The organism is Hydrotalea sandarakina (assembly GCF_003254115.1).
GTDB lineage: Bacteria > Bacteroidota > Bacteroidia > Chitinophagales > Chitinophagaceae > Hydrotalea > Hydrotalea sandarakina.
In genome coordinates this window covers 389,736-505,078 of sequence record NZ_QKZV01000002.1, presented here as the reverse complement: position 1 = coordinate 505,078, position 115,343 = coordinate 389,736, and the positions used below count along the sequence as shown (strand labels likewise).

The 115,343-nt window shown below is 35.6% G+C and carries 110 protein-coding genes, 1 tRNA gene and 1 riboswitch (1 of these 112 only partly in view); of the genes, 37 read left to right on the top strand and 74 right to left on the bottom strand.

What is annotated here, in order from left to right; translation table 11 throughout:
* Positions 1-1,600, bottom strand: the 5' portion of a protein-coding gene (locus tag LX80_RS05125) for a GMC family oxidoreductase (protein ID WP_111293958.1). It extends 140 nt beyond the left edge of the window; only the first 1,600 of its 1,740 coding nucleotides appear in the window; its start codon is at positions 1,598-1,600; the stop codon falls past the left edge of the window.
* A 256-nt stretch (positions 1,601-1,856) separates the two neighbouring features.
* On the opposite strand from LX80_RS05125, the gene LX80_RS05120 reads away from it, so the two are divergent.
* The 3 genes from LX80_RS05120 (at position 1,857) to LX80_RS05110 (ending at position 5,910) form a co-directional block, all read left to right on the top strand.
* A complete protein-coding gene (locus LX80_RS05120) occupies positions 1,857-2,855 on the top strand; it encodes a polysaccharide deacetylase family protein (protein ID WP_111294012.1) in 999 nt (332 codons plus the stop codon).
* A 220-nt stretch (positions 2,856-3,075) separates the two neighbouring features.
* Complete coding sequence (locus LX80_RS05115; protein WP_111293957.1) at positions 3,076-5,451, top strand: 3-hydroxyacyl-CoA dehydrogenase/enoyl-CoA hydratase family protein; 2,376 nt, start codon at positions 3,076-3,078, stop codon at positions 5,449-5,451.
* A gap of 39 nt (positions 5,452-5,490) precedes the next feature.
* A complete protein-coding gene (locus LX80_RS05110) occupies positions 5,491-5,910 on the top strand; it encodes a VOC family protein (protein WP_111293956.1) in 420 nt (139 codons plus the stop codon).
* 106 nt (positions 5,911-6,016) lie between these two features.
* Here LX80_RS05110 and LX80_RS05105 read toward each other — a convergent pair whose 3' ends face one another.
* From LX80_RS05105 to LX80_RS05095, 3 genes are all read right to left on the bottom strand, one after another.
* Entirely contained in the window at positions 6,017-6,424 is a 408-nt protein-coding gene (locus tag LX80_RS05105; RefSeq protein ID WP_111293955.1) for an ExbD/TolR family protein, read from the bottom strand.
* A 103-nt stretch (positions 6,425-6,527) separates the two neighbouring features.
* On the bottom strand, positions 6,528-7,229 hold the full coding sequence (locus LX80_RS05100) for a MotA/TolQ/ExbB proton channel family protein (RefSeq protein WP_111293954.1): 702 nt from the start codon (positions 7,227-7,229) through the stop codon (positions 6,528-6,530).
* 152 nt (positions 7,230-7,381) lie between these two features.
* Positions 7,382-8,314 carry an SPFH domain-containing protein gene (locus LX80_RS05095; protein ID WP_111293953.1) on the bottom strand — a complete coding sequence of 311 codons (933 nt, stop codon included), beginning with the start codon at positions 8,312-8,314 and terminating at the stop codon, positions 7,382-7,384.
* 239 nt (positions 8,315-8,553) lie between these two features.
* Here LX80_RS05095 and LX80_RS05090 point away from each other — a divergent pair, with 239 nt between their 5' ends.
* From LX80_RS05090 to LX80_RS05080, 3 genes are read left to right on the top strand one after another with little or no spacing between them, the layout of a single operon-like run.
* Positions 8,554-8,988 carry a c-type cytochrome gene (locus LX80_RS05090; protein ID WP_111293952.1) on the top strand — a complete coding sequence of 145 codons (435 nt, stop codon included), beginning with the start codon at positions 8,554-8,556 and terminating at the stop codon, positions 8,986-8,988.
* 46 nt (positions 8,989-9,034) lie between these two features.
* On the top strand, positions 9,035-10,258 hold the full coding sequence (locus LX80_RS05085) for a porin family protein (protein ID WP_111293951.1): 1,224 nt from the start codon (positions 9,035-9,037) through the stop codon (positions 10,256-10,258).
* Between the two features lie 11 nt (positions 10,259-10,269).
* A complete protein-coding gene (locus tag LX80_RS05080; RefSeq protein WP_111293950.1) occupies positions 10,270-10,554 on the top strand; it encodes a c-type cytochrome in 285 nt (94 codons plus the stop codon).
* A 70-nt stretch (positions 10,555-10,624) separates the two neighbouring features.
* On the opposite strand, the gene LX80_RS05075 is transcribed toward LX80_RS05080, so the two are convergent.
* The 3 genes from LX80_RS05075 to LX80_RS05065 form a co-directional block, all read right to left on the bottom strand.
* Entirely contained in the window at positions 10,625-11,338 is a 714-nt protein-coding gene (locus LX80_RS05075; RefSeq protein WP_111293949.1) for a thioredoxin domain-containing protein, read from the bottom strand.
* A gap of 4 nt (positions 11,339-11,342) precedes the next feature.
* The gene (gene pepT, locus LX80_RS05070) at positions 11,343-12,596 is read right to left on the bottom strand and encodes a peptidase T (RefSeq protein ID WP_111293948.1); all 1,254 of its coding nucleotides are present in this window, start codon (positions 12,594-12,596) and stop codon (positions 11,343-11,345) included.
* Positions 12,597-12,739: 143 nt separating this feature from the next.
* A complete protein-coding gene (locus LX80_RS05065; RefSeq protein WP_111293947.1) occupies positions 12,740-13,195 on the bottom strand; it encodes an FKBP-type peptidyl-prolyl cis-trans isomerase in 456 nt (151 codons plus the stop codon).
* Positions 13,196-13,421: 226 nt separating this feature from the next.
* On the opposite strand from LX80_RS05065, the gene LX80_RS05060 reads away from it, so the two are divergent.
* Positions 13,422-14,723, top strand: a complete 1,302-nt coding sequence (locus LX80_RS05060) for an exo-beta-N-acetylmuramidase NamZ family protein (RefSeq protein ID WP_211307700.1) — start codon at positions 13,422-13,424, stop codon at positions 14,721-14,723.
* Here the strand turns inward: LX80_RS05060 and LX80_RS05055 are convergent.
* Positions 14,723-14,795, bottom strand: a tRNA-Gly gene (locus LX80_RS05055). The genes LX80_RS05060 and LX80_RS05055 overlap by 1 nt on opposite strands.
* 46 nt (positions 14,796-14,841) lie before the next feature.
* Here LX80_RS05055 and fmt point away from each other — a divergent pair.
* A complete protein-coding gene (gene fmt, locus LX80_RS05050; protein WP_245897987.1) occupies positions 14,842-15,786 on the top strand; it encodes a methionyl-tRNA formyltransferase in 945 nt (314 codons plus the stop codon).
* A gap of 3 nt (positions 15,787-15,789) precedes the next feature.
* Here the strand turns inward: fmt and LX80_RS05045 are convergent, their stop codons facing one another.
* The 8 genes from LX80_RS05045 to LX80_RS05010 all read right to left on the bottom strand — a co-directional run bounded on the left by LX80_RS05045 (position 15,790) and on the right by LX80_RS05010 (position 23,576).
* Positions 15,790-16,779 carry a LysM peptidoglycan-binding domain-containing protein gene (locus LX80_RS05045; RefSeq protein ID WP_170120380.1) on the bottom strand — a complete coding sequence of 330 codons (990 nt, stop codon included), beginning with the start codon at positions 16,777-16,779 and terminating at the stop codon, positions 15,790-15,792.
* A 31-nt stretch (positions 16,780-16,810) separates the two neighbouring features.
* Positions 16,811-18,178, bottom strand: coding sequence for a methyltransferase RsmF C-terminal domain-like protein (locus LX80_RS05040; RefSeq protein WP_111293945.1), 1,368 nt, complete (start codon positions 18,176-18,178; stop codon positions 16,811-16,813).
* A gap of 81 nt (positions 18,179-18,259) precedes the next feature.
* Positions 18,260-19,696: an NAD(P)(+) transhydrogenase (Re/Si-specific) subunit beta gene (locus tag LX80_RS05035; RefSeq protein ID WP_111293944.1), complete on the bottom strand. Its 1,437-nt coding sequence runs from the start codon at positions 19,694-19,696 to the stop codon at positions 18,260-18,262.
* A gap of 20 nt (positions 19,697-19,716) precedes the next feature.
* A complete protein-coding gene (locus LX80_RS05030) occupies positions 19,717-20,025 on the bottom strand; it encodes an NAD(P) transhydrogenase subunit alpha (protein ID WP_111293943.1) in 309 nt (102 codons plus the stop codon).
* 21 nt (positions 20,026-20,046) lie between these two features.
* Complete coding sequence (locus LX80_RS05025) at positions 20,047-21,174, bottom strand: Re/Si-specific NAD(P)(+) transhydrogenase subunit alpha (RefSeq protein ID WP_111293942.1); 1,128 nt, start codon at positions 21,172-21,174, stop codon at positions 20,047-20,049.
* 198 nt (positions 21,175-21,372) lie between these two features.
* Complete coding sequence (locus tag LX80_RS05020) at positions 21,373-22,170, bottom strand: O-methyltransferase (protein ID WP_111293941.1); 798 nt, start codon at positions 22,168-22,170, stop codon at positions 21,373-21,375.
* Positions 22,171-22,230: 60 nt separating this feature from the next.
* Complete coding sequence (locus LX80_RS05015; RefSeq protein ID WP_245897985.1) at positions 22,231-22,767, bottom strand: dihydrofolate reductase; 537 nt, start codon at positions 22,765-22,767, stop codon at positions 22,231-22,233.
* Between the two features lie 14 nt (positions 22,768-22,781).
* The gene (locus tag LX80_RS05010; RefSeq protein WP_111293940.1) at positions 22,782-23,576 is read right to left on the bottom strand and encodes a thymidylate synthase; all 795 of its coding nucleotides are present in this window, start codon (positions 23,574-23,576) and stop codon (positions 22,782-22,784) included.
* A gap of 191 nt (positions 23,577-23,767) precedes the next feature.
* Between LX80_RS05010 and LX80_RS05005 the strand changes: the two genes are divergently transcribed.
* Both LX80_RS05005 and LX80_RS05000 read left to right on the top strand, forming a co-directional pair.
* The gene (locus tag LX80_RS05005) at positions 23,768-26,332 is read left to right on the top strand and encodes a PAS domain-containing sensor histidine kinase (protein ID WP_111293939.1); all 2,565 of its coding nucleotides are present in this window, start codon (positions 23,768-23,770) and stop codon (positions 26,330-26,332) included.
* A gap of 285 nt (positions 26,333-26,617) precedes the next feature.
* The gene (locus LX80_RS05000) at positions 26,618-27,046 is read left to right on the top strand and encodes a response regulator (protein WP_111293938.1); all 429 of its coding nucleotides are present in this window, start codon (positions 26,618-26,620) and stop codon (positions 27,044-27,046) included.
* A gap of 27 nt (positions 27,047-27,073) precedes the next feature.
* On the opposite strand, the gene LX80_RS04995 is transcribed toward LX80_RS05000, so the two are convergent.
* Together LX80_RS04995 and rpiA are read right to left on the bottom strand one after the other, a co-directional pair.
* Positions 27,074-28,276, bottom strand: coding sequence for a proline dehydrogenase family protein (locus LX80_RS04995; protein WP_111293937.1), 1,203 nt, complete (start codon positions 28,274-28,276; stop codon positions 27,074-27,076).
* A gap of 153 nt (positions 28,277-28,429) precedes the next feature.
* Positions 28,430-29,104 carry a ribose-5-phosphate isomerase RpiA gene (gene rpiA, locus LX80_RS04990; RefSeq protein ID WP_111293936.1) on the bottom strand — a complete coding sequence of 225 codons (675 nt, stop codon included), beginning with the start codon at positions 29,102-29,104 and terminating at the stop codon, positions 28,430-28,432.
* 133 nt (positions 29,105-29,237) lie between these two features.
* Here rpiA and LX80_RS04985 point away from each other — a divergent pair, with 133 nt between their 5' ends.
* Both LX80_RS04985 and LX80_RS04980 read left to right on the top strand, forming a co-directional pair.
* Positions 29,238-30,338: a mandelate racemase/muconate lactonizing enzyme family protein gene (locus LX80_RS04985; protein WP_111293935.1), complete on the top strand. Its 1,101-nt coding sequence runs from the start codon at positions 29,238-29,240 to the stop codon at positions 30,336-30,338.
* 57 nt (positions 30,339-30,395) lie between these two features.
* Positions 30,396-30,908, top strand: a complete 513-nt coding sequence (locus LX80_RS04980) for an acyl-CoA thioesterase (RefSeq protein WP_111293934.1) — start codon at positions 30,396-30,398, stop codon at positions 30,906-30,908.
* A gap of 5 nt (positions 30,909-30,913) precedes the next feature.
* On the opposite strand, the gene LX80_RS04975 is transcribed toward LX80_RS04980, so the two are convergent.
* Positions 30,914-31,669 carry a lysophospholipid acyltransferase family protein gene (locus LX80_RS04975; RefSeq protein ID WP_111293933.1) on the bottom strand — a complete coding sequence of 252 codons (756 nt, stop codon included), beginning with the start codon at positions 31,667-31,669 and terminating at the stop codon, positions 30,914-30,916.
* Positions 31,670-31,809: 140 nt separating this feature from the next.
* Between LX80_RS04975 and hxpB the strand changes: the two genes are divergently transcribed.
* On the top strand, positions 31,810-32,466 hold the full coding sequence (gene hxpB, locus LX80_RS04970; RefSeq protein WP_111293932.1) for a hexitol phosphatase HxpB: 657 nt from the start codon (positions 31,810-31,812) through the stop codon (positions 32,464-32,466).
* A gap of 361 nt (positions 32,467-32,827) precedes the next feature.
* Positions 32,828-34,396 carry a hypothetical protein gene (locus LX80_RS04965; protein WP_245897983.1) on the top strand — a complete coding sequence of 523 codons (1,569 nt, stop codon included), beginning with the start codon at positions 32,828-32,830 and terminating at the stop codon, positions 34,394-34,396.
* Positions 34,397-34,508: 112 nt separating this feature from the next.
* Here the strand turns inward: LX80_RS04965 and rpsA are convergent, their stop codons facing one another.
* Positions 34,509-36,464: a 30S ribosomal protein S1 gene (gene rpsA / locus LX80_RS04960; RefSeq protein ID WP_245897981.1), complete on the bottom strand. Its 1,956-nt coding sequence runs from the start codon at positions 36,462-36,464 to the stop codon at positions 34,509-34,511.
* A 198-nt stretch (positions 36,465-36,662) separates the two neighbouring features.
* Here rpsA and LX80_RS04955 point away from each other — a divergent pair, with 198 nt between their 5' ends.
* Entirely contained in the window at positions 36,663-36,923 is a 261-nt protein-coding gene (locus LX80_RS04955) for a hypothetical protein (protein WP_111293930.1), read from the top strand.
* 57 nt (positions 36,924-36,980) lie between these two features.
* Here LX80_RS04955 and LX80_RS04950 read toward each other — a convergent pair whose 3' ends face one another.
* The 29 genes from LX80_RS04950 to LX80_RS04810 form a co-directional block, all read right to left on the bottom strand.
* Complete coding sequence (locus LX80_RS04950; protein WP_211307699.1) at positions 36,981-38,219, bottom strand: BaiN/RdsA family NAD(P)/FAD-dependent oxidoreductase; 1,239 nt, start codon at positions 38,217-38,219, stop codon at positions 36,981-36,983.
* A complete protein-coding gene (locus LX80_RS04945) occupies positions 38,209-39,756 on the bottom strand; it encodes a M20/M25/M40 family metallo-hydrolase (protein WP_111293929.1) in 1,548 nt (515 codons plus the stop codon). Before LX80_RS04945 ends, LX80_RS04950 begins: the two co-directional genes overlap by 11 nt.
* Before the next feature lie 40 nt (positions 39,757-39,796).
* Complete coding sequence (gene map / locus LX80_RS04940) at positions 39,797-40,603, bottom strand: type I methionyl aminopeptidase (protein WP_111293928.1); 807 nt, start codon at positions 40,601-40,603, stop codon at positions 39,797-39,799.
* A gap of 140 nt (positions 40,604-40,743) precedes the next feature.
* Positions 40,744-42,096 carry a preprotein translocase subunit SecY gene (gene secY, locus LX80_RS04935; RefSeq protein WP_111293927.1) on the bottom strand — a complete coding sequence of 451 codons (1,353 nt, stop codon included), beginning with the start codon at positions 42,094-42,096 and terminating at the stop codon, positions 40,744-40,746.
* A gap of 76 nt (positions 42,097-42,172) precedes the next feature.
* A complete protein-coding gene (rplO, locus tag LX80_RS04930; protein WP_111293926.1) occupies positions 42,173-42,622 on the bottom strand; it encodes a 50S ribosomal protein L15 in 450 nt (149 codons plus the stop codon).
* Between the two features lie 107 nt (positions 42,623-42,729).
* Positions 42,730-42,912 (bottom strand): 50S ribosomal protein L30, encoded by a 183-nt coding sequence (gene rpmD, locus LX80_RS04925; RefSeq protein WP_111293925.1) that lies wholly within the window; start codon positions 42,910-42,912, stop codon positions 42,730-42,732.
* Between the two features lie 37 nt (positions 42,913-42,949).
* Positions 42,950-43,471: a 30S ribosomal protein S5 gene (gene rpsE / locus LX80_RS04920; RefSeq protein ID WP_111293924.1), complete on the bottom strand. Its 522-nt coding sequence runs from the start codon at positions 43,469-43,471 to the stop codon at positions 42,950-42,952.
* 28 nt (positions 43,472-43,499) lie between these two features.
* Positions 43,500-43,853 (bottom strand): 50S ribosomal protein L18, encoded by a 354-nt coding sequence (gene rplR / locus LX80_RS04915; RefSeq protein ID WP_111293923.1) that lies wholly within the window; start codon positions 43,851-43,853, stop codon positions 43,500-43,502.
* Positions 43,854-43,905: 52 nt separating this feature from the next.
* A complete protein-coding gene (gene rplF, locus LX80_RS04910; protein WP_111293922.1) occupies positions 43,906-44,460 on the bottom strand; it encodes a 50S ribosomal protein L6 in 555 nt (184 codons plus the stop codon).
* 86 nt (positions 44,461-44,546) lie between these two features.
* A complete protein-coding gene (gene rpsH, locus LX80_RS04905) occupies positions 44,547-44,945 on the bottom strand; it encodes a 30S ribosomal protein S8 (RefSeq protein WP_111293921.1) in 399 nt (132 codons plus the stop codon).
* A gap of 53 nt (positions 44,946-44,998) precedes the next feature.
* Entirely contained in the window at positions 44,999-45,268 is a 270-nt protein-coding gene (gene rpsN, locus LX80_RS04900; protein ID WP_111293920.1) for a 30S ribosomal protein S14, read from the bottom strand.
* Positions 45,269-45,316: 48 nt separating this feature from the next.
* The gene (gene rplE, locus LX80_RS04895; protein WP_111293919.1) at positions 45,317-45,892 is read right to left on the bottom strand and encodes a 50S ribosomal protein L5; all 576 of its coding nucleotides are present in this window, start codon (positions 45,890-45,892) and stop codon (positions 45,317-45,319) included.
* The gene (gene rplX, locus LX80_RS04890) at positions 45,892-46,230 is read right to left on the bottom strand and encodes a 50S ribosomal protein L24 (RefSeq protein WP_111293918.1); all 339 of its coding nucleotides are present in this window, start codon (positions 46,228-46,230) and stop codon (positions 45,892-45,894) included. Before rplX ends, rplE begins: the two co-directional genes overlap by 1 nt.
* A gap of 118 nt (positions 46,231-46,348) precedes the next feature.
* Entirely contained in the window at positions 46,349-46,717 is a 369-nt protein-coding gene (gene rplN, locus LX80_RS04885) for a 50S ribosomal protein L14 (protein ID WP_068242586.1), read from the bottom strand.
* 56 nt (positions 46,718-46,773) lie between these two features.
* The gene (gene rpsQ, locus LX80_RS04880; protein ID WP_111293917.1) at positions 46,774-47,031 is read right to left on the bottom strand and encodes a 30S ribosomal protein S17; all 258 of its coding nucleotides are present in this window, start codon (positions 47,029-47,031) and stop codon (positions 46,774-46,776) included.
* Between the two features lie 17 nt (positions 47,032-47,048).
* Positions 47,049-47,258 carry a 50S ribosomal protein L29 gene (gene rpmC / locus LX80_RS04875; protein WP_111293916.1) on the bottom strand — a complete coding sequence of 70 codons (210 nt, stop codon included), beginning with the start codon at positions 47,256-47,258 and terminating at the stop codon, positions 47,049-47,051.
* Positions 47,259-47,281: 23 nt separating this feature from the next.
* Positions 47,282-47,701: a 50S ribosomal protein L16 gene (gene rplP / locus LX80_RS04870; RefSeq protein ID WP_111293915.1), complete on the bottom strand. Its 420-nt coding sequence runs from the start codon at positions 47,699-47,701 to the stop codon at positions 47,282-47,284.
* 74 nt (positions 47,702-47,775) lie between these two features.
* Entirely contained in the window at positions 47,776-48,558 is a 783-nt protein-coding gene (gene rpsC, locus LX80_RS04865) for a 30S ribosomal protein S3 (protein ID WP_111293914.1), read from the bottom strand.
* Between the two features lie 13 nt (positions 48,559-48,571).
* Entirely contained in the window at positions 48,572-48,916 is a 345-nt protein-coding gene (gene rplV / locus LX80_RS04860; protein WP_111293913.1) for a 50S ribosomal protein L22, read from the bottom strand.
* A 57-nt stretch (positions 48,917-48,973) separates the two neighbouring features.
* Positions 48,974-49,243 (bottom strand): 30S ribosomal protein S19, encoded by a 270-nt coding sequence (rpsS, locus tag LX80_RS04855; RefSeq protein ID WP_111293912.1) that lies wholly within the window; start codon positions 49,241-49,243, stop codon positions 48,974-48,976.
* A 36-nt stretch (positions 49,244-49,279) separates the two neighbouring features.
* Positions 49,280-50,119, bottom strand: a complete 840-nt coding sequence (rplB, locus tag LX80_RS04850; RefSeq protein WP_111293911.1) for a 50S ribosomal protein L2 — start codon at positions 50,117-50,119, stop codon at positions 49,280-49,282.
* A gap of 53 nt (positions 50,120-50,172) precedes the next feature.
* Positions 50,173-50,472 (bottom strand): 50S ribosomal protein L23, encoded by a 300-nt coding sequence (gene rplW / locus LX80_RS04845; RefSeq protein ID WP_111293910.1) that lies wholly within the window; start codon positions 50,470-50,472, stop codon positions 50,173-50,175.
* A gap of 29 nt (positions 50,473-50,501) precedes the next feature.
* Entirely contained in the window at positions 50,502-51,137 is a 636-nt protein-coding gene (gene rplD, locus LX80_RS04840; RefSeq protein WP_111293909.1) for a 50S ribosomal protein L4, read from the bottom strand.
* A 22-nt stretch (positions 51,138-51,159) separates the two neighbouring features.
* Positions 51,160-51,777: a 50S ribosomal protein L3 gene (gene rplC / locus LX80_RS04835; RefSeq protein WP_111293908.1), complete on the bottom strand. Its 618-nt coding sequence runs from the start codon at positions 51,775-51,777 to the stop codon at positions 51,160-51,162.
* A gap of 266 nt (positions 51,778-52,043) precedes the next feature.
* Positions 52,044-52,349 carry a 30S ribosomal protein S10 gene (gene rpsJ / locus LX80_RS04830; RefSeq protein ID WP_068242832.1) on the bottom strand — a complete coding sequence of 102 codons (306 nt, stop codon included), beginning with the start codon at positions 52,347-52,349 and terminating at the stop codon, positions 52,044-52,046.
* A 189-nt stretch (positions 52,350-52,538) separates the two neighbouring features.
* Entirely contained in the window at positions 52,539-54,689 is a 2,151-nt protein-coding gene (gene fusA, locus LX80_RS04825) for an elongation factor G (protein ID WP_111293907.1), read from the bottom strand.
* Positions 54,690-54,902: 213 nt separating this feature from the next.
* Complete coding sequence (rpsG, locus tag LX80_RS04820) at positions 54,903-55,370, bottom strand: 30S ribosomal protein S7 (protein WP_111293906.1); 468 nt, start codon at positions 55,368-55,370, stop codon at positions 54,903-54,905.
* A gap of 29 nt (positions 55,371-55,399) precedes the next feature.
* Positions 55,400-55,780 (bottom strand): 30S ribosomal protein S12, encoded by a 381-nt coding sequence (rpsL, locus tag LX80_RS04815; protein WP_026767866.1) that lies wholly within the window; start codon positions 55,778-55,780, stop codon positions 55,400-55,402.
* A 116-nt stretch (positions 55,781-55,896) separates the two neighbouring features.
* Complete coding sequence (locus tag LX80_RS04810; RefSeq protein WP_111293905.1) at positions 55,897-56,961, bottom strand: branched-chain amino acid aminotransferase; 1,065 nt, start codon at positions 56,959-56,961, stop codon at positions 55,897-55,899.
* A 65-nt stretch (positions 56,962-57,026) separates the two neighbouring features.
* Here LX80_RS04810 and LX80_RS04805 point away from each other — a divergent pair, with 65 nt between their 5' ends.
* Genes LX80_RS04805 through LX80_RS04795 form a run of 3 tightly spaced genes read left to right on the top strand, consistent with a single transcriptional unit; the run spans position 57,027 to position 58,635 of the window.
* Entirely contained in the window at positions 57,027-57,608 is a 582-nt protein-coding gene (locus LX80_RS04805; protein ID WP_111293904.1) for a hypothetical protein, read from the top strand.
* Between the two features lie 9 nt (positions 57,609-57,617).
* Positions 57,618-58,220, top strand: coding sequence for an RdgB/HAM1 family non-canonical purine NTP pyrophosphatase (gene rdgB / locus LX80_RS04800; RefSeq protein WP_111293903.1), 603 nt, complete (start codon positions 57,618-57,620; stop codon positions 58,218-58,220).
* Positions 58,207-58,635 carry an acyl-CoA thioesterase gene (locus LX80_RS04795; RefSeq protein WP_111293902.1) on the top strand — a complete coding sequence of 143 codons (429 nt, stop codon included), beginning with the start codon at positions 58,207-58,209 and terminating at the stop codon, positions 58,633-58,635. The genes rdgB and LX80_RS04795 overlap by 14 nt, the downstream gene beginning before the upstream one ends.
* Before the next feature lie 8 nt (positions 58,636-58,643).
* On the opposite strand, the gene LX80_RS04790 is transcribed toward LX80_RS04795, so the two are convergent.
* The 3 genes from LX80_RS04790 to LX80_RS04780 form a co-directional block, all read right to left on the bottom strand.
* Positions 58,644-59,384: a shikimate dehydrogenase family protein gene (locus LX80_RS04790; RefSeq protein WP_245897979.1), complete on the bottom strand. Its 741-nt coding sequence runs from the start codon at positions 59,382-59,384 to the stop codon at positions 58,644-58,646.
* 6 nt (positions 59,385-59,390) lie between these two features.
* Positions 59,391-60,152 (bottom strand): phosphosulfolactate synthase, encoded by a 762-nt coding sequence (locus LX80_RS04785; protein WP_111294005.1) that lies wholly within the window; start codon positions 60,150-60,152, stop codon positions 59,391-59,393.
* 86 nt (positions 60,153-60,238) lie between these two features.
* A complete protein-coding gene (locus tag LX80_RS04780; RefSeq protein ID WP_111293901.1) occupies positions 60,239-61,663 on the bottom strand; it encodes a tetratricopeptide repeat protein in 1,425 nt (474 codons plus the stop codon).
* Positions 61,664-61,837: 174 nt separating this feature from the next.
* On the opposite strand from LX80_RS04780, the gene LX80_RS04775 reads away from it, so the two are divergent.
* Positions 61,838-62,149 carry a hypothetical protein gene (locus LX80_RS04775; RefSeq protein WP_146250380.1) on the top strand — a complete coding sequence of 104 codons (312 nt, stop codon included), beginning with the start codon at positions 61,838-61,840 and terminating at the stop codon, positions 62,147-62,149.
* Here LX80_RS04775 and LX80_RS04770 read toward each other — a convergent pair.
* The 4 genes from LX80_RS04770 to LX80_RS04755 form a co-directional block, all read right to left on the bottom strand.
* A complete protein-coding gene (locus LX80_RS04770; protein WP_111293899.1) occupies positions 62,136-62,756 on the bottom strand; it encodes a hypothetical protein in 621 nt (206 codons plus the stop codon). The two genes, LX80_RS04775 and LX80_RS04770, sit on opposite strands and share 14 nt — an antisense overlap.
* A 197-nt stretch (positions 62,757-62,953) precedes the next feature.
* A complete protein-coding gene (yidC, locus tag LX80_RS04765; RefSeq protein ID WP_111293898.1) occupies positions 62,954-64,807 on the bottom strand; it encodes a membrane protein insertase YidC in 1,854 nt (617 codons plus the stop codon).
* 146 nt (positions 64,808-64,953) lie between these two features.
* Positions 64,954-67,137, bottom strand: coding sequence for a S9 family peptidase (locus LX80_RS04760; RefSeq protein ID WP_111293897.1), 2,184 nt, complete (start codon positions 67,135-67,137; stop codon positions 64,954-64,956).
* Between the two features lie 141 nt (positions 67,138-67,278).
* Positions 67,279-68,934 (bottom strand): CTP synthase, encoded by a 1,656-nt coding sequence (locus LX80_RS04755; protein WP_111294004.1) that lies wholly within the window; start codon positions 68,932-68,934, stop codon positions 67,279-67,281.
* A gap of 352 nt (positions 68,935-69,286) precedes the next feature.
* On the opposite strand from LX80_RS04755, the gene LX80_RS04750 reads away from it, so the two are divergent.
* Positions 69,287-70,162, top strand: a complete 876-nt coding sequence (locus LX80_RS04750; RefSeq protein ID WP_111293896.1) for a dienelactone hydrolase family protein — start codon at positions 69,287-69,289, stop codon at positions 70,160-70,162.
* A 70-nt stretch (positions 70,163-70,232) separates the two neighbouring features.
* Here LX80_RS04750 and LX80_RS04745 read toward each other — a convergent pair whose 3' ends face one another.
* The 7 genes from LX80_RS04745 to LX80_RS04715 all read right to left on the bottom strand — a co-directional run bounded on the left by LX80_RS04745 (position 70,233) and on the right by LX80_RS04715 (position 78,532).
* On the bottom strand, positions 70,233-72,029 hold the full coding sequence (locus LX80_RS04745; RefSeq protein ID WP_111293895.1) for a glycoside hydrolase family 13 protein: 1,797 nt from the start codon (positions 72,027-72,029) through the stop codon (positions 70,233-70,235).
* Between the two features lie 116 nt (positions 72,030-72,145).
* A complete protein-coding gene (locus tag LX80_RS04740; RefSeq protein ID WP_146250379.1) occupies positions 72,146-73,384 on the bottom strand; it encodes a BamA/TamA family outer membrane protein in 1,239 nt (412 codons plus the stop codon).
* A 94-nt stretch (positions 73,385-73,478) separates the two neighbouring features.
* Positions 73,479-74,285 carry a pyrroline-5-carboxylate reductase gene (gene proC, locus LX80_RS04735; protein ID WP_111293893.1) on the bottom strand — a complete coding sequence of 269 codons (807 nt, stop codon included), beginning with the start codon at positions 74,283-74,285 and terminating at the stop codon, positions 73,479-73,481.
* 56 nt (positions 74,286-74,341) lie between these two features.
* Entirely contained in the window at positions 74,342-75,373 is a 1,032-nt protein-coding gene (gene rfaD, locus LX80_RS04730) for an ADP-glyceromanno-heptose 6-epimerase (RefSeq protein ID WP_211307698.1), read from the bottom strand.
* On the bottom strand, positions 75,373-77,583 hold the full coding sequence (gene purL / locus LX80_RS04725) for a phosphoribosylformylglycinamidine synthase subunit PurL (RefSeq protein ID WP_111293892.1): 2,211 nt from the start codon (positions 77,581-77,583) through the stop codon (positions 75,373-75,375). The genes rfaD and purL overlap by 1 nt, the downstream gene beginning before the upstream one ends.
* A 125-nt stretch (positions 77,584-77,708) precedes the next feature.
* Positions 77,709-78,047 (bottom strand): hypothetical protein, encoded by a 339-nt coding sequence (locus LX80_RS04720; protein ID WP_111293891.1) that lies wholly within the window; start codon positions 78,045-78,047, stop codon positions 77,709-77,711.
* Positions 78,048-78,202: 155 nt separating this feature from the next.
* A complete protein-coding gene (locus LX80_RS04715; protein ID WP_146250378.1) occupies positions 78,203-78,532 on the bottom strand; it encodes a hypothetical protein in 330 nt (109 codons plus the stop codon).
* 355 nt (positions 78,533-78,887) lie between these two features.
* On the opposite strand from LX80_RS04715, the gene LX80_RS04710 reads away from it, so the two are divergent.
* The 3 genes from LX80_RS04710 to LX80_RS04700 all read left to right on the top strand — a co-directional run bounded on the left by LX80_RS04710 (position 78,888) and on the right by LX80_RS04700 (position 82,078).
* A complete protein-coding gene (locus tag LX80_RS04710; RefSeq protein WP_111293889.1) occupies positions 78,888-79,103 on the top strand; it encodes a DUF3820 family protein in 216 nt (71 codons plus the stop codon).
* A gap of 191 nt (positions 79,104-79,294) precedes the next feature.
* On the top strand, positions 79,295-81,484 hold the full coding sequence (locus LX80_RS04705) for a glutamine synthetase III family protein (protein ID WP_111293888.1): 2,190 nt from the start codon (positions 79,295-79,297) through the stop codon (positions 81,482-81,484).
* Positions 81,485-81,706: 222 nt separating this feature from the next.
* A complete protein-coding gene (locus tag LX80_RS04700) occupies positions 81,707-82,078 on the top strand; it encodes a hypothetical protein (RefSeq protein WP_146250377.1) in 372 nt (123 codons plus the stop codon).
* A 114-nt stretch (positions 82,079-82,192) separates the two neighbouring features.
* Here LX80_RS04700 and accC read toward each other — a convergent pair whose 3' ends face one another.
* From accC to efp, 3 genes are all read right to left on the bottom strand, one after another.
* Complete coding sequence (accC, locus tag LX80_RS04695) at positions 82,193-83,530, bottom strand: acetyl-CoA carboxylase biotin carboxylase subunit (protein WP_111293886.1); 1,338 nt, start codon at positions 83,528-83,530, stop codon at positions 82,193-82,195.
* A gap of 133 nt (positions 83,531-83,663) precedes the next feature.
* Positions 83,664-84,152: an acetyl-CoA carboxylase biotin carboxyl carrier protein gene (accB, locus tag LX80_RS04690; protein WP_211307697.1), complete on the bottom strand. Its 489-nt coding sequence runs from the start codon at positions 84,150-84,152 to the stop codon at positions 83,664-83,666.
* A gap of 180 nt (positions 84,153-84,332) precedes the next feature.
* Positions 84,333-84,899 (bottom strand): elongation factor P, encoded by a 567-nt coding sequence (gene efp / locus LX80_RS04685; RefSeq protein ID WP_111293884.1) that lies wholly within the window; start codon positions 84,897-84,899, stop codon positions 84,333-84,335.
* Positions 84,900-85,092: 193 nt separating this feature from the next.
* On the opposite strand from efp, the gene sucD reads away from it, so the two are divergent.
* From sucD to LX80_RS04620, 13 genes are all read left to right on the top strand, one after another.
* Positions 85,093-85,965, top strand: coding sequence for a succinate--CoA ligase subunit alpha (gene sucD / locus LX80_RS04680; RefSeq protein WP_111293883.1), 873 nt, complete (start codon positions 85,093-85,095; stop codon positions 85,963-85,965).
* A gap of 121 nt (positions 85,966-86,086) precedes the next feature.
* Complete coding sequence (locus tag LX80_RS04675; protein WP_111293882.1) at positions 86,087-88,072, top strand: hypothetical protein; 1,986 nt, start codon at positions 86,087-86,089, stop codon at positions 88,070-88,072.
* Positions 88,073-88,101: 29 nt separating this feature from the next.
* Positions 88,102-89,157 (top strand): NAD(P)/FAD-dependent oxidoreductase, encoded by a 1,056-nt coding sequence (locus LX80_RS04670; RefSeq protein ID WP_111293881.1) that lies wholly within the window; start codon positions 88,102-88,104, stop codon positions 89,155-89,157.
* A gap of 64 nt (positions 89,158-89,221) precedes the next feature.
* Positions 89,222-89,686 carry a hypothetical protein gene (locus tag LX80_RS04665; RefSeq protein WP_245897977.1) on the top strand — a complete coding sequence of 155 codons (465 nt, stop codon included), beginning with the start codon at positions 89,222-89,224 and terminating at the stop codon, positions 89,684-89,686.
* Between the two features lie 237 nt (positions 89,687-89,923).
* On the top strand, positions 89,924-91,750 hold the full coding sequence (aspS, locus tag LX80_RS04660; protein WP_111293880.1) for an aspartate--tRNA ligase: 1,827 nt from the start codon (positions 89,924-89,926) through the stop codon (positions 91,748-91,750).
* 28 nt (positions 91,751-91,778) lie between these two features.
* A complete protein-coding gene (locus LX80_RS04655) occupies positions 91,779-92,288 on the top strand; it encodes a hypothetical protein (RefSeq protein ID WP_111293879.1) in 510 nt (169 codons plus the stop codon).
* A gap of 40 nt (positions 92,289-92,328) precedes the next feature.
* Positions 92,329-93,594, top strand: a complete 1,266-nt coding sequence (locus LX80_RS04650; protein WP_111293878.1) for a replication-associated recombination protein A — start codon at positions 92,329-92,331, stop codon at positions 93,592-93,594.
* A gap of 46 nt (positions 93,595-93,640) precedes the next feature.
* Positions 93,641-94,996, top strand: a complete 1,356-nt coding sequence (locus tag LX80_RS04645) for a M20/M25/M40 family metallo-hydrolase (protein WP_111293877.1) — start codon at positions 93,641-93,643, stop codon at positions 94,994-94,996.
* A gap of 108 nt (positions 94,997-95,104) precedes the next feature.
* A complete protein-coding gene (locus tag LX80_RS04640; protein WP_111293876.1) occupies positions 95,105-95,977 on the top strand; it encodes an alpha/beta hydrolase in 873 nt (290 codons plus the stop codon).
* 11 nt (positions 95,978-95,988) lie between these two features.
* Complete coding sequence (locus LX80_RS04635; RefSeq protein ID WP_111293875.1) at positions 95,989-96,462, top strand: GNAT family N-acetyltransferase; 474 nt, start codon at positions 95,989-95,991, stop codon at positions 96,460-96,462.
* Between the two features lie 119 nt (positions 96,463-96,581).
* A complete protein-coding gene (locus LX80_RS04630) occupies positions 96,582-97,598 on the top strand; it encodes a c-type cytochrome (protein ID WP_111293874.1) in 1,017 nt (338 codons plus the stop codon).
* Positions 97,599-97,636: 38 nt separating this feature from the next.
* The gene (locus tag LX80_RS04625) at positions 97,637-98,089 is read left to right on the top strand and encodes a DsrE family protein (protein WP_111293873.1); all 453 of its coding nucleotides are present in this window, start codon (positions 97,637-97,639) and stop codon (positions 98,087-98,089) included.
* Between the two features lie 18 nt (positions 98,090-98,107).
* Positions 98,108-99,061 (top strand): LysR family transcriptional regulator, encoded by a 954-nt coding sequence (locus LX80_RS04620; RefSeq protein ID WP_245897975.1) that lies wholly within the window; start codon positions 98,108-98,110, stop codon positions 99,059-99,061.
* Between the two features lie 115 nt (positions 99,062-99,176).
* Here LX80_RS04620 and LX80_RS04615 read toward each other — a convergent pair whose 3' ends face one another.
* The 5 genes from LX80_RS04615 to uvrA all read right to left on the bottom strand — a co-directional run bounded on the left by LX80_RS04615 (position 99,177) and on the right by uvrA (position 108,479).
* A complete protein-coding gene (locus LX80_RS04615; RefSeq protein WP_111293872.1) occupies positions 99,177-100,259 on the bottom strand; it encodes an efflux RND transporter periplasmic adaptor subunit in 1,083 nt (360 codons plus the stop codon).
* 55 nt (positions 100,260-100,314) lie between these two features.
* Entirely contained in the window at positions 100,315-103,557 is a 3,243-nt protein-coding gene (locus tag LX80_RS04610; protein ID WP_245897973.1) for an efflux RND transporter permease subunit, read from the bottom strand.
* Positions 103,558-103,562: 5 nt separating this feature from the next.
* A complete protein-coding gene (locus LX80_RS04605; RefSeq protein ID WP_170120379.1) occupies positions 103,563-104,933 on the bottom strand; it encodes a TolC family protein in 1,371 nt (456 codons plus the stop codon).
* A 75-nt stretch (positions 104,934-105,008) separates the two neighbouring features.
* A complete protein-coding gene (locus LX80_RS04600) occupies positions 105,009-105,326 on the bottom strand; it encodes a hypothetical protein (protein ID WP_146250376.1) in 318 nt (105 codons plus the stop codon).
* A gap of 237 nt (positions 105,327-105,563) precedes the next feature.
* Positions 105,564-108,479, bottom strand: coding sequence for an excinuclease ABC subunit UvrA (uvrA, locus tag LX80_RS04595; protein WP_111293868.1), 2,916 nt, complete (start codon positions 108,477-108,479; stop codon positions 105,564-105,566).
* Between the two features lie 143 nt (positions 108,480-108,622).
* A riboswitch (SAM riboswitch) is annotated at positions 108,623-108,724 on the top strand.
* Positions 108,725-108,849: 125 nt separating this feature from the next.
* Between uvrA and LX80_RS04590 the strand changes: the two genes are divergently transcribed.
* Positions 108,850-110,106, top strand: a complete 1,257-nt coding sequence (locus LX80_RS04590; protein WP_245897971.1) for a homoserine dehydrogenase — start codon at positions 108,850-108,852, stop codon at positions 110,104-110,106.
* A 57-nt stretch (positions 110,107-110,163) separates the two neighbouring features.
* Here LX80_RS04590 and LX80_RS04585 read toward each other — a convergent pair whose 3' ends face one another.
* The 3 genes from LX80_RS04585 to LX80_RS14430 form a co-directional block, all read right to left on the bottom strand.
* Positions 110,164-112,302 (bottom strand): T9SS type B sorting domain-containing protein, encoded by a 2,139-nt coding sequence (locus tag LX80_RS04585; protein ID WP_111293866.1) that lies wholly within the window; start codon positions 112,300-112,302, stop codon positions 110,164-110,166.
* Between the two features lie 494 nt (positions 112,303-112,796).
* Positions 112,797-113,825 carry a PorP/SprF family type IX secretion system membrane protein gene (locus LX80_RS04580; RefSeq protein WP_111293865.1) on the bottom strand — a complete coding sequence of 343 codons (1,029 nt, stop codon included), beginning with the start codon at positions 113,823-113,825 and terminating at the stop codon, positions 112,797-112,799.
* A gap of 23 nt (positions 113,826-113,848) precedes the next feature.
* A partial coding sequence (locus tag LX80_RS14430) for a T9SS type B sorting domain-containing protein (RefSeq protein ID WP_170120378.1) occupies positions 113,849-115,343 on the bottom strand: 1,495 nt, incomplete at its 5' end.

The window sequence follows — 115,343 nt, the reverse complement described above, 5'->3', positions numbered from 1 at the left end:
GTGCCTGGCTCCATTTATTTAGTGCTGAAGATTTAGGGTCATTCCCCATTCTAACGGTACCGGCTTCATGTATAATGTTACCGGGATTAGCTAATCCCCAATTATTATGTGGACCATTATCCCCTCCCCAAGTAATTACAGCGCCCATTTGGTGCATTATTTCCTGAAAGGTTTCATGCATGTGTTTGGCTTGTTTAATTTCATAGTCGGTGTAAGTGGTATTAAACCGTAGTACAGGAATACCATATTTATCTACCACATTCGGATCAATTTCACAATAACTGTCAGCTCTTGCAATGGCCTCGCCTCGCCCGGCCATGCCGAAACTAGCACCATAGAAAAAACGAACATCTTCTTTCAATGAAGCACCATAACCACCAGCTTCTTTGGTTTTACCATTCACTGCAAATTTTCCATTCAACGATTGAATACCCATTCCAATTCCATAAGCAGGTTGTTGCATACCGCCCCAATATTCAATATGGTAACCACGAGGAAAATCTAATTTTTTATTATCTAACCACCATGGGGTATATACATGCATACCTCCTACTCCATCCTCATTATAGCGTTTTCTGCCAAACAATTGAGGCAATACCCCACCCATACCTGCACCGGTAGAATCGTGTAAATATTTACCTACCACATTGCTGCTATTGGCTAATCCGTTAGGATGGCGTGTTGATTTTGAATTCAATAATAGTCGGGCACTTTCACAAGCACTGGCACCTAGAATAACTACCCTGCCCTTTACCTGATATTCCAGCATATCTGTTTTATTTACATAAGATACGCCTGTAGCGAGTCCATCGTTGCCAGTTAAAATTTCCCGAGCCATAGCATTCGTAATTAAATCTAAATTTCCTGTTGCCAATGCCGGTTTAATCAATACGGATGAGGAAGAAAAATCGCCATACACTTTACAACTTCTGTTGCACTGCGCACAAAAGAAACAAGCACCTCTATCTTTATTGATAGGTTTGGTAAGTATTGATAAGCGAGAAGGTATTACGGGAATATTTATGCCACCTGCAGCCTTCTTCAACATTAATTCATGTAAACGTGGTTTGGGTGGAGGTAAAAAAATACCGTCGGGATCATTGGGTAATCCTTCATTTGTTCCAAATACACCAATTAATTGATCAATTTTATCGTAATAAGGTTTCACATCTTCATAACCGATTGGCCAATCTTCTCCTAAACCATCAATACTTTTGCGTTTAAAATCTTTTGGGCCAAAGCGTAATGAAATTCTGCCCCAGTGGTTGGTTCTACCACCAACCATTCTTGCGCGCCACCAATCCCATTTGGTACCATTGGCATGGGTATAGGGCTCTCCATCAATTTCCCAACCCCAATAACAACCATCAAAATCACCAAAAGGGCGAAATTTGGTACTGGCACCTCTTCTGGGCGATTCCCAAGGATTTTTTAATTGATCGGAATTCACTGCCGGGTCATAATTAGGGCCTGCTTCCAACATACAAACTTTTAAACCAGCCTTGGTTAACACATAGGCAGCCATACCACCACCTGCACCTGAGCCTATAATAATTGCATCATATTGCTTTGGTTCTTTCTTAATTTGGAGTTCACCCATAAATAATTTGCTTTTTTTAGGTTTGAATTAGTTGTTTGAAAGTACGCATTTTACGGTATTCATGTATGGAGCCGATACCATATTTTCTAAGTTTTTGCATAATTTGATTTTAGGCAAAAAGTGATGAATTGTTCTAAAGTATTTCATCATTCATGTATAATGCTGCAATTTTAATAGCATGAAAATTTGGTTCGCTTAATTTTAAAGAAATATAATCTGCCAATTGATTGTAACAACACCTGAAAACAACTTGCATATGAAGAAGATATTACCATTAGCTTTCGCCTGTTTATTGGTTGTTTTAGCAAAAGCTGCTGATACAACTTATGCTGAAAAATTAGGATTCCCCAAAGGTGCCAAGGTTGTTATTTTACATGTTGATGACGCCGGTATGAGTCATGAATCGAATGCCGGGGCCATAACATCATTAACCAAAGGGGTTGCCACCTCAACAAGTGTTATGATGCCTTGTGCATGGGTACCGGAATTTGTGAACTTTTTAAAAACTCATCCGCAAATTGATGCAGGGTTACATTTAACATTAACCAGCGAATGGAAAAATTATCGTTGGGGACCTTTGAGTGGAAAACCTACAACACCCGGTTTAGTTGACAATGAAGGATGCCTATGGAATAGTGTAGCTGATGTAGTGCAGCATGCTTCAGCCACTGAAGTAGCCACTGAAATAAATGCCCAACTTCAACGGGCGCTTAATATGGGTTTTACTCCTACACATGTTGATACCCATATGGGAACTCTATTGGCCACACCTGATTTTGCAAAAGTGTACATACAATTGGGTATTCAAAATCATATTCCGGTTATGTTACCTGGCGGACATGCAACACTTATTGCTCAACAAATGCATGCACCATCAGCACTTATTCAACAGATGCAATTCTTGGGCAAATTATTGTGGAATGCAGGACTACCGGTATTAGATGATTTGTACAATGAAAGCTACGACTGGGTAAATCCACCCAACACTTTACAAAATGATAGTTTATTGCAAACATTTAGAACCAACCAATACATTAATGCCTTGAAAAGTCTTGAACCAGGTGTAACCATGGTAATTATGCATTGCACGGCCAACTCACCATTATTCCAATATATTTCGGATAGCGGCCCAACCAGGCGTGGTGATTTATTGGCTATGATTGACCCTCGTTTAAAAGCATTTATTAAACAAAATGGCATTATTTTAACAACTTGGCGTGAACTAATGGAACGCAGAAGTCAATTGGCACAATAAATAAAAAAAATTACATATTATACTTCTTTTTGCAAAAATTAGTTGCATAGCTAACTATTTTTTATTTAGCTTTGAAAAACCTTCATTTAGGTAAGCTATGGAACGAACATTAAGTGTTTTATCATAGCATTTACAGAAATGTATGTATAATTTTTTTGCATAACCTACATTAAAGGGGTATGCTGAAAATGCCCACTTAAAACAATAAAAGTGTAAACCAATGAAACGCATTATTAAAAAAGTTGCCGTATTGGGCAGTGGAATTATGGGCAGCCGAATTGCTTGCCATTTTGCCGGAACAGGCGTTGAAGTATTACTGTTAGATATGCTGAGTAAAGATGCCGGCGACAACCCTAATCCGCTTGTAAGAAATAAATTGGTGAATGATGCATTGCAAACTGCATTAAAAAGCAATCCTTCACCTGTTTACACTGCTGATGTGGCTAAAAAAATTACCACAGGTAACTTTACCGATAACATGAAGGATATTGCTACTGCCGATTGGGTGATTGAGGTTGTAGTAGAACGTTTGGATATAAAACAACAAATATTTGCCCAAGTTGAACAGTACAGAAAGCCGGGTACGTTAATTACATCTAACACATCAGGCATTCCCATTCACTTAATGGCTGAAGGCAGAAGCGATGACTTTAAACAACATTTTTGCGGCACTCACTTTTTTAATCCCCCGCGGTATTTAAAATTGTTGGAAATTATACCTACCCCATTTACTAAAAAAGAAGTGGTTGATTTTCTTTTACAATATGGCGACCTGCATTTAGGTAAAACCACCGTTTTGTGTAAAGATACACCCGCTTTTATAGCCAATAGAATTGGGGTGTATAGCATCATGAGTATTTTTCACATTATGCAACAACAGGGTTTAAGCATTGATGAAATTGATGCTTTAACAGGACCTATTATCGGACGACCAAAATCGGCCACTTTCAGAACAGCCGATGTGGTGGGTATTGATACACTTGTGAAAGTTGCAAAAGGCGTGGCAGAAAATTGTCCGAATGATGAAGCAAATGCCATTTTCAAAATTCCCGATTGGCTTGAGAAAATGGTGCAGGAAAATAAATTAGGCGATAAAACCGGAGAAGGATTTTTTAAAAAAATAAAATCTGCTTCGGGAAAAGATATTCAAGTAATTAATTTGCAAACCGGGGCATATGAAGCAAGGCAAAAACCCAAAATTGCTTCGCTGGATGCTGCTAAACCAATAGAGGATTTAAAAGAAAGAATAAAATTATTACAAAATGCTGCCGACAAAGCAGGAAATTTTTATAAAAGTTTTCACTATGCTTTGTTCTCTTACATTTCATTCCGCATACCGGAAATTTCCGATGAACTGTACCGCATTGACGATGCCATGAAAGCCGGTTTTGGTTGGGAAATTGGCGCCTTTGAAACTTGGGATTTATTGGGAGTTGCCAAAACCTTGCATGGAATGAAACAAGCAGGTTATAGAGTGGCTGATTGGGTTGAAGAAATGCTGGCAGCGGGCAAAACATCATTTTATTGTTTGGAAAAAGGGAAGAAAAAATATTATGATATTCCCTCTAAAACCTATCGCTTTTTACCGGGTGAAGACAGCTTTATTGTGTTGAGCAATTTTACGGAAGGATTAATTTGGAAGAACAATGGATGTCGTTTATACGATATAGGTAATGATGTAGCAGCATTGGAATGGAGCACCAAAATGAACAGTATTGGAAGTGAAGTTCTGGAAGGCATACAAAAAGGTATATCCGTTGCGGAAGAAAAATTTAAAGGTTTAGTAATTGCCAATCCGGGTGCCAACTTTAGTGCAGGTGCAAATGTTGGAATGATATTTATGTTGGCCATTGAACAAGAATACGATGAATTAGACATGGCCATTCGTATGTTCCAAAATACCATGATGCGCGTTCGTTATTCGGCAGTACCCGTTGTTAGTGCACCCCATGGTTTGGCCTTAGGCGGCGGTTGCGAATTAAATTTACATGCCGATAAGGTTTGTGCTGCAGCTGAAACATATATTGGTTTGGTGGAACTGGGTGTTGGTTTAATACCCGGTGGTGGCGGAACCAAAGAATTTGTGTTACGGGCAGCAGATGAGTTACACAAAGATGAACCGGAACCCAATACTTTAAAAGAACGTTTTTTAACCATTGCTACCGCTAAAGTAGCAACCAGCGCTTTTGAAGCATATCAATTAGGTATTCTTCGAAAAGATAGAGACAGTGTAATTTTAAACCCTGACAGAAGAATTGCTGCAGCGAAAAAATCCGTAATAGATTTGTTTGATGCCGGATACAATATGCCTGTACAAAGAAAAGATATTACCGTTTTAGGCCGTTCTGCCTTAGGTGCATTATTGGTTGGCATTAATTCAATGAAACGGGCAGGCTATGCAACAGAACACGATGCCTTAGTTGCAACCAAACTGGCTTATGTAATGTGCGGTGGTGACTTAAGCGCTCCTACTCAGGTTTCAGAACAATATTTATTGGATTTAGAACGGGAAGCCTTTTTAAGTTTGTGTGGTGAAAAGAAAACCCTTGAGCGCATTCAAAGTGTATTAAAAACAGGAAAACCGGTTCGCAATTAAAGTTTGGAATAAAATTATTAAAGTACAGTTCATTGATACATGAAACAGGAAATTATGCAAATGGCTTTGTTGGTAAAAGATTACGACGAGGCCATTGCTTTTTATACAAAAAAATTACATTTTAAGTTAATAGAAGACACCACTCTTTCAGATACGAAAAGATGGGTAGTGATTGCCCCACCCGGTAGTTCGGGTTGTAGATTATTACTAGCAAAAGCTGCCAACGAACAACAATTGCATTGCGTTGGCAACCAAACAGGCGGTAGAGTATTTTTATTTCTGCATACCGACAATATTCAACGAGATTATGAAAATTTGTTGCATAACAAAGTAAACATTGTTAGTGAACCCCAACAACAACCTTACGGTACTGTATTGGTGTTTGAAGATTTATACGGCAATAAGTGGGATTTAATTGAACGAAAGGATGAAATAAAATACCCTATTATCAATTCATAGAAAATTGCTATTAATAAGTAAGGCCATTACATAATGGCCTTTTTGTATTGTGAATTATTTTGTAGAAAAAACTAATATTTTTTATTGCAAACCTTACATTAAAATTTTATTGTGCACCATTATTATCAACAGCTACAACCGGCGTTGCGCCTAGTTTTTTAATAACCTGCATTACTTTAATGGCAGTGCCTAAGTGTGAGGTGCTATCACCATTTATAACAACGGAAGGCTTATCTGTTTCTTTGGCCAAATAAGCTTGTAACTGAGGTTCTAACTGATCGAATGGTACTAATTTTTGGCCAATATAAATGTTCTGATCTTTATCAACCGTAATTACTACCGTTTGTTTAGCTTTTGTATCGCTTTTAGCTTTGGGATTTGCTACTTTAATCACATTTGGATTGGCAAGGGTAGATACGATAAGGAAAAACAACAGCAGAATAAACAAAATGTCGTTTAATGCACCGGTATGCACTTCAGCATGTCTTTTTCGTATACCCTGGCGAATATTCATATTAAATACTAATTATTTATAAAAAAGCTCATTTTATTTGCTGCAGTTGCAGTGTGCGACGCAACAGGTGATGCCCAATGTACTACAGCCGATAACATAAAAATTATTTGGTTGGTTCTTGCAAAATATCAATAAACTCGGCGCTGGCTACTTCCATTTTGTTAGCAGTTTTATCAATTTGTGTGCTTAAAAAATTATAGCCAACATATGCTATTAAACCAATAATCAAACCGGTAGCACTGGTAACCATTTTAGTATAAATACCGCCTGCAATGGTGTTTAAAGTATATTCACCGGTTGAAGCAATACCATAAAACAATTGCACCATACCTACAATTGTACCCAAGAAACCGAACATTGGTGCAATTCCGGCTACTAATGAAAGAATGGATAAATTTCTTTCCATATTGTACATTTCCAATTTGCCCACATTCTCCATACTTTTTTCTATTGCATCAATGGGTTTGCCAATTCGTTGAAGTCCTTTATCAATCATTTTAGCAACGGGATTGGGTGTATTTTTTGCCAAACTGCGCGCCGCAGAAATATTGCCGGACAAAATATTATCGCGTATAATATTCATAAAATTGGGCTCAATTTTAGAAGCTTTTCGAATAGCAATTAAGCGTTCAAAAAAGAAAAAAATGGCCAATACCAATAAAAAATATAATGGATACATTAAAAAGCCGCCTTTCTGCAACATATCCCACATAGAAATTTTTTCTTCTACGGGCGGTATGCTTGCGGCGGTTTTATGTAATGAATCAACAATTGGTGTTGTTGTTACTTGCAACAAATGAAACATGCTATTAATTTTTTATGATACCACTAAAATATAGGTTAAACAAACTTAACTGGATACTTGTGTATAAAATTGTGTTGAACTCCTGTTTTAGCAAAGCTTTTACACATTTAGGGTATTATTATGCATTTTTGTTGCAGTATTAAGTGGATTATTTAAGTTATTTTGTTATTCTTCATTTGAAGCATGGCCATAATTTGTTGCATATTTTTATCCATGCCTTGTGGGCTGCCATCTAAGAAAATTACATTACCCTGCCCTGCTTCTGCAAAGTTTTTTATGGCTTCGGTCCACATGCTGAATAAAATTACATTGGTATCTAAATTGGCTTGTTTCATTTGTTCAGCTGCCTGGCTCATACCACGGGCTACTTCTTCACGAAACAAAGCAACACCCTGACCACGTAAACGTGCAGCTTCTTTTTCGGCTTCGGCTGAAATTTTAATGGCGTTCCCTTCTGCTTCAGCTGCTTTTGTTTTTGTAATGAGCAAAGCTTGGCCTTCATTTTCTGCTGCAGCTTTTAAATTATTGCTGGCCACTACTTTACTCATGCTTTCCATTACGGCTTTATCGAATGTGATATCATTAATTTGAAGGTCTTGTAAATGATAACCCCAATCTTCCAAAGAATGATCAATTTGTTCTTTTACATATTCTACAATTTCGCGCCGTAACAATAAAATTTCAGCCTGACGTTTGGTAGCTACGTAAGCACGAATAGATCCTTCAACCGTACGAATAAGTGCTTGCATTAAATCGCGCTCACTAATAAATTTGAATGCTACTTTTTTGATGGTTTCTTCTTCTGAATTAATAACTGAATACAACAACATACTTTTAAAATAAACATTGGCCTGATCAACTGTTACAGCCTGGAATTCCAGTTCCACTGAGCGATTTTGAACACTTACAACTTTATAAATCTGTTCTAAGAAAGGAATTTTGAAATTTAAGCCCGGACGCAACACCCGACGATACTTACCAAACATAGTAATGACAGCAATATTCGCCTGTTGCACAGTTACCAAACCGAAAAATAAAATGATAACAATGATGATGAGCCACCAAAGTGAAATCAGGATTTCCATAATGTAATTTTTTTTGAAGATAATATAATATTTGGAAATAGGTGGATGGGTGGAATGGATTTAATTGAAAATAATTGTAATTACTGACATTGATATGTTCATTGAATAATATAACGATTGTAGCGAAATAATATATGACAATTATCATATTAAAAAATGCTTATAATTTAAAAAGCTAACATTGGTCATAAAAATAGGCTATGCGATGAGTGAAACTTTGTTCAACAAAAACAAAATTTATGACCCAACAAACAACTACAACCGTAATAAGCAAATGGACAAAAATATTAGGGATATTAGTCCTTGCTTTGGTATTAAATACCCATTATGCACAAGCACAAGTTGGACAATGGAATGCACCGGCATCGGCCAATCAGTTAAAAAATCCCTTGGCAGGAAATACCTCAGTTTTAAAAGAAGCGAAAAAATTATACACTACCAACTGTGGCCCCTGCCATGGCAACAATGGTAAAGGCGATGGAATTGCTGCAGCTGCCCTAAATCCCAAACCTGCCGATCATACTTCAGCAGCAGTACAGAAAGAATCCGATGGAGCGCTTTATTGGAAAATGACAGAAGGCCACACACCAATGCCTTCATACAAACAAGCTTTAACTGATACACAAAGATGGATGTTGGTGAATTACATCCGCTCATTAGCAAAAAGAAAATAGAATGAGTACATGAATGATTTTATGCTAACCTTAAAACAACCAAATTATGAAACAACATATTGCATTAAAGCAGTTAAGATGGCTACTTGCTTTAGTTGTATTAACCACGTCACAACTGTATAGCCAAACTTCCGGCAGCTTAGATTCTTCTATTTTAGACAGATTGAATACACTTGAACAACAAGTGAATTACAAAAAACCGGGAAATGATCATTTTATGATGGTAGGTTTAACCACATTTGGTTTTGCTGCCAGTAAAAACACCAATACTTTGAATGGTGTTGGAAGTACCAGTAAAAACAATAGTTTTCCGGATGCCGACAATTTTGAGTTTAGCCCTATGTTTTTATGGCGGCATGGAACCAAATTTTTAATGGAATTTGAACCCTCTTTCAATAACAATGGCTTAAGTGTAAACTGGGCTGACATTTCATATTTTGCTGCACCCAATTTAATTATTAGAGCAGGTTATTTGGTTTTACCATTTGGTACGTATGCAAAAAGAGAAGCTGCGGGATGGATAGACAAACTTGCAACCGACCCTATGGGCATTGCCGATATGACACCTACTGATTATGGTGTTGAAGTAGAAGGTGGTTTACCACTTGGAAGCATGAAACTGAATTATGATGTTGCACTAAGCAATGGCAGCCAACTATTAAGTGATGGAACATTAACCAGCGGAAATGTTGTGGATAACAACAACAATAAAACCGTTACTGCCAGAATTGGCTGGTTACCCTTTTCAAACTCTTCATTAGAACTGGGTGTGTCCGGCATGTTTGGAAAAGTTGGTGATATGGGTTCACCTTATGCCAATGCTGTTGGTAATATGTATGCTTTTGATTTAAATTATGTAAAAACATTTAGCCCTGTTTTATTAAACATAAAAGCACAGTATAATATTCAAAACATTACCAATGAAAATTTCATTAACCCCAACGACACTACACAAAGCTATACATTTAACAACCACACTACTGCAGGTTTTGTTCAATGCTCAGTAAGACCGACAGAGGCCAATAATTTTCTAAAGAATTTTGAATTAGCCGGCAGATACACAAGTTATAATTTACCGGGAAACTCAACCTTTGGTACAAATCAACATACAGTAACGGTAGGATTAGATTATTGGTTAAGTTGGAGAACTGTATTAAAAGCTACTTATGAAACCTATACGGGTAACAGCACCGCCAGCAAAGTATTAGGAAGTTACAATGGATTAACTAATACCAATACATTTTATTTGCAATTTTCTATACAACTCTAAAAACAAAAGCCATGAAACAGTTTTTATCTATAAAAAAAATTACGATAGTACTTGTAGCAGTTTTTTCAATGGTTGCGGTGTTATCCATAAATGGTTGTGCACCAACAAAGGCAGTAGCTGCAAAATCTGGAGCACAATTATGGGCTGAAAATTGTCAGCGATGTCATAACACACCCTCACCCGCATCTTATTCGGCAGAACAATGGGAAACCATTGGAATGCATATGCAAACCCGAGCATTAATAACTGATGCAGAACGAAAAAAAATAGTTGATTTTTTAAAGAGCGGTCGTTAATTATATTCATTTAAAAAGCCGGATCATCTATATTAATGATCCGGCTTTTTTTTTGTATTATTTTATGGTATTACAAATTAGGTTGAATAGCCGTTTCAAAATCACTTTGCGCTACAATACCATTTTTTCTGAACACTTCTTTGCCGTTTTTATATAATATAAATACGGGGATTGCAGGTAAATTCATTTGTTTCATAATTTCAGCTTGTTGGCCTGCATCAATTCGAATAATATTTAATTTTGATCCGTATTTTTCTTTCAAGGCATCTAACACCGGTTGCATTTTTCTGCAGGGTGGGCACCAATCAGCGCCAAAATCTACTAATACAACGGAACCCCCTTGTTGTACCATTGATTGATATTGTTGCATGGTTATTTGAGCTTCTTTTGCTTCGCCTACCAAAGGTTTACCGGCTTGGTTCCAGGCTTGAATACCTCCTGCCAAATGATATACATGAGCATAGCCATGATTTCTTAGCCAATCGGCTGCGGCAGCACTTCGCACTCCGGATAAACAATAAACATACACGGGTTTGTCTTTATCAATACTTTTCACTCTTTCCTGAAACTGAGCAGGTATTAACCAATCTGCTTGCAATGCGTGTTCAATATGCCCATTGGCAAATTCACCTGCTGTTCTAACATCTAAAACTTGAACACCGGGTTGTTGAATTTGTTGTTGAAAAGCATCAACACTTAATGCTTCATTGCTTTTGTTTTGAGCCTGGCAACTCATAAAAATACCCACCAATAAGGATAAAATAAGCAGCTTATAAGTTTTCATATTTCTAATTTAATGTTTTTTCTTCCCAAATTTTACAAAGATGAACCAACATTTCTACGCCTAATTGTAAATCTTTTACACCCACCCATTCTTTTTTACTGTGTATTGCCTGCATACCGGTAAATAAGTTGGGGCAAGGTAAGCCCATAAAGCTTAAGCGACTACCATCAGTACCACCACGAATAGGTTCTTTTCTTACAACAAGGCCTGTACGTTGGTATGCTTCTTCGGCATATTCAACAACTTTGGGGTGATGTTGTAATACTTCATACATATTACGATACTGTTGCTTCACTTCCATTTCAAAACTGGCACCGGCATGGCAACCTACAACTGTTTCAGCAAAATGTTTTAAACGATCCTCATATTTTGCCAAGTTGGCTGTTTCAAAATCGCGAATAATAAAATCGATGGTCGCTTTTTCTGCAACACCATCCATTCTAACAGGATGAACATAGCCCTGCTTTTTTTCGGTAGTTTCGGGGCTCCATTCTGCTTTAGGCAAAATAGACAATAACTCACCGGCAATTTTTAATGCATTCACCAATTTATTTTTTGCATAGCCCGGATGTGCACTTACGCCATAAATAGTAATGGTTGCAGCATCGGCACTAAATGTTTCTACTTCTAAATGCCCGGCCTCGCCGCCATCTAAAGTATAACCATATTGTGCTCCCAAATATGCAAGATTAACATGTTCAGTACCACGTCCAACCTCTTCATCAGGAGTAAATAAAAGTTTAATGGTTCCATGCTTCTCTTCGGGATGTTGCATTATGTATTGAGCAAATTCCATAATAATAGCAACACCGGCCTTATCATCGGCCCCTAACAATGTAGTTCCGGAGGCAGTAATAATATCGTTTCCAATATGTTCTTTTAGGTAGGGGTATTGCTCAATAGTTAATATCTGTGAGGGATCATCGGGTAACACAATGGGGTTACCGTTATAACCTTTATGCAAAATGGGCTTTACGTTTGTACCACTGCAATCTGAACTGGTATCAATATGAGCACAGTAACAAATTACGGGTACTTGTTTGGTTGTATTAGAAGGAATAGTAGCATAAACATAACCAAATTCATCCATTTTGGCATCTGTAATACCCATCTGTTGTAATTCGGATACCAATAGTTTTGCTAAATCTTTTTGTTTTTCGGTTGAGGGGAAGCTGGTGCTTGCATGATTACTTTCGGTATCAATTTGTGCATATTGCATAAATCTTTCGGCAACGGTGAAATGATAATTCTTTAACATATCCAATCAATTTTAGGCAATTTACATATTTATTGTGCAGTACAGTTTGCTGCGGCAAAGGGTTCTGTAACATTAACGCTTTTATAAAACAAACAGCCCCCTGATATGTTGCAGGAGGCTGTATATAAAATTATTACCGCTATTTAAGGCATAATAATTAATGGACTGCCACCGGAAATTTCTACTAACTCTAAATCAAATATCAGGTCTTTTCCGGCTAATGGATGATTAGCATCTAAAACTACTACATCATCTCTTACTTCCACAATTACGACAGGAAAATTTTGTCCCTGACCATTGCTCATATTCAGCTGCATACCTACTTCAGGAGTTAAGTCGGCAGGAAAACGATTTTTAGGGAACTCCATAATCATTTCTTGCTGTACAGGGCCATAGGCTTCACTTGCAGGAATATGAATGGTTTTCTTTTCACCAACCTGCATTCCGGTTACACCTTCATCAAAGCCGGCAATAACCATTCCGCTGCCTACTTCAAATTCTAGTGGCTCACGGCCTTGAGATGAATCGAATGTAGTACCATCCTCTAATCTTCCATGATAGTGAACTTTAACGGTATCACCTTTTTTTACTTGTTGCATTGCTTTCTAAAATTTTAAATGGTTTAAGAAATTAGCATTGGATTGATCATAGCCAATTGTTTGGTGTTGAAAGATATACAACCTAAAAAAAGGCATTGAACACTAACTTCAAGTGCAAATTACGGCTTAGCATCAGAACAGACAATTAATTTTCGTTAACTTTCCCCCAATATATTATCATTCAATTAGTTATAAAAATTCCATGATTACAAAATTTTATATTTATATGCGAACATTTGCTTCGGGAAAACATAGATTTTCATTTTGGACTCAAGGCACAAAAACAATGTTCATTGTTGTAATGACGCTTCTGTACATTGCCGGATTCAGCCAACCCAAAAATGCCATATTACCCGGAGCTTATCAAACGCAAACCTATTTTAAATGGTTGAAGTATAAACGTGTAGCATTGTTTGCTAATCATACTGCTACCATTGAGCATAAACATTTAATTGATACACTTGTAAATGCCGGTTTCCATGTAGTAAAAGCATTTGGACCGGAACACGGTTTTAGAGGCACCGCTGATGATGGCAAAGTTATTAATGATACCATTGACCCTATTACCGGCATTCCCATTATTTCTTTATACGGCAATAAAAGAAAACCGACCAAAGAAGATTTGGAAGATGTAGACATTATTTTAATTGATATACAAGATGTAGGTACCCGATTTTATACCTTTATTTCATCCGTTCAGGAAATATTAGAATCCGCCTTTGAAAACAACAAGTCTGTTATTTTATTAGACCGACCTAACCCTAATGGCTTTTATATAGATGGTCCTGTGTTGGATACCACGTATAGAAGTTTTGTGGGCATGCAACCCATACCCATTGTTTATGGAATGACCATTGGTGAATATGCCAATATGTTAATTGGTGAACATTGGCTTTCGAAACAAGCTGACCGTAATTTTTATGAACATTATGCACAGCATGAGTTTTCCAAATACTTGCCTTCATTTTTAATTGTACGTTGTAAAAATTATGACCATAACAGCAAATACCAATTACCGATTCCACCTTCACCCAATTTGCCGGATATGGCCAGTGTTTATTGGTATGCCGGCAATTGTTTGTTTGAAGGAACGGTATTGAGTGAAGGTAGAGGCACGCCGCATCCATTCTGTTATATTGGGCACCCCAGCTTACCCGACACCTTATTTTCATTCATACCAAAGCCCGGCCCCGGTGCAGCCAACCCTAAATTAAATGGTCAAACCTGCTTTGGTTGGAATTTATTTGCACCTGAGCAGGAAGTTTTAAATTCTATCAACAATCACTTACCCATTCAATATTTACTAAAAGCCTATCAATTATTTCCCGACAAAACACACTTTTTTATGCTACCCAAAAATGGGGATAAAAAAATGAGTGCGTTTAACCGTTTAGCCGGCACTGATGAATTAATGAAACAAATAGAAGCGGGACTCAGCGAAGGAAGCATTAGAGCAAGCTGGCAACCGAAACTGCAAGCTTTTAAAAAAATTAGAAAAAAATATTTATTGTATAAAGATTTTTATTGAGCGGAAAACGGGACTCGAACCCGCCACCTTCAGTTTGGGAAACTGATGCTCTACCGGATGAGCTATTTCCGCTTATAACAGCAAGTTACAAAACATTTGCATACACTACATTTGCACCATGCAAATTTCCGACATTAGAATCATTTTCATGGGCACACCCGATTTTGCTGTGGCATCATTAGACGCCCTAATACAAGCAGGTTGTAATATTGTTGCTGTAGTAACTGCCCCCGATAAACCGGCCGGGCGTGGCATGCAATTACAACAAAGTGCCGTTAAACAATATGCTGTTGCCAAACAAATACCTGTTTTACAACCGGAAAAATTAAAAAACGAAACATTTATTGCTTCATTAAAAGCTTTGCAACCTCATTTACAAATTGTAGTGGCATTTAGAATGCTTCCGGAAATAGTATGGAGTTTGCCTCCTATGGGTACCATTAATTTACATGGCTCATTATTACCGCAATACCGTGGTGCCGCACCCATTAATTGGGCTATTATTAATGGCGAAACTACCACCGGAGTTACTACGTTTAAATTGCAACATGCAATAGATACAGGAAATATTTTATTGCAAGAACCAATTACAATTTTACCTAACGAGAATGCAGGACAATTACACGACAAAATGAAAGTAGTTGGGGCAGCATTATTGGTAAAAACCATTCAACAATTAGCATCGGGAACATTAAAAGAAACTCCTCAATCCGAATTAATTTCGGCAGAAGCTATAAAACATGCACCAAAAATTTTTACAGAAACCTGTTTAATTAAATGGGAACAACCTGCTGTAAATATTTATAATTTAATTAGAGGTTTATCGCCTTATCCGGGAGCATTTACGCATTTAGATGGCAAGAAACTAAAGATTTACGAGGCTACCATTGATAATTCATCTACAAAAAATATTCCTGCTGGCACTTTTGTAACCGATGGCAAAAGTGAATTAAAAATTGCAGCACTCGACGGATGGTTACACATTACCGACTTGCAATTAGAAGGCAAAAAAAGAATGGATGTTGCGAGTTTTTTAAGAGGATATCGCCATTTATTAAATTAGCTGTTAATACTGTACGGTAACAGGAAAAGTTTTATCTGCCATTCCTAATACGGAAGCAGCAGCATTACTTAATCGCAATAGTAAACCATTATCTTCTTTAATATTGGGTAATGCGCCCAATACTTTTGCATATACTACTCGTTGGTTACTTTCAATTTTAACAATAGTTCCCTCGGGAATATTATTAATCAACACATAATACTTTTTATCCATCCAGCCACTGGCAGTTTTAAAAACAGATGCATTGCCGGAAATTGATTGTCCAGTTTGTTTGTAATATTCAGTAAAAAAGCCGGTAACAGGTATATCATCAGCACTCACACTAGTATTAACACTTGTTACTTCTTTTTGAGAAGTGGGTGTAGCAGCAGTAGCAGGAATATTGTTTGCTGTATTTGGTGTTGAAGACTTTGATACATTGGATGTTGTAGCCGTTACAACCGATGTTTGTTTGGTTTGTGCCGGCAATGAAGATGTGGCATTTGCAGTTTCATTTGTAACAACTGAACTATTTGAGGCAACAGATGCAGCAGCACTTGCACCAATACTTAACCGTTGCCCTGTGTGAATATTTGTAGTGGTTAAATGATTCCATTCTTGTATTTGTGCAACAGTAACCTTATATTTTCTACTTATTCCATATAAAGTTTCTTTTGGTTCTACAACATGCACTAAAGGTTGTGTATTATTTTGTGGTTGTGTGTTTTCTGTTGTTTGTGCAGCAGGAACTTTATTGGAAGCTGAAGCAGTCACTTTTTCGCCTTTTACGGGTATTTTTACTTTTTCACCAATACGTAAAACGCTTTTACTGTTCATACCGTTTAATCGCATAATATCACCAACAGTAGTATGATATTGACGCGCTAAAGCTGATAAAGTTTCCCCATGTTTTATTACATGTACAATTGTATTACCTGTTTGTGCCTTTAGTGAAACAAACAGTAACATACTGAAAGAAAAAATGCTCGCTTTAAAAACAGATGTAACAGTCATATCCATTTATTTTTTCAACTTGTTGGTAAAATTAATCTTTTAAAATTCTCCATTCAGATGGATAATAGTTATTGACCCGATTGGGTAAAACTTTTACCCAACCCAATCTTAATCCACAATAGCTTACTGCATTCCAACCCATGTTCCCATTTAATTCAATGGGTTGTTTACGCAAATATGCTAAAGCTTCATTTAAATGTAACTCAATTTGGTTTACAGATGGTAATTGCAGCAAACTTAGCGCCAATTCGTGCGAAGGAATAAAATCTTTTCCTTTTAAGCTACCCAAACTGATACCCGCTCTTTTTATATACAAATGCTTTGATACCATTAGTAATGTCCGCCAGTAAACTTTCGATATAATTTTGAAGGAATCTTCTTGCAAAAAAAACTGATAAAAGTCCGGTATTTGAAACATTGCTTCAATTGGTGCTGTTTGTTTTGCCGACGGAATAGCAATATGGGCTTCAAGCCAATTTTGGAACACACCTTCAATAACATTGGGCTTTTTAAATACTGCTACAAAGAATCCCTCCCCTTTTACTTTATCGGGGAAAAATCGATAGCCCCATGCCGCATTCAGTGAAGATTGCACTTCTACAATACCCCACTCGGGTTGAATTTGCACCCGAACACTCTCCAATCCATATTCATTACACAAATAGTCTGTAATATTTTCGTCTTCCTCTACAGAATATGAACAAGTGCTGTAAATAAACAATCCACCCGGTTTTAAACAGCCAATAATTTCCTTACTTATTTTTTGTTGGCGTAAACTACATGCTGCAACATTTTCAACACTCCACTCTTCAACAGCATTTTTATCCTTCCGAAAAAGACCGCTACCACTGCAAGGCGCATCCAATAATATTACATCAAAAAAATGTGACAGTTTTTCAAAATGGCGAGGTTCATTGTTGGTAACAATTATATTATCAGTTCCCCACTTCATTACATTTTCACTTAATATTGCCGCACGTGATTTTATTATTTCATTGGCAACAACTATTCCATGCTTAAAATATGCGGATAGTAATGTTGTTTTTCCGCCCGGCGCAGCACTAATATCTAATACAACTTCATTTGTAGGATTTGGAATGGTTTGATTCAGTATGGCTTCAATAAACATGCTACTGGCTTCTTGTACATAATAAGCACCCGCATGCAATAATGGATCGAGTGTAAATGAAGGTCGTTCAGTTAAATACCAGGCGTCAGTAGCCCAAGGTACCGGTGCTTGTAATAGTGAACTAAAAGGAATTTCTTTTAAATAAGGTTTTTTGAAGGGGTTGAATCGAATAGAAGTTATACCCTGTGTTTGTTGATGTGCAGCCATAAAAGCTTCAGCATCAAAACCGGGAATTCCTTTTAATGAATGAATGAATGCAGTAGGTAACACCCGGCGAAGATAAGTGGCAATGAGCTATAAAAGGTGGGTGATTTTATTTTTTTTAATGAAATCACCCTATCAGAAAAATATTTAAAGTGCCTTGATTTCATTGATCAAATCTTGCAAAACTTTTTTTCCATCACCAAACAACATAGAAGTTTTGGGTTGATAAAACAAGTCGTTCTCTATACCTGCGTAGCCGGGTTTCATGCTTCGCTTATTTACAATTACCGTTTTGGCCTGTTCAACATCCAAGATAGGCATTCCATAAATGGGTGATGAAGGATTATTTTTTGCAGCAGGATTCACCACATCATTAGCACCTAATACCAACACCACATCCGTTGTTTTTAAGGCATCATTGGCTTGTTCTAATTCCAGCAATTTATCATAACTAACATCGGCTTCAGCTAATAATACATTCATATGCCCCGGCATACGACCGGCAACGGGGTGAATGGCATAGCCAACCTCAACACCTTTTTCTTCCAACAATTTTTCTAGTTCATGACAAGTATGTTGAGCCTGTGCAACCGCAAGACCATACCCCGGCACAATCATTACTTTATTAGCATAACGCATTACCATTGCCGCATCGCTAATGCTAATTTCTTTATACGTTCCACCAGTGGTTCGGGCATTACCACCACCGGAAGTTTCATTACCACCAAATGAGCCGATTAACACATTGGTTAAACTACGGTTCATTGCCTTACACATTAAAATAGTTAATAAAGTTCCTGCAGCACCAACCAAAATGCCGCCTGTGAGCATGGCTTTATTATTGTACAGGAAACCACCACAAGCTGCAGCAACGCCAGTAAATGAATTTAATAAGGAAATAACAACTGGCATATCAGCACCGCCTATTGGCAACACAAATAGCACACCGTAAATTAATGCTAATATAACCGTGGCAATAAAAAAATAATCTGCATAAGCATTTACAGCAAAGAAGGTAATAATGGCTAAAACAATAACCCCTGCAAATATTAACAAGTTAATAGTATGTTGGGCTTTAAAAATTACATCTTTAAAACTACCGTTTAATTTACCCCATGCTACCATACTTCCGGCAAAAGAAACACTTCCAATTATGGAACCGGCAACAATAGCCAAATAATGCCCGGGGACAACTCCTTCAGAAAAATGAACATAATTCATTTTTTCTGCCGCTCTAAAAACATAATCAAATTCAATTACAGAAATCAATGCAGCACAAGCACCACCCATACCATTAAAAAAACTTACCATTTCAGGCATTGCTGTCATCTTTACTTTTTTAGCAGCAACCACACCAATAATAGCACCAATAATTAAAGCTGCAAAAATCCATGCATAATTATGAAGCGGTAATCCATCTTCATCTTTATATAAAAAAATAGTTCCAACAATTGCAATAAACATTCCTGCTGCTGCAACTAAATTTCCACGACGTGCAGTAGCGGGACTGGACAACATTTTTAAACCAACAATAAAAGTAACGGCAGCAACTATATAACAAATGGTTAAAATATCAAACTTCATAACCAAGGCTTTAGTAAATATTATTTTTTCTTCTTAAACATTTCCAACATTCTGTCAGTAACCACAAATCCGCCAACTACGTTTAAAGTACCTAGAATTACTGCCAGAAATCCTAAAATAAGTGCCAAATAATTATGTTCTGATGCACGTCCCATTACTATAATGGCACCAATAATAACTACCCCGTGAATAGCATTGGCACCGCTCATTAGCGGTGTATGCAGTACACTGGGAACCCTGCCTATAATTTCAATTCCTAGAAATATCATCAGAATAACTATGTAAATCATTTGCTGATTGGCAGATATCCACTGCAATGTTGCTTCCATAATATAAAAAATTTATTTCAACTAATTATTTAACGCCAAAACGCGTTCATTCACAATTTTGCCATTGTAAGTAATACAACAACCTTTTACAATATCATCATCGAAAGAAATATTCAACTTACCTTCTTTGGAAATTATCAATTGTAAAAAGTTAAAAACATTTTTACCATATAATTTACTGGCATCAAACGGCATTGTGCCGGGTAAATTGCTGTAACCCATAATGGTAACCCCGTTTTCAGTAACAACGGTTTCATTATTTTTTGTAAGTGGTGTATTGCCACCGGTTGCAGCGGCTAAATCAACAATAATACTGCCGTTTCGCATTTGTTGAATCATAGCTTCTGTTAGTAACAGCGGTGCTTTTTTACCGGGTATTTGAGCTGTGGTAATAATAATATCGGCTTTTTTGGCCGCTTCAGCAATGCGTTGCTGTTGTTTTTGCTGATACTCGGCTGATTGCTCAACTGCATAACCACCGGCTTTTGAAGCATCGGCTGCGCCTTCCACTTCAACAAATTTTGCACCTAGGCTCATCACTTCCTCTTTTACTGCCGGACGTGTGTCAAACACCTCAATTACAGCTCCTAATCGTTTAGCAGTTGCAATTGCTTGCAAGCCTGCAACACCTGCTCCTAATACCAATACCTTGGCAGGTGGTATACTTCCGGCAGCAGTAATGAACATGGGAAAATATCGACCATAATTAGCGGCAGCCAATAAAACTGCCTTATAACCCGCAATATTTGCCTGACTACTGAGTACATCCATACTTTGTGCACGGGTGGTACGCGGTATGGTATCTAAACTAAACGTAATTAAATTTTTGTTAGCCCATAATTGCATTTCTGCATAGTTATACAGAGGCTGATATACACCTATAACAACGGTGCCGGGTTTTATAATTTGTAAATCATCATTAGTGAGGGGAAGAATGCTGAAAATAATTTGAGCATTTTGTAAAATTTCCGATCGTGAATGTATACTGGCGCCGGCTTGTTGATAAACTTCATTGGTAGCATAAGCTGCAGCACCGGCATTTTCTTGTACCCAAATTTCAATATTCAATTTTAATAATCCAGCTAAATGTTCGGGCAAAAAAGATACCCTGTTTTCGCCTGTCGGTTCTTTCAATATCCCTGCTATCATGTGCATTACATTATAAATCAAATTTAGTTGTTTTTATAATGCATTTTTCTTTTTTTATATGAAGGGTTTGCTAAATTTTACAGATTAGAATAAAGGTTTTTTCATCATAAAATGCAACAACATTGCAATGAAATTAATGCAAACAAATAAGCTGATGAATGCTTTATCTTTTTTGCCTGAACATCTGTATCACCAAACTTAATAGCGAATAATGAAATGCTGCTTTTGTTTGAATGCTTTTTTAAAAACAACTATTCCAACAAAAAACAAGTCAATAGTTGCAGATACAGCATCGTGGTTTTGTATATTTTGCCATGCCTGTTCCATTTCTTTACTCCAATGTATATCATCAAAAACCAAAATGCTGTGTTCATTAATCTTTGGCAATAATAAATGAAAGTAATTAAGCGTTGGTTCAAAACGATGGTTACCATCAATAAAAGCAAAATCAACGGTATTTAATTGTTGCAGTAAATTGGGTAATACTACATCAAAATTTCCAACTAAAGAATGTACATTTTTCAACCCTAACTTTTCAAAATTTTCATTGGCTAACTCAGCAATAGCAGGTGATCCTTCTATCGTATAAACGTTGGCATTTGAAGCTGCCTTGGCCATATATGCCGTAGTTATACCCAATGAAGTACCTAATTCAACAATTATATTGGGTTTATAATGGGCAACCATTTTTGCAATTAACACACTATACTTAAATGGTTTTAATGATGACTTTGCAACGGTGGCCACTTTGCGTGTATTTTGTTTAATTACTCGTGAGCCTGCACCAAAATCTTCAATTTGAATTAAGTTGTGATTGTTTTTTAATTGTCGTCTAAACGCTTCAATTTGATTAGATGAATTGGGAAGTTTCTTTTTGTTTAAAACTTGCTGAGTAAAATCAAAAACAAATGGAGAATGTATGCCATGGCCTTTACCATTTTTTGCATTAATAAAATAGCGTATATATTTTAAAGCCAATTGCGTTTTAGAATACATAATTTTGTTTGCGGAAATAAAATGATAAGCTGCAAAATACTATGATAAAGTTAATTACGGCTAAATGCGTTTCCAACATTGAAAAGAATATGCATAAGCATGCTTTTCATCAATCGTAAAATTTTCTTCTGATGACAACTGCCATTCCGTTCTGCTAAAATTGGGGAAAAATGCATCTGCATCATTAAATACGGCATGTACACGAGTTATGTATATTTTATGAGCCATACCAATTGTTTGGGCATACACTTCACTTCCACCCAATATCATAAGTTCTTTATAACCTTTGTTTAGGCAGTTTTCAATTGCAGCAGCAATACTGTGTACTATGGTAATTCCTTTAACATTTAAATCAGCATTTCTGGTTAACACCATATTCCATCGGCCATTGAGTGGTTTATTTTCCAATGCATTCAATGTTTTACGACCATATAGCACTGGCATAGCCCATGTTTTATTTTTAAAAAATTTTAAATCGTTGGGTAAATGCCACAACAAGGCATTGTTTTTACCTATGGCATTATTTTCGGCTGCAGCCACAATTAACGTAATAATAGGTAAAGTTTGTTGAGTAGTTAAATCAAATTTATTTTGCACAGGTTTTCATTAATTTATACTGCAATTGGGGCTTTTATTGCCGGATGAAATTGGTAATTTTCTAATTTAAAATCATCATAATCAAAATCAAAAATATTAGTAATATCAGGATTTAAATGCATGGTAGGCAAAGGATAAGGATTTCTGCTTAACTGCAAATTTGCCTGCTCAATATGGTTATTATACAAATGTACATCACCAAAAGTATGAATAAATTCTCCGGGTTGTAAATTACATACTTGTGCTATCATTAAAGTTAACAGTGCATAAGATGCAATATTAAAAGGAACCCCCAAAAAAACGTCGGCACTGCGTTGGTAAAGTTGACAACTTAGCTTACCATTGGCAACATAAAATTGAAACATGGCATGGCAAGGCATTAAGGCCATTTTAGGCAAATCGGCTACGTTCCAAGCACTAACAATTAAGCGCCTGCTATCGGGATTGGTTTTAATTTGTTGAATTACGTCTGAAATCTGATCAATGGTATTCCCATCAGCGCCCTTCCAACTCCGCCATTGATGCCCGTAAACAGGTCCTAATTCACCATTAGCATCGGCCCATTCATCCCAAATAGTTACGCCATGCTCATTTAAGTATTTAATGTTAGTATCGCCTTTTAAAAACCATAAAAGCTCGTAAATAATGCTTTTTACGTGCATTTTTTTGGTGGTTACCAAAGGAAAACCTTCTGCTAAATCAAATCGCATTTGATAGCCAAAACAACTTATAGTCCCGGTACCGGTTCTATCATTCTTTTGTTGGCCATTATCTAGTATAAATTGTAATAATTGATGGTATTGCTTCATACTGCAAAATACAAACACTATGGCAAAGCAAACCACAATTGCGTGTAAATGTTCAAAACCTGTGAATATTCTGACAAACTATTCCAAACCTTCTTTTAATAGTTTTTTGTATCCAACATTTTCCTAAATTTAGTTTTTAAGGAAATGCATATTTCATTACAAGCCATGAGCAGGAAAACTAAATCGTCCATATGAAAACTAGTGCACTCAGTCAATATAGCAATAATTTGGTTATAAAAACCAATGCTCAATGGGCGATTGAAGAAGTATGGCCAGAAAAAAATGCTTACTTTAAACAAACGGAACATTGGCTTCAAAAGCCCTTACAGCATATTATAATTTTTAGTGAGCAGGATGTTTTCATGAATGAATTAAAAAAATTCAAACTTTCCAACAACAAAACTGTAAGCTTTCAAACATTTATTTTGAATGAGAAAAAGAAAAAATTTGCTGCTGAATTGATTATTCAAAAAAAATTTAAAACAGGAAAAATCAATCATTTCATTATAAATGTTCAACAAATTCAATCTTTACAATTGAAGCCAAAATCATTTCCTGTTCCTTTATTGTTAAGAGAAACTATTTTAGATAATATACATGCCGCAATACTCATTTTAAATAAAAACGGCGAAATTACCTATTTAAATAAAGCTGGTGAAAGAATAACCGGATACAATTTTGCAACTATAGCAAATAAAAATTGGTTTGAATTGTTTGTACCTGAAAATGAGCGTAAAAAAACTATTGCAATTTTTCAGAAACTAAAATCAGGCGAAGAAAGTATTGATCATGAAAATGCAATTATTACCAAGCAAAAAAATACGAAAATAATACAATGGAAAAATACGGCAATATATTCGGGTAAAACGTTTCAGGGCACTTTAAGTATTGGCTTAGATGTAACGGAACTTAAAAATGCTTACGATGCAATAAAACAAAGCGAACGCAAATTTCAGTCAATAACGGAAGCCATACCCATAGGTTTAACCATTTGCGAAACAAACGGCAAGGTGTTATATATGAATCAAGCATTCAGGCAAATGTTTGGTTACAAAGTATCAGAAATAAAATCCGTTCACGATTGGTTCAACAGGGCATATCCTAATAAAGCATCAGCTGAGCAAGCGAAAAAAAGATGGAATGCCCACGTAAAAAATGTACAAGAAAAACCCATAGAAGATTCCATTGAATTAAAATTGCTGACTCACAAAAGAAAAGAAAAAATTATTGAGTTAAAAACAACCTATAACAACGGATATATATATCAAATTTTTATTGACCTTACTGAAAAAAGGAAATTGGAAGCCGAAGCAAAAGAACAGGCATTGAAATTTAAACGCATTATTGAAAACTTTCCAATACCTATGGCCAGCTGCGATTTAAATTATAATCTTCTGTTTACCAATAATAAGTTTGAAGAAGTATTTGGATACAAAATGGATGAAATAAAAAAATATCCAGCTTGGTTCAAAAAAATTAAATTCAATACACCGGAAGATGAAGCAAAACATGATGAAGAATTTTATGGTTATTTAAAAGCCAGGAAAACCGATCCCGATAAACTTGCACCTGTTCTGTATCGTCAGATTTATAATAAAAAAGGGGAACTAAGAGACATTAACATTACTTTTAATTTATTTGACAATGAACTTTTTGCCGTATTAGAAGATGTTACCGAGCAAAATAAATATATAAAACTATTACAGGAAAGTGAAGAACGCTTTAAAGCACTGGCACAAAATATGCCCATTGCAATAGGAAGTTATGATACAGACGGATCCGTAAATTTTATTAATCAATATTTCATTAAAACAATCGGATATACCGCCGAAGAATTACCAACCATTGAAGCATGGTATGCCAAAACACAACCTGATCCTATCAAACGGCAACAATATTATCAACATTGGGTATCATTAATTGAAGCATTTAGTAAAAATCCTCAACAAGAAATACCCTATGTAGAAAGTGATATTACCTGCAAAGACGGAAGCATTAAAACATTTAGCTATTTATTTAGTATTTACAAAAAAACAGTGTACATCATTTTTGTAGATATTACGGAAAGAAGAAAAGCAGAAAAAGAGCTAATGGCTTCGCACATACAGTTACAACGCTTATCAGCGCATCAGCGACGTACAAAAGAAGCTGAGCGAAAATATATAGCCGAACACATACATGATAGTGTTAGCCAGCCTGTTACAGGTATGAAGATTGATTTAACGGTTATTAAAAATAAGCTGTTAAAAACTCAGCCTGACTTAGCAGAGAAATTGCAACACAATATTGAAATTGCCAATCAAGTTATTTTAGCTACCCGGAAGATGGCAACTGATTTAAGACCCAGTATCCTAGACGATTTTGGACTTGCTGCTGCCATTGAATGGGAATGTCGAGAATTTGAAAAAAAGACCGGCATTCTTTGCTATTTTGAATATGATAACAGTTTAAAAGATGAATCATCAGAAATACAATCAAACCTTTACCGAATTGTACAAGAAGCTCTTAATAATATTGATAAGTTTTCACAGGCCACTAAAATAACAATAGAATTATATAAAAAAGAAAATAATATTCAGTTGCGCATCACCGATAATGGAAATGGTCATGACATTGAAGAAAAATTGAAAACATTAGCTATTATTGGAATTAAAGACAGAGCCAGAAACCTAAAAGGTACTTTTAGTATTGAGCCCAACAAAAACCGTGAAGGCAGCCAATTATTACTTACCATTCCGCTAAAAACAAAGAATTAATACTTTTTTACTACAATTTGTTTTATTAAAATTCGTTTAAGTGTAGAAAATATACTACAATTAAATGATGTGAATAGCTATTTAGTACTAAGCTTATTAAGCTTTACTTTGTTATACTAAATGCATATACCTATCGAGAAGCTTTTTACTCCAGCCCGTCTTTAAAATCGACTATCCTTACATCTTATTTCTATGAAAATAGATGCACTATTTCCCCTTCGGGGGAAATAGATGCAAAGCCAGTACGGGATAAAATAATTAACTCGTATTAAAACAAAAAAAAGTATGATTATTACAAAAAGTGAAAGAAAGTACATGGCTAAGAATTTAAAAGTATTACTAATAGACGATTCAACAATTATACTTACAGTAATGTCGGAGGTATTGTCAACTGTACCCTGCGTTTCCTCTATCAAAACAAGTTCTGCACCCGTACAGGCATTACAAACCATTGAAGAATTTAAACCCGATGTTTTATTATTAGACATCAATATGCCCGAAAAAAATGGCATTGAAGTTTTGAAAGAAGTAAAAGAAAATTACCCAGAAGTAAAGGTGATTATGTTAACCAATCATTCTACTGAGTATTACAGAAATACCTGCTTCAATATCGGAGCATATCAATTTATTGACAAAGCCAATGAATTCGATAAAATAGCACCCATAATGGAAAAAATAAGCACCGAAGCAGACGGAATTCTAAATGCTAACTAATGAAAAAAAGTTAGCTTCTGTTTAAAATTAGGCATGAATTGCTGCGGCTAGTTTTCTGCGTTTCAACTCTTTCTTAATAAGTAACAATTCGCGATTGGTTTGTCCACTTACGCTGGAGTTTTCTTGGGCTCTACGCATTAAATAAGGAATAACATCTCTAATTGGTCCAAATGGCAAATACTTACTAATATTAAAACCGGCTTTGGCTAAATTAAAAGTTATGTTATCGCCCATTCCATATAATTGTGAAAAATGTAAATGGGCATGATTGTGAGATAACCCGGCTTTATCGGCCAGTTCTGCAGCTAATAAATTACTGGCTTCATTGTGTGAAGCAACAATCACAGATATGTCATTAATATTTTCAATACAGTATTTTACAGCGGCATTAAAATCGTTATCAGTATTTTCTTTATTTAATTGTATGGGGCTTTCATAACCCATTTGTTGTGCTCTGGCACGCTCTTTTTCCATATAGGCCCCACGCACTAGTTTTAATCCCAATACAAAATTTTGTGCTTTCGCTATTTGATGAGATATATGCAAAAACTTCAGTCTATCTTGACGATATAGCTGAATGGTATTATATACTACAGCCTTCTCTTTATTAAATATCTCCATCATTTCCATGGTAAGCCGGTCAATAGGATCTTGTATCCAGGTTTCTTCGGCATCAATTAAAACGCCAATATTTTTTTCTGCAGCAGCATTGCAAATGGCATACATTCTATCAACCACCCTACTCCATTCATCCATTTCAGATTCATTATCATGAATACCGCTTCTTAAACGGGGTGCTTCATTTAATTTCTGTAATAGTTCAAAACGAGCAATGCCCGTAACCTTAACACTAATAAATGGAATATTTTTTTGAGTTCCGGCGTATTCAATTGTTTTTATAAATGATTCAGTGGCATGGTCAAAATCAGCTTCATTTTGCTTGCCTTCAACCCCATAGTCTAAAATTACCTGAACACCGTATTTTGCTAATTTTTCCACAACCGGTGCAGTTTCTTCTAAGGTTTCACCCCCAACAAATTGTTTAAAAATAGTATTCCGAACAATGCCATGTATGGGTAAACCGGTCTTCATTAAAAAAGGAGTAACACGGGTTCCTATAGGCACAAAAAGTGGGTAACCCATGGTAGTAAATAAGAATTTAGCTTGCTTTAATTCTTTATCGGTTTTATAGGCAAATGCTTGTTCCGTATTTTCAAATGAAATTTCCATACTAACAATTGTTCGTGATGCGAATATCGCATGCAAATGGTAAAGTAAAAAATGAGAAATGTTTTTTAAATCAAAATTTACAATTAAAATACAATAAATCGTCTATTTGTATGATTCAATGTGCGAAAATTGTGCATAGCGGTGAGCCACTATTTATAATACTTCAATGGTGCCATTTGCATGGGCAACAATCACAATATTTGCCATGTTAATGAATAACCCATTTTCAACCACACCAACTATTTCATTAATTTGCTGATGCAGTTTTTGTGGGTGCTCTATTAACCCAAAATCGGCATCAATAATAAAATTATGATTATCGGTTTCTAATATTTTACCCGCTTTGTTTAAACGAACGGCTACATTAGCACCCAATTGCTGAATTTTCCGCATGGTAGCTTCATAGCCAAAAGGCACTACTTCAATAGGAATTTTAAATTTTCCTAATTTTTCAACTACCTTATTTTCATCTACTATAATGATATAAAATTTAGTAGCAGCGGCAACAATTTTTTCGCGAAGTAATGCAGCTCCACCGCCTTTTATGAGTTGTTTATCACTGGTGGTTTCATCAGCACCATCAATGGTAATATCAATTGTTTGTATGTCTGCAAAATTAGTCATTGGTATGCCCAATGATCGAGCAAGTTCATCACTTTGAGTAGAAGTGGCGATGCATTGAATAGATAATCCCTGCTGAATTCGTTTGGCCAAAAATTGAATGGCCCAATAGGCAGTACTGCCGGTTCCCAAACCTACTACCATGCCGTTTTTTACATACTCTACTGCTTTCTCGGCCGCTAATTGTTTTAATACAGTTGCATCCATAACACAAATATCAGGCTTCTTTTTCGTAAAGTAATTGCTTTCAATGAAAAACACTTTAGTGTTGCAGCTATCTTAAAATAACCCATGCTATATTTACATCAACACTACATCATAAAATCATAATTTAAAAAGTATGAAAATTCAAAATATAGCTATTTACAAATATTCCATACCCATGGTGCCATTTACAATTGCTACAGGAACCATGCACTTTGCACAAAATATTCTTATAAAAATTTTTACAAATGAAGGTATTATTGGTTGGGGTGAATGCTCTGCTTTTCCGATGATTGTAGGCGAAACACAAAACAGTTGTTATGCACTGGCAAAAGATTTTGCAGGTATCTGGAAAAATAAAAATCCGCTTGAAATTAAAGAACGATTACAAGAATTGCACAACCATGTAGCCGGCAATTACACCATAAAAAGCGCATTTGACATGGCTTTGTATGATATTGCTTCCCAATACCAACAACTTCCCTTGTATGCCTATTTAGGCGGCAAAAACAAAACCATTGAAAGCGACCTAACTATAGGCATTGATACACCTGAAGCAATGGCAAACAGTGCTGTTGATTTTACACAAAAGGGGGTACGTTGTATAAAAGTAAAACTTGGAAAAGATAAAGAAGCGGATATTGAACGAATTAAACAAATACGCAATGCTATTGGCTATACACCAACTATTAGAATTGATGCAAACCAAGGTTGGGAACCTGCTGATGCAAAATTTATATTAAACAAATTAGCCGAATACAAAATTGAATTTTGCGAACAACCTATGGCAAAATACAATGATGATTTATTACCCGAGCTTTGCCAACAATCAACCATACCTATTATGGCCGATGAAAGTGTATTTACAAGCAAAGATGCTAATCGAATAATCAGAACAAAATCTTGTCATTCCATCAATATCAAATTTTCTAAAAGCGGGGGAATTTTAGAAGGGTTAGCTATTCATGATTTAGCTTCTTTACACCATATTCCCTGTATGATGGGAGGTATGCTAGAAAGCCGCTTGGCATTAACGGCCATGGTACACTTTGCTGTTTCACAACCCAATATTCACTATTTCGATTTAGATACCTGCCTTTTAGGACATTTGGAAGATCCGGTAATAAACGGAGTGAACTATAACAATGGTATGCTGCTAACAGCCACTGAAACCCCTGGGTTAGGTGCTACGGTTGATGAAAACTTTTTAAAAACACTGGAAAATATTACAATTTAATATTACATCTGTTATAAAACAATTGCTTATATTATCTTCGCAGCCAAATAATTAGCCATGCAAGGAAGAACAGCCGGCAACAGCTTCACCGTAATGAATGAATTAGTATTACCCAACGATACCAACAGCTTTGGTAACTTAATGGGCGGCAGATTAATGTATTGGATGGATATTGCTGCTGCATTGGCTGCTATGAAGCACAGTAATACACCATCAATGACCGCCAGTGTTGATAATATTAGTTTTAAAAACCCCATTAAACTTGGAAACATTGTACACATTGAAGCCAAAGTAACCCGTTCGTTTAACACTTCAATGGAAATACATTTAAAAGTTTGGGGAGAAGACAGTGTGCACCAATATCAATATGAAAGCAATGAAGCTTATTTCACCTTTGTTGCATTAGACCCCAACGGAAAACCAAGGCCTGTTCCACCTATTATTCCTGAAACCGAAGAGGAAATTAAATTATATGAAGGGGCTTTACGCAGAAGACAATTGCGACTTATTTTGGCCGGCAAAATGAAGCCCGATGATGCCAATGAATTAAAAGCACTATTCAACAAATAAAACAGTTAGCTATTTCTATGATGTGCCCCTTTTAGCATATACTTTTTGCTTTGTTCAATGGCATCCATCACTTGTCCTAAAATATCATCAACACTATCCTCATAATTTATAACCAAAGGGGGTTTAAATGTTATGGATAATTGCACACCTCTTTTTTTCATTTTTAAACCCTTTTTATTGAATGCACGCCAGAAGCCATTAATAACTACCGGCACAACAATGGGTTTACTGTTTTTAATAATGTGTGCTGTACCTTTTCTTCCCGGTGCAAATGGTTTAGTAGTTCCCTGAGGAAAAGTAATAACCCAATTTTTTTCTAAAGCCTTTTGAATTTTTCGCGTATCAGAAGGATCTAAATTTCTTCGAATTTCGGTTGATTCATAGCGCCAAGTACGTTTTACGGTTAATGCACCGGCCAAAATAAACAAGCGTGTTAACCAATTGGTACGCATGGTTTCTTCTGCAGCTACAAAATATACACGAGTGAAAGGATTGAGCAAATAAAATGGAATACCCAATCTATTTTTCTTCCGCCATTTAATAGCACAGAATATATGAATAAAAACCATTACATCTGCAAAATAGGTTTGATGATTGCTAACAAATAACACATTTTTTTTGGGTAATGAAGCAACGTATTCCGTTCCTTCAATTTTTAATTTATTAAATATGGCAATTACAGGATAGGTTATTATGCCAATAATGACATAAATAAGTTTGCGTAACAATTTTATATGCTTTAGCTTTTCAGTAAAGGGCATGTACGTAGTTAGATTTTAGAAAATAAGCTGCACAATATAGCAATTGTTAAGATTCCTTAACACTTCATAATTAGATTTAGAAAATTACAGTTTGAAAAACATGTTCTTCCGACCATTAGAATAAATTTGCACAAAAAATAATGGCATTGAATACAGTTATTTTTGATATGGATGGTTTATTAATTGATAGTGAGCCATTATGGAAAGAAGCAGCAGACGAAGTTTTTGAACAATACAACATTCATCTTTCAGAAACACAATACCATACTACAACAGGTTTACGTACACATGAATTTGTAAGTACATGGTTTCAATTATTTAAAATTCCTGAATCGGAAGTAGCTATTGCCGAAAAAAACATCCTGAATTCAGTTGCAAAAAAAATTGCAGACAAAGGTAAACCAATGCCGGGTGTACCCTATATTTTTAATTTTTTCCAATCTAGGTCTTTTAAAATTGGCTTGGCTTCTTCTTCACCCATGTTTATTATTGAACAGGTTATAGACCAGTTAAACATAAAAAATGTTATTCAAGCAACTGCCTCTGCCGAGCATTTACAATATGGCAAACCACATCCTGAAGTTTATTTAAATTGTGCTTCAGCATTAAATGCCCATCCAACAGAATGTATTTGTTTTGAAGATTCTTTTAACGGCATGATTGCTGCAAAAGCAGCCAGAATGAAGTGTGTTGTTATACCCATGTATCACCAGCAAAAGGAAGAACGTTGGGCTGCAGCTGATTTAAAAATAAGTTCATTACAAAATTTTGGCACATTACATTTAAATGGGTTGTAATTATTTAAATTTTGATAAAAAGGGAAAAAATATTTGGAATATGTTAAATTATCTTTAACTTGCTGTGCCTTTAAAAAAAAGGGCCATCCTGTAGAAACAGAACGACCTCTAACGATTGCTTGCCATATGAAAATTCTTAGAATTCTTTTTAAAAGAAGTTTTTAATAAACTTCTCGAAGATTTTGCCTCTAACGATTTGCCTCTTTAACGATTGCTTCAATACCTTAACTCATCTTCACTATGCAAAAGTAAGATGGGTTTTTTATTGCGGGAAATTAAGTTAGGCATGATTTTATTATGGTAAAAAATAAATAAATTGTGCCAAACCCGCATAAATAAAGCGTTTCACACAAAAATATACATGATGCCCAACAGAAATTCAGATGCTTTATTCCTGCTGATTCAATCACTAGAAAAGTCGGAAAAACGGCATTTTAAATTATATATTAAACGGAGTTCAACTAAAGAAGATTTAAAAGTAGTGCAACTATTTGATGCGCTTGAAAAAATGCAGGATTATGATGAAAAACTTTTATTAAAGCGACTAAATAATATTAGCAAACCTCAATTAGCCAATTTAAAAACACATTTATACAAACAAGTGTTAGCAAGTTTAAGATTGTTGAAAAGTGCAGACAGTATTGATTTGCAGTTGAATGAACAATTAGACTATGCACGCATTCTTTATAACAAAGGGCTTTTCTTGCAAAGTCTTAAAATATTGGAACGGGCTAGGGAAATAGCTATTGCAGCCAACAAATTCAATTTCATGACCCAGGTTCTATCGCTGGAGAAAAAAATTGAAACCTTGCATATTACCCGAAGTATGCCGGGTAAAACAATGCAAATAACAGCTGAAGCTATTAAGGTTAGTGAACATGTTACGCAAGTTTCTGCATTGTCAAACCTTGCCTTGCATTTATATACCTGGTACATCAAAAATGGCCATGCCCGCAATGAACAGGATGAAACAGATGTTAAAATGTTTTTTAAAGAAAATTTGCCGCCTAATGCCTTTCGGTTAAACGGATTTTATGAACGTTTATATTTATACCAAAGCTATACTTGGTATGCTTTTATTAGGCAAGATTTTTTAATGTATTATCGCTATTCCGAAAAATGGCTAACACTGTTTGATGAACATCCTAACATGATTGCCGTTGAAACCGGCCATTTTATTAAAGGTATTCATAACTTATTAAATGCACATTTCGATTTAAGAAATTATGAAAAATTTCAAATTACATTGAAACGATTTGAGGCTTTTGCAAAAAGTGAAGTGGCTAACAAGCACGATAATTTTAGAACGCAAACTTTCATTTACATATACAGCGCAAAAATAAACTGGCACTTAATGACCGGTACGTTTGAAGAAGGTTTAACCATGGTTCCTGAAATGGAAACCGAAATGCAGAAATTGGAAAGATTCATTGATGCACATCGTATTTTAGTTTTTAATTATAAAATTGCATCGTTATATTTTGGTAGCAGGCAGTTTGCTAAATGCATTGATTATCTGCAAAAAATTATTAATGATAATTTTTCGTTGCGGAACGATTTGCAATGCTATGCACGCTTAATGCATTTGTTGGCTCATTACGAGTTGGGGAATTTAGATATTATGGATTCACTGATTAAATCGGTGTATCGTTATATGGCCAAGATGCAAAATCTAACCATTGTAGAAGAGGAAATTTTTGGTTTTTTACGAAGATCATTCTATGCCGGAAAAGTTAAAATGCATGAAGAACTAACCATTTTGTTATCAAAGATTAAGCACCTGGAAAAAAACAGATTTGAAACAAGAGCCTTTGCTTATTTAGATATTATTTCATGGCTTGAATCGAAAGTTTATAATACAACAATGAGTAACGTAATTTATAACAAATATCAACAAAGCAAAAAAAGAAGATATCAAATAACAAATTAAAATTTTAATTAAGCATAAAAAATATTGATATATGCGAGGTGTGGATTTGTAAAAAATAAAAGCGGCTACTTCCTAAGAAGCAACCGCTTTTTTTAATATTCATCAACAAATTTTATTTGTTGTCTTTGTTATCGCCCTCTTTTTCGTCACCTTCAAGTTTAGCGCGAATATCAGCTAAGGCACCTAAGTCACCAAGGGTAGCTTTTTCAACCTTGCTTTGAATATTCTTCACAGCCTTTTTGGTTTTTTCAGCTTCAGCTTTTGCTTCTTTCTTAACAGCTTCTTTTTCTTCTGCTTGAGCTTGTTCCCATATTTTGCTATGACTTAATACAATGCGCTTTTCATTTCTGTCAAACTCAATTACAATAAATTGAGCGGTTTCGTCAGCGCCAACTGATTTACCATCTTCTTTTACTAAATGACGATTGGGCGCAAAACCTTCCAAGCCATAGGGTAATTGCACAATAGCACCTTTATCATCTTTACGAATAACAGTGCCCTCATGTACAGTACCTACACCAAAGGTTTCTTCTAAAGCATTCCAAGGATCTTCCTCTAATTGTTTATGTCCTAATTGTAATTTTCTGTTCTCTTTATCAATTCCAAGAATGATGGTATCAATATAATCACCAACTTTTACATATTCACTTGGGTGGTTAAAGCGTTTTAACCAGCTTAAGTCGCTAATGTGAATCATTCCACCAATACCGGCTTCTAACTCAACAAATACGCCGTAAGGAGTAATGTTTTTAACCAAACCTTTGTGCTTACTTCCTTCTGCAAATTTGGTTTCGATAGTGCTCCATGGGTCTTCTGTCATTTGTTTAATTGACAGACTCATTTTGCGAGCTTCTTTATCTAAAGTAACTACTTTAGCTTCGTATTCATCACCCAGTTTAAAGAATTCTTTAGCATTAATAGGTGTATTAGCCCATGTAATTTCTGAAACGTGAACTAAGCCTTCAACACCGGGTTGAATTTCAAGGAATGCACCATAATCTTCAATATTCACCACTTTACCTTTCACTACAGCACCTTCTACTAAATCAGCCGGTAATACATCCCAAGGATGCGGAGTTAATTGTTTTAAACCTAAGCTGATACGTTTTTTATCATCATCAAAGTCTAAAACAACAACTTGTAATTTCTGATCCATTTTAACTACTTCAGATGGATGAGAAATTCTTCCCCAAGAAATATCGGTAATGTACAATAAACCATCTAAGCCGCCCAAATCCATAAAGGCACCGAAGTCGGTAATGTTTTTAACAGTACCTTCCAATACCTGACCTTTTTCTAATTTACTCATGATTTCAGCACGTTGCGCTTCAATATCACTTTCAATTAAGGCTTTGTGAGATACTACGGCATTCTTAATGGTTTCATTTATTTTAACCACTTTAAATTCCATTGTTTTACCAACAAACTGATCGTAATCAGTTACAGGCTTAACATCAATTTGAGAGCCGGGTAAGAAAGTTTCCATTCCAAATACATCTACAATTAAGCCACCTTTTGTTTTAGATGTAACGGTACCTGTAACCACTTCGCCGGTTTTATGAACTTCAACAATTTTTTCCCAGGCACGGAAAATACGAGCTGATTTGCGACTAAGGTGTAAGTTTCCATTGCGGTCTTCTTTTTCAACCACCATTACTTCCACTTTATCGCCAACTTTTAAGCCCGGCATATCGCGGAATTCGTTTAAAGAAACCAAGCCATCACTTTTAAAACCAATATTAATTACAGCATCGGTTTTAGTTAAGGCAACTACATCGCCTTGTAAAATTTCGCCATCTTCAATTTGTACGAACGTGTTTTCATACACTTTGTCGTATTTGGCTTTTTCATCAGAAGTGTAAGTACTTACATTACGTTTGTCTACACTCCAGTCAAAATCATCATGAGCTGTTTCTACAACAGGCTCGGCCACAGGTGCAGTTGTTGTCGCTGTAGCTTGTTCTTGCACTGCTTCCTGAGCAGCACCAGATGCAGGCTCCTGTGCATCAGCGTTTAATTGTTTGTAAATAATCATAATAATACCCGATTGGTTTAATTCGGGCTGCAAAAGTAGGCATTTTTGACAGATAAACGATGAATTTTAGGGGGTTTTATTTAAAAATTGGGGGCTTTTCTAGGTGGCCCTAAAAATATCTATTCAAAAAAAAATAACAGCACAACCAAAAGAAAGTTTTAATATATTTATTGACCAGTTTTCGTTGGTAAAACTGCAATTCAACTATTACATCATCTAAAACAATGAAAAATGAAAAAAATTCTATCATTATTTATGGCATTAGCCTTTTTAACTACTGTTTCTTTTGCACAAGCTGCTAAAACACAGCAACCTACAAAAACAAAAAAAGAAACAACTACTACTAAACAGGTACACACTAAAAAAGATGGATCAGCCGATATGCGTTATAAAGAAAATAAGATGCAGAAAAAACAGGAAGGTCCTAAGAAAAAAGATGGTACCCCCGATATGCGCTACAAAGCCAATAAAACACCAAAAAAGAATGGCTAATAAAATATTAGAAATAAATGCTAAACTGCCCACTAAAACAATGGGCAGTTTTTTATTTTATTGCCGCGATGATTTGGCAATGGCAGATGCAGCTATGAAGGCTGTTGTCCAAGCATTTTGAAAATTAAAACCACCGGTAACACCATCAATATCCAAAACTTCTCCGGCAAAATATAATCCGGGAATTTTCTTACTTTCCATTGTATTAGCATTTACCTCATTTAATTGAACACCGCCTGCTGTAACAAACTCGTCTTTAAATGTTGTTTTACCTTGAATTAAATAACTATCGTACAGCAATTTTTTAATAAGCTGATTAATTTGTTGATTTGAAATATCAGCCCATTTACTTTGTGGATTTATTTGAACTGCAGTTAAAAAATAATGCCATAATCTTTCAGGGAAATTATACATACAACGGGTACCTATTGACTGCTTAGGATTGGTTGAACGATATGTTTGTAATGAAGAGCGAATAGTATGCTCAGTTTCATTAGATATCCAATTAATATTGATGTTAAAATGGTAATTGTTTTCTGCCAACCACCTGGCGCCCCAAGCCGATAATTTTAGAATTGCCGGACCACTAAAACCAAAATGCGTTATTAACAGTGCACCGCTTTGTTCTAATTTAGTATTCGCAATACGCACACATACATTTGGTATTGCAATGCCTGATAATTGCTGAATGGCATGTTTGTGCATATTAAATGTAAATAATGAAGGAACCGGAGGTACAATTGTATGCCCTAATGCGGCTATCCAATTCCATTGTTCCGGTTTAGGAAATCCACCGGTAGTTATACAAACATAATTGGCTTCGAATGTTTCTGAAGTATGTGTTGTTAATTTAAAAAGTTGATTAGCAGAAATAATTGAAGTAATATTTTTATTCAACATTATTCTAATATTTTTTTTCCTCGCTTCATCTAAGAAACAATTGATGATTGTTTGCGAAGTGTTGGTAGAACTAAACATTCTTCCATCGGGCTCGGCAACTAAATGAACATTACGCAACTTAAACCATTGAATGGTGTGCTGAGGGTTAAACCAATGAAAGCATTTTTTTAAAAATTGGCCCCCCCTTGGATAATATTGAATAAGTTCTGATATATCAAAGCAAGCATGGGTAACATTACAACGGCCACCACCACTAATTTTAACTTTTGAAAGTACCTTATTGGATTTTTCAAGAATAACTACCTCTAAGTCCGGATTCATTTCAGCTGCATTAATAGCGCAGAAAAAACCTGCAGCTCCACCACCAACCACCATTAAAACTTTTTTATTGCCCATTTTTCATAGTCATAATTGAAAGAATCTCTTTTATGCCATTCCAAAAATTACCTATCCGTATATTTTCGTTAGCGGCATGCTGATTGTCATCATAATTAGCAATGGGTAACGATATAGCTTTTGCGCCTAATTGTTGTTCAATAATAATTAAGGGTAAGCTTCCACCTGTTAATGGCATGATGATTAATCCGTTAGGTGATACTTCATTAACTGCCTTAATAATTTGTTGCGACATTGGCCAATCTATGGGTGTTTTTTGTGCATTGTAGCCTGATCCGGTCTCAACCTTAGCAATAAGGGGATATTTCATCCTTTCTTCATCAGTAGGTTCATGGCTTATAACGTAGTACCCTTTACTTGTTATGTGTTGAATTACTTTCTGTTGTTGTTTTAAATAATCATTTCCGGGAACCAATCGCAAATCAATACTAACTGAAGCAGTGGCAGGAATACTATTGGTGGACAAATTACCCACATGCCCACTGGCTATACCATTAATGTTTAAAGTAGGTAGTTGTATAGCGTTTATTAGCGATATTCCATTCATTTCATTTCCAGAGAAACCAAATTGTTCTTTTAACAATGCATCATTTTGCTGAATTTGATTCCAAACTTTTTTTTCTGCATTGGATATGGGTTGCACATCGCTATAAAAATTAGGGATGGTAACAATACCGCTATCGTTTTTCATGGAAGCCAATAAATGTACCATATTCCAAGCCGGATTGGGTGCCCAATTACCATAATGCCCGCTATGTAATGGCGTCTTGCTTCCATATAAAGTAATGTCCATGTGTGTGTCGCCACGTACACCAAACGACAATAAATTTTTTCCATTAGCGGGTTGTGGCCCATCACAAATTATCCAAACATCTGATTGTAATAATGATTTATAGTGAGCCAATATTTTTGCTAAGTTGGGTGAACCGGCTTCTTCTTCCCCTTCAAAAAAGAATTTAACATTGACAGTAGGTAAAAGATTTTGCTTTTTCAAAGCTATGAATGCTTGTAGTATAGCCATTACCCCGGCTTTATCATCTGCAGCACCACGTGCATAAATTCTAAAATTATCGTTGAGTTGTTTTAGCCATTCTTCTTTCGTCAATTCCTTACCGCCATTATGAATAGCATTGGTAAAGAACGAGGGTTTAAATGGATTTAATCCCTTATACCAACCACTGCTATCGGCCGGTTGCCCATCATAATGTGCATAAAACACAATAGTTTGTGTGGCATTCGGCACCATTAACTCACCATAAACTACAGGTGGCTTTGTATTATCCGTAAAGAGTAACAAGGTGTTTTGTATGCCAGCACGCTGCATAAATTGAACCAAGTAATCAGCATTATAAGCAAAGGCATTTTTTTGCGAAACAACATTGGGTATGTTTACAAAATCAATATACTGCTGCAAGATGGTTTCCTTATTTTGTTGAACATATTTTTGAAACCATTGCAAATCATTTTGAGCATTGGAAGCAAACCCAACAAAACAAGCACTGAGCAAAGCAAATAGGTACTTTAAATATTGACGCATGTAAGCCAATTTTCAATGAATGAAAAAAAATCAAGCATATTTAAGAATAATAGCTTGTATTTAAATGAACATTCTTTTTTTCTACTGCTTCAATTATACTATAATCAGATAAGATAAGCGGTTTATCTTTTTTTACGCAAACATCATGTTCAAAATGAACAGATACCTTACCATCACGGGTTTTTACAGTCCATCCATCTTTATCAGTATAAACATCTTTGGAACCTAAGTTAATCATGGGTTCTATAGCCAGTACAATATTCTCTTTTAGTTTAGGTCCATTACCTCTTTTACCATAATTGGGTACCTGTGGGTCTTCGTGTAATGAGCGACCCAAACCATGACCAACCAATTCACGAACAACACCATATCCCATTTTCTTTTCAGTATGTTCTTGAATAGCAAATGAAATATCACCTACTCTGTTTCCTGCAATAGCTTTTTCAATGCCCTTATATAAACTTTCCTTGGTAATTTTTACAAGCTGCAAAACGTCTGCCGACACATCGCCCATAATAAAAGTATAAGCATGATCACCATGCCAACCGTTTAAAATTACACCCATATCAATAGAAACAATGTCGCCTTCTTTTATGGGATGATTGTTTGGGAAACCATGCACTACTACATCATTTACTGAAGCACATACAGAATAAGGATAACCATGGTAATTTAAAAATGAGGGTATAGCTTGATGATCCTTCACAAATTCAAAACAAAGTTTATCTATTTGCATGGTTGTTACACCGGGCTTTAAAAAAGCAGCAACCTCAGCTAATGTTTTACTTACTAAAAGGGCAGCTTGCTTCATGTATTCAATTTCCTGTTCCGTTTTTACATACATCATATTAATATTATTTCTACGTGACATCCTAAGTCAAAGTTAAATGTAGTTAGATTATAAATTCGTGAATTGAACAACTAATAAAAAAAAGAAAACCTGTCAGGCACAAGCCCAACAGGTTTATATCAATAACAATTAATAGCTTACATAACAGATGAAGTAATACTTTGACGACCTTGAATGCGACCACCACCAGACATTAAACCATCGTACTGACGCATGAGCAAATAGGTTTCTATTTGCTGCAATGTATCTAAAATTACAGCTACCATAATCAATAATGAGGTACCTCCGTAAAACGTACTAAATGCACTGGTTACACCTAATTTTTGAGCGAAACCAGGCATAATACCAACTATGGCTAAAAAGATGGCACCGGGCAAAGTAACTTTATCCATAATAGCGCCAATATAATCGGTAGTTGGTTGTCCGGGTTTTACACCGGGAATAAAACCGTTGTTACGCTTTAAGTCCTCAGAAATTTGTTTAGGATTAAAAATTAAGGCAGTATACAAGAAGGTAAAACCAATCACCATAATGCCATAAATAAGCATGTACCATGGATTACTGTGATCGTTAAAAATTTTGATAATACCTTTTGCAGATTCAATATTGGTAAAAGAAACAAGCGTAGGTAAAAACATAATAGCCTGAGCGAAGATGATAGGCATAACACCGGCGCTGTTCACTTTAACGGGCAGGAATTGACGTGCACCACCAAATTGTCTGTTACCAATTATTTGCTTAGCGTAGTTTACAGGTATTTTTCTTACTCCTTGCACTAAAATAATAAGGCTCATGATAACAGCAACCAGGATGGCTATTTCAATTAAGAAAATTAACAAACCACCACCGGCTTTTTCACTTTTGGCAGAAAATTCCTGAATAGTTGCTTGAGGAAAACGAGCCAAAATGCCCACCATAATAATGATAGAAGTACCATTACCTAAACCTTTATCTTGAATTTTTTCACCTAACCACATTACAAATAAAGTACCTGCAGAAAGGGTAATAATGGTTGTAAATGTAAATACAGTTCTATCTAACAAAATGGCTTGAGCATAACCACCTTGAGGATTCGTTAAATAAGCAACATAAGCACCGGCCTGAAAGGCAGTAACAATTACGGTTAAATAACGCGTCCATTGGTTAATTTTATTTTGACCGCTGGTTCCTTCTTTTTGAATCTTTTGCAATTGAGGTACTAAGATGGTCATTAACTGCATAAAGATAGAAGCAGAAATGTAAGGCATAATACCCAATGCAAAAATAGAAGCCTGCGTAAAAGCACCACCTGCAAACGTATCAAACAAACCTAACAAGCCTTTATTAGCTGCATTAAGTTTGCTTTGGTCTAACAAATTAGGATCAATTCCGGGTAATACCACGTGGGTACCAAACCGATAAACTAATATTAAAGCCAACGTAATAACAATTTTATTACGTAGTTCTTCAATACTCCAAATGTTCTGTATGGTTTTAATGAATTTTTTCACAAATACTGTTGTTAATAGTTGAAAACCTAAGGTAAACTGTCTTAATTAAAAAATGCGCAGGGCAATATACGGTAAATTATTTAATTAGTTCAACAGTTCCGCCAAGAGCTTCAATAGCAGATTTTGCTTTTTCGCTAATAGCATTCACTTTAAAATTTAATTTAGATTTTAATTCGCCATTAGCCAGTATTTTAACTTTATCGGTTCTATTTACCAAACCATTAATGTATAGGTTTTCTAATGAAAATTCAGAGAAAGCATATTTTTCATTAAGGCTTTCAATTTGGCCTAAGTTGAAAACTTTATACTCAACTCTGTTAATGTTTTTAAAACCACGCTTAGGTAAGCGACGCTGAATAGGCATTTGACCACCTTCAAATGCATTTTTACGTTGGTAACCTGCACGGCTTTGACCACCTTTGTTACCGCGAGTAGATGTACCACCTTTACCTGAGGCTTCACCTCTTCCTAATCTTTTTTGCTTGTGTGTTGAACCAGTTGCTGGTTTTAAGTTGTGTAATTTCATGTTTAATTGATTTTGTACTTATCGGGGAATCGCCCCTCGCATTAAAAAAAGAACGCAAAATGGTATGTAATTTCATTTACATACCATTAAGCATAAATATTCAAAAATTATTTAACTTCTTCTACTTTTACCAAATGGCTAACTTTATTAACCATTCCTAATATTTGAGGAGTAGCTTCAACTTCACGAGTGGCATGTAATTTATTTAAACCAAGTGCTACCAAGGTTTTCTTTTGCCTTTCAGACCGGTCAATACCACTTTTTATTTGTGTAATTTTAATTTTTTTCATAATGAATAGAAATTTTAAACAATGCTAAGGCAATTGTTTAGCCATTGAATACTTTGGTTAGTTTTAAGTTACGATCTTTAGCAACTTGTACGGGTTCACGTAGCTCGGTTAAAGCTTTAATAGTAGCTTTCACCACATTATGCGGGTTAGCAGATCCTAAACTTTTAGCCAACACGTCGGTAACACCGGCACTTTCTAAAACAGCACGCATGCTACCACCGGCAATTACTCCGGCTCCATGAGCAGCAGGTTTAATTAAAACCTTAGCTGCACCTGCTTTAGAAAATTGTTCATGAGGAATAGTACCATGCATTACCGGAACTTTTACTAAATTCTTTTTAGCATCGTCAATGCCTTTAGAAATAGCTTCCTGAACTTCTTTTGCTTTTCCTAAGCCCTGACCAACGATTCCCTTACCATTACCCACAACTACTAAAGCAGAAAAACTAAATGTACGTCCACCTTTTGTGGTTTTTACTACCCGGTTAATGGCAACTACTTTTTCTTTTAGTTCAACTTCACCGGTAAGCTTTACTTTATTTTCAGTTATTTTAGACATGGATCTAAATGATTATGTATTAATTTAATTAAAATTGTAATCCACCTTCTCTGGCACCATCAGCAACACTTTTTACTCTGCCATGGTATAAATTTCCACCTCTGTCAAAAACACAAGCAGTTATACCTAATGCAATTGCCTTTTGCGCAATAGCATTACCTACCAATTTAGCTTTTTCAACTTTAGTAATTTTCTGTACTAATATTTGTTTATCGCGTGATGAAGCAGCAGCTAATGTTAATCCTTTTTCATCGTCAATTAATTGTGCATAAATCTCTGCATTACTTCTAAACACAGCTAAACGAGGCTTAGTAGCAGTACCCGATACCTTTTTACGAATACGGTATCTTATTTTTTGTCTTTGAACAAGTTTACTATTCATTGCTTTTATCTTTTATGCTTCCGATTCTGCCGGAAGTTTTATTTGTTAATGGTTATTTGCCAGCAGCTTTACCCGCTTTTCTTCTAATAATTTCATCAGAGTATTTAACACCTTTTCCTTTATAAGGCTCAGGTTTACGCAGGCTACGAATTTTGGCAGCTACTTGACCCAATAATTGTTTATCTATACTTTCCAAAGTAATAGTTGGGTTTTTACCTTTTTCAGTAGCAGTTGCAACTTTTAGTTCTTTAGGTACTTCAAAAATAATGTTGTGAGAATAACCTAAAGACAAGTCTAATGTATTTCCCTGATTTGAAGCTTTAAAACCAACACCAACCAATTCCAATTCTTTCTTAAATCCGTCAGTAACCCCCTTAATCATGTTAGCAATTAATGAGCGATACAAGCCATGCATGGCACGATGGCGAATTTGGTCGGTAGGACGTGATAAATTCAGAGTGTTATCTGATACAGTAACTATAATGTCTCTATCAACAGCTTGTTTTAATTCACCTTTGGGGCCTTTAACACTTACAACATTGTCATTTCCAACTGTAATGGTTACACCCTTAGGAATTTGTACCGGTTTTTTTCCAATTCTTGACATAGTCGTTTTTTAGTTTTATTGATAATGATTTTAAGTTGTGTTCAGCCCCGACTAAAAGGCTTAATTATCTAACTTAAAATTGTAAATTAATAAACGTAACATAATACTTCACCACCCACATTCTGAGCTTTGGCTTGTTTATCAGTTAATACTCCTTTTGAAGTACTGATAATAGCAATACCTAAGCCATTAATTACCCTTTTCATTTCAGAGGGCTTTGCATATTGGCGTAAACCCGGGCGGCTTACGCGCTCCAATGAACGAATGGCAGGTTGTTTGCTGGTGGGGTCGTATTTCAAAGCTATTTTTATAATACCTTGTTTGGTATTGTCTTCAAACTTATACTTCAAAATATAACCTTGCTCATATAAAATCTCAGTAATCCGCTTTTTTAAGTTAGAAGCAGGAATTTCTACAATTCTATGCCCTGCCATTTGAGCATTACGAATCCTGGTTAAAAAGTCTGCAATAGGATCAGTTACCATTGTATATAAATTAAATACGGTTCTAAATGTTGTTTATGAAATGGGAGTAAAAATTACCAACTGGCTTTTTTAACACCGGGTATTTTACCATTTAATGCCATATCACGAAATACTACCCTTGAAATTCCAAAATAACGCATGTAACCACGAGGTCTTCCGGTTAATTGGCAACGATTTTTCAATCGAACAGGTGAAGCATTTTTAGGTAATAAATCTAAAGCAGCATAATCACCTGCGGCTTTTAAAGCGGCACGTTTTTCGGCATACTTAGCCACCAATGCTTCTCTTTTTGCTTCGCGGGCTATGATTGATTTTTTTGACATATTGTTTCTTATTATTAATACTGTGAGTTTTTAATACTCACTTAATGATTAATTATTATCTTTTTTTGCACTTTTGAAAGGCATACCCATTTCTTTCAGCAATTCATACGCCTCTTCATTAGTTTTAGCAGTAGTAACAATGGTAATATCGAAACCGGTAATTTTATTCACCTTATCAATATCAATTTCAGGGAAAATGATTTGTTCAGTTACACCCAAAGTATAATTACCACGGCCATCAAATGCTTTGTCGCTAATGCCTTTAAAATCGCGTACACGAGGTAAAGCAACAGAAATTAAACGGTCTAAAAACTCGTACATTTTATCACCGCGTAAAGTTACTTTAGCACCAATGGGCATTCCTTTACGCAATTTAAAATTCGAAATATCTTTTTTAGAATAAGTAGGTACAGCTTTCTGACCAGTAATTTGTTCTAACTCGGCAACAGCTACATCAACTAATTTTTTATCGGTTACAGCGCCGTTAACACCGCGGTTAATACAAATTTTTTCAATTTTAGGAGTTTGCATAACACTTTTATAAGCAAACTTTTTCATTAAAGCTGGCATTACTTCCTGGCGATATTTTGACGCCATTCTCGGAGTATATTTAGTTGTGCTCATTATTTAATAACCTCCCCAGATTTTTTTGATATTCTAATTAATTTACCATTTTCTCTACTTCTTTTAATTTTAGTAGCAGAACCGGCTTTAGCATCCCACAACATAACATTGCTAATATGTATAGGTGCTTCTATTTTAACAATACCACCCTTTGTATTTTGAGCATTGGGTTTAGTATGTTTTGTTACAATGTTTACCCCTTCAACCACAACACGTGCTTCATCAATCAGAACTTCTAATACCTTTCTAGGTTTTTTCAAGTCCTTATCTTCTCCGGCAATAACAACTACTGTGTCGCCTTTTTTAATGTTAAACTTGGGTTTAAATCTTTTATTCATGGTGTTTACCCTTTTATAACCTTGTATGGTTAGTTATTTTTTTGTTACCAGCTTTTAAATTTATATTCAGCTTTCGTTGCGTCGCACACTTGTACAGCTGTAACGCAAGGCAGCATTTTTATAAAACTTCAGGGGCCAGTGAAATTATTTTCATATACCCTTTATCCCTTAATTCACGGGCAACCGGTCCAAAAATACGGGTACCACGTGGTTCATCGGCATTATTTAATAAAACAACAGCGTTATCGTCAAAACGAATGTATGAGCCATCTTTTCTGCGTAATTTATTTTTAGTACGCACAATTACTGCTTTAGATACCGTGCCTTTTTTAATTCCACCTGCAGGAATGGCGTCTTTAACAGTAACAACAATTTTATCGCCAATTTTTGCATAATCCTGGCCACTGTTACCCAGTACTTTAATGCAAAGTACTTCTTTGGCACCGCTATTGTCAGCTACATTTAATCTGCTTTCTTGCTGAATCATTGTTTAATAATTTGATAGTTAACAGGCTGCTTTAGGCAGGCTATCTCAATAATAATTTATTTAGCTTTTTCAATTACCTCAACTAGTCTCCAACGCTTTGTTTTACTCAGCGGGCGAGTTTCCATAATTTTTACGATATCGCCTATTGTGCACTCATTTTTTTCATCGTGTGCATGGAATTTCGTAGTTTTTTTCACGAACTTTCCATAAATAGGGTGTTGCACTTTTCTTTCTACTGCAACAGTAATGGTTTTAGCCATTTTATTGCTGGTTACAACACCAATTCTTGTTTTACGCAAATTTCTTTCAACCATTGTTAGCAATTTATTGGTTATTTAGCCGAAGCTTTTATGTGTAATGCTGTTTTTAAACGAGCAATATCTTTTCTTAACTCACGAATACTCATTGGATTTTCCAATGGAGAAATTGCGTGTGCAAATTCTAATTTTTTTAACCTTAAGGTATCTTCCTCAATTCTTGCCTTAATTTCGGTTTCGGTCATTTCCCTTAGGCTCTTATTAAAATCAATTTTTTTTGCCATTGCAAATAATATTAATAGTTTGTTTAAGCTTGCAAATCTCTTCTTACAATAAATTTGGTTGCAATTGGTAATTTTTGAGCGGCTAAGTGTAAAGCTTCTCTTGCAACAGTTTCACTTACACCATCGCATTCAAAAATAATACGACCCGGCTCAACAACGGCAGCCCAAAACTCGGGGTTACCTTTACCTTTACCCATCCTTACCTCTAAAGGCTTGCGAGTAATAATTTTATCGGGGAAAACCCTAATCCAAACATTTCCTTCACGTTTCATAGCACGTGTCATACTTTGTCTGGCTGCTTCAATTTGCCTATTGGTTAACCAAACAGGTTCTAAAGCTTTTAAGGCGTATGAACCAAAAGCTATTGCAGTACCTCTTTTAGCAACATTACGAATGCGCCCCTTTTGTTGTTTTCTATGTTTACTTCTTTTTGGCTGTAACATTTGTTTGCTTTTTTTATATAGCCAAGGCTATATGGTATTTAAAAAAAGTATAGCTAATACGGCTGATACCTATTTTAGTTTTGTCCTCTTCTGGATGATCTTCCTTCATTTCCACGACCACCGCCACGGTTACCACCACGTCTTTCATCGGCACCGGCACTTGCTCTTTCTCTCCTATCACTCAAGTCATTTTTTCCGCCAATAAAATTGGGGTTTAAGTCGCGTTTACCTAAAACTTCGCCTTTACAAATCCAAACCTTAATACCAATTTTACCATATACGGTTTGAGCAAATACACTAGCATAATCAATATCCATTCTTAAAGTGTGCAATGGAACACGACCTTGCTTAAACTCTTCGCTACGGGCAATTTCAGCGCCGCCTAAACGACCGCTTACTCTTATTTTTATACCTTCGGCACCCATACGTAAAGTTGATGCAATTGCCATTTTTATGGCACGCTTGTAGTTAATACGATTTTCTATTTGACGAGCAATCGTATCGCCTACAATGGTAGCATCTAATTCCGGACGACGAATTTCAAGAATGTTAATCTGAACATCGTCTTTACCGGTTAATTTTTTCAATTCCTCTTTAATGCTATCAACTTCGCCGCCGCCCTTTCCGATGATGATGCCTGGTTTTGAAGTATGTATGGTAACAATTAATTTACCAAGTGTACGTTCAATAACAATTTTTGATATACCACCTTTGTTGATACGGGCATTCAGGTAAGTACGGATTTTTTGATCCTCAATTAACTTGGTTGCAAAATCTTTTTTATTGCCATACCAGTTACTTTCCCATCCGCGGATGATACCTAACCTGTTACCAATTGGATTTGCTTTCTGACCCATAATATGGTTTCAATTAGTTTTTAGAATCTACAATGATTGTTACATGATTGCTGCGTTTTCTTACTCTGTATCCACGACCTTGTGGTGCCGGACGCATTCTTTTTAAAGTGCGACCACCATCAACAAAAATTGTTTTTACAATAAGGCCACTATCGGCAGCACTGGCTCCATTATTTTTTTGTTCCCAATTATTAATGGCACTCTTCAACAGCTTTGCCAACGGTGTAGCATTGTGTTGAGGGTGAAATTCTAATATAGCCAAAGCCTTTTCAACTTCCATTCCACGGATCACATCGGCTAGTAACCGCATTTTCATGGGTCCTGTGGGATAATTTTTTAGTTTAGCTACTGCTTCCATTTTTTTTTAATTTCTATCATTCGGTAAAACTGTTAGGCAATTTTACCCTGAATTAATTTACTTTTTTTGACCGGCATGTCCTCTGAAGTTGCGGGTAGGGGCAAATTCGCCTAATTTATGACCTACCATAAACTCAGTTACATATACAGGTATAAACTTGTTACCATTGTGTACGGCAAATGTATGCCCTACAAAGTCGGGAGTAATTGTACTGCGACGACTCCAGGTTTTAATAACCCCTTTTTTATTTTTGCCTTCGTTAATAGCGCTTATTTTTTCATTAAGCTTAACATCAACATAAGGACCTTTTTTAATCGAACGACCCATTTGGATTTACGATTTATTGCGTTTATCTAAATATTGTTACTTGGTAAGTTTTTTACCGTCTCTTCTTTGAATAATCAGTTTGTCGCTGGCTTTTCCTTTGGTTCTGGTTTTCTCACCTTTGGCGTATTTACCGGTTCTGCTGCGCGGATGACCTCCGGATGCTTTACCTTCACCACCACCCATTGGGTGATCAACAGGGTTCATGGCAACACCACGTACGCGTGGACGAATACCTTTCCAACGATTTACACCTGCTTTACCGGCAGTTTGTAAATTATGATCACTGTTTGAAACAACACCAACAGTGGCATAACAATTAATCAATACCTTTCTCAATTCACCGGAAGGCATTTTTAATACAGCGTATTTCTCTTCTTTATTGGCTAATTGAGCTGAAGCACCGGCACTGCGTGCTAATTTTCCACCTTGTCCGGGTTGCATTTCAATATTGTGAATGTTTGTACCTAAAGGCATGTGCTTCATTTGAAGTGCATTGCCAATTTCAGGTGCAACATCATCACCTGCTATTACTTTAGCGCCAACTTGTAAACCTTGTGGGGCTAAAATGTAGCGTTTTTCACCATCAGCATATTGCAATAGGGCAATAAAAGCTGTACGGTTAGGGTCATATTCAATTGAAACAACTGTTGCTTCAATGTTGTGTTTGTCACGTTTAAAATCAATAATACGATAATGCCTTTTATGGCCTCCACCTATATAGCGCATTGATCTGCGCCCCTGAGCATTACGACCACCGGTTTTCTTTAATGGTTCTAATAAGCTTTTTTCGGGCTTATCAGTTGTAATTTCAGCATAGGCATTGCCAATTCTCCAACGAGTGCCGGCTGTAATTGGTTTGTACTTTTTTAATGCCATTGTTTGTTTAGTTTAAATGCGAATTTTTCAGCTTCGCTACTATAATAATCTAATTAAATGTTTGCGTATAAATCAATTGTTTCACCTTCTGCTATGGTAACCAATGCTTTTTTATAAGCCGGTTTTTTTCCCTGTATAAAGCCCGCTTTAGTGTAGCGTGTTTTATTTTTTCCGGGTACTACCATTGTATTTACGTTAACCACAGTTATTCCGTAAAAAGTTTCAATTGCATTTTTAATTTGCAATTTATTTGCAGAACGTGCTACCTTAAAAGCATACTGACGCAGGGTTTCCTGTTTAGCATTTGCTTTTTCAGATAAAATAGGCTTTATTAAAATATCGGTTGGTTTCATTTTATTGCTTTTGAAACGGTTTTTAATTTTTAAGCTTCAGCTACTTCATTGTCAGCAAAAATTTTGGCTGCCTGTTCAGTTAATACCAAAACATCTGCATTCATAATTTCATAAGTATTTATATCAGCCAATAAAGTGGTAGCTATATTAGGAATATTTCTGGTGCTTAAGAACAAATTATCATCATAATCAGGTGTAACAATAATTGCTTTTTTATTAGCAATTTGTAAAGCCTGCATAATATTAACTACTTGTTTAGTTTTGGGCGTGTCAATGGTAACGTCTTCTATAACTAAAATAGCGTTGTCTTTTGCTTTGTAACTTAAGGCTGAAATTTTAGCCAAATCTTTTACCTTACGGTTTAGTTTAAAGTCGTAGCCATGGGGTTTAGGTCCAAAAATAGTACCACCACCTTTATATAATGGGTTACGAATATTTCCTTTACGTGAGCCACCGGTACCTTTTTGCTTGTGTAATTTACGGCTTGAGCCATGTACCTCTGAACGAGTTTTAACCTTATGAGTACCCTGACGTTGAGCGGCTAAATATTGTTTTACGGCTAAATAAATAACATGATCATTTGGTTCAATACCAAAAATATCTTCGGGTAATTCAACCGTTTTACCTGTTTTTTCGCCTTTTATATTTAAAATTTCTAATTGCATGATTTGTGTGAATTAAAGGTGATTACTTTTGGATGTAAACAATTGAACCGTTGTGCCCCGGCACTGATCCACTAATTAATATATAATTCTTTTCAGGGAATATTTTTACAACTTTCAATCCTTTCATTTTAACACGGTCATTACCCATACGGCCGGCCATTCTCATACCTTTAAACACTCTTGAAGGATAAGAGGAACCACCGATAGAACCCGGTGCTCTTGAACGGTCGTGTTGTCCGTGTGTTGCTTCACCAACACCACCAAAACCATGGCGTTTTACAACACCCTGAAAACCTTTACCTTTGGTGGTACCGATTACTTCAACAGTTTCGCCTTCTGAAAATATATCGAGGGTAATAGTTTCGCCTAACGCTTTTTCAATAGTATAGTTGCGGAATTCTTTAACGAAACGTTTGGGAGCAGTTTGAGCTTTAGAGAAATGATTAAGCTCGGATTTTGTTGAATGCTTTTCTTTCTTGTCTTCAAAACCTAATTGTAAGGCTTCGTAGCCATCTACATCTTTTGTTTTAACTTGTGTAACTACACAAGGACCGGCCTCAATAATGGTACAAGCCAGTTGTTTACCATCTTGGGCAAAAATGCTGGTCATTCCAATTTTTTTTCCAATAATACCTTTCATGTTTTGCGGTTTTTGCCCCGCGAAGGTGTAATGGACATTTTGCAGTGCTGCAAAATTCAATCCCTGTTTGCTGCCGACCTTTTCCCTTTTACCACTTTTTGTGGTTACTGTGTTCTTTAAAACATTTAAGCTTTAAAGACGCTGGAAGTACCGGAAGTAAACAAACCTCGAAGGGCCTGTTTATATGTCAAAAATTTTATTTAAACACCAGAGCTCCTTTTTCATTTTTCAGATTGGGAGATGGCAACTTCTTAACTATTAAGCTATTAAGCTTTAATTTCCACTTCTACACCGGAAGGTAAATCTAATTTGCTCAAAGCATCTACAGTTCTTGATGAAGATGTATAAATGTCCAGTAAACGCTTGTGCGTGCATAACTGAAATTGTTCCCTACTCTTTTTATTCACATGGGGCGAACGCAATACAGTAAATATTCTTTTATGCGTAGGCAAAGGAATAGGTCCGGTTACAACGGCACCAGTACTACGAACTGTTTTCACAATTTTCTCGGCAGATTTATCTACCAAGTTGTGATCGTAAGATTGTAATTTTATTCTGATTCTTTGAGACATAATCTTTACCCAAATTTCCGATTGGGTTGCAAAGGTAGGGGGAGCAATTGGAATAGGCAAGGAAAAAAAGATTTTTTTTTAATTTTTTTTTTTAATTCTTTAAAAAAGCATCCTTTCATATAAAAAAAGAAAACCGGCCAATGTATTAGCCGGTTTTCAATATAAATGTACTTTACAGTTTACCTTGCATTAGTCCTCTACTTTTACTCTGCCTTTGTTTTTGGCAATTACCTCTTCGGCAATGTTATTAGGCGCCGGAGCATAATGAGAGAATTCCATTGTAGAAGTAGCACGTCCGGAAGACAAAGAACGTAATTGCGTTACATAACCAAACATTTCACTTAAAGGCACTTTTGCTTTAATTACTTGCAGGTTATTTCTGCTATCCATTCCTTCCAACATACCTCTTCTGCGGTTTAAGTCGCCGGTTACATCACCCATATATTGGTCGGGCGTTAATACTTCCACTTTCATAATAGGTTCAAGTAATACCGGTTTGGCTTTTTTGGCAGCTTCTCTAAAACCTGCTTTAGCACACAATTCAAATGACATTGAGTCAGAGTCAACATCATGGTAACTACCATCAAATACACGGATTTTCATGTTATTGACAGGATATCCTGCCAATACCCCTGTATTCATGGCTGTTTCAAAACCTTTTTGAATGGCAGGAACAAATTCACGAGGAATAGCTCCACCAAAAATATCATTCACAAACTGGAAGTTCTTGCCTTCATTTTCTTTTAGCCATTCTTCATCAGCAGGGCCAATTTCAAATTGAATGTCGGCGAATTTACCACGACCACCTGTTTGCTTCTTCAAAATTTCGCGATGCTGATAAGTTGCCTGGAAAGCTTCTTTATATGCTACTTGAGGTGCACCCTGATTCACTTCTACCTTAAACTCGCGGCGCATACGATCTATAATAATTTCCAAATGCAACTCACCCATACCACGTAAAATGGTTTGTCCGGTATCTTCATCGGTATTTACCCTTAATGTTGGGTCTTCTTCAACCAATTTAGATATGGCAATACTCATTTTATCAACGTCGGCCTGAGTTTTAGGCTCAATGGCAATGGCTATTACCGGTTCCGGAATAAACATATTTTCCAGAACTATTGGATGATTTTCATCAGTTAAAGTATCACCTGTTTTAATTTCTTTGAAACCAACAGCAGCACCAATATCACCGGCTTCAATGAAGTCGATTGGGTTTTGCTTGTTAGCAAACATCTTCATAATACGGCTAATCCTTTCTTTTTTACCACTACGAACATTTAAAACATAGCTGCCCGCATCTAAATGTCCGCTATAGCAGCGGAAAAATGCTAAACGGCCTACAAAAGGATCCGTCATAATTTTGAAAGCCAAAGCTGAGAACGGTTCTTTAGGATCGGGTTTGCGGCTAATTTCGTTTCCTGTTTCGGGATCAATACCTTTTACGGCTTCAATATCAACCGGTGAAGGTAAGTATCTACAAACGGCGTCTAAAGCAGTTTGAACACCTTTATTTTTGAATGAAGAACCACACATCATAGGTACAATACTCAAATCGATGGTGGCTTTACGAATAGCAGCATGTACTTCGTCTTCAGTAATTGAATTAGGATCATCGAAGAATTTTTCCATTAAATGGTCATCATATTCAGCAACTGCTTCAATTAAGTTTTGACGCCAGAAGGTTACCTCCTCCATCATATCTTCCGGAATAGGTAATTCATCGAAAGTCATTCCTTCTGTTTCAGCATGCCATACAATGCCTTTCATTTTAATAAGGTCAACTACCCCTTTAAAATTATCTTCGGCACCAATGGGTAATTGTAAAGGAACAGCTTTAGCACCCAACATTTCTTTTACTTGCTTTACCACATTTAAAAAGTCGGCGCCTGAACGGTCCATTTTATTCACGAAACCAATTCTGGGTACACGATAGCGGTTAGCTTGACGCCATACCGTTTCTGATTGTGGCTCTACCCCATCAACGGCAGAAAATAAAGCAATCAATCCGTCTAAAACCCTCATTGAACGTTCAACCTCAACGGTAAAATCAACGTGACCGGGAGTATCAATAATATTAAAGTAATACTTTTTTGTTTCTGGAGTAGCTTTTCCTAAAACGGTAGGAAAGTTCCATTGACAGCTAACAGCAGCTGATGTGATGGTAATACCTCTTTCTTTCTCCTGCTCCATCCAGTCAGTTGTGGCAGCACCATCGTGCACTTCGCCAATTTTATGTATCATACCGGTATAGCGCAAAATACGCTCGGTAGTTGTGGTTTTACCGGCATCGATGTGAGCGGCAATACCAAAATTGCGTTGAAATTTCAAATCCGCCATAAAGTGATTGTTTATTTTTTTTCAGGCGGCAAAGGTAGGGATTTAGGTAATTCTACAAGATTTTAATGAAAGATTTAATGGTAAGTTCTTAAAATTATTTTGTAAAATAAGAGAGAATTGTACGAATTGAATGATTTTTAGTGGTTGGGTGCGCACCTTAAAATAAAAAAGCTACCACAAATGGGTAGCTTTATATGAATAGTTATGTTGCAATTAAACTTTGAAGTGTGAAAATGCCTTGTTGGCTTCAGCCATTCTATGCACGTCTTCTTTCTTTTTAAATGCGCCACCTTCACCTTTACTAGCGGCAATAATTTCATTTGCCAATTTATCGGCCATTGTTCTTCCGTTTCTTTCACGGCTGTAACGTATCATCCATTTGATGCTTAAAGATATTTTCCTGTCAGGTCTTACTTCGGTAGGAATTTGAAAAGTAGCACCGCCTATTCTGCGACTACGCACCTCAACAGAAGGTGTTATATTGGCTAAAGCTTTTTTCCAAACTTCATAACCATCTTCGTTAGTTAATTTGGATACCTTGTCAATTGCATCATAAAAAATGTTGATGGCAGTACTTTTTTTGCCATTCCACATAATATTGTTGATGAAACGACTTACCATTACATCATTATATCTTCCATCGGGAGCAACTGGTAATTTTTTGGCTTGTGCTTTACGCATGTTATATAAAAATTAGCTGTTTAACAGAATTATTTTTTGGCTTTTTCTTTTTTGGTACCGTATTTAGAACGACTTTTTTTCCTGTCTTTCACACCGGCAGTATCCAAGCTACCTCTTACAATATGGTAACGTACACCCGGCAAGTCTTTTACACGACCACCTCTAATTAATACAATTGAGTGTTCTTGTAAATTGTGTCCTTCACCCGGAATGTAAGCAATAACTTCTACCTTATTGGTTAAACGTACTTTTGCCACTTTACGCAAAGCTGAGTTTGGCTTTTTGGGAGTTGTTGTATAAACACGGGTACAAACACCACGACGTTGTGGACAAGCATCTAAAGCTCTTGATTTACTTTTAGCCCTGATAATTTCGCGGCCTTTTCTAACTAATTGTTGTATAGTAGGCATTCTACGTTGTTTAAATTTTAGGACGGCAAAGGTAATAGCACTTACCGTAAATTCCAAAAAGAAAAATAATAAAAGATGAAATTTATTTCAAAAACTAGCGTTTATGCGTGAATAAACTAAATTTTATAAAGCCATTCATGCACATCAGGCACAAGCCCATAGCGGATTTGATTCAATTTTTCCCGAACCGCTGGAGCCACCTTCCATTTTTCAGTATCGAACAACATTTGTTCGTCTTTATAGCGCAATTCCTTAATTAAAGCAATAGTAGCCGCTGTTCCTGTACCAAAAACTTCTTGTAAAGTACCATTTTTATAGGCAGCAATTACTTCATCAATATTTATTTTTCTTTCTTCAACTGCTATGCCCATTTCTTGCAAAAGAACCAAAACACTGTTACGAGTAACTCCATTTAAAATGGTACCTTCTTCTAAAGAAGGGGTAATAGCCTTGTTATCAATTATAAATACAACATTCATCATTCCCACTTCCTGCAACCATTTGTGTTCAATTGCATCTGTCCATAATACTTGGTCGTAACCAAGCTCATTGGCTTTTTTGGCTGCCATCATACTACCACCATAGTTCCCGGCATTTTTTGCAAAACCTACCCCGCCTTTTACGGCACGTGTATATGTTTCTTCAACATAAATTTTCATGGGTTTGGCGTAATAGGGCCCGGTTGGGCTAAGCATAATAATGAAAGCATAGGTTTCAGAAGGACGGACCCCCAAAGCAACATCGGTAGCAAACATTACAGGGCGAATATATAATGAGTGTTCAGCTTTCGCGGGAATCCAATCTTTATCAATTGCTAATAATTGATGCATTCCATCCATGAAAATATACTCAGGTACTTCGGGCATGCACATGCGTTCAGCCGAAAGATTAAAACGCTTGAAGTTATCATAGGGTCTGAAAATAAAAGCTTCGCCGGAACTATGTTTGTATGCTTTTATTCCTTCAAATATGGCTTGACCATAATGCAATGCTGCTAGTGAAGGCTCAATATGTAAAGGCTGATAAGGTAAAATTTGGGGATCTTGCCAGGCTCCGTTTTTATAAGTAGCCATAAACATATGATCTGAAAAGTACTTCCCAAAAGGTATATTTTCTAAACTTAAACTGTTTAATTTGCTTTCAGCAACTTTAGTTACCGGAAAGCCTGAAGTCTTAATCATATCTTTATAATTTTGGTGCAAAGAAACAAAAAACTAACAAGTGTTAATTAAAAAAGTTTTTGGAAATGAAATTTGAAGAAATACAATTGCCTCCAAACTACATTGCTTCACTGTACAAAGATACATTGGTGGTTATTGAACAGCCAAATAGAAATTTAAACAACAGTTTAAAAGAAAATGCCCCAGTGCAACAATCGGCTTCGTTAAAAAGCAAAAATGTTGAGGATACCACTTCAAATTCAACTCTTAACTATTTGGGTAACAATGAAAAACAAATTGCTATTTTAGTGCATGATGAAACGGCACCCATTATACGAGAAGAATGGCTGCAATTTATTAGCAATATATTATTAGCCTGTAAATTGAATGTGGGTGATGCTGCCGTAATTAATATTCAAAATCAACTTATTACATATGAACAATTGCATCAAAACTTAAATACAAAATATTGTATTGTTTTTAGTGATGAGCTGCAAAAACTAAACTTACCATTTATTGTACCGGCTTATCAAATAAAAGAATTCAATGATTGCACCTATTTACCTGCAGAACCTTTAGAAAACTATTTAGTAGCTGACGTAACAAAAAGCAACCAAGCAAAAAGAAATTTGTGGAATGCCTTAAAATTAATGTTTCACATTAACTAAATTACCTGAATGACTACTTCGTTAATTTTTGCCACCAACAATGAACATAAAGTTCAGGAAATACAAGCCGTGCTACCAAAAACTTTTACAGTAACCAGTTTAAAGCAAGCAGGCATTCATATAACTATTGAAGAACCATTTAATACGCTTGAAGAAAATGCCTTTCAAAAAGCAAATACTATTTTTCAATTAACCAACCAACATTGCTTTAGTGAAGATACCGGTTTAGAGGTAGTTAGTTTAAATGGTGCGCCGGGGGTTAAAAGCGCTCGATATGCAGGCGAAGAACAAAACTACCAAAAAAATAATGAGAAGTTATTGTTGGCTATGCGGGAAAAAGACAATCGTTGTGCCCAATTTAGAACAGTTATTTGTTTAATATTGGAAGGTAAAACTTACTATTTTGAAGGCATTTGCGAGGGTACTATTACATTAAGCCCCATAGGCAACCGAGGTTTTGGATATGATCCATTATTTATTCCCAATGGCAGTCAATATACATTTGCAGAAATGGATTTAGTTGAAAAAAGTAAATTTAGCCACAGAAAGAAAGCATTGGATAAAATGATTGCTTTTTTAGAAACATATACTTTTAACCATGGAACGCATTAAATTAGTTTTACCGGAAGTGTTTATATTTTCAACGGAAATGAAAATTCGCGTTACTGACTTAAACTATGGTGGCCATGTTGGCAATGATAGATTTTTAGCGTTATTGCAAGAAGCACGTATGGAATTTTTAGCATTTTACGGTTATAGTGAATTGAATGTTGAAGGTGTTGGTTTAATTATACGCGATGCAGCCATTGAATTTAAAAAAGAATTGCACTACAATCAAACCATACAAATAGATGTAGCAATTACGGGTATTGATGCCATGGGCTTTGATCTTTATTACAAAATACACATCAAAAACAATAACGAATTAACATTAGCTGCAACCGCCAAAACCGGTATGTTGTGTTATAATTACCAAGAAAAAAAATTGGCGCCGGTTCCGGCAAAGTTTGTAGAAAAAATGAGCTAAGTATTTTATTAAGCATTCCAAATTTCCCAATTGGCTTCAGCTTGACCCACCAACATATCGTATCCATTCTGTACTAAACAACCTTTTTCCTTACCTTTTTTTAAAAACAGGGTTTCTGCAGGATTATACACCAAATCAAACAAATAATTTTTTTCAGATAAAAATTCATAAGGAATTGGCGGGCAGTTATTCACATCGGGAAAAGTTCCCAACGGTGTTGTATTGACTATAATTGGGAATTGCCCTAACAAAGTCTCATTAATTTGTTTGTAAGCAATACAGTTGTGATGCGATAAAGGGTTACGCGAAACAAATTGAAAAGGGATCTTCAATTCATTGAACACAAAAGCAACTGCTGCAGCTGCTCCGCCGGTTCCTAAAATTAATGCACCGTTGTGATGCGGTTGCAGTTGTTGGAGTAATGATTTTTTAAAACCAATTACATCCGTATTGTAACCAATTAATTCACCTTGTTGAATGTGCACACAATTACAGGCCTGCATTTGCTGTACTTCGGGGCTAACTTTATTTAAATATGGAATAATTTGTTTTTTGTATGGAATGGTAACGGCTAACCCCTGTAAATTGGGCGTGGATTGTATTAAGCTTACAACGTCCTGAATTTTGGGTATTGGATATAGAAAAAAGTTTGCATCGGTTATTTGTTCCGATGCAAACTTCTGGTCAAAATATTTTTTTGAAAAAGAATGCGATAAAGGAAACCCGATAAGTCCGAAAATACGCATCATTCTATATTATTTATTGCGGTACAAATCAAAAGTATCGCCACGTAAACCAATACGCATTGCTTCCAGTGGAATAACTTCATTGGGTGCAATATTACCCAAATTAACATTGCATCCCAACAGTTGTAAAAAGTATAATTGTTGTGCTTTTTGTGGTGCTTCCCATAAAATTTTTTCTTCAGGAATTTGTGTTAAAATTTCAGCTACTAAACCTTGTCTAACTTCACCACTATCACGATAAATACCCACATTACCTGCTTCCCTTGCTTCAGCAATAACGTATGACGCACCTGCTGAAAGTTCTGCACGCATTAATTCAATCCACTTGTAAGGGGCCATAATATTAGTGGCATCCTTACTTCCCACTTCACTTAATACCTTGCCATATTTGGTAAGTTTTTCAATGTACCCACATTTTTCGGCATGCGGTATGGTTATTGAACCATCACTTACCTCCATGTAGGAAATGTTATAATCTTTACAAATGGCAATGTAGTCATCAATTTGGTTGCGAATTAAAAATGCTTCAAATAAAGTGCCGCCAAAATAAATAGGCATTTTATGTTTATGATATACCTCAATTTTTTCTCTTAAGTTAGGAGTAACTGCCGACGTTCCAAAACCCAGCTTAACTATATCAACGTGCGGACCGGCAACACTTAAAAAGTTTTCAACTTCATTAATACTTAATCCTTTGTCCATTACCATGGTTATACCATAAGTACGTGGTTTTTGTACTCTGTCGGGAATTTGAGTTAAATTAAAATTCATGGGGTTGTTTATTAAATTGCCCGCAAAATTAAAGCAATTCAAACAAGTGAATTGCTTTTAATTAAAAATTTCGAATATTGGTATCGTTAAAATTTCCTTCCTTTTTTGTATCGGGCTATTATATCAATCACTTTACTATTTTGAAGCAATGATGGGGCTAGGTCCATTAATTTTTTTAGTTGTTTGGGGGCTCTCTCCATTGCGGTTTCTAAATAAATTAATCCCTCTTTACTTTTATTTAGAGCAAATGAGATAGCTGATTGATAAAATATGAAAATGGGTTTTTCATCAGTAGCCTTCAAAGCCAATAAACAATGTGTTGCCGCTTCCTCATAATAACCTGCCAAGTATAAACAACGAATAAGAGCTTCCCAGCCTGCAACTTTTTTTGGCTTATGTTTTACTACAAAACCAAAGTAAAATAACGCTTCTTTATAGTGTTGCAAATGCAATTTACATTCACCCATCGCTAAATTATACTCTGCCACATTACGTTGCAAGCGAAGTGCATTTTCTAAATGTCTTATGGCATTGTTCCATTGTCCTTCCTGCATATAAGTGGTGGCAATTTTAAAATGCAGTTTACTGTCTTCCGCATTTAAATGCACTGCTTTTTTATAATGAAACCGAGCTTGAGCGGTATGTCCTAATTTGTGATAACAGTGACCAATGGCTTCATAAATTACATCTTCGGGACGGGCTAACTCCAACACTTTTTCCAAAGATTCTATTGCTTCTTTGTATTTGTGTAAGCGTAAGTATGCATCGCCCATATTTCGGTAAGCATACTCAAACTTTTCATCAATTACCAATGCATACTGATATGCATCAATAGCTTTTTCATATAATTTCAAACCCTGATAAGCAGCTGCAAGGTTAAACCAAGCTATTTCATTATAGGGATAATTATCAATTATTTTCTGATGAATTTTAATGCTTTCTTCATTTCGTCCGGTAAAATCGGTCCAAAAACAAATTTTGTATAATGCCTCTTCATTGTTGGGATCATCCTCTAAAATCAGCTTTAAGCAATCAAAAACTTTATCAAATTCTTCGTAATCATCATAAACATCGGCAAGTTCAAACAATAAATCAATTCTTTCTTCACCATCAAATAAATGCAAGGCAGTTTCCAAAAGTTCAACTGCTTTGGGTTGTTGATCTAAAGCTAAATAAGCATCTGTTTTTAGAATGTATAAATTAATATCAGTACTGTCGAATAATTCGGCTTTTTCCAATAATTCCAGCGATTGGGCATATTTTCTGCGCGCAATTAACAAATCAGCCTTTTTAATCATTAAATGTGCGGAATAGGGGTACATTTCCAATCCGGTTTCAACTGCTTTAAAGGCTTCATTTAAATCATCTCTCTCATCAAAATAGTCTACAATTTTTTCAAAAGCTTCTTCCTCCAAAAATGAATTTCCCCGTCCCATTTTCATATTTTGGTATTGCTGAAGCAATTCTTTGAGCGAGTTCCTTTCATCGTCGTTATAAGAGGGTGTTCTCATAGCTTTAAGGTTTATCTAATATACGGTAAAACTTTTACAATTTTGGCATTATTTTGGAAAAGAAAAATGTTAATATAGATTTAATGAACAATAATTGTTAAAAATTGTAAAAAAAGTTATACTTTTGTATCGATGTTTAGAAACAGATTCATATCAAAACTGACTTTTGCATTTGTGTTTATCATATTTGCGAAATGTGCCGTTGCTGCCTTTACTTTCAGTGGCACCACAGATGAATCAAAAAACAACAGTAAATACACCCTTAAAAATTTGAGCCATTACAGCCATAAAACTTTCTCGCTTTCGCTTATCAAATCTAGTTTGGAATATGATGGCTTGAATGTTTTAAAATCTCAAAATTATAATTCAGGTACTGAGGTTCATTCCATTATGCAGTATAAAAGCGGGAATACCACTTATGTTTTTCCTTATAAGTTTAAGGTGCATGTGCCTAAATTCAAAACACCTTCTCCTATTTCCAATTAATTATTCTATACCCTTTTGTTGGTATTTCAAACTCGGACAATAGCACGGGGTCAAAACTTATTTTATTGGCCAAAAAATGAATTTTATTGCCATTATTATCTGTTGCCTCATATTCTAAAACAAAACCAGGTACGTCTTTAAACTCGTATTCGAAATCTTTAACGGAAGGAACAATGGCAGTAGTGTAATAAATATTGTAAACCGAACTATCTTTTAATAACAATTGTGCATTTTTACAATTATAACCCAAAATACTCTTGGTATCATTCAAAGGAATGAATTTCATCCCTTCAAATTTTTTGTTTGCCTCTACCCATTGTGCTTTAGTTAATACAGTCATATATTTGTTATTACCAAAACTTCGCAAAACAACCACTTTGCCGGTTGATTGATCGATAATGGTAGAAATTTGATAAGAAGGGCTTGAAACATTCACTCTACTATTATTTCCTTTTATATATACTGTTTTATGTATAACTTCTGTTGTGCCTTTTTCTGCACCGGCAGGTATAACATTATCATAATAAATAGTACACTCAGCTACCGTTCGCTGTTGCGAAAAAACGGTTGCAATAGGCATTAATAATAAAAATATTAAAAACTTCATTTATTTCAATTTAATTAGTTTACCTATTAATTTCGTACAGTTGCTAATTTAAAAATAAACCTACAATTATAACACAAATATGTGTTAATAGCGTACAAGCTATGCACACTTCATACTTCATATAATAATTGCTGAATGATAAAAAAGCTGTTCCAAAAAATTAGAACAGCTTTTTTTTATATTGTATATTTCTAATGCTACTTTTTCTTTTGTGTACGTTCTTTCAATTCTTGTAATTTTTTCTGCGATTCCACCATTTGTTCATAACGTTCTTGCCATTTACTTTTTGTTTTTGCTTTTGGCGACTTACGTTTTTGTTCAATTTTAGCCAATATTTTGTCGTGATCAATAATTTTCTTTTGAATAACGAATTGAATAATTAATGTAACTGTATTTGAAACAGTATAATACCAGGTTAAAGCTGAAGGCAATCCATTAAAGAAAAACAACATAAAGAATGGAAATATATATGGCATGTATTTCAACGCCGGATTATCTTGGGTTGGCGTTGAAGCCATATTATAAAATGAAATTAAGAAACTGGTTAATACAGCCGTTAAAGTAAACAAACTGATATGGTCGCCAAAGTTGAAAGGCAAACTAAATGGTAAACGAGCAATTACATCATAAGATGACAGGTCTTTGCTCCATAAAAAAGGCTGACCACGTAATGCTATGTTTGAATTGAAAAAGCTATATAAAGCAAAGAATATAGGAATTTGTAATAATGCGGGAATACAGCCCCCTAATGGATTTACACCGGCTTCACGGTATAATTTCATTTGTTCCATGGCAAAACCTTGCTGATCGGAACCAAATTTTTGTTTTAAAGCATCTAATTCAGGTTTTAGTACCTTCATTTTTGCACCACTTAAATAACTACTGTAAGTAAGTGGCGAAGTAATTAAACGTATAAACAAAGTTAGCAATAAAATTACCCAACCATAATTAGATATAAAGCTTGCAAAGAAATTAAACACGGGCATTATGATGTACAGGTTAATAGGTCGTACAAAGGCATATAAACTTCTACCTAAATTCACAATTTGATCCATTCCTTTTGCCTCTTTTTTAAGAATAGCATAGGAATTTGGCCCATAGTACATTTGCATGGGTATGCTTACAGTATTTTCGGCAGGCAATTTCATTTGCAAATTGGCAGTACTGTGGAAAAGCATTCTTGAAGTGTCTTCCGATTCTCTTTTCCATTCAATTTGGCCGCCTGTAAAATTATTTTTGGCAACCAGTGTTATATTGAAAAATTGTTGCACATTGGAAAACCAACTAATCGGCTTTTCAAATTGGTGGCTTGATTTTGCAGATATATAATCGAAATTATCTCCTTCATAAAAACACAAGTTACTGGTTACTCTTTCATAGTGAGCAGAACGTTCAACCTGGTGGGCATGATCAATCCACGTAAAATTTAGTTGATTATTATTTACCAACCTGTTGGCACCTTGCAATAAAATATTCCAGTTCACCATATAATTGTTAGGCAATACAGTAAACTGATGAACAATACTTTGGCCGGATGCATCACTCAATTTAAATTCAATTTGTTGGCTTCCATCAGCATTTTTGGTAATATCTGAAGCAGTAAAAAAGAGATTGTTTGTATTGGCTGAATTATTGTTATCTGTATTGATATTATAGCCTAAAGTATCATGTGCGCTACCTAACGTAACATCTTCCCCATTGTAAGCTTTATAATTTTTTAAAATAACTGATTGTATTCTACCACCCTTGTTAGTAAATACAACTTTCATTACTTCATTCTCAATAGTGTCGAAACGGGGTACACCAATGGCAGCAGTAGCAAAATTACCGGCAGAAGTTTGCTTCATTAAAGAATCTTGGTGAAGAGAATCTTGCAACAATTTTTGCGGATTTTCAGCTGCACGCATGGCATTAACATGTGCAATAGAATCTTGCACATGTTTTTCTTGCTTCAGTAACTCTTGCTGTGCTTTGTTATTGTACCAAAAGAAACCAAAAAATAAAATGGCTAGTAATCCAAAACCAATAATGGTATTCTTGTCAAAATTCATATTTTTAAAAATATTGAGCGGCAAAGGTAGGGTTTGCAATGTAAAGCACCATTGTAAACCCCCAAATATTAGTACAAGTGGGTGATTTAAGACCCATAACAGCAATCATATTATAAAAATAAAACAATTAATCACCTATTCTTTTTCTATCTGCCCCCGGGCGGACAATACTCCCTTAAATAACGAGTGTATAGGTTCATTAAATGTTCGCGAGTACCAGGGCCTTCCGAAATACTGTGGGTTCTGTTCGGATAGCTCATCATATCGAATTGTTTACCATATTTTACTAACTCATTAATCAGTAATTCCATATTCTGATAATGTACGTTATCATCGCCTGTGCCATGAATAAGTAATAAATGGCCTTGTAAATTTTTAGCGTAAGTTAAAGGTGAACCAGCTTTAAAGTCGGCACTATCTTCCTGAGGAAGCCCCATATAACGTTCCTGATAAATATTGTCATAAGTAAACTGGCTGGCTACCCCGGCTATCGCTATACCAGTTTTGTAAATATCAGGATATTGAAACATTAAGTTTTGTGTTGCAGAGCCACCACCGCTCCAACCCCATACCGCAATTCGGGAAGTATCTACAAATGGCCACTGCAAAATTTGTTTAGCAGCATCGGCTTGATCATTAATATTCACACGGCCAATTTTTCGATAAATGCATTTACGCCATTCGCGCCCCTTAGGAACAGGCGTACCCCTATTATCGATAGAAATATAGATATACCCATCTTTTGCCATATTACCATTGTATAAAAAATTATATGCTATACCGTATTCATCTTTTACATTTTGTCCCCAGGGCTCAGTATATACATAAAATACTACAGGATATTTTTTTGTAGAATCAAAATGCTCTGGCATTACCTTCCAACCATCCATGCTTATGCCTTCTCTATTTTTGATGGTAAAAAATTGCACGTTTGAACTACCAGAATCAGCTTTTGCTATTGCCTCATTTACCAAATTACCATCTAAACCATTATGATTGGGTAAGGAAATCCATTCACGAACATAAGGTGTATAATGATTGGAAAAAATATGTTCTGCAAAAAGCGCATTGGGCGATACTGCATATTCATGAAAACCATTTTGATTAGCCGGTGAAATACGTTCAGCGGGTTGTGCTCCATTTAGTTTAGTACGATACAAATATTTTTGCGTAGCATTATTAGGTGAAGCCAAGAAATAAACATATCCATTTTTTTCGTCAATTGCACTAATACCCATTACATCAAAATTACCATTGGTAATTTTAGTAACTGTTTTTCCATCACGGCTTATACTATACAAATGTCTCCATCCATCTTGTTCACTGGCCCACATAAATGCTTTACCGTTATTTAACCAATCCCAACCGCCATATGAATAATCTTCGTCCCACAAGGCCAAAACATCAATCCAGGCGCTGTCCGTTTCATGATAAATTGTTTTGGGCTGACCGGTTTTTATGTTACACAATAAAATATCGGAAACATTTTGCTTGCGATTTAAATGTTGCAATATAATTTCATCACTATTGTTTGCCCACTCCATTCTGGGTACATAAGATTGTAAAACAGGATCAGTTGGAATATTCATCCAATTAGTTTTAGCAGTGCTTATATCAACAACGCCTATTTTAAAAGGAGAAGGTGCGATACCTGCAATAGGATATTCTACCGGTTTAATAAAAGGATAAGCAGAATCGGTATTATTAATCATTAAATAATTGGGTGTATTCTTAGCATTAATTTGCCAATAAGCAATTTTAGTACCATCGGGACTCCAACGAAAGCCATCGCGACAAAAAAATTCTTCTTCATAAACCCAATCGAAAGTACCATTAATTAAATAACGATTACCATTCGTAGTTAATGGTTTTATGGTATTATTATTTAAATCTTCTACATAAATATTGTGTTCGCATACATAAGCCACTTTATTGCCATCGGGCGAAAACTTTGCAAACATGAGTGATGATGCAGGTTTCCCTTTACCAAGTTGTTTCAAATTTTTCGTAACTAAATTTAATACCCAGTAATCACCACGTGTATCATAACGCCAAACCTTTTTTGAATTTGTATAGATAAGTAATTTTTTTTCATCATTACTAAAGAAGAAATTACGGACATGCAGTGGCTGTGATTGCCCTGCAGGAGTTAACTCGGCTTCTGACACTAAAACATTGCTTTGCATGGAAGGAAATGCAGTAGCAATAATATTATTATTTTCTACCGTGTACAATATATTTCCGGCTTTATTCCAATGTAAGCCATGTGGAGGTTGTGCCACAACTACCGTTAAAAAGCAAATCGTGAATATGCTTAGTAAAAATTTCATATGTATTTATTTGTTTTTTGTACGATAATGAAGTGTTATAAAGATACACTTTGCTTTCAGAACTACATTTAAATGCTAATTAAAAAGGGGAGATTCAAATTCTCCCCTTTTTTAATTAAATATACAATATTTATTATGTTATTAAATTAATGCATCTTGCACTGCCGGTGAATTTTGCTTTAATTGTTTTTTGGCTTCGTGGAATTTTTTTACTGCTTTTATAAAATGAACAAACAACGGCGCAGGCTTTTCAACAGTACTTTTTAATTCAGGATGATATTGTACACCAATAAAGAATGGATGCGAAGGAACTTCAATAATTTCAACCAAACCTGAATCGGGATTGATTCCACTGGCAATCATACCGTTTTGTTCAAATTGTTCTTTATAATCATTATTAAATTCGTAACGATGCCTGTGCCGCTCACTAATTAGAGATTGTTGATAAATTTCGAATGCTAGCGTAGCTTCTTTAATGGCACAAGGATATGCACCCAAACGCATGGTTCCACCTTTTAAAGTAACTTGTTTTTGGTGCTCCATTAAATTAATAACAGGATTGGGTGTATTTGGATCCATTTCGAGCGAATGGGCATCTTTTATGTTTAACACATTTCTGGCAAATTCAATAACAGCCATTTGCATTCCCAAACAAATACCAAAAAAAGGCAACTTATTTTCGCGGGCATATTGTACAGCAATTATCTTTCCATCAATACCCCTACTGCCAAAACCGGGAGCTACCAATAATCCGTCTAAACCTTCTAATTTTTCTGCTACATTTTCTTTCGTAATATGTTCGCTATGCACATTTACTACTTGCACTTTTACTTCATTTGCTGCACCTGCATGAATAAAACTTTCTAATATAGATTTGTATGCATCTTGTAATTCAATGTATTTACCAATTAAACCAACGGTAACTTTTCCTTTAGGATATTTAATTTTATCTATATATGAAATCCAATCATCTAATTTGGGTTCTTGTTTAGAAGTGATTTGCAGTTTATTCATGCAAATAACATCTAACTCTTCACTTTGCATGAGTAATGGTACTTCATAAATTGAACCCGCATCCATAGCTTCAATAACGGCTTCTTTTTTTACATTACAGAATAAGGCAATTTTTCTTTTTATATCGTCATTCAGTGGCTCTTCAGTTCGGCAAACAATAATATCGGGATGCACACCCGTTTCGCTCAGCATTTTAACACTGTGTTGCGTGGGTTTTGTTTTGAGCTCTTTAGCAGCCTTTAAATATGGAATAAGCGTTAAATGCACAACTACTACATCTTCCTCAGGTAATTCCCACTGAATTTGACGCACTGTTTCAATAAAAGGTAAACTTTCTATATCGCCAACCGTACCGCCAATTTCGGTAATAACAATATCGTACTTGCCATCTTTTCCCAATAAAAGCATTCTTCGTTTTATTTCATCGGTAATATGCGGAACCACTTGCACTGTTTTTCCGAGGAAGTCGCCGGCTCGTTCTTTGTTAATAACTGTTTGATAAATTCTTCCTGTTGTTACATTATTGGCTTGTGAGGTGTAAATATTTAAGAAACGTTCGTAATGGCCTAAATCCAAATCGGTTTCGGCACCATCTTCCGTAACATAGCATTCGCCATGTTCGTAAGGATTTAATGTACCCGGATCAACATTGATGTAAGGATCAAACTTTTGTATAGTAACACTAAAACCACGAGCTTGCAACAATTTTGCCAAGCTGGCAGCTATAATTCCCTTTCCCAAACTGCTTGTTACACCACCGGTAACAAATATATATTTAGCCATAATAAATGGATGTTTTTCACACATTTATACAATTGTAGCAACAAAATAGCGGTAAGTACAATTTTTTTGAATTGAGCTACTACTACTTAGAATGCTGAATATTGTTTAGTTTTTAGACCTGAAGAGAGTGGAAAAAAATGAATAGAGTCACTCTTGAAGGTCGCACAAACCTAAGGCATTTTTTTGGCTCAGAAAAATACCATTGCAAAAATTAAACAGTTCATTGTAATTTGTGTTAAAGAACAGCGCTTATTATGGCTTTTAGAATATATCGTAAAATAGAGAAAGTGAAAAAAATCCATGATTGAGCCAATGAATCACTAAGTAAAATTTTTAACCAAAATAAAGCTTTATGAAAAAAATTTTGTACTTAGCCGGTGCAGCCATGCTAACAGCCTTATTGTTAAGTGCCACCTTTAAAACAAAAGCACCCGCCCCATTAACACCTGAATGTTATATTAGTTGTTTTACAACTGAAACGCGTCAATTAATTGAATTAGATGCAGCAAAACCGGGATTTGGAAAACTACACCCTAACCCCATTATTTTACAAAATTATACAGCATTGGGTGAAACCATTCATTATAAAACTGCTGATGGAAAAATGGCTTCAGGCTATTTTATTAAAGCCAAAAAACCTACTGATAAATGGTTATTAGTTTTTCAAGAATGGTGGGGATTAAACGATAATATTAAAAATGAAGCCGATAAATTGTACTCAGAACTAGGTGATGTGAACGTTTTAGCACCTGATATGTATGATGGTAAAGTGGCAACAACCCCAGATAGTGCTATGGTTTATATGCGTAATGCTAACGCCGACCGCCTTGATGCTATTGTAAATGGTGCCATTGGTTACGCCGGTAAAAATGCAAAAATATATACCATTGGCTGGTGCTTTGGAGGTGGATGGAGTTTACAGGCGGCATTATTAGCTGGCAAACAAGCAGCCGGTTGTGTTATGTATTATGGGCGCCCGGAAAATAATATTGATCGTTTAAAACAATTGAATTGTGATGTGATAGGTTTCTTTGCTAATCAAGACCAAGGAATTAACCCACAAGTGGTAACTCGTTTTGAAGATGATATGAAAGCAGCCGGCAAAAAACTTACCGTTTACAGATACAATGCAGGACATGGTTTTGCAAACCCATCTAACCCTATTTATAATAAAGAGGCTGCTGCAGATGCAAATGCGAAAGCACTGGCATTTTTGAAATCACATTAATCAAGGCCGTTTATTAAAAGCAAAGCCCGGATAATTGAATCCGGGCTTTTTAATGTAATGTATTGTAATATTATTTCAATTCTAAAATAACTGCTTGATAAGGTTCCAGCGACAATGTTTTTCCGGGAATGAATGTATTATAATTATTGATTAATGGTACAGGTTTTATTTGCATACCTGCCGGCAAATCCCAACCAACTCTATCTTTACTAAAGTTCAGTACAACCAACATTTTTTTAGCACCTTCACCACGAGTATAGGCATAAATTTTTGGATTATCGGGATCTAACAACTGGTATTTTCCATAAACCAATACATCCTTATGCAATTTGCGTAGCAGTACCATTTTCTTAAAATAGTTGAGGCAAGAGTTAGGGTCTTTAGCCTCATCTTCAACATTTACCGTAGTATAATTGGGATTTACTTTTATCCATGGTGTTCCTGTTGTAAACCCTGCATTAGGTGAATTATTCCACTGAAAAGGTGTACGGCTGTTATCGCGGGCAGAAATTTTTTGTGCATTCAGGAATTCTTGCAAATTACCCCCCTTTAATTGTATTTGCTTATACATATTAATGGTTTCAATATCACGGTAATCTTCAATTTTGTCGAATTTAATATTACTCATTCCTAACTCATCACCGAAATAATAATAAGGGGTAGCTCGCATGGAAAGTAAAAAAGTAGTTAGCATTTTTGAAGATGGCTCTCTAAATTCAGGGCTGTCATTACCCCAACGTGAAACCATTCTGGGTTGATCATGATTTCCTAAATAAATAGTGCCCCAACCTTTATTTGCAAACACGCTATCCCATTCTGTGTATATTCTTTTAAATCCCGGTAATTTATAACCATTTGGATCGGGTGTTTTAAATTTCCCCGGTAAGTATCCATAATTCACACCATCAAAATTGTAAAGCATATTTAATTCATGGCGATCTGCATCAACAAAATCATTGGCTGTAGCCAAGGTTACACCGGCACCTTCCGCAACAGACATATCGTTGTATTTACTCAATACTTCAGCATTCATTTCGCGTAAGTAGGTATGTAAGTTCGGACCACTGGCATAATACTGTGCCCAATCACCATTGTATTTTTCTTTTAATATTTCGGGAGTAATAACAGGAAAGCTGGTATCTTTTGAAATGAAAGGAATAACGTCCATTCTAAAACCATCAATACCTTTGTTAAACCAGAATTTCATAATATTGAAAATCTCTTCGCGCACTTTAGGATTTTCCCAATTTAAATCGGGTTGATATTGACTGAAATAATGAAGGTAATATGAATTTGTGGGTGCATTAAATGTCCAAGCACTTCCATCTACATCAAAAAAACCCTGACGAAAAGGGGGTTTACCTTTTTCAGCAGGCCACCAATGGTAATATTCGTAATATGGATTTTTTCTGCTTTTCCTGGCTTCAATAAACCATGGATGTTGGTCGCTGCTATGGTTTGCCACTAAATCCAATACCAATTTGATACCTCTTTCATGCATACCTTGCAATAAAGTATCAAAATCGGCCATGGTACCAAATTCTTTCATAATGGCTTCATAGTTACTTATATCATAACCATTATCTTTATTAGGCGACTCAAAAATGGGATTCAACCACACTACATCAATGCCCAAACTTTTAATATAATCGAGTTTTGAAATTATACCCTTTAAATCACCTATACCATCACCATTGCTATCTTTAAAACTGCGGGGATATATTTGGTAAACAACCACTTCTTTCCACCAATCATTTTTTTTATTTCCGGAAGAATCAACATCTGACTTTTGTTGACTTGAGTTATTGCTACATGATGAAAAAAATAATGATATGGCGGCTAATGAGCAAAGCATAAAATATTTCATAAGGTTACAGTTAAAGGGTAAGGAAATGAGCCACTGTTATACTTAACAAAACATTGCTTAATAAGGCATTACATTATACAACTATTAAGCAATAAAACTGTGTAAAGTTAGCGCAATTAAAATACTTCACCAATGTTCACATAAAAGCCACCGGAGCCATTTTTACCGAAGCCATAATCAACACAAAGATTAGTGCCTGAATGTTTATTTAATTTTACACGAATACCTAAGCCATAGCCCGGCAAAAGCGTATTGTATTGTTGCGAAAGATCACCTGAAAAATTTTCAACATTGGCAAAAACAACACCACCAATTAAACCATTACGGGTAATACGATAACGGTATTCTCCTTCTAAGTAAACCATATTTTTCCCACGAAAACGTCCTTGAATATATCCCCTACCGGTATTGTATTGATCATCCCAACCTGTACTTGGCAATAACAAATATGGTGGTGTACCTGCAACTGTTAACCAGTTGTAACTCCATAATGCCAGTGTATTTTTAGAATATTTATGCGGAAAAGGCAAATACTTTCGTACATCAACTAAAAGTGATTGATAGTTGGGGTTGCCACCCATCCATTCCATACTATTACGCCAAACAAAATTTGCATATAAGCCCTGTGAAGGGTTTATTTGATTTTCGCGATTATCATATAAAAACTTTAATACCGGCCCCGAAGCAATTTCATAATGCCCCAATTCATTTGTAATAATTGTATTAATTCGGCGTGTAGCAGGGTTTAAAGCACGAATATTCCAAAACTGATCATAATAATAACCTATGCCTGCATAAATATTTTTCCCTACTGTCATAAGTACACTTTCGTGCAGTTTCAACCCTATAAAATCAATTGTATGCCCTTTATTGGGATCAGTTCTTCCACCTAAACCGTAAATGCTGGATGGATAATCGATGAATCGATTATCAGAAACAATATTGAATTTATCATTCTTGGTCCAAATATCAATTACCAAAGGCACTATGGTTTGTTGGTATTGAGAATAGGTTACACTTGTAGTAATACTTGAAATTTTGTTAGACCCATTATTGAAATAACCCACATTAGCACTAATAATCCCTGCAAATCCGGTTTGCAAAGTGTAACCAACAGCTGGAACAATGGCTAAATTGTATTTGTGTTCGGGACGAATATTAGAAGAATCTTCCGTATGCTTTTTGTGAAATAATTTATGTGTAACATCAACCAAATCACGCTCTAAAGAACTGTCAACTCCTTTATAAACCGATCGAACCGCTGCACTTGAATTAAAAGTAGTTTGAGAATGAGCGCAAACATTCATCAATAAAAAAAATAATATTAAAACGATATATGAATACTTTCTACTCAAACAGGCAATTTTTTTTGATAGACAATTTTTTATAAAAATGGTTTAAGAAAATGTTGTTAAGCCTCATTTCTGCTTTAGGCAATAACAAAAAGTTTTACATATCATCCAAAATTTTTTTATAACTGGTTACAATACCTTTAATTAAGGATGAACTAAAACCTTGGTGCTCCATTTCATTTAAACCTGCAATGGTACATCCTTTAGGAGTGGTTACCTTATCAATTTCTTGTTCAGGATGGGTATTATTTTGCAATAACAATTCAGCAGCACCTTTAACAGTTTGTGCTGCAATGAGTGATGCAACTGATGCGCTAAACCCTATTTCAATCCCACCTTGAATATTGGCTCGAATGTAACGCATAGCATAAGCGGTACCACATGCGCCCAAAACTGTGGCGGCATCCATTAATTTTTCTTCAATAAAAACAGTTTTTCCCAGTTTATTGAATAAATCAGTGACAAATGCAGTTTGTTGCACAGAAGCATTATAACTGCTAATACAGGTTAAACTTTGTTGTATAGCAATAGCGGTATTCGGCATTGCCCTGAATAAAGCAAACTGATTACCTATTACCTCTTGAATATCTTTTATCCAAACGCCGGTAGCAACGCTAATTAACACATGTTTATTAGGCAATAAATGTGGTTGCAATTGTTGCAACACATCGTGCATTTGAAAAGGCTTAATGGCAAAAATTATATAATCGGCCCATTGAACGGCTTGTGCATTATCAGACAATATTGTAACACCTTTTTGTTGAAATAATTTAAGTGTATCAATATTTCGCTTGGTAATACAAAGGTTATTCGGAGTAACAAAACCACTGGTTAGCAGGCCTTCTGCAATTGCTGTACCTAAGTTTCCTCCGCCAATAATAGTAATTTTAAATGGTGCTTGCATATCAATTTTTACTTATAATATAGTAATGAATTCAAGATATCATATTCATTCTTTTCCTAAAAATACTTTCCATTTACTAAATAGTTGCGTACATAATCATCTACACCTTCCTCCAAACTATAAAAAGGCTGGTGATAACCCGCCTGTTTAAGTTTTTGCATATTGGCTTCTGTAAAATATTGATACTTATCGCGTATATCAGTGGGCATATCAATAAACTGAATGTTGGGACTTTGGTTAATAGCCGCAAATGTTGCTTTAGCTAAATCGTAAAATGTTCGGGCTTTTCCGGTTCCTAAATTATATAACCCATTATTTGCAGGTAACCATTTACCGGTAAGCATCTCTTGCATCATCCAGCTAATTACTGCAATCACATCTTTCACATATACAAAGTCACGCAATTGTTCTCCATCTTTATACTCAGGCTTATGACTTTTAAACAATTTTACAAAACCCTGATTTTGTATTTGGTTAAATGAATGAAAAATTACACTGGCCATTCTTCCTTTATGATATTCATTAGGTCCGTAAACATTGAAAAATTTTAAGCCGACCCAATAAGGCGGTTGTTGATGCTTTGTAAAAGCTTGCTCTAATGCCCATTTATCAAATTCATTTTTGCTAACACCATATGGATTGAGTGGTTGTAGTTTAGAAACAATGGCATGATCATCATTATACCCTAAGTGACCATCGCCATAAGTGGCAGCCGAAGAAGCATAAATTAACGGCACTGAATTGACGGTACAGTATTGCCAAACATCTTGTGAGTATTGCACATTTAAAGTTTCGTGAACGGCATAATTAAATTCAGTAGTATCGGTACGTGCACCTATATGCAAAAACATGTTTACTTTGGGTTGAATTTCTGCCAACCAATCAAACAAACTCAATCTTTCAACCGTAGTTAAAAATTGTTTTGATTCCCAATTCTTTCTTTTTTGTTCAACACCAAAATCATCCACCAAAACAATATTTGCAATTCCTGCATTATTAAGTTGCTGAACAAGGCATGATGCTATGAAACCGGCTGCACCGGTTACAATAATTATTTCTTGATTTTTTTTTACAATATTATTTGCCATTATTGTATTAATTTTCCAATTGCATTTTCATATAATTCTTTCCACGCATTAATGCTACCCCAATTTTCATTATTTACGCTAACAATATCATTTGTTACTTTTCCTATTTTGTAAACCGGCACATTTAATTCATTGGCTAATTGCTGAATACCGGGCCATTGAATAGCTGAACAGGTAATTACAGCGCGGCCTTGTGCTTCGCCCATCCAAAAGGCATCATTACGCAAATGTTGAAATTCAGTTTTAGACACCTCAAATCCTAATGAGCGATTAAATCCTTTTTCCATTAATGTAATAATCAATCCGCCTTCACTAATATCGTGAGCACTTAAGATTGCATGATTTTTAATTAATTGCAACAGAAACCGCTGCATCCGTAATTCTTCTTCCAAATTAAAATAAGGTGCAGGAGAAAAGTATTGCTTTCTTATTTTATGCAAATATTCTGATGAACCGATATCATTTACTTGATGACCTACTAATACTATAACATCATCAACATTTTTGAAATCGAGTGTCATTCTATTTTTAAAATCATCAATTATACCAACCATACCTATGGTAGGTGTGGGATAAACAGGACCATCGGGATTTTGATTATAAAAACTTACATTACCACCGGTAACAGGTGTATTAAAAGCCCTACATGCATTACCCATGCCTTTGATGGCTTCAACAAATTGATAATAAACCTCAGGATCATAAGGGTTGCCAAAGTTTAAACAATTGGTTAGACCTAGGGGCTCACCACCGGAACACACAATGTTGCGAGCAGCCTCAGCAACAGCAATGGAACAACCGATATAAGGATTGGCAAAAACGTACTTACTATTACAATCTACCGTCATAGCCAATGCCTTACCGGTACCTTTGGCTAAAACCACAGCAGCATCACTGGGGGCATTGGTACTTGCATTGGCTGTGCCAACCATACTATCATACTGCTCGGCCACCCATTTTTTGCTGGCTATGTTAGGAATTTGAATTAATGCTTTAGTGGTTGATTGCAGGTCGGTAATATCATTGATGCTATTGATGTCAAAATTTTCAATATTTGATAAATAAGCAGGTTTTTTGTATTCACGGTCGTATTGAGGTGCCCCCCCACCCAACACCAATGATTCTGCGGGGATAACTGCTTCCAAATTACCATGGTAATAAAAATGCAATAAACCATCATTGGTAACTTCACCAATGTTACTGACACTTAAATCCCATTTTTCAAAAACCGCTATAACTTCCGCTTCACGGCCCTTTTCCACTACCAACAACATTCTCTCCTGGCTTTCGCTTAATAGTAATTCCCAGGCTTTCATGTTTTGTTGGCGCGTAGGCACTTTATCTAAATCAATACGCATACCAACACCCCCTTTGGCACTCATTTCGGAGGTTGAGCAAATAATACCGGCAGCCCCCATATCTTGCATACCTACAACAGCACCTGTTTCAATTACTTCCAAACAGGCCTCTAATAATTTTTTTTCTTGAAAAGGGTCACCCACTTGCACGGCAGGCAATTCTTCCACACTTTCTTCTGTAATATTAGCACTGGCAAAACTGGCACCGCCAATGCCATCTTTCCCCGTAGCACTTCCTACATAAAATACCGGATTACCAACTCCTTTTGCAGTTGCACTTACCATTTTATTGGCTTTCACAATACCAACACTCATGGCATTTACCAATGGATTGGTATGATAGCAATCTTCAAAATAAACTTCACCCGCCACCGTAGGAACTCCAAAACAGTTACCATAATGGCCAATGCCTTTTACAACGCCTTTTAGCAGTCGTTGGGTTTTGGCATCGGTTAAATTACCGAATCGTAAACTATTTAAGGAAGCAATGGGGCGAGCACCCATGGTAAAAATATCGCGTTGTATACCGCCTACTCCGGTAGCTGCACCTTGAAAAGGCTCAATTGCAGAAGGATGATTATGACTTTCTATTTTAAATACAACACCGTAACCGTTACCCATATCCATTAAACCCGCATTTTCTTCGCCTGCGGCAACCAACATTCTGCCACCTTCGCGAGGCAATGTTTTTAACCACTTAATTGAGTTTTTATAACTACAATGTTCACTCCACATGGCACTGAAACAACATAGCTCAGTAAAGTTGGGTGTACGAGAAAGTTTTTGTTGAATTAATTCAAATTCTTCTTCAGTTAAACGAAGTTGTTGGGCAGTTGTAACGGTTATTTCCATTGCATTAATTGTAAAGAATATGAGAGTTGATTTACCTAAATATGGTGCAAAGGTAATGCAAAGCAATGGAAGCCGACCAATGTAAGATGCCAGCTATAAAAAAGTAACAAAACTATAAAAACAAGTTACACTGCAGTGGAAGCAATTTGTTCATATACCTCCATTAATTCAACATCATCCACCTCACTTCTTAACTCTTCAGAAAGCAGTGGCACTAATTGATGCAAATAACGTTCATTGCTGCTTTTGCCGGAAATGGCATCCATCCAAAACATTTTGTTCATATACCTGCTTTTTAGCATAGTATAACTCCAAACAAAACTTTCTGCTTCGGAAGAAAGCCCATTTTTGGTAATATCAATTTTTTGCTGAATTAGCTTTTCAGAAAGCTTAACTACTAAACCGGCCAGTTTAATTTTGGGGGAATATGGCCGTTGACGGAACCATGGTTTTACAAATAACATAACTTTTGGTTTTACAGATGGATTTGGATAAAGTTATAATTAAAAAAAATTAGTATATAATTTGTCTAATATACTATTTATTTTAATTCAAACAAAAAAACTTTACCAAATTAGATGTCAAAACTGAGCAAAAACCACGCCAAAAGTTAAGGAAATTAAGAGGCAATTCTACTGAATTGCTCAACTAACTCATCATCAGACAAGTAGGAATTTAATTCATCTGCTATATATGGTACTAATTTCTTTAGGTAACGTTCATTGCTACTGCAAGGTGCCACATCAACCCAATAAACTTTATACATATACCTGCTTTTCAACATGCTGTAATTCCAAATAATGCTTTCCGTAGCATCAGCAACCTTTCCAACCTGCCCCTCATATTTCTGCTGAATAATTCGTTCAGTAATGGATAAAACTAATTTAGCAAACCGTATTTTCTTACAGAATTGCTCTTTTTTAAACCAGGGTCGAAAGTACAATAGCATAAAACCAGTTTTAAGTTTATCTGAATGTTAGCATTATCATCAAACATTTATTTGAGTGCTGTTTTTAAGAAATACACTTATGAATTATTGAAAACACACACCCAAGGCACAGTATAGGTGGTTCTTCATAGAATAAAGGGTGAAAAAAGCTAAAGACACATTAAAACAAAAGCAAAATGTATATGTAATAAAAAATATGCTATTAAAAAAACATTTGTATTTCAGCATATAACGCTCACTAATTCAAATTATTGTGGTTATTTAAAAAAATGCTTTACAACAATAAAGGCAGTACTACGGAATAAGCAGTTTATTCAATACATTTATCATGTATTTTTTTTTAAAATGAACCTTAATGGAAACTGGCGACCCTTCTATTTTAAATGACTTAGTTAGCGTAAAAATGCCATTTGGAAAGTATAAAGATGTTTTAATCTGCAATTTACCCATGCCTTATTTAGAATGGTTTGCAAAAAAAGGTTTTCCAAAAGGAAGGTTGGGAACTTTATTGGCCACCATGTATGAAATTAAATTAAATGGGCTAACCCATTTATTAAACCCCATCAAATAAGCCGGAATTACCTACTAAAACAATGCAAATTAAGGCAGAAAATATTACATTTTTTTCAATACATAAAAACATTAAAAATTATTATATATTTATAAAATTGCCGAAAAACTATTTTTTTTTGAATGAAACAGAAAATATTTTGATTTTTTTTAGAAAGATTCGTTTATTTTGTAGCTCAAAATTCAAAAAATATGTCATTACGATTTCAGGCAATTAACGACTTATCAAATCAAACAAATGATGTTGAGGTAAGTAGCCGTAAAATTTCTACCATTTTTGGCGAGAACGTTTTTACACTAAAAACAGCCAGAGAATATTTAAGTGATGAAGCCTACAAGAGTTTATTAGCCAGCATTAAAGGCGGGAAAAAAATTGACAGGGCAGTTGCCGGTTCAATTGCAAATGGTATGCGTGCATGGGCTGAAAGTAAAGGCGTAACACACTTTACACACTGGTTTCAACCACTTACAGGTACTACTGCCGAAAAGCATGACAGTTTTTTTACTATTAAAAGTGATGGAACAGCCTTGGAACAATTTGACGGGGATGCATTAATTCAGCAAGAACCGGATGCATCTTCTTTCCCCAGCGGCGGATTAAGGGCTACTTTTGAAGCAAGAGGATATACTGCCTGGGATCCCTCATCACCTGCGTTTATTATTGAAATTGGTTCCGGAAAAACCCTTTGTATTCCAACCATTTTCGTGTCATATACCGGCGAATCATTAGACTATAAAGCACCTTTATTAAAAGCATTAGAAGCGTTGAATAAAGCGGCAGTTGAAGTTTGTAATTATTTTGATAAAAATGTTACTAAAGTTACCGCTACATTAGGCTGGGAACAAGAATATTTCATTATAGATGAGCGTTTGGCCAACGCAAGACCCGATTTGGTTCAGTGTGGACGAACAGTATTTGGTGCTGCACCTGCAAAAGGGCAACAATTAGAAGACCATTATTTCGGATCAATTCCTGAAAGGGTTTACCACTTTATGCGCGATTTTGAAAATGAATGCTATAAACTGGGCATTCCTTTAAAAACTCGCCATAACGAAGTGGCACCCTCACAATTTGAAGTGGCACCCATTTTTGAAGAAGTAAGTGTTGCAGTTGACCACAATGCTTTATTAATGGATGTAATGGACCGTGTTGCACGCCGCCACAAATTAAAAGTATTGATACATGAAAAACCATTTGCAGGTATTAATGGAAACGGTAAACACAATAACTGGAGCATGGCTACCGATACAGGTGTAAACTTGTTATCGCCGGGCAAAACACCCAAAACCAATTTAATGTTCCTAACATTTTTTGTGAATACCATTAAAGCGGTGCATGATTATGCCGATTTACTTCGTGCTTCTATTGCCTCTGCAGGCAACGACCATCGTTTAGGCGCAAATGAAGCTCCACCGGCCATTATTTCTGTTTTTGTTGGTCAGTATTTATCTAAAGTACTAAACGAAATAGAAACAAGGGTAAGCGATAAGTTTGATGAACAGGATGAAGCCATTCTTAAATTAGATATACATCGCTCTATTCCGGAGTTAATGTTGGATAATACTGATAGAAACCGTACATCGCCTTTTGCATTTACCGGAAACAAATTTGAATTTAGAGCTGTAGGCTCTTCGGCAAATTGTGCTAATCCCATGACGGTGCTAAATGTGATTATGGCTGAAACACTTCAACAATTTAAAAAAGATGTAGATGCATTAATTGAAAAAGGCGATAAAAAAGAAATTGCCATTATGCAAACCATTCAAAAATATATTGTTGAAAGTAAGAATGTGTTATTTGAAGGCGATGGTTACAGCGAAGCATGGCACCATGAAGCTGAACGCAGAGGTTTACCTAATGTACCAACTACTCCTTTAGCGTTAGATGCAATGGTAACAAGTAAAGCTAAACATTTATTTGAAAAAAATAATGTATTCTCGGTAGCTGAATTGGAAGCACGCCACGAAATTGAATTGGAAAAATATATCAAAAAGGTTCAAATTGAAGCCAGAATAATGGGCGATTTAGCCTTAAACCATATTATTCCTACTGCTATTAAATATCAAAACGAATTACTGCAAAATATAAATGGATTAAAAGCGGCAGGTTTACCGGAAAGCCATTATAAAACACAATTAGAAATTTTAAATAAAATAAGTGAGCACGTACAAATTGTGTATGAAAAAGTACATGCTTTAGTTGAAGCCAGAAAAATTGCGAATAATATTGAAAATACAAGAACTAAGGCCATAGCCTATTGCACACAGGTTAAAGAAACGTATTTTGATGTTATTCGATACCACGTTGATAAATTAGAAGCTTTGGTAGATGATGAACATTGGAGTTTACCGAAATACAGAGAATTATTATTCTTACGATAATAAGTCTACTGCTATCTTCTAAAAAAACTGCGTTCCAATAAATAGAACGCAGTTTTTTTTATCTACCCTAACTAATGAATAAATCCATCCAATATTTTTCATGAAATTATATTTAACCCGCTTTTTTCTCGTTTCACCGAAAATTCAATAACAACAATAAATCCCTTTGTAGCTTTAATGTCACTAATGAAACATTTATTCATTAAACTAAACAGCATTTGTATGAAAAAAATTTTTATTGTATTAATTATTTTCACCATTGGCTTTGCAGGCAAAACCATGGCACAGCGCGGTGGCTTTGACCCTGCCCAAATGAAAGCAAGACAAATTGAACAACTTAAATCTTCAAATCTGAATTTAACAGATGTACAAATGGATTCAATAGTTTCCATTAATATGGATATGATGCAACAAATGCGTGGAATGCGCGATTTAAGCCCTGATGAGCGAATGAGTAAAATGAAAGAATTAAATGAGTTAAGATTGAAACGTTGGACTGCAGCTTTAAACAACGATAAAGCATTGGCACAGAAAGTAGAAGATTTTTATGAACAGCAACGGAAACAAAGAATGCAAAATCGTGGTCAACAATAGTTTTTACACTTTTAGCGAAACTTACCCCCGCTTGTTTTAGATATGTTCTAATGTAATAAACCCTCCTTGTATTGGAGGGTTTATTTTTATAATGATGTAATATTGATTGGAATACTATTGCATCTTAAAGGTATCTAAGAATTTAGTAGTGAAATTACCACTTCTGAAATCTTCATTTTTCATTAGTTGTAAATGAAAAGGAATAGTGGTTTTAACACCTTCAATTACATATTCGCTTAAGGCACGATACATGGTATCAATAGCTTCTTCGCGGGTTTGTGCTACGGTAATTAATTTTCCAATCATAGAATCGTAGAATGGCGGAATAACATATCCTGCATAAACATGGCTATCTACTCTTACACCATGTCCACCGGGTGTATGTAAAGTAGTTATTTTACCGGGTGAAGGTCTGAAATCATTGTAGGGATCTTCCGCATTAATTCTACATTCAATAGCATGCATTTGAGGGAAATAGTTCCGTCCGGAAATACGTTCGCCTAAAGCAATTTTTATTTGTTCTTTAATTAAATCATGGTTAATTACTTCTTCAGTAACGCAATGTTCAACTTGAATACGCGTATTCATTTCCATGAAGTAAAAATTGCGGTGTTTGTCAACCAAAAATTCAATGGTACCAACGCTTTCATAATTAATGGCAGAAGCAGCTTTAATAGCAGCAGCTCCCATAGCTTCCCTCAGTTCGGGGGTCATGAAAGGTGAAGGAGATTCTTCAACCAATTTTTGGTGACGCCTTTGAATGGAACAATCGCGCTCACTTAAATGGCAAACTGTTCCATATTGGTCGCCAGCTACCTGAATTTCAATATGACGAGGCTCTTCTACAAATTTTTCCATATAAACCCCATCATTTTTAAAAGCAGCTCCTGCTTCTGCTTTCGCAGTATTATATGCGCGTTCCATTTCACTTTCTTCCCAAACAATACGCATACCCTTTCCTCCCCCGCCGGCAGTAGCTTTTAACATTACAGGATAACCAATCTCTTTGGCTAATGATTTTGCTTGTTCAATACTCTCTAACAAACCGCCACTTCCGGGAACAACCGGAACCCCTGCTTTAATCATTGTTTCTTTGGCGGTAATTTTATCACCCATGGCGTTAATCATGTCGGGAGTAGGGCCAATAAATTTTATGCCATGGTCAGCACAGATTTGTGAAAACTTAGCATTTTCTGCCAAAAAACCATAACCCGGATGTATGGCATCTGCATTGGTAATTTCTGCAGCAGCCATTATATGGGGTATATTTAAATAAGATTCTGAACTGGCAGGTTTACCGATACAAACCGCTTCGTCGGCAAAACGTACATGAAGGCTGTCTTTATCGGCAGTTGAATAAACAGCTACCGTTTTTATACCCATTTCTCTACAGGTTCTAATAACTCTTAAAGCAATTTCACCCCTGTTAGCAATTAATATTTTTTTGAACATTGTTTAAAATTGTACAATTGATAAAAACAAATAATTTAAAAGTTTGCTGTATGGTCAATCATAAAGCATAGCAAAACAATGAAATGTTTCAGCTATCTAACCCTTGAAATTCCATTGAAACAGGAATAATATTTTAACTGGGCTGCACTAAAAACAAGGGCTGATCATATTCCACCGGCGTACTATCTTCCACTAAAACTTTTACAATTGTACCTTTTACCTCACTTTCAATTTCATTAAACAGTTTCATAGCTTCAATAATACAAACAACAGTTCCTATTTCAACTTCACTGCCTACCTCAACAAAATTAGGTTTACCCGGAGCAGATTTTCTATAAAAAGTTCCAATCATTGGACTTTTAATGGTTAATAGCTTACTTTCATCAGATTTTGGAGTGGGTGGTGCAGCAGGTGTTGCAGGTGCGGGCGCTGCGGGCGCTTGTTGAGGTATGTTTGCAACGGGTGGAGCTACATTGTATACCTGTTGTGGTGGTGCCACATTAATTACTTGTTCTTCCTTTTGCTTAATAGTAACTTTTCCGTCCTTGTCTTCAATACTTATTTCTCCAATGTTGCTTTTATTAATAATCTTAATTAATTCGTGAATTTGTTTTAAGTCCATATTGATGTGTTTTTTGCTTAAAAAAGGGGATTTAGGTATGAAAAGTGGGGCAAAATAGGCAATTTTTGTTCAAATTAAGGGTTTTTTTGGAATTTGAAATATTTATGACCACAATAAAAAAAACTTATAGAACAAAAATAGCCTCGCAATTTGCGAAGCTATTTTATAAAAAATGTGAATCTATTCTTTCACTCGTTCAATATAATCGCCGGTTTTGGTATTAATACGAATTAATTCACCCTCCTCCACAAATAATGGAACTTGCACGGTAGCCCCGGTTTCTATGGTTGCGGTTTTTAATGCTCTGGTTGCCGTGTCACCCCTTAAGCCGGGTTCGCAATAAGTTATTTTTACTACAATTTTTTCCGGCAATTCTGCACCTATAGGCATTTCAGTTTCGGTGTTAATGTAAACAAACACTTCAGAACCTTCTTTTAAAAATTGAGGGGAATCTATCATTTCCTCACCTAAAGTAATTTGCTCAAAAGTTTCATTATTCATTAAATTATATCCGCTCTCATCTTTATATAAATATTGAAATGCTTTCTTTTCAACCCTTACCGGATGAATTGTTTCACCACTATTCCATGTTTTTTCAATAGTGCGATTATTATCTACACCTTTTAACTTAGCCCAAACTTTTGCTGCAGCTCTAGCGGTTTTGTTTTCACCGAAATCAATTACACTATAAAGGCTACCATCTAATTTAATGATTAAGCCACGACTAATATCTGCTGTTGTTGCCATTATAAAAATTTTTAAAAGAGAATAAAATAAGACTGCAAATGTAGGAAAAGCAATTTTAATTCATAACAAGGCAAATGAAACAACTTAAATACAACATTAAAAATTTCTATAGCATTTTAAAATAAATTAGTAATGTAAGCATTGGGTAAGATTTCTTTATTTTTGCAAATCTTATTAATCTCAATTTTTTATTATGTCTGTATTAGTTAATAAAAGTTCCAGAGTTTTGGTACAAGGCTTCACAGGAACGGAAGGCACTTTTCATGCCACACAAATGATAGAATATGGTACAAATGTAGTAGGCGGTGTAACACCTAACAAAGGTGGCACTACTCACCTGGATAAACCTGTATTTAATACCGTGGCCGATGCGGTAAAAGCTACCCAAGCCAATGTTAGTATAATTTTTGTTCCCCCTGCCTTTGCTGCCGATGCAATTATGGAAGCTGCTGAAGCAGGCATTGAATTGGTTATTTGCATTACTGAAGGTATTCCGGTGCAGGACATGGTGAAAGTGAAAAATTACTTACAAGGTTCAAAAACTCGTTTAATTGGGCCCAACTGCCCCGGTGTAATTACTGCCGGCGAAGCGAAAATTGGTATTATGCCCGGCTTTATTTTTAAACCCGGCAAAATAGGTATTGTTTCCAAATCGGGTACCTTAACATATGAAGCTGCCGATCAAATTGTAAAAGCAGGTTTGGGTATTAGTACTGCAATTGGTATTGGTGGCGACCCAATTATTGGAACACCTACTGTTGAAGCAGTAAAATTACTAATGAACGACCCCGAAACTGAAGGTATTGTAATGATTGGTGAAATTGGTGGCAGTATGGAAGCTGATGCTGCTCGTTGGATTAAAGAAAATGCCAAGAAACCTGTAGTGGGATTTATTGCCGGACAAACTGCACCGGCAGGTCGCAGAATGGGACACGCCGGCGCTATTATTGGTGGTGCGGAAGATACTGCAGCAGCTAAAATGAAAATTATGAGTGAATGCGGTATTCATGTTGTTGCAAGCCCTGCCGATATTGGTAAAACCATGGCCGCAGCATTGAAAAAATAAGTTTAAATTTTCTCACATATATCCCGCCCTATCGGCGGGATTTTTTTTGTACTACCCCCAGCAATTTCTTTTTCACTAATATTGTTGCATGTACCGACTATTATTTCTTATATTGATTGGAATGTTGAATATCACAGCCTCATATGCCTATCCGTTTTTTAAATGGCATTCAGAAGACCCAAAAATTAAGATAAGTTTATTAACGCCTGAATTTTTAAGAGAAGGCGATAAAGTATTTATTGTAGGAAAAATTAAAAATACAAGTAATATTGAACTTACAGGACAAACACAATTACAAATTACCAACTATTTATCCGGCACCAGTGTAGATGGCTGGTTTACCAATAGCTTTCCTGTTCAATACTTTACTGTACCTGCCAATGATAGTGTTTTAGTCCATTTCCCCATACAAGTTCCTTATAGTTTTTACAACACTGTAAAGAGTACACTTTTCATAAAATACAACCAATATACTGATAGCACTGCAACAATTTTACCCGTGTATACCAATAGAGCATTCATTCAGCAAACATTGCTGTATAATTTTCAACAAAAAAATAATTATACCGCCAATTTAGATTCATTGTTGCAAATTTCTAATGAAAGCATTTCACCCATTGCACTCGCAATTGGTCTTAATCGGATTCCTTATTATGCCATACAAAAAAGGCTAAAAGAATTAATAAGTAGTAACCGTGAACAACCGATTGACAAAGCCCTACAAATAGTAGCCGGCAGTTTATTAAATCGAAAAGAAACATTCATTAGCAGCATTACAACAGAGAAAAAACAAGAGTCACAATTTTCAGTTACTAATTTGGGGCATTTTGATACTATACAAAAAAACATACAACACCCATTAACGGACTACTATTTGCGTGAACTAAGACTATTACAACAACCCAATGGCAGTTTTTATAAAGACAACAATGCAACCACTACCCTTTTAAACGCAAAAATTTTGTATTTATTAGCGTGCAGTTACTCATTAAACCATCATCATCATAACATACAACAAAGCATTACTAATTTAATACAACCCGGTATTAATGGGCTAAATCAACAGTTTAGCAATCCAAGCGCCACAAATACTTTTACTAGTTTATACTGCTTATTTAGCAAAGCAACTTTTCAATTTGTTACTAAATTTAGCAATACCGACTCTTTACAACTGCAATTCTTAAAGCAAAAAGCTTCTAACTTAAGCTTTCATGAACAAGCCTTATTGGCTGTAACTTTACAACAATGTAATGATACCGATGTAGTTTTCAAGACCATTATTAAGCGCTTAATTACCAAAACTAACTTTGGCGAGACTAATACATTAACCCATGCATACATCTTACAATTAATACAAAAAAATCCGGCACTATTTTCAACAAATTTTATAAATACATATCTGCAAAACATTAGTAATAATTTTTTAAAATCAGCTTCGGTTGACCGTTTTTCAACTGTTATTACCGGCGCTTCCCTGTTAAGCTTTGCTGCTAATAATCCATTCAACATTACTGCCAACATTAACAATACCGCCTTTGCGTTTAGGGAAAATAGTATTCAGGAAATACCGATTCAACAATTAGAAAATTCACCTGTTAAAATGCAACTAAACCTGCCTACAAAATCGGGCAATGATTGGTACGGAAATTTTCAATGGCAATATTTACAAAATGTTGATAACATTCCCGGAAAATTAACTAACCAAGCTATAAAAATTTCAAAAAAATTCTTTGTTAAGAATCCAAGTAAAGAAAACATTTGGGAAACTTATCAAAGCAAGGAAACATTACACATAGGCGATACCGTTATGATTGAAATAGGTGTACAAAGTAATCATACCATTACCAATTGCCTGTTAACAGACAATTTTCCTTCTTGCATAAAAATATACCGATTGGCTTCAAATATCGAAACCCATACTAATTCTGGCATTTATTCTGGCTTTCAATATAAACTTAACGTAACTTCTACAAAACAAATTATTCGATATTACGGCATAATAACAACACCCGGACAGTTTTCAGGCGGCATAGCAACCATTCAAGAAGATGAAGAAAAAATGAGCTATGCAGCTCCTACTCTTATACAAGTAGCAGAGCATAAATAAAATAACAAAACTGTTTTTATTTTTGAAGAATGGAAGTTGATTATGTAATTGTTGGACAAGGTATTGCAGGCACCATGCTAAGCTATTATTTGCTACAGCAAGGAAATACCGTTATTGTAGTAGATGAATTTAACCCTAATAGTGCCTCTCAGGTAGCCAGTGGTGTTATTAATCCCGTTACAGGCAGACGATTTGTTACAACCTGGATGATTGAAACCTTAATGCCCTTTGCACAGAAAGCCTATCAAGCATTAGAAAAGCTTTTAAACATTTCCATTATTCAACAAACTCAATTAATTGATTTTCATACAACGCAGCAAATGCAACAAGCATTTCAACAGCGTGCTAACGATGACAACACCTATGTTTCTGAATTAACAAACACCAACCATTGGCAACAATATTTTCAATACGCACATGGCATTGGCACTATTCAACCCGTTTTTCACATTCAACTACAAACCTTATTAAGCACATGGCGCAATTATCTACAACAGCAGCAAATCCTCATTCAAGAAGTATTTAGTTTACAAAATTTAACCTTATCATCAAATAGCATTACTTACAGAAATATTAAAGCAAAAGCCATAATTTTTTGCAATGGTGTACAGGCCATGCATTTACCTTATTTTAATAAACTTCCATTTGCCCCCAATAAAGGTGAAGCACTTATTTTGTATTTGCCCAATTTGCCCACTCAATACTTGTACAAACATGGCATTAGTTTAATACCCTGGCAAAATGATTTGTGGTGGGCAGGTTCTTCATACGAGTGGAGTTACAGCAATGCACTGCCTACACAAAACTTTCAACAAAAAACAATGCAGCAATTACAACAGTGGTTAAAAATGCCTTTTCAATTGCAACAACACATAGCATCTGAAAGGCCTGCTACTTTGGAACGACGACCATTTGTAGGTATGCATCCCTATTTTCCGCAAATTGGCATTTTAAACGGTTTTGGCACCAAGGGCTGCTCATTAGCACCTTATTTTGCATATGCATTAGTGCAGCATTTAACAAATGGTCATCCAATTTTAGCTGAAGCAGCCATAAACCGATTCCAAAAAATTTTACAGCCATAATTTGTTCATAAAAATTTAATATTGCTGGTTATTTGCTTTTCAAAACATTCAAAAATTCAGCAAAGTGCCACAACCAATCATCAATGCACAACAAGCTCTTCCCAACAATTCAGCTAACGTTGTGCCTTTACTACCGGCCGAAAAACAATATAATATTCCATTAAAGTATCGAAAAATGGAAAACCTACATATTGTGTTTTGGCTTTTTAAAGACATAAGTTGGTGCATGTTTTGGCGTCCACTGGGCATTGCCATGATATTTCCCACATTAATAATTTCCATCATTATTGCCTATCGCACTCGTCAATACATGTCAGAATTATGCCATAACTTAGCAATTACGGTTTGGATAAGTGCCAACTCTTATTGGATGATTAGCGAATTTCTACACTTTGATGATCGCTTAGCCTTCCCCGGCGTAACATTCAAACATTTGGCCATGATTCCGTTTACCATTGGCGTTTTAATTTTAGCATATTACTATCTGTATTGGAAACCTACGCACAAAAATGCATTAGACAGCATGTAAAACATTCCTTAAAAACCGGGCGCAATAATTCCCTGTTTTAACAGCATAAAACTGCATCCATCCCATGCAATTCAGCTATATTTGCAGCCCAATAGGTTAGTTATGTTACCGGCATTTGTACAAGTATTCAGCATCGTTGCGTCGCACACTGCAACGCCTTGTTCATTACCGAGCATTACAAACCAAAAAATTTACAACCGAACAATTTTACAAAGCATATTAATATAATTTAAATATATGTTCAGAACGCATACCTGTGGCGAATTAAACATTCAGCATGTACAACAAACAGTTACTTTGGCCGGATGGGTACAAACAGTTAGAAAATTTGGCAGCATTACCTTTGTTGATATTAGGGATCGCTATGGAATAACACAATTGTTGTTTAACGAAAATTTGAATGAAGCACTTGATGCCAATCCTTTAGGTCGCGAGTATGTTATTCAAGCTACAGGAACCGTGCAAGAAAGAAGCAATAAAAATCCACAATTAGCCACCGGTGATATAGAAATACTGGTTACAAATTTTACCATCTTAAATAAATCGGCTGTTCCACCATTTACCATTCAAGACGATACCGATGGTGGAGACGATTTAAGAATGAAATATCGCTTTTTAGATTTGCGAAGAAATGCAGTAAAAAAGAATTTAATATTAAGATATGAAGTAGGCCGTGCTACGCGTAACTATTTACACCAAAACGGATTTTTAGATATTGAAACACCGTTTTTAATTAAATCAACCCCCGAGGGTGCCCGCGACTTTGTTGTTCCAAGCCGAATGAATCCGGGACAATTTTATGCTTTACCGCAAAGTCCCCAAACTTTTAAACAATTATTGATGGTAAGTGGTTACGACCGTTACTATCAAATAGTAAAATGTTTTAGAGATGAAGATTTACGTGCCGATCGCCAACCCGAGTTTACACAAATAGATTGTGAAATGAGTTTTGTTGAGCAAGAAGACATTCTAAATATGTTTGAGGGATTGGTGAAATTCATTTTCAAAGAAGTAAAAAACATTAACTATAATGAACCTGTACAACGCATGTCGTGGGAAGAAGCCATGTGGCAATATGGTAATGACAAGCCCGACATTCGTTTCAATATGCAATTATGTAACATTAAATTCCCTGCACACACTTTTCCAACAAAAACTAATTTAGCGCACTTAGTACAGGGTGCCGGATTCCAAGTGTTTGAAGAGGCAGAAACTGTCATAGCATTAGCAATTCCGGGTTGCAGCGAATATACCCGCAAACAAACCGATGAATTAACTGAATGGGTTAAGCGGCCACAAATAGGCATGAAAGGTTTGGTATTCATTAAATACAATACCGACGGTACTTTAAAAAGTAGTGTTGATAAATTTTACACTGAAGATAAACTTAAAGCCATTGCACTTGCAGCAAATGCAAAGCTCGGCGACTTAATTGTAATTTTAGCAGGAACTGAAGAAAAAACCCGCAAAGCTATTAGTGAACTACGCTTAGAAATGGCTAACAGATTGGGTTTGCGTAAAAAAGATGAATTTAAATTATTGTGGGTACTCGATTTTCCTTTATTTGAATATGATGCAGAAGAAAATCGTTGGGTAGCACGTCACCATCCTTTTACTTCGCCTAAACCTCAGGATATTGAAACCATGATTCAGCATTCACCGGTTATTACCAATCCTGAAAAATATTTAGAACATCCTTATGCTAATATTAAAGCCAACGCATACGATATGGTACTCAACGGTAACGAAATTGGCGGAGGCTCAATAAGAATTTATCAAAGAAATCTGCAAGAAAAAATGTTCCAAGCCTTAGGTATGAGTAAGGAAGAACAACAACAAAAATTTGGCTTTTTGTTAGGTGCTTTTGAATATGGTGCCCCACCACACGGCGGATTGGCTTTTGGTTTTGACAGACTTTGTGCCATTTTAGGCGGCAGCGAAAGTATTCGCGACTTTATTGCCTTCCCTAAAAACAATAGTGGCCGCGATGTAATGTTAGATGCACCGGGCCCAATTGATGAAAAACAAATGCAAGAATTACAAATAAAATTAAACTTGCAATAACTGATAAATAAACAGTTGCCAACAAATTATGACATTAAACATTTATAGGATATTTACAATTGTATTATTACCATTTGCAGCACTATTTGGGTTAGATAGTGTATTATCTATCTTCGCCGGTTTTGGCAATCCCGCAGTTATGCTAAGTGCAGTCATTCTTGCCTGTGTAGTAATTTATATTTTCACTTCGGCCTTCTTTCTATTTAAAGGCATTCTAAAAAACACCTTTTGTAGAGCAAGCCTGAAAGATTGGATAAAAGTCAATGCAGTTATTGCTATAATTTTTGCCGCTTTGGCTATTATAAGTTGCATTTCAATTTTATACCTAATGAGCAATAAAGCTATGTATAACCAATTCATTGAAATGTTGAATAGTTCAAGGCCGGCGGGCTTACCGCCCAGCTATTCATCGCAGGAGTTATTAATGGCTATGCGTAGTTCATTAATTATTTTATTGCCGTTTTCGATTATCCTTTTCATTCATGTTTTAATTACCTTCCGTTTATTAAAAAAATACAGTGTACTTTTCAGTAAATAATTTTAGATAATTACAGGCTAAAATTTTTTACTTTTCAGGTATGAATAACATGCCTCCATTGGCGGAAAGAATGCGCCCCAAAACATTGCACGACTTATATGGCCAGCAACACCTTACCGGCGATAACAGTATATTGAATAAATCCTTACAACAAGGTTATATTCCTTCAATGATACTTTGGGGACCACCCGGTGTTGGAAAAACAACCTTGGCACAAATTATTGCACAAACACTTCAAGTACCTTTTTTTCAATTAAGTGCTATTAGCAGTGGCGTTAAAGAAGTAAGAGAAGTAATTGATACTGCTAGAAAAACCAAGCGTGCATTGTTGTTTATCGACGAAATTCATCGCTTTAATAAAAGCCAGCAGGATGCATTGCTGGCAGCAGTTGAACAAGGCATTATTACCTTAATTGGTGCCACAACCGAAAATCCTTCATTTGAGGTAAATGCCGCATTACTAAGTCGTTGCCAGGTATATATTCTAAAACCTTTACAGAATGAAGATTTATTGCAGCTTTTACAAAATGCCTTGGAGAAAGATGATATTTTGAAGCAATACCATATTCGGTTGCAACAAACGGATGCCTTACTGCAATTTTCCGGCGGCGATGCCAGAAAATTATTAAACCTGTTTGAATTGGTAGTGCTTTCTTCTAAAGAAAAAAGTATTACCATCACCAATGAAATGGTAAACGCTATTGCACAACAGAAAACGGCTTTGTACGATAAAGGCGGTGAACAACATTATGATATTATTTCTGCCTTTATTAAAAGCATGCGCGGCAGCGATCCCAATGCTGCTGTGTATTGGTTAGCCAGAATGATTGAAGGCGGAGAAGATGTATCATTTATTGCACGCCGCATGATTATTTTTGCCAGTGAAGATATTGGCAACGCAAATCCCAATGCGTTATTATTAGCCAATGCCACGTTCGATGCGGTAAATAAAATTGGTTATCCGGAAAGTCGCATAATTTTAAGTCAATGCGCCACTTACCTAGCCGGTTCACCCAAAAGCAATGCCGCCTATGAGGCCATAAATAATGCACAGCAACTGGTGCAAACTACCGGCGATTTACCTGTGCCCTTGCACTTACATAATGCGCCCACCCGCTTAATGAAAAATTTGGATTATGGTAAAGCATATCAATACCCTCATCAATACCCTTTAAATTTTGTTGAGCAGGAATACTTACCCACGGCTATATCTGGAACCACATTGTATCAGCCGGGTAATAATGCCCGTGAAGTGGAAATAAGAAAATTTTTACAAGTCCGTTGGAAAAACAAATACGGTTATTAATCAAACAATGTTGCTTTGTTTTATCTTTAAACCTTAAACTATTGCCATGAGAAAAATTTTTACAGCAGTATTGGTTACTGCACTTTGTAGTTCAGTTGGCTATGGCCAAACTATTATTGATCGCGATCCGGAAATTGCATCAATGGTAAAAGAAGTATCGGCCGATTCATTGCGCAGTTACATTAACACCATGGTCAATTTCGGCACCCGCAATACATTAAGTACGCAAACCAATCCGAAAAGAGGTATTGGTGCTGCACGAAAATGGGTACTTCAAAAGTTTAATGAATTTGCAGCCAATAGCAATGGTAGAATGACGGCTTTTATTGATACGGTAACCTACCATCCCGATGGTAAACGTGTTGATAGCACCATTATTTTAGGAAATGTGGTAGCCACTTTGAAAGGAACTGACCCCAACGACCATCGCATTTTTATAATTAGCGGACACTTAGATAATATGCGCACCAATGTTATGGACAGAGTAAATGACGCCCCCGGCGCCAACGATGATGGAAGTGGTTCGGCTGCTGTAATTGAATGCGCAAGAGTAATGAGCAAACATGCTTTTCCGGCAACTATCATATTTGTTACTGTAAGTGGTGAGGAACAAGGCTTATTAGGTGCCTATTATATGGCTAATAAAGCCAAAAAAGAAGGATGGGATATTGAAGCAGTGTTGAATAATGATATTATGGGAAGCAATAATAGTAATGAAACTAATATTATTGACAATACCCGCCTTCGCGTATTTAGTGAAGGCTTACCGGCTTATGAAACTGAGAAACAAGCAAAACGTATTCGTGCATTAGGCTTGGAAAACGACGGCAAGGCACGTCAGTTAGCACGTTATGTAAAAGAAATTGGTGAACGTTATGTAGATAACATTCAAGTAGTAATGATATACAGGAATGATCGCTTTTTGCGTGGTGGCGATCATTTACCTTATGTTGAAAACGGATTTGCGGCTGTAAGAATTACGGAAATGAACGAAAACTATAACCATCAACACCAAGACGTACGTAAAGAAAATGGCATTCAATATGGCGATTTACCGGAGTTTATGGACTTTGAATATTTAAGAAAAAATACAGCAGTTAATCTCAGTAATTTGGCCAACTTGGCTAAAGCACCGGCTATGCCACAAAATGTAACTGTAGAAGTAAAAAAACTGAGCAATTATACCAATTTGCATTGGGATAAGCCGGCAACCGGAAAAGTGAAAGGGTACTACATTTTAATGCGCGAAACAACCAGTGCTTACTGGCAAAAGAAGATTTTTACAACTGATACGAAAGCCGACTTACCCTACTCAAAAGATAACTACTTTTTTGCTGTACAATCTGTAGGTGAAGATGGCAATGAAAGTTTGCCTGTTGTTCCCGGTATTGCCGGAAGATAAAACAACTTAAACAGCTTTAAAGCGTTAAAAAGATAACAGCTTCCAACACAATAGAACATACAGTTATTAACATTCAGGTTTTAGTTAACTTTAAACAAAAATAACTGTATGCAATTGTCAAAAGGTATCTGTTATCTTTTTTTTGTTACACTTACAATATCCATAATTAGTTGTAACAAAAAAAATGTACTGCCGAATAATACACTGCAGGAACAAACCCTTTTAAATGTAGCGTATGGCAATAACCCATTACAAACAATGGATATTTATTTACCGGCGGGAAGAGATACCATACATACTAAGCTTTTACTCTTAATTCATGGCGGTGCGTGGACCAGCGGCGATAAAACAGATTTCGACACCGCTATTACAACGCTTAAAACAAGCTTACCCAATTATGTAATAGCCAACATTAATTATAGATTAGCTTCCATTCAAGGAACTAACTTATGGCCTACTCAGTTAAATGATGTGCAACAGGCTTACCAATTCATTTTGCAACAAAGCAATAAATATGTTTTTAACAAAAAGCAAGTTGCAGCTTTTGGTGCCAGTGCAGGCGCACAATTAGCACTGTTGCTGGGTTATACCATTAATAATAATATTAAAGCAGTTATTGATTTATTTGGACCAACAGATTTAGCTGCATTATATTATAATGCACCCAACCCATATTATCCATCACTATTAAGTATATTTTTAAATGGAACACCGGTTACCAATCCCGCATCCTACACAAGTGCCAGTCCGTTATTTTTGGCAACAAACACCCAAATTCCTCCTACCATTATATTTCATGGAACGGCAGATGATGTAGTGCCAATCAGTCAAAGTGATAGTTTGAACAATCGTTTAAACAATTTAAATGTATATCATGAATACATACAATACCAAGGAGCCGGACATGGTTGGACAGGAAATAATCTTATTGACACCTATTCAAAATCCATTCAATTTTTACAAAAAATAATGCCTAATTAATTTATTACAATATGCAAGCCAATAATTTAAACTTACGATGGAAATTGAAAACTTTTGAAAACTTAACTCCGACTGAATTATATGCATTACTGCGATTAAGAAGTGAGGTATTTGTAGTAGAACAAAACTGTGTTTTCTTAGACATGGATAATAAAGACCAGTTCAGTTATCACAACATGGCATTCATTGGTGAAGAACTGGTAGCATATACTCGTTTAATTCCACCACAAAAAGTGTATCCCTACATGAGTATTGGAAGAGTGGTAACATCGCCAGGTTTTAGAAAAAAAAATATTGGCAGAATACTCATGCATGAATCTATACAAACCTGCTATACACTATTTGGAAAAGCACCTATACAAATAGGTGCACAACTCTATCTTAAAAAATTTTACGAGTCATTTGGTTTTGTACAAAGCAGTCCTGTTTATGATGAAGATGGCATCGATCATATTGAAATGATTAAGCAACCTGATTCAGTATAAACAAAAATCTATTAAACCGGCATAGTAATAATTTAAAGTTATTGAACATAAAGGGATATGATAAACGACACAGCAGCAATGGCAATAACTTTGCTTTATAAATGAATATATTTTAACCTATGCGAAAAAACGGATTTATCATTTTATTAATACTGGTAGTTATTATTGTTATAGGCATAAAGGGTACTGAATTTTATATGGAGCGCAGCAAAGAAGAAAAAAATATTCAGGAACTTTTAAAAGAAGATGCCCAACCCGAAGTATGGATTGGAAAATCAAAATCGCAAATACCCATTGGTACACCGGAAGGCGATTTAATTTTATATGGTTATAATTTAATTACCAATACCAGTTATTATTTGGGCCCAAAAGGTACCGTGGCTCAAATAACCAATGGAATGAATTGTCAGAATTGTCATTTACAAGCAGGAACTTTACCATATGGGAATAATTTTGGAAAAGTAGCAGCTAATTATCCGGAATACAGGGCACGCAATAACGGATGGCAAAGTATTAGTGCAAGGGTGAATGATTGTTTTGAACGAAGTATGAATGGCCATTCCTTAGACTCTAATTCACACGAAATGAAAGCAATAGTGGCTTATATGGAATGGTTAGGCAAGGATGTTCCGAAAGGCACCAAACCTGCCGGAACAGGAATTATGAAAATAAAAATGATGGACAAACCTGCTGATCCTGCACTTGGCAAACTAGTTTTTACAACACATTGTCAAAGTTGCCATGGCCCTAACGGACAGGGGTTGCTGAACATGGATGGCACCGGTTATACTTATCCGCCTTTATGGGGTGAACATAGCTATAATGATGGTGCAGGTATGTATAGGATTAGTAGTTTAGCCGGTTTTATTTTTCCAAATATGCCCTTTGGTACCACTACCTACCACCATCCCTCTATTTCAACTGAAGATGCTTGGAATGTTGCAGCATTTATTAACTCACAGCCCAGGCCGCATATAAATCAAAGTAATGATTGGAAAGATTTATCAACCAAACCCTTTGATTTTCCTTTTGGGCCATACGCAGATAGTTTTTCTGAACAACAACACAAATACGGCCCCTATCAACCTATTATTGATGCAAAAAAACAAGCTAAAAATAATGTATCGCTGAAGTAAAATTTTATAACCACATTTTTCACATTAAAAAAAACACCATGAAAAAAATTACATTTTTGCTGTTATTTATTACCAGCATAACTTATCAACACGCTAAGGCACAAACTAACAATGAAGTATTTACAGGTGCTGAAGCCAATCTTAAACATTACAATGCTTTATATATTTTAGATGATAAAGACGATAAAAAGATTAGGGGCACTTTACGAAACATCAATAACGCATTGGAAGATCCTCGTTTAAAAGGTAAAATAACCATAGAGTTAATTGCTTTTGGCGACGGTGTAGAAGTGTACAAAAAAACAAATCCATACGATTCATTATTAACAGCATTAAAACAAAAAGGGGTAATACTGGCTCAATGCAGCAATACCATGCGTGAACGTCATATTACCAAAGATGAATTATGGCCTTACATTAGTTTCGTGCCCAGTGGAAACGGTGAAATTATTATACGGCATTATCAGGGTTGGGCAACCGTTCATCCTTAATTGTAAAAATAATTTATTATGCCTGCAGTTTTAGTTTTAAACAAGCGTGAAAACGAGTATATTCACGGCATGTTTGATTTTAGACTGCAGGTTTTTTATACAGTAGCCAAACGGCTAAATTTTACTAAAGCTGCTAATGCATTGTTTATAACACAACCGGCAGTTACTAAACATATTCAGGAGTTAGAGCAACATTTTCAATTAAAATTGTTTGAACGTACCGGCAATCAAATTCAACTAACTGCAGCCGGTGAAGTTTTACTGCAGCATACCGAACAGTTATTGGCCTTGTATAGAAATATGGAAGAGGAAATGAATGATTTAGCCAATCGGCATCAAGGCTTACTTAAACTTGGCGCAAGCTCAACTGTGGCACAATATGTCATTCCACCACTTTTAGCGGGCTTTCATAAAAAATATCCCAATATTGAAATTGCCCTACACAATGGCAATACCGAACAAATTGAACAAGCTTTAACCAACAAAGAAATTGATTTGGGGATTATTGAAGGTCATTCCAAAAACAAGCTTATTAAATACACTTCTTTTTTAGATGATGAAATTGTATTAATAACCAATGCCCAAAATGCAACTGCCAAAAAAATTATTTCAAAGCCTGAAGAATTAAAACAACTTCCTTTATTATTAAGAGAACATGGATCAGGAACGTTAGAAGTTATTTTACATGCTTTACAACCTTTCAACATTAAACTTTCTCATTTAAACGTTGAAATGCAATTAGGCAGCACTGAAAGCATTAAAACTTATCTTATGCACAGCAATTGCTATGCTTTTATTTCCGTTCATGCTATACAAAGTGAACTGCAGAATAATGTATTTAAAAGAGTGGAAGTTAAATTTTTAGAAATTAAAAGACCATTCTACCTTATTCACTTACATGGACAACCCAATAACAGTACAAATTTATTTATGCGCTTTGCATCAAAGCAGCAACCCATTTCCGGGAAATAAGCATTACAAGCTCTATAAACACATAATCTTTAGCACAATTATTATTTGATAGAATGCAAAAAAGGCTGTCTAATTATAAAGACAGCCTTTTAAAGTTTTAACCAACTTATACCTATTATACATGTATGGTGCTTCCATCTTTAATATCATCAGATGGATTTGTAATAACTTCTTCACCGGGTTTTAAATCGCCATATACTTCAACCTGTGTAGCATTATCGTTTCCTGTATGCACATCCACTTTTACAGCCTTACCATTTCTAACAACAATAACATATTTTCTTTCTGTTGTTGTTACAATGGCAGATTTGGGAACTGTCATTGCATTAGGATTACCTTTTGTGTACAACTGCACTTCAACAAACATTCCGGGTGAAAGTGTATAATTATTATTATATACGTCAACTTCCATCCGTTGTGTTCTAAATTGCGGGTTTACATTGTATGAATTTCTACTCACAAATCCTATGTTGCGTTTACCGGGATAAGCACTGGTATAAAAAGCAACAGTATCACGATCTTTAAAATGAGCAGCAATATCTTCGGGAACATCTATTTGCAAACGCAAATGGGCTATATCTTTCAATTCAAGCATGCGCTGGTCTTTTATAGCAGCACTTACCAAAGCCCCGGGGTGTACATTTCTTTCGGTAATTACGCCGGAAAAAGGAGCATATACTTTTAAATAACCCATCATTGTTTCCTGATATTTCCAATTTGCCTTTTCAGCATTGCTTAATGAGCTATCAGCTTGTACCTTAGTACGGGCTGCTGACACATCTAATGGCGAAATGGCACCAGGGGTTTTTGCTGCTTCTAATAGCCTAACATAATTTTCGCGGTCAATAGACAAATCAGCTTTAGAACGTTCATACCTTTCTTTTGCTTGTAACATTGCTTGTTCCAATTCAGGATCTTCTAACACCATTAACAGTTGGCCTTTCGTAACTTTTGAACCTATATCAACCAACACGCTTTTAACGTATCCATTCACTTTTGGAAATATGCTTACCTCTTGATAGGCAGCCAGTTTAGCCGGCAGTTTCAAAACTTCATTTACTCCGCCGCTTTTAACGGTAGCAACAGAATAATGAACTGAAGAGTCGGAAACAGGGGGATCTTTGGGCTTATTTTCCTTATTTGAAGAGCAGGAGGCTAACAAAATTAAACCACCAAGTAAAAAAATATTATATTTCATTTTTATTTATTTTAAAAGTTAATTTAGTATTATCATCAAGTTACAAAAAATTGAGTTAATCATTTTCATGTTCAGTATGTTCATCTTTTACCTCATCTTCAGGCAGTAATGATACATCTTTAAATGAAGCTTTTTGTTGAATCCAACCATATACCAATGGCACAATAAACAAAGCTGCTACTGTAGAGGCAGCCAAACCGCCTATTACAGCTCTTCCTAATGGTGCAGATTCATCACCTGATTCACCCAAACCACTGGCCATGGGTATCATACCGGCTATCATAGCCAAGCTGGTCATTAATATTGGGCGCAAACGAATACTCGCAGCTACAGAAGCCGCTTTGAAAGCATTTTTATATTTTAATCGTAATGCTTCTGCATTCGTAACAATTAGAATTGCGTTTGCAACAGATACACCTGTGGACATGATAATACCCATGTAAGATTGGAGGTTTAACGTTGCACCTGTAGCTAATAACATTAATAATGCACCCAACAATACCGCCGGCACTGTAGCAAGTACAGATATGGCTAATCCAAACGATTGATAATTAGCAGCCAACAACAATAAAATAACTACAATTGCTGCCAACAAACCACTCTGTAAAGAATCTAATGTTTCTATTAGTAATGATGACATTCCTTTTACCTCTGTAATTAACCCTGTTGGAGGAGTTCCGGATTCTTTTATTGCTTTTTGCACTGCGGTAGTTGCAGTTCCTAAATCTTTTTTATAAATATTAGCACTAATTACAACATATCTTCTTGGACCACTTCTATCATATTCGCCGGGTAAACTATCTACTGATATTGTTGCAACATCTGATAATACCGGTCTGGCCTGCCCTTTTACCAATGGGGTAGCTTCTAATTCTTGCAAAGAATTCATTGCATATTCCGGAATTTGAACTTGAGTTTGATACGTGTATGAGTTATTGGGATCGAGCCAGAAGTTTTTATTGGTATAACGGCTTGAAGAAGTACTGGCAGTAATACTACGTGTAACATTGTCAATACTTAATCCCATCAATGCTAATTTTTCTCTGTCAACTTTAATATTAATGGTAGGATATTTCAAAGGCTCGGCTATTTGTACATCACGCAAGAATGGGATGGCTTTCATATTCGCCATAACTCTATCGGCATAATTCTCAATATCATTCATATTCTTTCCTGCCACCCTAACTTCAATGGGTGTAGAAGCACCTTGAGCCATAATTTTTTCTGTTAATTCAATTGGCTCGAATGAAATTTTCATGTCAGGATAAGCCTTTGCAATTTCATGTCTTAGCTTTTCCTTTAAATTTTCCATGTTTACTTTATACTTTTCATTCAAGTTTATTTGAATAACCGCTTCATGGGTACCGCTATTAAAAATATATAAGTTACTGGTACCAAAGTTGGCAGGTACTAACCCTACATATGCAGATGAAATTTCTACATTATCATCAACAGTTTTATTAATAATGTTTAGTACTCCTTTTGTAGCACGCTCAGTTACTTCTAAGCGAGTACCATCGGGTTCACGTAAACGCAATTGTAATTGACCTGCATTGGTTTTGGGCAATAAATCTTTACCAATAATTACGAAACAGAATCCGGCTGCACTAAAAGCCACAATTAAATAAACAATTACAATTATCTTTCTTCTGGGCATCCATTTTTCAAGGCGACGAGCCAACGCCATTTTTAACCGTTGGAAGAAGTTGTCTTCTTCTTTATGGGTTTCATCTTGATGTGTATGGTGAACTACTTCATTTTTTTCCTCATTATCTAAAGCTAAACCTGCATGTGCATGAGGTTGTTCATGATGATACTTATTAAACATATCTTCTTTTAGTAACCAGTTTGAAATTACCGGCACTAAAGTTTGCGCACCTATGTAAGATATAATCATAGCAAATGCGATAGATAATGACAATGGCAGGAACATGGCTTTAGGAACGCCATTCATTACAAACGCAGGTGCAAATACCGCCAATATACATAACAAGATTAATAATAATGGGAATGATATTTCCTGACACGCATCTAAAATGGCTTGCTTCTTCGACTTACCCATTTCCAAATGTTGGTGAATGTTTTCAATGGTCACCGTAGCCTGGTCAACCAGAATACCAATAGCCAAAGCCAAACCACTTAAGGTCATTATATTAATGGTTTGTCCGGAAAGTTTTAAAAAGAATACGGCACTTAAAATAGCTACCGGAATGGTAATAATTACCACAACACTACTACGCCAGTCTTGCAAAAACAATAACACCATTAATCCGGTTAGTACCGCACCTAAAATACCTTCCGTCATTAAACTTTTGGCGGAATTGATTACGAATACCGATTGGTCGAAAGCATATTCAATATGAACATCTTTCGGCAATAAGCTTTGCATTTCAGGTAGCTTAGCCCGCAATTTTTGCACAACATCCCAAGTTGAAGCACTGGCAGTTTTTACAACCGGAATATACACTGAACGTTTCCCATTAATTAAGGCATAGTCAACTGTAATATCAGCACCATCGGTAACAGTGGCAACATCTTTTACAAAAATGGAAGTAGAATTATTACTAACAATGGGAATATCTTCAAAGTCTTTTACTTTAGTTTCCAATGAATTTACCGAAGTAACATACATGGTACTATCAATCCGTATGTTTCCTGAAGGTGAAATGGAGTTATTTTTAGCAATAGCTTCAACTACCTGATCAGCAGACAAATTATAGGAACTGAGTTTAGTAGGATTAATATTAATTAAAACAGTACGAGCATTTGAACCGAATGGCGGTGGTGCAGAAAGACCCGGTACGGTTGCAAATAGTGGACGAATACGCGTAACCGCAAGGTCAAATATTTCACTTAATGGACGGGTTTTACTGCTAAATACCAACTCACCAACCGGTAATGAAGATGCGTCGAAACGAATTACGGTAGGTGGTAAAGCACTTGGCGGGAAGAAGGCCATGGTTCTATTTACCTGTAAGGCTACCTCGGCTGAAGCTTCTGCCATATCAGCATCTTCATAAAAGGTTAATTTAATAAGTGTTAACCCCTGAATATTTTTACTTTCAATATTTTTTACTCCATCAATATACAAAAATTGGTCGGCCATACGGGTGGCAAAAAATCCTTCCATTTGTGCTGCCGACATACCACCATATTGTTCAATTACATAAATGGTAGGTGAGTTAAGTTTGGGGAATATATCAATAGGAATTGTACGCAAAGCCATTACCGCAAATAGTAATAACCCTGCAAACAAAACAATTACTGTAATAGGCCTTTTAAGGGCAGAACGTACCATATTAATTATTTTATTGTTTGAATGAATGAATCAATTGTACCTGCTGCAGCTGATTTATCTAAATTAGCTTGTAACCAATTTGTTATGGTTTGAATATAATCGGTTTGGCTTCGGTACAATACAAATGCAGAGTTGGTTAAATCAATTAAGTTAATTAAACCGGCATTGTACTGTGCTACTTTTTGATGATAAGCATCGCGTGCTGATTGAAGTTGAATGGGTATTTCCAATAAATTTTTCTGAATGATATCAATGGAAGCCATTGCTTTTTGATAGGAGTTAGACAAATACAATTTCTGTTCCTGCAAATCGTAGTCACTGCTTTGTGTTGCAAACTTGTTAACTGTCATTTGATCTTTTCTATGAATACCATCGAATAAATTATACGTAAATGCTAAACCAACAGAATAATTAAACCTTTGATAGCCCAAACCGGAAGCAAAGGCTTTGTACTGGTCTTGATAATCAATACTTGAACCTCTTCCCCAAAATCCACCGGCTAAGTAAATTTTAGGCTGATAAGTTTTTTGTATTAATTTTCCTTGGGCGATATAACGATTTTTAATTTGACGATAATAATCAACCAAAGGGTTATTTAATGTGTCAACTTCACTAGAAAAATTATTCTGAATAATTAAATCGTTAAACCTGCCTACAGCGGTATCAACATTCAATCTATCAATAGATATACCGGTAAGCATGGATAACTGTTCGCGTAAGCGTAAAACTAAATCTGATTGATTGTTATAATTAATGCGTGCTTTTGCTAACTCAGCCTTTGCCAAAGATGAATCAACGCCGGGTTTTAAGCCACTGGCAGCCTGTGCTCTAATTACTGTAAACAGGGTTTCATATCGGCGTACATTATCTTGCTCAACACCCAATTGTTGAATGTTTTTTAATAAAGCCAAATAGTAATTGGCAACATTTAATTTTAATAAATAGGTTTCTTTTGCATAATCTGATTCAGCAAAACGAGCATTGGCAATAGCATCCATAACCCTTGCTTTGTTTAAACCAAAGTTGTATAACTCATATTGACTGTATATTAAACCAATATTACCGGCAGCAGGTTGCCAATTGTTATTAGCAGTTATACCCCCTGCTGTGGGAATGGCAATACCCAATGGCAAAAAAGTACCGGTTACGCCATTAGCAGTAGATGTAGTTACCTGGTCATGTACATCTAAAGAAGGTAGAGCAGCATGCTTTGCATCCATAATGCCGGCACGAGCACTAGCAACCAATGCTTGTTTACTCATTACTGATGGATAAAAATGCAAAGCAGAATCGGTTAATTGTGGTAATGAAAAATACGATGGTGTTGTTTGGCCGAAAACTGTTACTATACTACCTAACCACACAACAAGTAGCATAGAGCCAATTATTGACTTTTTGTTAAATGAAAACATATAACCTTTAGGTTTTTAAAAATGAAATAAAAGAGAACTTTAAAAAGGCATACTAACCGGTGGGCCTCGCAGGGTAGTTGTATGCTGTAAGAAAGATACAAATGATTCTTTATAATAAGAATAAATTACTCGAAAAAATATTAATGGGGAAACAGTTAATACAAATAATGTTATAATTGCAACAGTTTCGGGCTGATAACGCTTGTTCAAACGTATGTTATCACCTTGCTGCGAAGTATTATGCGTATATACGGATTGATGGAAAAAATGCCGGTTATGAAAGGAAGCGTGAGCATGTAATTCTGTATCAATTAATTGATCTTCAGATACTGCATCGAAATTAAAAAGTAACTGCACCCCAAAAAATAAAATATACAGGGTAAAAAAAAGTAACTTGATAATTAAATTATATGCTTTATAAAAGCGATGCATGGGTTACTGCATTTTCTAGCACAAAACTAAATACGAAGCATAAAATTTTTTGTTAGAAATACGAAATATAGATTAGAAGCAGATTAGAATTTCAATTTTTATGTCATTTCATTGCAACTGCTTGACAAAAATCAATTCAAACTTACAAGTGTAAGTTTAATTTTATATTTTTTTATTTGTTTTTAATGTTTTTTGTGTTGCCTTATTCTCTTCTAACTCCTTCTTTAAGTATAATGCAGTATAGCTTTCTTTTACTTTACACAATTCTTCAGGTGTACCGGCAAATAGTAATTTTCCGCCACCGGAACCACCTTCGGGGCCTAAATCAATAATATAATCGGCTTGTTTAATTACATCTAAATTGTGCTCAATAATTAAAACAGTATTGCCTCTGTTTACTAATTTCTGAACAACCTCCATCAACATCATAATATCTTGAAAATGCAATCCGGTTGTAGGTTCATCAAGTATATAAAAAGTTTTTCCGGTATCTTTTTTACCCAATTCAGTAGCAAGTTTAACGCGTTGTGCTTCACCACCGCTTAAAGTAACAGCACTTTGACCCAAGGTAATGTAACCCAAGCCCACTTCTTGTAGTATTTTAATTTTACGATGTATCCAGGGCACCGGCTGAAAAAAATCGCAAGCTTCATCAACAGACATATCGAGCACATCACTAATTGACTTCCCCTTATATCTTATTTCCAAAGTTTCTCTATTATACCTTTTACCATTGCATTTTTCACAAGGCACATAAACATCGGGTAAAAAATTCATTTCAATTACACGCATTCCTCCACCCTCACAAACATCGCACCGCCCAGTTTTAACATTAAATGAAAATCTTCCTGCATTATACCCTCTTATTTTAGCTTCCGGTACCGATGCAAATAGTGTTCTTATATCCGTAAAAAAACCACAATATGTAGCAGGATTACTTCGTGGCGTACGTCCTATGGGGGATTGATCAATTTCTATAACCTTATCAATATTTTCTAAACCTGTAATAGATTTAAATGGCATGGGTTTTGTTCGAGAATCATAAGCATGAGCTGCCAGCAATGGATATAAAGTTTCATTGATTAAGGTTGACTTTCCGCTGCCACTTACCCCTGTTACTAAAATTAATGTACCCAAAGGAAATTTTACATGTACATTTTTTAAATTATTCCCCGAAGCACCTTTAATCTCTATAAAATTACCATTGCCTTTACGTCTTTGTGTTGGAACCGGTATTTGTATGGAACCATTTAAATAACCTGCAGTGGGTGTATGCATTTTCATAACTTCAGAAGGGGTACCTGCTGCAACTACCTGTCCACCCATTTTACCAGCTTTCGGGCCAATGTCAATTAAATAGTCAGCCGCAAGCATTATATCTTTATCGTGTTCAACAACAATTACGGTATTACCTATATCACGTAAATTTTGCAGCGCCTGAATTAAGCGATGATTATCACGCTGATGTAAACCAATAGAAGGCTCATCTAAAATATATGTGATGCCTTGCAATTGTGACCCAATTTGTGTAGCAAGCCGTATCCGTTGGCTTTCTCCACCACTTAGTGTGCGCGACGATCTGTTTAAATGAAGATAGGTTAGTCCGACATCATTCAAAAAACCCAATCTATCATTGATTTCTTTCAACACATCTTTAGCAATGATTTGTTGTTTGGCAGTTAAATGTGCAGGTAAATGTTTAAACCAATTGGCTAAATCCTCTAAACTAAATTCGCCCAATTCAGCAATATTCTTGTTATTAATTTTAAACCACAAACTTTCTTTTTTTAACCTTGCCCCATTGCAAGTAGGGCAAGTTTTCAATTCCATGAACTGTTCAACCCATTCACGAGTAGTTTCAGTACTGCCTGAAGCAGTGAACCATCTTTTCAACATGGGTATAACGCCTTCAAAAGTACCATCATACAAATAATTGGTTTCTGAAGCATCACTATTAGCAATTAATGCATTATCAATGTCACCGGGATTTTCTGTAGCAAAAAGTAGCAGATTGATTTGCTCTTCCTTCAATTGATTAATAGGAACATTAATATTAATTTTATTTTTTTTTGCAAATGCTGCCATTTGTTGATATAGCTGTGCATTTCTTTCAGCACCTAAAGGCACAATACCACCCTCCTTTATGGAAATACTTTTATCAGGAATGATTTGTGTTAAACTAACGGAATAAATTGAACCCAATCCTTTACAAGTTGTACAGGCACCATAAGGAGAATTAAATGAAAATGCATTGGGGGAAGGTTCTTCGTAACTTATACCCGTATCAACGCACATTAACTTACTGCTGTACTGAACAATTTTATTGGTATCATTCAGTAAAATAAACATTAAATCTTTTCCCAACTTAAGTGCAGTTTCAACACTCTGCACAATACGCAAACGCATATCAGTTGTAACCGCCATTCTATCAACAACTACCTCAATATCATGTACTTTATATCTATCCACTTGAAGCTTTGCAGTTACATCTTTAATTTCACCATCAATTCTAACTTTTAGAAAACCTTTTTTCCTAATTTCCTCAAACAATTCTCGATAATGTCCTTTACGCCCCCTTACCAAAGGTGCCAATATGGAGATTTTTTGATTAGGAAATGAAGCATAAATGTGATCAATGATTTCTTTTTCAGAAAACTTCACCATTTTCTTACCTGTTTCATAACTATATGCTTCGGCTACACGAGCATACAATAAACGCAAAAAGTCGTACACTTCGGTTATTGTACCTACTGTTGAACGAGGATTTTTATTGGTAGTTTTTTGTTCAATTGAAATAACTGGCGATAAGCCCGTTATTTTATCAACATCGGGGCGCTCCATATCGCCAATAAACTGTCGAGCATAGGCACTAAAACTTTCCATATAGCGACGTTGCCCTTCATTGTAAATGGTATCAAAAGCCAAAGAAGATTTACCACTTCCACTTAAGCCGGTAATTACAACCAATTTATTTTTGGGAATAGAAACATCAATATTTTTTAAATTATGTTCCCTTGCCCCCATAATTTCAATAAATTCCAATAAAGCCGATGAATTATGATTTTTCTGATGTTTCATTGATGTACCCATAAAATTCTTTCAAATATAGGAACAAGCATGCTTGCGAAATGTTGAGCTTCATTAAATTCTAATTCAAAAAATAAAAAAATTTGGAAGTATTACTCACCATCTATTACTTTTGCGCCAGCTTATTTGAAAAATACTTATCAAGAAAGGCAGAGGGAATTGGCCCAATGAAGCCTTGGCAACCCATGTTTTACATGAAGGTGCCAACTCCATCCCGGAAACGGGAAAGATAAGTCAGAAGTTTTTATTACATTCTTATAAATATATGTTTAAAAGCCTGCCTGACTTTATCGGTGCAGGCTTTTTTATTGCGTTACAGATTTCCTCTTTAAAACTTTTTTCATTTTATAAATAATTAATTATGCAGCAGCAATCATTGCGCATTGGTTTGTTTGGTTTTGGAGTAGTAGGCGAAGGATTATACAAGGTTTTACAACAAACCCCTTCACTAAAAGCCGAATTAGTAAAAGTGTGTATTAAACACCCTGAAAAAAAAAGAAATGCGCCGGCAGAATTATTTTGTACCGATAAAAGCATTTTATTGAATGATAACAATATAAACGTAATTGTTGAAGTAACTGATGATGCAGATGCAGCATTTGATATAGTTAGTACTGCTTTACAACAAGGAAAAGCAGTAGTAAGCGCCAATAAAAAAATGTTAGCGGAACATTTACCTGAATTATTACAATTACAGTTAGAAACCGGTAATTCATTACTGTATGAAAGTGCGGCTTGTGCATCAATTCCGGTAATTAGAAATTTAGAAGAATATTATGACAATGATTTGTTGCATGCAATAAAAGCAATTGTGAACGGTTCAACAAACTTTATTTTAACTAAAATGTTTGAAGAAAATTTGAGTTTTGCTGAAGCACTTTTATTGGCACAACAATCAGGTTTTGCTGAAAGCAATCCAAAATTAGATGTTGAAGGATATGATGCAGTAAACAAATGGTCGCTCCTGTTAAATCATGCTTATGGAATAATTGAACATCCGAATAATATTTTATTTACGGGTATTCAAAATATACAAACAACAGATGCACAAGTTGCACAAGAAAAAAAGTTTGAGATAAAATTAGTAGCACAAGCAAAAAAGTTGAAAGATGGAAATGTTGCAGCATTTGTACTTCCACAATTTACCAAAGTAGATGAACCCTTGTCGTTTGTAAAAAATGAATACAATGGTGTTGTAATTGAAAGCGGATTTGCCGATAAGCAATTTTTTTATGGAAAAGGTGCCGGAAGTTTTCCAACAGCGTCGGCAGTATTAAGTGACATTGCTGCGTTACGTTATCAATACAAATATGAATACAAAAAACTTTACCACCACCAACCACACACACTTTCACATGACTTTTATTTAAAGGTTTACTTAAGCTTTACAGATTGGAATCATATTCCAAAGGAAAAATTTGAATGGATTGAAGAATGGCATGCCGGTGAGGAAAGAAAATATTTGGTGGGTGTAATACATGCGCAACATTTATACGGACAACAATGGTGGAAAACAAATCAAACTTCATTAATTGTTATGCCGGAACCCATTATTGAAAATGTAGAAATTAAAAAAATAAAAAAAAGAAGTTTGGAATTAGCGGGGATTAAGATATAAATTTCAGTTGAGTGGAATTTAATATTTGGTATAAAAATTATTTTAACAAACTTCCTTCTATCGAAGTAAGGTAGTACTTCCTTCCCTGTAAATACGTTGACCTTTATCATTTAGGGCTTCTGCAACCCATACATAAGTATCTAAAGGTTGTAGTGAACCGTTTACTGTTCCATCCCAACCCTCACCAACATTTGAGGTTTGGAATAGTAAACGCCCTTTCCTATCATATACCCTAAAAAATTTTAAATGAGTATACCCAATTAAATTCACTATTAACTTGTCATTCTGTCCATCACCGTTGGGTGAAAATACATTGGCTACATAAATACCATTATTAGCAGCAGCGTTTACCACTAATGTATCTGTAACAGTACAACCTGAAGCATTAGTAACTGTAACAGTATATTCGTGTTTACCTTCAGTAACATTCAATATTGGATTTGGCACACTTGCATTAACAAATGCACTTGCAGGCTGCCATTGATATTGTTTACCTGCTCTTCCTGACTGCAACCTAACTGTTGTTTCTTGAGTGGTTAACTCTGGTAAAGTTTTCCCCTTATCAGGACTTTCTATTAACATTGTTTTTACCGCATCGGATATTAAAGAGGGGCAAACCTGTGAAGTAATTTTTAATTGAATTTTTACTTCACCTGCAGTTTGGTAAATAAATGACGGTGTAGCATCATAACTACTATTCCCTCTACTATCAATCCATTGAAAATTAACAGGGCCGCTTTGACTTACATCTGATTGATTTTGTAATTGAATTGGCAAGTTGGTACAATAAGAATTTATTACAAATGCAGCTTTGGGCTTAGCAATACCGGTTATGGATACCTGAATTAAAGCAGGGTTCACACATCCATTTGAGTCTTTAATTTGAACTGCATAATTTCCACTTGTCTTTACTTGAATAACTTGAGTTTTCTCCTGCAATGGTTGTTGATTTTTAAACCATTGATAACTTGCGGCATTGGGTGCTGACAAAGGCAGCTCACTGCCCTCGCAAAGCAAAGTTCCTTTTGCAGTAAATACTTTATTCACCGGCAAATCATGCACCTGAATAGATGTATTAGTTGATAAAGAACAACCTGTGCTGCTATCAACTACTGTATAAGACAATTGATACTTACCAACATTATTGGCAATTAATTTGCCATTTTGCATACTTAAACCTGCACTATTTGTTGTTAGGTCATCGGACATTGTATTTTGATTAATGTTCCAAATACCTTTAGCAGGCGTTCCGTCTAATGTAACGGTTTCACCTTTGCATAAGTTAGATTTTGTTTTTATCATCACCTTCACATTTCCTTTAAGTACTTCCAGCGTAATGGGTATTTGAATATATAGTCCATCATCATCACGAATATTTAAAAGTAATGAAACAATACCAGCATAGGCAGGAGTTTTTGTAAAATGTATATATCTATCTCCCTTTGTTCCTACAACTGTAATATTTGAATCGGCGATTAATTGTTGATCAGAAGAACTAACACTACAATTTATTAAACCAAGTTCATTATTATCTCCCGAAATAGCAATAGGAATGTCGGGTATAGCATTTCCTAAACAAATTTTTTGCGGCGGTATGGGTTGCACTTTTATAGAGGAATGTGTATCTGCAAATTCTAAAACTTCATCTAATACCATAGTAACTAAAGAGCCATCCATTAAACCATTATGTTGAATATCAACTTGTGTAAACGGTTGTGAAGAATGAATTTGAATACGTAAGCCTGCATTTACGCCCTGACATACCAATTGATTACCATTTATAAGCCATTTGTCAGAACAACCTGATAAAATATTTAATTGAATATTTCCATTATTTACAGAAAAAGTGAAAGTTTCAGTAGTATCGGCTGCATTGATATTATAAACCATATCATTCACCGGTTGTGAAAACTGATTGGTAAATGAAGCCGGGCCATAAGCACCTAACCAAATACTTCCTGCCTTGGTAGCAACTCCACAACTGATCCAAGCATTATCATAAGGAACATAAGAGCCGGAACCAGATGCAGAAACAATAATATGATTATATGTAAATGGAAAATCACTATAGCCTTTTTCAAATTGAAAAGATTGGCTAGTAGCACAAAATGAAAAAACCATTCCTATGATACTCAATAATATTTTTGAAAAGAATGGATATTGAAATGAATCACTATGGTTTTTTAGGATTTTCATGAATTTTCAGACGGGGATATTGCTATCTGAGTATAAAGTTATTACAGTATAAAATGAAGTGCCGTAAAGCAATGCAACAAGAAAACGTAGCAGTAAGCTACCAATATTTGTAGTAATTTTTCGCCACAATTTTTTTAAAAAAGAAGATGCAAAAACTAATTATGGATTATATTTAAGAAATATGATTTTTGTCATAAAAAACAGCCAAAAAATGGGTAAAAAATATAAGTCATACAGCATCTATGTAGTACAATCCTCATCTTAAAATTCAAGTAATACTACAAGTTGTCATGATTTAAATTTTATAAAATACTTTTTTAATAAGTATATTTTTTTATACCTATAATTAAATTGACAATTGGCAAAATTTGTTATTAAGAAACATAGACAATAGATATAAAAAAAACCGGGAAGCAATTCGCTTAACCCGGTTCTTCATCATTCCCAAAGGATATAGAATTAAGTTTACATCAAAAGATCGATTTAAATGATAGCTAATATTGTATAATGCGTTTTACAGGTTTAGGTTGATGTTTGGCAGAAAAAAACTGCCATGCGAAACTTAGCTCCATGCTCTGTACACTATTCGATGTTGTTTTTACACCCGATGTAACTACATCATATGTTAACCCGGCTATCCAACGCTCTGATTCTAATCCAATATAAGGATATGTCGCATCACCAAAGCGCTCCCATAACCCTACATTCAAACTCCGCAATGTTTTATCCTTTACACTTATCTTATACACCATCCCTACACTATGTATGCTGTTCTGTCCCTGCATCTCCGATATCTCACTCAATAATATCTGATTCTTATTTGCTAAATTGAAATACAATCCACCCTGTATACTATAGCGTGCATCTATTGTATATGTTGAGTTTAAATAAACACCACCCTTGGGCCTTGATGCGTGAAATACCGCTGCACCCAAATTAAATCCCCACTTCTTACTATCATAACTGTAATTCAAGCCCGCATTCACTTCCAGGTAATGATTGCTTTGTATTGTCACAGGATCATTTGAAGGAACACTGCGTTGAAATCCCATACTCCCAAATTGCGATTGAAACTCAAACTTGCTCGGATCTACCAAACGTCCCGCATAGTTCGCCGTTAATCCGGCTCCTAAATGATGCTGACCGGTACCATCTAATGTCATATTATAGGCAGCTCCTAAACTCAAATAAGTATCCTTCAATAAACCATTATTCGACTCGTCACTAAATGCCATCATACCAATCCCTAACTGGTTATCCCCTGTACTACTCATCGCTATTCGCTTCTCTATCGAAGCTGTGTATGTATTATATGGCGCTACCGTACCACCCCACCACTGTCTGCGCAACGTGCTCGTTAAACGCCAATCTTCTACATCCTTTCCTATTAACGATGGGTTAATTGTCATTGGTGAACTAAAGTATTGGGAAAAATGCGGATCCTGCGCCTTTATCCCACTCATGAATGCTATTACAACTGTTGCTGTAATAACTATTTTTTTATAAATACTGTACTTTTCCATATCGTTTTGGTTTCAATTCTTTTTTATCTTAATAATGTAACGGTTCCCTCTTTGTGTACTATATTCCCGTTATTGTCTACACCCTCCGCTACCCATACATACGTAGCCATTGGTTGTAATACCCCATTTACTTTTCCATCCCATCCTGTTCCCGCATTCGAGGTCTCAAATACCTTTTTACTCCACCTATTGTATATCCGGAAGTAATGTAAACTCTTCACACCTACCAAGTTCACATTCAATATATCATTGACACCATCTCCATTCGGTGAGAATACATTCGGAACAAATATGTCCCATCCCGCAAATACACGTACCAATAGTGTATCCGTTGTTACACATCCTGATGATGTAGTCATATTGATATAATACAACTGCTCCTGATTGATATTTACCGTTGGATTAGATACACTTCCATTACTTAAGCCGGTTGAAGGAACCCAACTGTAATTAATAACACCACTAATTTGACGAGCATTCAAGGTTGTATTGTTTCCCATTATCACATTTACCGGAGACATCCGTAACCCCGCTTGCGGTGATGCTATTGTTATACTTTGCGTAACACTATTAGCTAATTGTGGACACAACTGCGGCGTTACTGTTAACTGCAACTGTACATTCCCCGGCTGACTATAACTAAACGATGGAACTGAACTACTGCTCGTATTACCCAAATTATCACTCCATGTATAACTTACCATACCGCTATTTGTAGTCTGTGAGGTATTGCTAACTTGTAGCGGCTGATTAACACAATAACTATTAACAGTATAGGATGCTACCGGTGCACTAATTCCCGTTAACGTAACCGTATTGCCGGCATTGTTACTACATCCATTCGCATCTGTAATCAATACACTATATGTCCCTACTGTATTAGCAGACAATTGACCATTGGTTCCGCCACTTATCCCTACTCCATTTAATTGCCAGGCATAACTTACTCCTCCACTAACGCTAAGAGGTAAATTTGTACCTGAACACAATATTGTTCCCTGTGGTGCCACTATGGTACCACTTGGCAAACCATTTACCGTATTAGTAACTACTGCTGCTAATGTCCCTGTAAATCCGTTCACATCCGCATAATTAACTGATACAGTTTTATTACCCGAACTTAACCATTGCAACGTAACCTGATTGTCTGTACTTCCTATACCCCCACTCACTATCTTATAATCTACATTTAAAGTTCCGGGTATGTTCCAACTATAATTATAATAACCTGACTGAGTGCTATACTGTATTACCTGGCCTACACATATATTATTATTATTCACATTCACAAATGTGGGTACCACACTATTGACTACCGTAATATTTACAGTAGCTGTTGTACTACCGCCACTATTGGTTGCTGAAATCGTATAATCTGTCGCTGCACTTATTGCTGTCGGTGTTCCACTAATTACACCTGTAGTTGTATTAAAGTTTAAACCCGCAGGTAATGTTCCACTTATACTGTAACCGGTTACTGCCCCACCACTAACACTCGGTGTTAATGGTGTTATCGCT

Bases quoted from the DNA above. Each gene is read 5' to 3' on its own strand.
- purL (WP_111293892.1), bottom strand. From the start codon at position 77,583: ATGGAAATAACCGTTACAACTGCCCAACAACTTCGTTTAACTGAAGAA.
- LX80_RS04675 (WP_111293882.1), top strand. From the start codon at position 86,087: ATGTTGAATATCACAGCCTCATATGCCTATCCGTTTTTTAAATGGCAT.
- LX80_RS05110 (WP_111293956.1), top strand. From the start codon at position 5,491: ATGAAACAGGAAATTATGCAAATGGCTTTGTTGGTAAAAGATTACGAC.
- LX80_RS05100 (WP_111293954.1), bottom strand. From the start codon at position 7,229: ATGTTTCATTTGTTGCAAGTAACAACAACACCAATTGTTGATTCATTA.
- LX80_RS05065 (WP_111293947.1), bottom strand. From the start codon at position 13,195: ATGCAACAAGTAAAAAAAGGTGATACCGTTAAAGTTCACTATCATGGA.
- LX80_RS04635 (WP_111293875.1), top strand. From the start codon at position 95,989: ATGCAAGCCAATAATTTAAACTTACGATGGAAATTGAAAACTTTTGAA.
- rplE (WP_111293919.1), bottom strand. From the start codon at position 45,892: ATGAGCACAACTAAATATACTCCGAGAATGGCGTCAAAATATCGCCAG.
- rplB (WP_111293911.1), bottom strand. From the start codon at position 50,119: ATGGCATTAAAAAAGTACAAACCAATTACAGCCGGCACTCGTTGGAGA.
- aspS (WP_111293880.1), top strand. From the start codon at position 89,924: ATGTTCAGAACGCATACCTGTGGCGAATTAAACATTCAGCATGTACAA.
- yidC (WP_111293898.1), bottom strand. From the start codon at position 64,807: ATGAATTTTGACAAGAATACCATTATTGGTTTTGGATTACTAGCCATT.
- proC (WP_111293893.1), bottom strand. From the start codon at position 74,285: ATGCAAGCACCATTTAAAATTACTATTATTGGCGGAGGAAACTTAGGT.
- sucD (WP_111293883.1), top strand. From the start codon at position 85,093: ATGTCTGTATTAGTTAATAAAAGTTCCAGAGTTTTGGTACAAGGCTTC.
- rplF (WP_111293922.1), bottom strand. From the start codon at position 44,460: ATGTCAAGAATTGGAAAAAAACCGGTACAAATTCCTAAGGGTGTAACC.
- LX80_RS04795 (WP_111293902.1), top strand. From the start codon at position 58,207: ATGGAACGCATTAAATTAGTTTTACCGGAAGTGTTTATATTTTCAACG.
- LX80_RS04965 (WP_245897983.1), top strand. From the start codon at position 32,828: ATGATGCCCAACAGAAATTCAGATGCTTTATTCCTGCTGATTCAATCA.
- LX80_RS04645 (WP_111293877.1), top strand. From the start codon at position 93,641: ATGAGAAAAATTTTTACAGCAGTATTGGTTACTGCACTTTGTAGTTCA.
- LX80_RS05085 (WP_111293951.1), top strand. From the start codon at position 9,035: ATGAAACAACATATTGCATTAAAGCAGTTAAGATGGCTACTTGCTTTA.
- LX80_RS04945 (WP_111293929.1), bottom strand. From the start codon at position 39,756: ATGCGTCAATATTTAAAGTACCTATTTGCTTTGCTCAGTGCTTGTTTT.
- LX80_RS04745 (WP_111293895.1), bottom strand. From the start codon at position 72,029: ATGAAATATTTTATGCTTTGCTCATTAGCCGCCATATCATTATTTTTT.
- LX80_RS04650 (WP_111293878.1), top strand. From the start codon at position 92,329: ATGAATAACATGCCTCCATTGGCGGAAAGAATGCGCCCCAAAACATTG.
- rpmD (WP_111293925.1), bottom strand. From the start codon at position 42,912: ATGAAAAAAATTAAAATTACACAAATAAAAAGTGGTATTGACCGGTCT.
- LX80_RS05030 (WP_111293943.1), bottom strand. From the start codon at position 20,025: ATGGAAGCAACATTGCAGTGGATATCTGCCAATCAGCAAATGATTTAC.
- rpsQ (WP_111293917.1), bottom strand. From the start codon at position 47,031: ATGGTTGAAAGAAATTTGCGTAAAACAAGAATTGGTGTTGTAACCAGC.
- LX80_RS05010 (WP_111293940.1), bottom strand. From the start codon at position 23,576: ATGAAGCAATACCATCAATTATTACAATTTATACTAGATAATGGCCAA.
- LX80_RS04750 (WP_111293896.1), top strand. From the start codon at position 69,287: ATGAAAAAAATTTTGTACTTAGCCGGTGCAGCCATGCTAACAGCCTTA.
- map (WP_111293928.1), bottom strand. From the start codon at position 40,603: ATGATGTATGTAAAAACGGAACAGGAAATTGAATACATGAAGCAAGCT.
- efp (WP_111293884.1), bottom strand. From the start codon at position 84,899: ATGGCAACAACAGCAGATATTAGTCGTGGCTTAATCATTAAATTAGAT.
- LX80_RS04670 (WP_111293881.1), top strand. From the start codon at position 88,102: ATGGAAGTTGATTATGTAATTGTTGGACAAGGTATTGCAGGCACCATG.
- rpsN (WP_111293920.1), bottom strand. From the start codon at position 45,268: ATGTCAAAAAAATCAATCATAGCCCGCGAAGCAAAAAGAGAAGCATTG.
- LX80_RS04955 (WP_111293930.1), top strand. From the start codon at position 36,663: ATGAAAAAAATTCTATCATTATTTATGGCATTAGCCTTTTTAACTACT.
- LX80_RS04995 (WP_111293937.1), bottom strand. From the start codon at position 28,276: ATGGAAATTTCATTTGAAAATACGGAACAAGCATTTGCCTATAAAACC.
- LX80_RS04780 (WP_111293901.1), bottom strand. From the start codon at position 61,663: ATGAGAACACCCTCTTATAACGACGATGAAAGGAACTCGCTCAAAGAA.
- LX80_RS04700 (WP_146250377.1), top strand. From the start codon at position 81,707: ATGAAAAAAATTTTTATTGTATTAATTATTTTCACCATTGGCTTTGCA.
- rplV (WP_111293913.1), bottom strand. From the start codon at position 48,916: ATGGAAGCAGTAGCTAAACTAAAAAATTATCCCACAGGACCCATGAAA.
- LX80_RS05025 (WP_111293942.1), bottom strand. From the start codon at position 21,174: ATGATAGCAGGGATATTGAAAGAACCGACAGGCGAAAACAGGGTATCT.
- LX80_RS04805 (WP_111293904.1), top strand. From the start codon at position 57,027: ATGAAATTTGAAGAAATACAATTGCCTCCAAACTACATTGCTTCACTG.
- LX80_RS04720 (WP_111293891.1), bottom strand. From the start codon at position 78,047: ATGTTATTTGTAAAACCATGGTTCCGTCAACGGCCATATTCCCCCAAA.
- rdgB (WP_111293903.1), top strand. From the start codon at position 57,618: ATGACTACTTCGTTAATTTTTGCCACCAACAATGAACATAAAGTTCAG.
- fmt (WP_245897987.1), top strand. From the start codon at position 14,842: ATGCAAATTTCCGACATTAGAATCATTTTCATGGGCACACCCGATTTT.
- LX80_RS05120 (WP_111294012.1), top strand. From the start codon at position 1,857: ATGAAGAAGATATTACCATTAGCTTTCGCCTGTTTATTGGTTGTTTTA.
- LX80_RS04625 (WP_111293873.1), top strand. From the start codon at position 97,637: ATGAAAAAAATTACATTTTTGCTGTTATTTATTACCAGCATAACTTAT.
- LX80_RS04770 (WP_111293899.1), bottom strand. From the start codon at position 62,756: ATGAAGTTTTTAATATTTTTATTATTAATGCCTATTGCAACCGTTTTT.
- rplD (WP_111293909.1), bottom strand. From the start codon at position 51,137: ATGCAATTAGAAATTTTAAATATAAAAGGCGAAAAAACAGGTAAAACG.
- rpsG (WP_111293906.1), bottom strand. From the start codon at position 55,370: ATGCGTAAAGCACAAGCCAAAAAATTACCAGTTGCTCCCGATGGAAGA.
- LX80_RS04590 (WP_245897971.1), top strand. From the start codon at position 108,850: ATGCAGCAGCAATCATTGCGCATTGGTTTGTTTGGTTTTGGAGTAGTA.
- rplX (WP_111293918.1), bottom strand. From the start codon at position 46,230: ATGAATAAAAGATTTAAACCCAAGTTTAACATTAAAAAAGGCGACACA.
- LX80_RS05060 (WP_211307700.1), top strand. From the start codon at position 13,422: ATGCGAACATTTGCTTCGGGAAAACATAGATTTTCATTTTGGACTCAA.
- LX80_RS05045 (WP_170120380.1), bottom strand. From the start codon at position 16,779: ATGACTGTTACATCTGTTTTTAAAGCGAGCATTTTTTCTTTCAGTATG.
- LX80_RS05005 (WP_111293939.1), top strand. From the start codon at position 23,768: ATGAAAACTAGTGCACTCAGTCAATATAGCAATAATTTGGTTATAAAA.
- fusA (WP_111293907.1), bottom strand. From the start codon at position 54,689: ATGGCGGATTTGAAATTTCAACGCAATTTTGGTATTGCCGCTCACATC.
- rpsH (WP_111293921.1), bottom strand. From the start codon at position 44,945: ATGGTAACTGATCCTATTGCAGACTTTTTAACCAGGATTCGTAATGCT.
- LX80_RS04760 (WP_111293897.1), bottom strand. From the start codon at position 67,137: ATGAAATTTTTACTAAGCATATTCACGATTTGCTTTTTAACGGTAGTT.
- LX80_RS05000 (WP_111293938.1), top strand. From the start codon at position 26,618: ATGATTATTACAAAAAGTGAAAGAAAGTACATGGCTAAGAATTTAAAA.
- rpiA (WP_111293936.1), bottom strand. From the start codon at position 29,104: ATGGATGCAACTGTATTAAAACAATTAGCGGCCGAGAAAGCAGTAGAG.
- LX80_RS04705 (WP_111293888.1), top strand. From the start codon at position 79,295: ATGTCATTACGATTTCAGGCAATTAACGACTTATCAAATCAAACAAAT.
- LX80_RS04950 (WP_211307699.1), bottom strand. From the start codon at position 38,219: ATGGGCAATAAAAAAGTTTTAATGGTGGTTGGTGGTGGAGCTGCAGGT.
- LX80_RS05075 (WP_111293949.1), bottom strand. From the start codon at position 11,338: ATGAAAACTTATAAGCTGCTTATTTTATCCTTATTGGTGGGTATTTTT.
- rpsE (WP_111293924.1), bottom strand. From the start codon at position 43,471: ATGTCTAAAATAACTGAAAATAAAGTAAAGCTTACCGGTGAAGTTGAA.
- rpmC (WP_111293916.1), bottom strand. From the start codon at position 47,258: ATGGCAAAAAAAATTGATTTTAATAAGAGCCTAAGGGAAATGACCGAA.
- LX80_RS04715 (WP_146250378.1), bottom strand. From the start codon at position 78,532: ATGCTATTGTACTTTCGACCCTGGTTTAAAAAAGAGCAATTCTGTAAG.
- LX80_RS04810 (WP_111293905.1), bottom strand. From the start codon at position 56,961: ATGATTAAGACTTCAGGCTTTCCGGTAACTAAAGTTGCTGAAAGCAAA.
- rpsJ (WP_068242832.1), bottom strand. From the start codon at position 52,349: ATGTCTCAAAGAATCAGAATAAAATTACAATCTTACGATCACAACTTG.
- LX80_RS04710 (WP_111293889.1), top strand. From the start codon at position 78,888: ATGGAAACTGGCGACCCTTCTATTTTAAATGACTTAGTTAGCGTAAAA.
- LX80_RS05080 (WP_111293950.1), top strand. From the start codon at position 10,270: ATGAAACAGTTTTTATCTATAAAAAAAATTACGATAGTACTTGTAGCA.
- LX80_RS05090 (WP_111293952.1), top strand. From the start codon at position 8,554: ATGACCCAACAAACAACTACAACCGTAATAAGCAAATGGACAAAAATA.
- LX80_RS04975 (WP_111293933.1), bottom strand. From the start codon at position 31,669: ATGCCCTTTACTGAAAAGCTAAAGCATATAAAATTGTTACGCAAACTT.
- rplO (WP_111293926.1), bottom strand. From the start codon at position 42,622: ATGAAATTACACAACTTAAAACCAGCAACTGGTTCAACACACAAGCAA.
- LX80_RS04985 (WP_111293935.1), top strand. From the start codon at position 29,238: ATGAAAATTCAAAATATAGCTATTTACAAATATTCCATACCCATGGTG.
- LX80_RS04790 (WP_245897979.1), bottom strand. From the start codon at position 59,384: ATGATGCGTATTTTCGGACTTATCGGGTTTCCTTTATCGCATTCTTTT.
- LX80_RS04580 (WP_111293865.1), bottom strand. From the start codon at position 113,825: ATGGAAAAGTACAGTATTTATAAAAAAATAGTTATTACAGCAACAGTT.
- LX80_RS05105 (WP_111293955.1), bottom strand. From the start codon at position 6,424: ATGAATATTCGCCAGGGTATACGAAAAAGACATGCTGAAGTGCATACC.
- pepT (WP_111293948.1), bottom strand. From the start codon at position 12,596: ATGTTAAAGAATTATCATTTCACCGTTGCCGAAAGATTTATGCAATAT.
- rplR (WP_111293923.1), bottom strand. From the start codon at position 43,853: ATGAATAGTAAACTTGTTCAAAGACAAAAAATAAGATACCGTATTCGT.
- rplC (WP_111293908.1), bottom strand. From the start codon at position 51,777: ATGAAAGGTATTATTGGAAAAAAAATTGGAATGACCAGCATTTTTGCC.
- LX80_RS04615 (WP_111293872.1), bottom strand. From the start codon at position 100,259: ATGAAATATAATATTTTTTTACTTGGTGGTTTAATTTTGTTAGCCTCC.
- LX80_RS05115 (WP_111293957.1), top strand. From the start codon at position 3,076: ATGAAACGCATTATTAAAAAAGTTGCCGTATTGGGCAGTGGAATTATG.
- LX80_RS04630 (WP_111293874.1), top strand. From the start codon at position 96,582: ATGCGAAAAAACGGATTTATCATTTTATTAATACTGGTAGTTATTATT.
- rpsC (WP_111293914.1), bottom strand. From the start codon at position 48,558: ATGGGTCAGAAAGCAAATCCAATTGGTAACAGGTTAGGTATCATCCGC.
- LX80_RS05095 (WP_111293953.1), bottom strand. From the start codon at position 8,314: ATGGAAATCCTGATTTCACTTTGGTGGCTCATCATCATTGTTATCATT.
- rplP (WP_111293915.1), bottom strand. From the start codon at position 47,701: ATGTTACAGCCAAAAAGAAGTAAACATAGAAAACAACAAAAGGGGCGC.
- rfaD (WP_211307698.1), bottom strand. From the start codon at position 75,373: ATGGCAAATAATATTGTAAAAAAAAATCAAGAAATAATTATTGTAACC.
- accB (WP_211307697.1), bottom strand. From the start codon at position 84,152: ATGGACTTAAAACAAATTCACGAATTAATTAAGATTATTAATAAAAGC.
- LX80_RS04755 (WP_111294004.1), bottom strand. From the start codon at position 68,934: ATGGCTAAATATATATTTGTTACCGGTGGTGTAACAAGCAGTTTGGGA.
- LX80_RS04980 (WP_111293934.1), top strand. From the start codon at position 30,396: ATGCAAGGAAGAACAGCCGGCAACAGCTTCACCGTAATGAATGAATTA.
- LX80_RS05035 (WP_111293944.1), bottom strand. From the start codon at position 19,696: ATGAAGTTTGATATTTTAACCATTTGTTATATAGTTGCTGCCGTTACT.
- rplW (WP_111293910.1), bottom strand. From the start codon at position 50,472: ATGAAACCAACCGATATTTTAATAAAGCCTATTTTATCTGAAAAAGCA.
- LX80_RS04605 (WP_170120379.1), bottom strand. From the start codon at position 104,933: ATGCTACTTGTTGTGTGGTTAGGTAGTATAGTAACAGTTTTCGGCCAA.
- LX80_RS04620 (WP_245897975.1), top strand. From the start codon at position 98,108: ATGCCTGCAGTTTTAGTTTTAAACAAGCGTGAAAACGAGTATATTCAC.
- LX80_RS04655 (WP_111293879.1), top strand. From the start codon at position 91,779: ATGACATTAAACATTTATAGGATATTTACAATTGTATTATTACCATTT.
- LX80_RS04610 (WP_245897973.1), bottom strand. From the start codon at position 103,557: ATGGTACGTTCTGCCCTTAAAAGGCCTATTACAGTAATTGTTTTGTTT.
- rpsS (WP_111293912.1), bottom strand. From the start codon at position 49,243: ATGGGTCGTTCGATTAAAAAAGGTCCTTATGTTGATGTTAAGCTTAAT.
- rplN (WP_068242586.1), bottom strand. From the start codon at position 46,717: ATGATTCAGCAAGAAAGCAGATTAAATGTAGCTGACAATAGCGGTGCC.
- LX80_RS04785 (WP_111294005.1), bottom strand. From the start codon at position 60,152: ATGAATTTTAATTTAACTCAAATTCCCGACAGAGTACAAAAACCACGT.
- rpsL (WP_026767866.1), bottom strand. From the start codon at position 55,780: ATGCCTACTATACAACAATTAGTTAGAAAAGGCCGCGAAATTATCAGG.
- LX80_RS04640 (WP_111293876.1), top strand. From the start codon at position 95,105: ATGCAATTGTCAAAAGGTATCTGTTATCTTTTTTTTGTTACACTTACA.
- LX80_RS05020 (WP_111293941.1), bottom strand. From the start codon at position 22,170: ATGTATTCTAAAACGCAATTGGCTTTAAAATATATACGCTATTTTATT.
- LX80_RS04585 (WP_111293866.1), bottom strand. From the start codon at position 112,302: ATGAAAATCCTAAAAAACCATAGTGATTCATTTCAATATCCATTCTTT.
- hxpB (WP_111293932.1), top strand. From the start codon at position 31,810: ATGGCATTGAATACAGTTATTTTTGATATGGATGGTTTATTAATTGAT.
- accC (WP_111293886.1), bottom strand. From the start codon at position 83,530: ATGTTCAAAAAAATATTAATTGCTAACAGGGGTGAAATTGCTTTAAGA.
- uvrA (WP_111293868.1), bottom strand. From the start codon at position 108,479: ATGAAACATCAGAAAAATCATAATTCATCGGCTTTATTGGAATTTATT.